We start from the raw sequence: 111,180 nt of genomic DNA, 5'->3' as shown, positions 1-111,180 counted from the left end.
GTGCTCCGGCTGCTGGCCACCGACGGCCTCCCCAAGGGCGATGCCCTCGCCACCGCGCGCATCGCCGGGATCATGGGCGCCAAGCGGGTGCCCGAGCTGATCCCGCTGTGCCACCAGATCGCGCTGTCCGGGGTCAAGGTCGAGTTCACCCTCGGCGAGGCCGAGGTCGGCATCCGCGCGACGGCGAAGACCACCGACGTCACCGGGGTCGAGATGGAGGCGCTGACCGCGGTGGCCGTGGCCGGGCTGACGCTGCACGACATGATCAAGGCCGTCGACCCGGCGGCGACGCTGGACGAGGTCCGCCTGCTCCGCAAGGACGGCGGCAAGACCGGAACCTGGGAGCGGCCGTGAAGCGCACCGCGCGCGTGATCGTGGCGTCCAACCGCGCCGCGAAGGGCGTCTACGAGGACAAGACCGGCCCGGTGATCGCCGCCTGGCTGGCCGGCCGCGGCTACGACGTGCCGTCGCCGGTCGTCGTCGAGGACGGCGACCCGGTCGGCGTCGCGCTGCGGGGCGCGCTGGCCGACGGCGTCGCCGTGGTCCTCACCACGGGCGGCACCGGCATCTCGCCGACCGACCGCACCCCCGACGTCACCCGCGCGCTGCTGGACCACGAGCTGCCGGGTGTCGCGGACGCGATCCGCGCCGCCGGCCTGCCGAAGGTGCCCACGGCGGTGCTCTCGCGCGGTGTGGCGGGCGTGGCGGGGCGCACCCTGGTCGTGAACCTCCCCGGCTCCGGCGGCGGCGTCAAGGACGGCCTGGGCGTCCTTGACGGCATCCTGGAGCACGCCGTCGACCAGCTGGCCGGTGGCGACCACCCGCGTCCCGCCGCCGCCGCGCCCTCGGTGCGGGTCGCGCGGGCGCTGGTGACCGAGGAGACGCTGTCGGTCGAGGAGCACGCCCGCCTGGTCGAGGACGACGCGGCGGGCGCGGTGGTGACCTTCGCGGGGGTGGTCCGCGACCACGACGGCGGCAAGGGCGTCCGCGACCTGACGTACGAGGGCCACCCGAGCGCGGGCCAGGTGATCGCGGACGTCGTCGCGGACCTGTCGACGCGCTGGACCGGCGTCCGAGCGGTCGCCGTGAGCCACCGGCTGGGGGCGCTCACGATCGGCGACGTCGCCCTGGCGTGCGCCGTGGCGGCCGAGCACCGCGGTCAGGCGTTCTCGGCGTGCTCGGAGCTCGTGGACGAGGTCAAGGCGCGGCTGCCGGTCTGGAAGCACCAGCACTTCGCCGACGGCACGGACGAGTGGGTCAACTCGCCGTGATCCGGAACGCCGCGACCCGCTGAGCGGCCGACTCCTCCGGGCCGGGGCCGGTGACCAGGCCCAGCCGGACGAACATGGGCACGCCGTGCGGCACCTCGCGCCGGAAGGCGCGCATGACCCGCTCGCGCACTCCGGGGGTCGGTGACCTCGGTCAGCGTCACGGCCTGCTTTTGCGTCCGTGGGCGAGCTCGCCCACGGACGGCGGCGCGGACGTTGCGCGCCCAGTCGCCGTCGGGCAGGCCGGCGATGACGTACCGCTCGCCGTCGACGGTGAGCGGGGAGACCGGAGTGGGCCGTAGCGCGCCCGAACGGCGGCCTGGGACGGTCAGGACGTGCACGGAGCCAACCGCAGCCCCAGGCGCGTCAGGAGGCGCACGAGGCGGTTGGCGGGGCGGAGCCGGCGGGGCAGGGCCGGACGGCTGGTCGGCACGGCGAACGACGTGGTGGACGAGGCGGCCGCGGCGGCCTTCGGCGTGAACCGCACGGACTTGCGCATCATCGGCCTGGTGGCGGCGGCGGGAACGGTGACGGCGGGCCAGCTGGCCACGGAGGCCAAGCTGAGCCCGATCGAGCGGGCCGGGCGGGCGCTGCTGGCGGAATACGCGCCGGAGCAGCTGGAGCTGGTCATCGAGGTGCTGCGGAAGGGCGAGCGGATGCAGCTGGCGGCGGCGGAGCGGATCCGCGCGCGCTGAGGGGCTGGGCACCTGCCCCGTGCGCGCTGACGCGCTGTGGGGTCGCTGGCTTGGCCTCCGGCCCCCGGTAACCAGCTTACCGGGGAGGGCCGACAGTTTTCCGGCGCCGCGGAACGCGTGAAGGGCTCCCACCGCCCAGGGGATCGGCGGTGGGAGCCCTTCAGGTCACGGCTCGAAGCCGGACCCGCGCATCACTGCGAGATCGTCACTTGGTGGCGATCTTCTGCCCGACGAGGATCAGGTCCGCGTTCGGGATGTACTTCGCGTTCAGGTCCTGCAGCTTCTGGTAGCCGCCCTGGACGTTGAACTTCTGCGCGATCTTGGACAGGGTGTCACCCGCCACGACGGTGTAGTCACCGGCCGGGTTGGAGCTGCTCACGCCGGTCGCCACGGGGGCGGCCGGGGCCGGAGCCGCCGCCGCCTTCTTCGGGGCGGGCGCGGTCGTGCTCTTCTTCGGGGTCACCTTCTTGGTGGTGGGGCTGCTGGCCTTGGGGGCCGACGAACCGCCGCCGCCCTTCTTGCCACAGACCGGCCACGCACCGATGCCCTGACCCTGCAGGACGCGCTCGGCCACGGCGATCTGCTCGTCGCGGGAAGCGTTCGCCGCGCTGCCGGAGCCGCCGTAGGCCTTCCAGGTGCTCTGCGTGAACTGCAGGCCGCCGTAGTAGCCGTTGCCGGTGTTGGTGTTCCAGTTGCCGCTGCTCTCGCACTGCGCGATGGCGTCCCAGTTGGTCGCCGACGCGGGGGTCGCGGCGATCGCGAGGGGAGCGCCGACCGCAATGCCCGCGATGGCGACGCGAGCGACGGTGCGGGTGGCAGCGGACATCTTGCGGTGCTTGCCTCGGTAAGACATTTGGATGCTTCTCGGTTTCCCAGCGCCTACGAACCGGTGTGAGGGTCAGGATCGGGGTCCTGGCGCCGGCCATCTCAGGCCGGCAGGCGAGTCCGACGCACGGCGCGTCTTCGTCGTCCCCTCGTCCCTGTCCGGAAATGCTTTCGCTCGGGGTATGGGTCCGGGGATCCGTCGGACAGGGCTAGGCGCTACGGATTCCCGGTCGTGCTGGTTGGTCGGGGCCAACCGAAAAGCGACGGTACGTAACGATGGCCGTGATCGGAAATTATTCGGGGCGTGACCTACGTCACAGTAACAGCACGCAACCCTGGTCGATATGCCTGTTTGTGCAGGTCAGCGGGCCGTTATCTGGCCGTTTCCTCCCCGAGATAAAACACGGATCGTGAGGCTTGCATCACGTGTTTCACGTCGCGAATGGGCCGTTCGTGCCCTCGGGATCGCGATTGAAGCGCGCATCTTAAGAGCCCCGGGGGTGCGGCGCCAGACTTGACAATCCTGCCTCACGGACCCCAGGAGTCACAACAGTCCCACCTGTTCGAGGGGTTTCCCGACCCGGTCGGAGCGTCGCTGACCGCCTGGCCCGGGCACCGATGCCGACGCAGGGCGACGGACCAGGCGAAACGGGTCACCGGAAGGCGTGGTGGCCGGTCGCGACCACCCTCTCGCGAACACCCGGATTCAGTGACACGCCACGCCGAGGCCCGAACCGCCCGTCGGCGAGCGGTAGGCCGCCGTACCCGAGCGGTCGCCGATTTACCGGAAGGGCGAACTCCCCACCCCTCCGCCAAACGGACCACCCGCTTACAAGCTTCGGCGCAAGCCACCCACCCCGGCCCACGTACCCCACGGGCCGACACGCGTACCTGCATGGACGACACCCGTACTTGGATGGACGACACCCGTACCTGCGTGGACGACACGCCGTGGTGTGGCACCAGTGCCGTGTCGTCCGCTCAGATACGCGTGTCGTCCGGCGGGGTACGCGTGTCGTCCGCTGGGGTACGTGCGGGGACGGGGTGGTCAGCCGCCGGCGAAGGGCGGGAGGACGTCCAGCTCCGCGCCGTCGCGCAGGGGGCGGGTGAGGTCGCGGACCGCGATGCCGTCCAGGAGGTAGCTGACCGCCTCCAGCAGGCGCGGCAGGCCGGCCGGGTGCAGGCGGGCCAGCTCGGCCACCGCGTCGGCGACCGACGCTCCGGCCGCCAGCTGCACCTTCTCCTCTTCCACACCGGCCGCGGCCCGCGCTGCCGCGAAGTACCGCACCACGATGGTCACCGTCGCCACCTCAACCGCCGATCGCGCTCATCGGCCGGATCGGCTGCGCGAACCCGGCGTCGTTGATCTCGTGGCCGGCGAGCTTGCCCCACATGGTGGCCCGCCAGGCGTCCGCGACCTCCTCATCGCGCGCGCCCGCGCGCACGAGGGACCGCAGATCCGTCTCGTCGTTGCTGAACAGGCAGGAGCGCACCGCGCCGTCGGCGGTCAGCCGCGTCCGCTCGCAGGCCGAGCAGAACGGCCGGGTCACCGACGCGATCACGCCGACGTCGCCGGGCCCGCCGTCGACCAGCCAGCGCTCGGCCGGCGCGCCACCCCGCTCGGCGGGGAACGGCGTCAAGGTGAACGCGGTGCCCAGCTTCTCGAGGATCTCGGCCGCGGTGATCATCTCGCCGCGGTTCCAGCCGTGCTGGGCGTCCAGCGGCATCTGCTCGATGAACCGCAGGTGGTAGCCCTCGTCGAGGCAGAACTTCAGCAGCGGCACGGCTTCGGTCTCGTTGAGCCCGCGGATCAGCACGGCGTTGACCTTCACCGGCGCCATCCCGGCGTCCCGCGCCGCGGCCAGACCCGCGATCACGTGGGAGAGCCGGTCGCGCCGGGTGATCGTCTTGAACAGCTCGGGGTCGACGGTGTCGAGCGAGACGTTGATCCGGTTCAGCCCGGCCTCGGCGAGGCCCGCGGCCCGCCGGGCCAGCCCGATCCCGTTCGTGGTCATGGACAACCGCGGCCGGGGCGACAACGCCGTGATCTGCGCGACGAGGTCCTCGAGGCCCGGCCGCAGCAGCGGTTCGCCGCCGGTGAGCCGGATGTCGGTGACGCCGAGCATTTCGACGGCGATCCGCATCAGCCGGAGCAGCTCGTCGTCGGTCAGCACTTGCTCGCCCGGCATCCAGTCGAGGCCCTCCGCGGGCATGCAGTAGGTGCAGCGCAGGTTGCACCGATCCGTCAGGGAAACCCGCAGATCGGTGGCCACCCGGCCGAAGGTGTCGATGAGATGGGGGTTCTCGGGCCGGGGCACGCGAGAAGATCCTCGTGTACCGGGGACGCGAGGAAACCCGAGATCCACTGCAGTCATTACGCACAGAGTAGCTCCGCAACGGCCCGTTAGGATACTTTGCGCAGTGAGTGGTTCAGTAGACGAACTAACGAGGGCCCGTGACGGAAAAGACTTACCCGGTCACCGAAGAGGAACTCTTCCGCTTCGCGGAATTGGGCCGCCAAAGCAGCACGTTCACCGTCCTGCGCCACGCCAGGATCGCCGAGCGGATGGGCCTGTCCGGTACCGACCACAAGACCTTCGACCTGGTCATCCAGTCCGGCGGGCCACTCACCGCCGGCCGGATCGCCGGGCTGACCGGCCTGTCCACCGGTGCGGTCACCGGCGTCATCGACCGGCTCGAGAAGGTCGGGCTGGTCCGCCGCGTGCGCGATCCCGAGGACCGGCGCAAGGTCCTCGTCGAGGTGGTGCCGGGGGTGGCCGAACGCTTCGCGCCGCTCTTCGAGTCGGCCTTCGACACCCTCCGCGAGCTGCTCGCGCAGTTCTCCCCGGCGGAGCGAAAAGTAATCGAGCGTTATCAGAATGTCATGCTCGAAGAGCTGCGTGCCGAAGTCATGGGCAATTCGCGCCCCGCGTAGCTTTTCCTCAACTGCGGAGATAATGTCTGCGGCATGCCGCAATTTCGGTTGTCCGAGGCCGCGCGCCTGCTCGGCGTCAGCGACGACACCGTCCGGAGGTGGGTGCGTGCGGGGCAGCTGACCGCCACCGACGACGCCGCCGGCCGCAAGGTCGTCGACGGCGCCCAGCTCGCCGGGTTCGCCCGGGCGCAGGCCACCGCGCCCGACGACCCGTCCGCGGTCGGCCGGTCCGCCCGCAATAGGTTCGTGGGGCTGGTCACCGAGGTGATCACCGACAAGGTGATGGCTCAGGTGGAACTGCAGTGCGGGGCGCACCGCGTGGTGTCCCTGATGAGTACGGAAGCCGTCCGCGAGCTGGGCCTGCGCCCCGGCGTGCTCGCGGTCGCGGTGGTCAAAGCGACCACGGTTGTGGTGGAGACACCGGAAGGAAGTAGATGAAGAAGCTCGCTCTCGTCGTGGCGGCCGTTGCCCTGTTCGCGGGCGCGTGCAGCAGCTCGGACGAGCCCAGCACGCAGCCCGGCGGGTCGGTCACCGCGCCCGCGCCCAAGGGGGCCGGGAAGGCCGGTGGCGGCACGCTGACCGTGTTCGCCGCCGCTTCGCTCACCGAGTCGTTCACCGCGCTCGGCAAGGCGTTCGAGGCCCAGCACGCCGGCACCACCGTGAAGTTCAGCTTCGCGGGCTCGTCCGGCCTGGTCCAGCAGCTGACCAACGGCGCCAAGGCCGACGTCTTCGCCTCGGCCGACCAGGCCAACATGGACAAAGCCGTCCAGGGCGGCGTGATCGACGGCCAGCCGGCGGTCTTCGCGACCAACAAGCTCGCCATCGCCGTCGCGCCCGGCAACCCCAAGAACATCAGGTCCTTCGCCGACCTGAACAAGGCCGGCCTCACCGTGATCACCTGCGCCCCGCAGGTGCCGTGCGGTGCGGCGGCGAAGAAGATCGAGACGGCCACCGGCGTCACGCTCAAGCCGAAGAGCGAAGAGCAGGACGTCAAGCAGGTGCTGAACAAGGTCGCCTCCGGTGACGCCGACGCCGGCCTGGTCTACGTCACCGACACGACCTCGGCCGCGGGCAAGGTCGACAAGGTCGATCTCGCCGAGGCGGCCCAGGCGATCAACAGCTACCCGATCGCCGCGGTCAAGGGCGGCCAGGCCGACCTGGCCCACCAGTTCGAGGAGTTCGTGCTCGGCACCCAGGGCAAGAACGAGCTGACGAAGGCCGGGTTCGGTCCTGCGCAGTAGGCGTTCGGCGGGTGGCCGGCGGGGCGACGTCCCGGCCGGCCACTCGCGCGTCCCGTGGGTGCTGGGGATACCGGCGGCGCTCGCGCTGGCCCTCGTCGTCCTCCCGGTCGCCGGGCTGCTGGTGCGCTCGAACCTGACGCGGCTGCCGTCGCTGATCGTCACGCCGTCGTCGTGGCACGCGCTGCGGCTGTCGCTGCTCACAGCGGGGCTGTCGACGCTGGCCTGCGTGCTGCTCGGGGTGCCGCTGGCCGTCGTGCTCGCGCGGGCTCGCTTCCACGGGATCCGGCTGCTGCGCTCGATCGTGCTGCTGCCGCTGGTCCTGCCGCCGGTCGTCGGCGGTCTCGCTCTGCTCTACCTGCTCGGCCGCAAGGGCTTCCTCGGCATGCTGATCACCACGCTGACCGGGGAGTCCGTGCCGTTCACCACCGCCGCCGTGGTCATCGCGCAGACGTTCGTCGCGATGCCGTTCCTGGTCGTCAGCCTCGAAGGCGCGCTGCGCGGCTCCGGCGACCGCTACGAGCAGGTCGCCGCGACGCTCGGCGCGCGCCCGTGGACGGTGTTCCGCCGGGTCACGCTGCCGCTGCTGCTGCCCGCGCTCGGCTCCGGCGTCGTCCTCAGCTTCGCCCGCGCGCTCGGCGAGTTCGGCGCCACGATCACCTTCGCCGGCAGCCTCGAAGACGTCACCCGCACGCTGCCGCTGGAGGTCTACACCCAGGCCGAGGTGGACATCGACAGCGCCGTCGCGCTCTCGCTGCTGCTGATCGTCGTGGCGGTCGTGGTCATCGCCGTCGCGCGGCCGCGCTCGTGGGAAGGCGGTCTCCGGTGAGCCTCGCCGCCCGGATCACCGCCGTGCGCGGCTCGTTCGACCTGGACGTCGGCTTCGACGTGCCCGCCGGGCACGTGCTGGCGCTGCTCGGCCCGAACGGCTCCGGCAAGTCGACGGTCCTGGGCTGTCTCGTCGGGCTGATCACGCCGGCGTCGGCGGAGATCACGGTGGCCGGGCGCGCGCTGGCCGGCGTGCCGCCGCACCGCCGCGGGATCGGGCTGCTCTCCCAGGACGCGCTGCTCTTCCCGCACCTGTCCGCAGTGGACAACGTGGCGTTCTCGCCGCGCTCGACCGGCGCCGGCCGCCGCGCCGCCCGGGAGCGCGCGTACTACTGGCTGGCCGAGGTCGACGCCGTGCCGCTGGCCGACCGGCGGCCCGGGCAGCTGTCGGGTGGCCAGGCCCAGCGCGTCGCGATCGCCAGGGCGCTGGCCGCCGAACCGGATCTCCTGCTGCTCGACGAGCCCTTCGCCGCCCTCGACGTCGATGCCGCACCGGCGATCCGCGGCCTGCTGCGGCGGGTGCTCAAGACCGGGCCGACGACCGTGCTCGTCACGCACGACCCGCTGGACGCGCTCGCGCTCGCCGACCACGTCGCGGTGCTGAACGACGGCCGGATCGTCGAACGCGGCCCGACCCGCGAAGTCCTTTCGGCGCCGCGGACGGCGTTCACCGCGCGGATCGCCGGCCTCAACCTCGTCGCCGGCACCGCGGTCGCCGAAGGGCTGCGGACGGTGTCGGGCGAGGTCGTCAGCGGGCTCCCGGCGGCCGACGTGGTGCCGGGGGAGCCCGCGGTGGCGGTGTTCCCGCCGAACGCCGTCGCCGTCTACGCCCGCGACGGCGAGCACCGCGGCAGCCCGCGCAACACGACCGGCGCCGTCGTCGCGGCCCTGGAACCGCACGGGCCGGTGATCCGCGTCCGGGCCGAGGGCGACGGCTGGGCGCACGGCCTCACCGCCGACCTCACCCCGGCCGCCGTCGCCGAGCTCGCCCTGGAGCTCGGCTCGGTGGTGACGCTGTCGGTGAAGGCCGCGACCGTGGCGATCCACCCGGCCGCGGCCTCCTAGCCGACGCCGGTCAGGCCGCGTCGTGGTGGTGGCCACCGCCCGGGTGGACGTGGAACTTCGCCACCGCCGGCGGGTCGGGTGCGCCGGGCCGCCGTTCGCCACGTGCAGGATGTTCCACACCGCCCACCGGTCGTGGTCGATGAAGATGCCGGTGGTGTCGTCGAAGATCCGCCCGATCAGCCGGAACGTCTTCAGGCCGCCGTTCGGGTCCTGGACCTGGATGATCCCCTCGCCGCCGGGTCGGCCTCGACCTGCTCGAGGTCCCACAGCTCCGGGTGGCCGGCCTTGTTGAGCAGCAGCGCGATCCAGACGTGGTCGTGGTCCTCGAAGCGTTCGGCCGGGGCGACGGTCAGCCCGCCGGCGTGCAGCGGCGCCGGCGCGGGCAGCAGGCCGCCGTCGGTGCCGATCAGGCGGACGGCGTCGTTGACCGGCACGTTGTTCTCGTCGACCAGGTTGAGCGTGGAGAACCGCGAGTTGGCCGCGTTGAGCAGCCGGAAGCGGTACCACCGCGCGTCGACGTCCAGGTGCGGCCAGATCACCCCGTTGACCAGGTTGAACGGGCCCGAGAACGAGATCGCCGGGCCGGCCGGCGGGAAAACCGGGAACTTGAAGAGCAGCTGCCTGGTGAGCGCGCCGGTCGCCGGGTCGAGGTCCAGGTTCCGGTCGGTGATGACCAGCGGGATCTCGTGGTCGCCGTGCGGCAGGCCGAGCGCGTCTTCCTCGTCGTCGCGGACCAGGTACACGACGATCGAGTAGCCCGGCTTGTCCAGTTCGCGGCCGGGCCGGCTCGCCGGCGCGTCACCGATCGGGCCTTGCACGGCGACGAGCGGGAACTCGCCTTCGATTTCGTTCGACCACGAAATCCGCAGCTGCTTGCCGCTGCGCACTTCGATCGTCGGACCCGGAAAATGCCCCGCGTATGTCCACAACGTACTTTCGGGCAATTCCGCGTGCAGCCGCTGCTGCATCGTGATCATCGGAATCGTGATCATTTCCCGGTTGTGCGGCCGCAACACGGGTGGAATGCGCAGCGGCTCAAGGAACTTGGTGAGTCCCCAGTTCGGCGCGGTGATCGGCCCGGTTTTCGCCGGGCGCTCGATGATTTCGGTCATGGTTCTCCCCCTTTGGTGCGGGGGCAGGAATAATTGCGCGGCGGCACGCACGTCGACGACGTCGAAAAGTATTCCCCCGAACCCCCTCGGTGACCGGACGCGCGACTCCCCTCGCGATACCGGCAATTGCGATGCTAGCCCGTTTCGGCGTATCACGCAGGGGTCTCGCGCGCGTGATAGGTTCCGCACCATGAACGAACGCCGGTGGACGTACCTCTCCGACATGGACGGCGTCCTGGTGAAGGAGGAGCACCTCGTCCCGGGGGCCGACGAGTTCCTCGCCGAGCTGAAGGCGAACGGCATCGACTTCCTGGTGCTGACGAACAACTCGATCTATACCCCGCGCGACCTGCGGGCGCGGCTGGAGCGCACCGGGCTCGACATCCCCGAGGAGTCGATCTGGACCTCGGCGCTGGCGACCGCGAAGTTCCTCTCGTCGCAGCGGCCGAACGGCTCGGCCTACGTCATCGGCGAAGCGGGCCTCACGACGGCGCTGCACGAGGTCGGTTACGTGCTGACCGAGCGCGACCCGGACTACGTCGTGCTGGGCGAGACCCGCACGTACAGCTTCAGCGCCATCACGCGCGCGATCCGGCTGATCGAGGGCGGCGCGAAGTTCATCGCGACGAACCCGGACGCGACCGGCCCGAGCGTGGAGGGCTCGATGCCGGCCACCGGCTCGGTCGCGGCGCTGATCGAGAAGGCCACCGGCCGCTCGCCGTACTACGTCGGCAAGCCGAACCCGCTGATGATGCGCTCGGCGCTGCGCCGGCTCGGCGCGCACTCGGAGTCGACGCTGATGATCGGCGACCGGATGGACACCGACGTGCACTCGGGCATCGAGGCCGGGCTGCAGACCATCCTGGTGCTCACCGGCATCTCCACCCCGGAGTCGGCCGAACGCTATCCGTACCGGCCCACCATGGTGATCGACTCGATCGCCGACCTGATCGGGCGAACCGGGGACCCGTTCGGCGAAGGCTGACCGCGAGCCGGGAGGCCACAGGGCATATCGTCAGCGGATGAGCAAGTCGACGTACGTGGTCGGCGACGTCCACGGCCACCGTGACGAACTCGCCGACGCGCTGAGATCCGAAGGCCTCGTCGACGAGGAGGACAACTGGTCCGGCGGCGAGGACCAGCTGTGGTTCCTCGGCGACTTCGTCGACCGCGGCCCGGACGGCGTCGGGGCGATCGACCTGGTCATGCGGCTCGAAGCGCAGGCGGCCGAGGCCGGTGGCCAGGTCCAGACGCTGCTGGGCAACCACGAGATCCTCGCACTGGGGATGTACCACTTCGGCGACGAGCCGGTGCCGTCCGACTTCGGCCCGCGCAGCTTCGCCCGCAGCTGGGAGATCAACGGCGGCCTGCTGTCGGACCAGGACCGGCTGACCCCGGAACACATCGAGTGGCTGAGCGCGCGCCCGCTGGCCGCGCTCGCCGCCGACCACCTGCTGCTGCACTCGGACACGCTGGAGTACCTCGACTGGGGCTCGTCGCTCGACGAGATCAACGAGGCGGCTCGCGACATCCTCGAGGGCAGCGACATCGAGGCGTGGTGGGACGTCTGGCGCCGGATGACGACGCGCTACGCCTTCCGCGGCCCGGACGGCGAGGAAAACGCCCAGAAGCTGATGGACGCCCTCGGCGGCTCGCGGATCGTGCACGGCCACAGCGTCATCGCCGACCAGCTGGGCATCCACCCGACGCAGATCGAAGGCCCGTTCCTGTACGCGGGCGGCAAGGCGCTGGGCGTCGACGGCGGCCTGTTCGTCGGCGGGCCGTGCCTGGTCGTCGAGCTGCCGTACGAGCCGGAGTCCTAGGCGATCTCGACGATCTCCTTGCCCAGCGGCACCAGCGACACCGGGATCATCTTGAAGTTCGCGATGCCGAGCGGGATCCCGACGATGGTGACGCACAGCGCAATGCCGGTGAAGACGTGCCCGAGCGCCAGCCACCACCCGGCGAAGACGAACCAGACGACGTTGCCGACGCACGATGCGGCGCCCGCGTCCCGCCGCTCGACGACGGTGCGGCCGAACGGCCAGAACGCGTAGTGCGCGATGCGGAACGACGCCAGCCCGAACGGGATGGTGACGATCAGGACGCAGCAGATGACGCCGGCGAGCAGGTAGCCCACGGCCATCCAGAAGCCGCACAGGACCAGCCAGATGATGTTCAGCAGGGTGCGCATCAGACGTGCAGCTCCCCGCTGAGGACAGTGACGGCCTGGCCGGCGAGGTGGACGCGGTCGCCGTCAAGGCGGGTCCGGACGATGCCGCCGCGCTGGGACACTTGTTCGCCCGTCAGTTCGTTTTTCTGAAGCTTTGCGGACCAGTAGGGCGACAGGATGCAGTGCGCGGAGCCGGTGACGGGGTCTTCGTCGATGCCGACGCCGGGGGCGAAGAAGCGGCTGACGAAGTCGTTTCCTTTCGCGGTGACCAGTAGCCGCCCGGTCCAGGTGTGCTTGAGCTTCTCGAGGTCCGGCTCGAGGCCGCGGACAGTGTCGGCGTCTTTGACGACGGCGAAGAGGTTCTCGACGCCGCGGCCGGTGTACTCGATCTCGACGCCGGGGAGGATTTCGGACAGGTCGTCATCGGTGGGGTGTGGTGGATCGGCGGGGAAGTCCAGCTCGACCCAGCCGTCTTCGGCGTTGGCCCGGAGTTCACCGCTTTTGGTGGTGTAGGTCTGTTTCCCGCCGAGAACGTGCGTGACGGCGAGGGTGGCGTGCCCGCAGAGGGCAACCTCGACGGCGGGGGTGAACCACCGGAGCGGCTTGGGGCCTTCGGTGCCGGTGACGACGAAGGCGGTTTCGGCGTGCTTCATTTCGGCGGCGATGGCCTGCATCCAGGTCGGGTCGGCGGGCTCGTCCAGCAGGACGACCCCGGCCGGGTTCCCGGCGAAGGCGCGGTCCGTGAAGGCGTCGACGATGAAGAAGCGCATGACCCCAATGTAGCCGGGGTTTTTCTGCTTGATCGCGGCCCGGGCCGGATCCCGGGGATGACCCCTAGGAGGTCTCCCCGATGGTCGGCTTCACGATCTTTTCCCCGTCCGGACCGCGTTCCGGCTTGAGATCGAAGACCTCTTCGTCGACGGCGTACTTGTTCTTGTGTTCTTTGTCGTCTTCCTTCTTTTTCCCGGCCCCACCGGCGGCTCCGGCGGCACCGCCTTTCCCGCCCTTGGCCGCGGCGGCCGCGGTGGCGCCGCGCTCGAGCCGTTCGCCCGGCTTGCTCCCGGACTTGCCACCTTCGGCGGGCGTTTCCTTGGGGGCGGTGCCGGCGCTGCCGGAGACGCGCGACCCGGCGAACCCGGTCCCGGCCCGCCCGGAGCCGATGCCTTTGCCGCGGGTGACGTCCCCACCGCCGGAGCTGCCACCGGCGGTGGTCCCGGGCATGGCGAGCCCATCGGGCGTCACGCGGCCGAAGCCGCCGGCGGCGGGGGTGGCGCGGAAGCTGGAGTTGCCGCTGAAGGTGCCGGTGCCGCTGGTGGTGCCCGGGGGGATGTAGGTGGCGCCTGGGCCGCCGGATCCGCCTGGGCCGCCGAGTGCTCCGGTTCCCGCTGGGCCGCCTGGGCCGCTCGGGCCGCCTGGGCCGCCGAATGCGCCGGGGCCTCCGGCGAAGCCGCCGCTGGTGCCGCCGGTCCCCGGTCCGGTGCCGCCGACGGAGGGGGTACCGCTGAAGCTGGAGCTGCTGGTGCCGTGGAAGCCACTGGCCGAGGTCGAGTCACCTTGCCCCAACTGCGGCGGCGGGGTGTAGGTGGGCTGGGTGCTGGCGGTCTCGTGGTAGGTGGAGTCGAGGTTCTGCAGAACCTGAACGGCCTGCTGATGAGCGGCATCGGCCTGCTGCTGCTTGGCCTGGATGCCGACCATGGTCGTGTTCATCCCGATGAGATTGCCGGATTCGTACTGCTGCCGAGCCTTGTCCAGCTCGGCTTGCTGGTTGAAGCCGGTGGGCTCGGGCATGTTGGTCTTGGCGTAGTGCGCAGCCGCCGACTGCTGGGAGTAGTGGTTGGAGACCAGTTGCATGGCGTCGCCGGTCTGTTCGGTGTGACCGGCGGTGCTTTGGAAGAAGGTGTTCGCCTGCTGGGCCGCGGGGCCCTGCCAGGAGCCTCCGGAGGTTGTCGCTGCATCGCGGAACTGGTTGGAGGCGTCGGCGAGCCAGTTGCCGTAGACATTGGCCACGCGGCTGCGGTTGTTGATGCCCTCGATGTCGAGGTCCTTGTGCACCATGTCGTACAGCAATTCGTGCGGGCTGTTCGCGTAGTTCTCGCCGGGTGCCGGCGAATCACCGCGCAGGTTCTGGCCCGCCTGCAGGAGCTTTCCCTGCGCGACCGAATAGTTCGACGCGGCCTTCTCGGTCAGTTGCTGGCCTTCGGTATTGCCGTGGAGCTTCTGTGCGGTTTCCGCGTAGTAGTCACCCTCGGACTGGCGATGCTGCGCCCGGTGTGGCTGACTCATGGCTGGACTCCGTCTCAGTTCTTCGGCAGTAGTGGCTCGACCTTCGCAGCGACGTCTTTGACCAGCTCGCAGGCCTTGGCGGTATCGGAACCCGAAGCAAGCAGGACGAAGGCGCGAGAGTTGGGTTTCACTTCCAACCACACGTCGCACTGTCCGGCTGAGTTCTCCGGCTCGCGTTCCATGACCGCCGGACGTCCGTTGACATTTCCTTCACTCGCCTGGCTGGGGTTGCCGACGTTCTCCTTGTAGCCCCGGCCAGGGTTCAAAGAGAGTCCTACGTCGACGCCGGGCGTGTCGCCGGACGTGGGCTTGGTGGTCCGGCATCCCTCTTTCGGATTTGCGACCAGTGGCTGTGCCTTCGGATACCCTTGGCCGGCGAGCGCCTGGTCGAGGATCGAGCAGGAACTCACCCCGGAGAACGGGTTGTCCGGGTCGGCGGTCGCACTGCCCGTGCTGGGAGCAGTTGATCCGGGCGCCTGCGAACTCGGGGTTGCTTGGCCACCGACCTGACTCGTGCAGGCGGTCAAGGCGAAGGCCAAAGCGGCTGCCACGACCGCGGCGCGTCGGGCGATCACTGCTCTTGCAGCCCCTTGTTGAGCTGACTGAAAGTCATGCTGTGGGCATCCTCTGTTTCGCGGTAGTTCTTGCGTGCGATCACCATCGCTTCACGCGCTTGCTGAACCCCGTCACGCATCCGGATCAGATTGGGGATCAAGGCCTGCTCGTCCCCGTCGGCGACCTTCACGTTGAACGCGGCGACGGCCTTGGCGTATTCGCTGCCGCCCATCTTCGCCTGGGCCGCCAGTTCGCGAACATCGACGATCATCCGGTTGTAGCCGTCGAGGAAGAAGTCGCAGGCCTTCATGTACGCCTGGAAGCCCTCTTCGTTCACCGCGAACTGACCGCCTTCGGCGAGCGACTTCAGGTGGTGGCCACCCTCGCTGACGCGCTGTGCAGCTTCCGAATCCGCAGGCCCGTCGAGCAGGCCGGACAGGAAGTTCGCCCCGGCGTCGCCGGCGGCGGGTGGTGGCGTGAACGACCCCGGTGCGCCGAACTGTGAACCGCCCATGACGCCCTCCCGTCGTCCAGGGACCACCCTGAGTGGTCCCTCCGCACTGTACTAGTGACGAACCGGAGGTGTCAGTGGTTCCGGCCACGCTCGTGAAGCCAGCTCCGCAGGTGAGAACCATCCGAAGGGGTGAACCGCAGCCGGGTCTCGTGGCCCGGTAGCGGCTCGTTAAACATCAAAAACCGGCCGCCGTCGTTGTCGATGAACGTGGCTGCGCCGATCGGCTGAAGTGCCCCCTGGCCCTGCCGCGCCGACAGCTCGAACGTGCCGTAGCGGTGCAGTGGCCATGACGAGAACTCCGCCGCCGCGGCGGTGTCCTCGTGGGTGCCCGGGGAGACGAACGTCAGCTCCGCCAACGGTACCGGGCGGTAGCTTGGCAGCATGCCGACCACCAGGTCGACCAGCCGGTCCGGGCGCGTCTGCGCGAACAAGATCTCCTCGCCCGCCAGTTCCGAAAACACGCCGAGGCCGTGGCCGATGGTGGCTCGGTAGAACACCTGCCGGCCGTCGGCCACCTCTGCCGCGCGGACGATGATCTGCACCTCCGGCTGGGTCCACGCGCGGAGGGTCTGCTCCACCTCGATGTCCAGCTTCTCCGGCCCCGCCAGGCCGCGCGCTCGCATCGCGTCCCAGGCCTCCGCCAGGATGCGCTCGTGCTCCTCCAGCGTGTGGCCCGGGCTGGGGATCTCGAACGGGTGCCAGTGCGCCGGGAGGCCCGTGCGCCGGACTGCGGCGGCGACCTCCGGCAACCCCAGCGAGAATTCCTCCGGCACGCTCCCGAGCGTAGCGGAACCGGCACCCCGCGCCCTCAGATGTCGAGCTGCCGCACGCCCGTCTCGGGCAACGCCACCCGGCCGGCCGTCGCCCGTCCGCGCAAGCGGACGATCTCGTGCGGCTGCAAGCCGATCGCCACTCCGAAGGCCTCCACGTCCGGGAAGCCTCCCTGCCTCTGCCGCAGCTCCAACGCCGTCGCCACCCGTGCCTGCGTAAGGCCCGGAAGACGAGCCAACTCGGAACCCGGCGCCGCGTTGACGTCCACCAGCGCCACCGGCGGAGCAGGCGGTGGTGCCAGCAAAGGCGCTGACAAAGGCGAAGGGACATAAGCCTCGAGCACGTCGTTCTGCCGCAGATCCCGCGTCCCGAGCCCGACCGTGAAGACCCGCGACCCCGCCGTCGTCCGCACCGCGATCCCGTCCCGCGCCAGGGAAAGCACCGGCAGCCCCGACGCGATGACCGTGCTCCGCTCGTTGAACGTCGTCCCGATCGGGCGCAGCACCCTGGTCCGGACGCCGACCTCGAACGCCGCGCTCCGGCCCTCCGGCACCTCGACCGCCGCCACCACCGCGCCTTGGCCGAGGTCGCTGACGCCGTGCACCACCGCCGTTCCGGCGCGCTGCTCCACGAACTCCGGCGACGGGAACGCCGTCAGCGCGTCGCCGGCCAACGGGGGCACGTCGCACTGGAAGCCCAGCAACACCGTCCCCACCTGACCCGACGGCAGCTCCTCGAGCGGCCCGGCCGACCCGAACAGCCCGAGCACCCGCATCGGCCGGCCGCCGCGCGTCGAAGAACACAACGCCCCGAACCGCAGGACGCCTGCACGGACCTGCACCTGCGCGCGGAACCCCGTCAGCGGGTCGAAAGCCGGCGCCACCACCGACGCGGCAGCCTCCTGACGGCTCAGGTCCGGCCCGGTGGTGTCATCGGTGTACAGCTCCAGCGCGTCGCCGTTGCCGAGGTCCCGCCGCCCGACGACGACGAACACGTCCTTCAAGAACCCGGCGTCGGTCACCGGCTCGACGTCGCTGGAGAAGAACTTCTTCCGCACCATGATCCCCAGGCGCAGGTGGTCCTCGACGATCCGGTCGCCCCGGCGAAGCCGCGCGCGGGCGCCGCGGACCGCGCGCCCCGCGCTCACCTGCCCGCCCGGCAGCTCCCCGAGACCGGGGACGGTGACCGAGTCGTGGATCGCCTTGCCGAACTCGATCAGCCCGACCCGGGTCTCGGTCACGACGTGGCGGCCAGCGTCACGCTGATCGACTGGTCGGCGTTGACTCGCTCCGCCTCGACGCGCATGCCCACCTGCGCCGCCCGATCCTTCAGCCGGGCCAGTACCGCCCGCTGCACTTCGGCCGCGTACGCCTCATCGACCGACAGCACCAGCCGGGACGCTTCCGCGGGCACCAGGCCCGGCCCGTCGACGTGCGCCACCTGGACGCCTTCGGGGCCGTAGCCGAACGTGATCCGCCGCCCTTCCCACGCGGCGACGACGGACGTGCCGTCGTCGGTGACCTGCGCCCGCAGCCCGGTGAGCGCGCGGGCCAGCAGATCGCGGTGGCGCATCCGGGTCCGCACGGTGACGACCCCCGGCCGGGCCTGCGCGTGCGCGGCGAGCGTGGCGGCGTCGAGCTGGGCCAGTGCCGCACTGCGCAGCTTGAGCGTGACACTCATCGGCGTTCCCCTTCGAGCAGCGCTTCGAGGACTTCGGTGGTGGCGAACCCGTTCAGCTCGATCGCGCCGTCGCGGGCGATCGTCAGTTCCAGGCGGTTCGGGGTGGCGAAGATCGACTCGTCGTAGCGGTCGGTCAGGAAGCGGAACCGCTGGTTCGCCGAGCCCACCCACGGCCGGGACGGCTCCGGCCGATCCGCCAGGAACGGCCCGTCCACCAGCAGATCCGTCGAATCCACCAGCAGAGACGGCGGCAGGTCCTCCAGGACGTGCCCGGTGAACGTCATCACCGAGAGGCCTGCCGATCGCACCGCCGCGGCGAAGAGACCCAGCGGCCCGGCCTGGTCGAACGGCTCACCGCCGAGCAGCGTGACGCCTTCGATCCCGGAGACGGCGAGCACGCGCGCGGCCAGGTCTTGCCACGAAAGGGAAAACCCGCCGCGGGTCGACCACGTCTGCGGGTTGAAGCACCCCGGGCAGCGCACCGAACACCCCTGCGTCCACACGGCACACCGCGCACCCGGGCCTTCGGCGAGGGTGACGTCGACGATCCGGTGCAGGTTCAGGAGTTCCATTGCGACTGCTGCTGCGAAGCGGTGTCTTCCGCCGAAGCGGAAGTGCGCCGGTAGTCCTCGGTGAATTCCGACGTCACGGTCTCCGCGTCGAGCAGGTCCTCCAGCAGCGGGATGTAGTCGAGGCACTTCGAGCCGGTCACGCCGTGCGTCTCGGCGCTGATCGAGCCGTCCTTGCCGATGGTCACGGTCACGCGGTGCGTCATACGTCGATCGTCCTCCCACTCGGGGCCGCCGGAGGAGGCGGCGCGACGGGCTCCGAACCGGGAACCGAAGGGTCCGTGGCGGCGACGGCCCTGGTCTCCGCCCAGTTCCGGATGGCCAGGATCTCGTCGGCCTGGGTGACCGACAGCGGCACGGTCGACCGCACCGCGTGCACCAGGTCGTCGCGGCGCAGCGGCCGCTTCTCGGCGAACGCGTCGACCAGGCCGGACAGCACCGCCTGCTCGATCTCGGCGCCGCTGTAGCCCGCGCTGACGTCGGCGAGTTCGGCGAACAGCGCGTCGTCCGGCCGCAGTTCGCTGGCCACGAACGGATCGGTGACGCGCTTGCCGAGGTGGATCCGCCAGATCGCGGCGCGCTCGGGCGCCGAGGGCAGGTCGACGAAGAAGATCTCGTCGAACCGGCCCTTGCGCAGGAACTCCGGTGGCAGCGAGCCGACCTGGTTCGCCGTGGCCATCACGAACACCGGCGCCGACTTCTCCTGCATCCAGGACAGGAACGTGCCGAAGACGCGCCGCGCGGTGCCGCCGTCACCTCCGCCGCCGGCCCCGGCGAGGCCCTTCTCGATCTCGTCGACCCACAGCACGCACGGCGCAATGCCTTCGGCGGTGCGGATGACCGTGCGGATGTTCTTCTCGCTCGAGCCCACGAGCCCGGCGAAGACACGCCCGAGGTCCAGCCGCAGCAACGGCAGCCGCCACATGTTCGCGACGCACACCGCGGACAGGCTCTTGCCGCAGCCGGGGACGCCGGTGAGCAGCAGGCCCTTCGGTGCCGCGAGGTGGTACGCCGACGCCGCCGGTGTCCAGGTGCCGGTGCGCTTGGTCAGCCAGCGCTTGAGCCGGTCGAGGCCGCCGACGGCGTCGAAGCCCGTCTCCGCCGGCACGATGTCGAGCATCCCGGAGCGGCGGACGGCCTGGCGCTTCTCGGCGAGGATCAGCTCGAGGTCGCTCGGGTCGAGCCCGCCGCCTTCGACCAGGGCCCTGGCGAACGCGTTTTCGGCCTCCGGCAGCGTCAGCCCGCGCGCGGCGGCGACGATCATGTCGCGGTCGTCGCGGCCGATGCTGATCCGGACGTTCTGCCGGTGCGCGGCGACCATGCTGTCCAGCAGCTCGCCGATCTGGCGCTGGTCGGGCAGCGGGAAGTCGACGACGGTCGCGTCGTGCTCCAGCTCCGGCGGCACGGGCAGCGACGGCGACACGAGGATCAGGCTCAGCGGCACCGGCCGCGTCTTGAACGCGGCGGCGAGCTCGCGCAGCCGGCGCACGACGTCGGGATCGGGCCGGTGCCCGCCCTCGGACACCAGCGAGGGATGCAGGTCGGCGAACACGAAGACGGCCGGCTCGCCCCAGCCGTGGATGCGTTCCAGCGCGGCGGCCGCGGGGCGGGTCTCACTGATCGGCGGCCCGCCCGCGGGCGCCAGGCCGGTGGTGGACGACCAGACGTAGACGCGCCGCGGGGTCCGCAGCCGGTGGGCGTCTTCGGCGACCGCGCGGATCTCCCGCAGCACCCGCTGCTCCTCGTGCGTCTCGACGACGAGCAGCGGGTAACGCGCCTGCAGCAGCTGGGTCAGCTCGTCACGAAACCCCTCGCCGGCCACCGATTCCCCCCTCGAAGTCCGTTCGGAGATTACCAGCGGAAACCTTTTCGGGAGCGGCGGCAACTGGGGGGCAGAACCGAAGACGTCAAGGAGAGCTGCGATGAGGAAAACCGGGCACGGGCACCGGAGCGAGGGCGCCGCACCGCGCAGACGCGGGCGTTGGACGGTGCTCGCCCTGGCTTCGGGGCTGACGGCGCTGGTCGGTCCCTACCTGTACTTCACGCGGGACAGCGCGGAGCCGGTGGCGGCGGCGGTGGACACCGTCGCCTACTACCAGTTCGTCTCCGTGCGCAGCGGCAACGCACTGGACGTCGCCGGGGCGGACCACGCCGACGGCGTCCGGATCCAGGAGGAGAAGCGGGCCACCGGTGCCGCCAGCCAGCAGTGGCAGGTGAAGCTCGTCGGCGGCGGTTTCTGCCGGCTGGTCAACCACAACAGCGGGAAGGTGCTGGGCGTGCGGAAGGCCGCCACCGGGCGGGCCGGCGTCGAACAGCAGTCGGACACCGGCGCCGCCGGCCAGCAGTGGAAGCTCACCGAGGTCGGCAACGGCGTGGTGAAGATCGTCTCGCGCGACGACGGCCTGGTCCTCGGCGTGCCCGACGGTGCCGACGGCGCGATCGTCCCGTCCGCCGACGGGGGCGGCACCGACCAGCAGTGGAAGCTGGCGAAGACGGCCACCGCCGCCCCGCCCTCGGCGCCCACGAGGCCCGGCGCGCCCCGGCCGTCCTCCGGCGCGCCGGCCCCGCCGCCCGCGGCACCGGCCGGTTCGGGCCGGTACACCTGGCGCAACGTCCCGATCGCGGGCGGTGGCTTCGTCACCGGGTTCGTCTTCAACCCCAGCCGCAAGGGTCTGCTGTACGCGCGGACCGACGTCGGTGGTGCCTACCGCTGGGACGCCGGCGCCGACCGGTGGGTCCCGCTGACCGACTGGGCCGCGGACTGGAACACCTACGGCATCGAAAGCGTGGCGACCGACCCGGTCGACCCCGATCGCCTGTACCTCGCGACCGGCACCTACACCAACGACTGGGCGGGCAACGGCGCGCTCCTGCGCTCCACCGACCAGGGCCGGACGTTCCAGCGCACCGACCTGCCGTTCAAGCTGGGCGGCAACGAGGACGGCCGGTCCATGGGCGAGCGCCTGGCCATCGACCCCGCCGACCACGGGACGCTGTACCTGGGCACCCGCAAGAACGGGCTGTGGCGCAGCACCGACTACGGCGCGACGTGGAACCAGGTCCCCGGTTTCCCCGTCACCGACGGCGCGAGCAGCGGGGTCGGCCTGTCCTTCGTCACCTTCGGCCCGGCCGGCAGCAAGACGATCTACGTCGGTGCCGCCGACAAGACCACCTCGCTGTACCGCTCCACCGACGGCGGCGTCAGCTGGCAGGCCGTTCCCGGGCAGCCGGCCGGGCAGTTGCCGCAGCACGGCGTCCTCTCCGGTGACGGTTCGCTGTACGTGACCTACACCGACACCCCCGGCCCGAACGGCGTGAAAGCCGGTTCGGTGTGGAAGTACGCGCCGGCCGGCGGGGCCTGGAAGGACGTCTCGCCGATTCCCGCCACCGGGTTCGGCTTCGCCGGGCTGGCGGTGGACCCGCAGAGCCCGGGAACGGTGCTGGTCACCACCCTCGACCGCTGGTGGCCGTCGGACGAGCTGTACCGCTCGACCGACGGCGGCGGCACCTGGAAGGCGCTCGGCGCCACGTCCGTCCGGGACGCCTCCGCCGCGCCGTACGTCGGCACCGGCATCGGTCACTGGATGGGCGCGCTGGCCCTCGACCCCTTCGATCCGGGGCACGTCCTGTACGGCACCGGATCGGGCCTGTGGGCGAGCAACGACGTGACCGCGGCGGACCGCGGCGGTGCCACGCACTGGACGGTTCCGGCCAAGGGGCTGGAGGAGACCGCGGTCCTCGGTCTGGTCGCCCCGCCCGGCGGCAAGCTGATCAGCGCGCTCGGCGACGTCGGCGGGTTCCGCCACGACGACCTGGCCGAGGTGCCGGCCGCGGCGTCGTCCGGGCCGCGCTTCAGCAACACCACCGGGATCGACTTCGCGCAGGCCAAGCCGGACACCGTCGTCCGCGTCGGCTACAGCGACCAGGCACGGGGTGCCTACTCCACGGACGGCGGTGTCAGCTGGCGGCCCTTTGCCGGGGCGCCGGTGAGCGGTGCGGGTGGCGGCACCGTGGCGATCTCGGCCGACGGCGGCACCGTGGTGTGGACCGCCTCGGGGCAGGTGCCCGCCGTCTCCACCGACCGGGGCGCCACCTGGACGGCGTCCACCGGTCTGCCCAAGGGCACGGCCGTGGTGGCCGACCGCGCCGCGGCGGGCAGCTTCTACGCGCTCAGCGGCGGCACCCTGTTCGCCGGCACCGACGGCGGCAAGAGCTTCACCGCCCGCGCCGGCGGGCTCCCGGGAGGGCACCTCGAGGCCGCACCGGGCCGCGCCGGGGACCTGTGGATCGCGGACCGCGGCGGGCTTCTGCACTCCACCGACGGCGGAGCGAGCTTCAGCAAGCTCGGCAAGGTGGGCGGGGCCGACGCCCTCGGCTTCGGCAAGGCCGCCCCTGGCGCGAGCTACCCGGCCCTCTACCTCGGCGGCACCGTGTCCGGCGGCACCGGGATCTTCCGCTCCACCGACGGCGGCGCCACCTGGGTGCGGATCAACGACGACCAGCACCAGTACGGCGGGAGCACCGGTGTCATCACCGGCGACCCCGACGTCTACGGCCGGGTCTACCTCGGCTCCGCGGCGGCCCGTGGTGTGCTGTACGGCGACCTTTCCTGAGCAAGGGCAGCACCGGCCGGGGCGTGCGTGCGCGGCCCGGCCGGTGGCCTCCGGTACGTTCCCGCCTTGGAGGGGTGCATGGGTAGGAAGAGGGCAGCCGAGACACATGCTCCTCGATGACACGTCGGCGGAGTTCCACGAGTTCTTCGAACGGCACTACGCCGGGCTGGCCCGGTTTTCGTTCCTGCTGACCGGCGAGCCGGACGCGGCCGACGACCTCGCCGCCGATGCCCTGATCGCCCTGTGGCAGCGCTGGGACCGCCTGCGCGCGGCCGAACACCCCCTGGCGTACGCCCGCGGGGTGGTCGCGAACCTGGCGCGGGAACGGGTCCGCAGCTCCACGCGCGAGCGCCGCCGGATCGCCCTGTTCTGGGCGCCGGGTGCCCAGCAGCAGCGGAGTCCCGACGTGGCCGCCGTCGTGGACGTGCGGGCGGCGCTGGGCCGGCTGCCCTTCGGGAAGCGGGCCTGCGTCATCCTCCGGCACGCCTTCGACCTGTCGGAGAAGGACACCGCCCAGGCGCTGGGCATCTCGGTCGGTGCGGTGAAGAGCCAGACCTCGAAGGGACTGGCCGAGCTGGAACGCCTGCTCGGCGTGCAAGCGGCCGGGGACCTGGCGGCGGAGAGGGGAAGCCGGTGAACGACGAGATCGGCAGGCGGCTGCGCGAAGCCGCCGAGACACACCAGCCCGACCACGACCGGATCCTGGCCCGCGTGCAGCGCGGGGTGACCGCCACCACGGTCCGCCACCGGGCGCCGAAGCCCGCGCGGTCCTGGCCCAAAGTGGTGCTCGCCGGCTCCGCCGCGGCCGGCATCCTGGCCGTCGCCGGTCTCGCCGTCGCCGGGGTCGTCCCGGTCGCGCCGGCGCGACCGGAGGCCACGACCACGCTCGCCGTCCCGACCACGGGGGTGACGCCCAGCACCAGCACCACGCCCGCCGCTCGCCCCACCGGCGGCTCGGCGCTGCCGCCCGCGTCGGGACATCCGGACCGGCCGACGACCGGCCGTTCGTCGCCGGCCGGTGCGACCCCGGCCGCACCGGTGGGCAGCCGGGTCTCGGACGGGCCGCTGTCGGCGCAGGGCTCCGTCGATCCGCACAGCACCGTCTACTGGGCGCAGAGCACCCTCGCCCTCGACACCACCCAGCCGCTGAGCGCGCTCACCGTGGAAGTGCGCATCACGCAGACCGGCAGCGTGCAGAGCACCGGCCAGTGGCAGACCGGGCCAGCCGACGACTTCACCACCACCGCGCAGGAGAGCGACGGCGTGGTGGTCTACCGCTGGGAGCTCAAGCCGGGCCGGACCGCTCCGGCCGCGCAGCACGTCTTCGCCGTCCAGTACAACCACACCGCCGGCACGCGCGACGCCGGTGCCGACGGTTACGACGTGCAAGCCACGTCCGCCGACGGCGTGCACACGGTCCAAGGGCGGTTCACCCGGGCGAAATGAGCGGTCGCCACGAGCGGGTTCGCTTCTTAGACTCGGGACGCCCGACGAAGACGTCCGAGGAGGCACCATGCCTGACGCGCCCGCCCTGCCGAGCTACGCCTCGGGGACGTCGGAGGTCCCCCTGCTCGGGGACACCATCGGCGACAACTTCGACCGGACGGTGGCCGCGTTCGGGGACCGGGACGCGCTGGTGGACCGCACCGCCGGCCGGCGGTGGACCTACCGGGAGCTGGCCGCCGAGGTGACCGCGCTGGCACTGGGACTGGTCGCGCAGGGCATCGGCAAGGGCGATCGGGTCGGCATCTGGTCGCCGAACCGGGCGGAGTGGACGTTCCTCCAGTACGCGACGGCGAAGATCGGCGCGATCCTGGTCAACATCAACCCGGCCTACCGCGCGCACGAGCTGGAGTACGTGCTGAACCAGGCCGGGATCCGGCTGCTGGTGGCGTCGGACAAGTTCAAGACGTCCGACTACCCCGCGATGGCGGATGAGGTGCGCGAGAAGTGCGCGGCGCTCGAGCAGGTCGTGATCCTGGGCGGCGAGGGCTGGCAGGCGCTGCTGGCGGCCGGCCGCGGGGGTGACCCGGCGCAGCTGGCGCACCTGCAGGCCGGGCTGTCGGCCGACGACCCGATCAACATCCAGTACACGTCCGGGACCACGGGCTTCCCCAAGGGCGCCACGCTGTCCCACCACAACATCCTCAACAACGGCTTCTTCGTCGGCGAGCTCTGCAACTACACCGAGCACGACAAGGTGTGCATCCCGGTGCCCTTCTACCACTGCTTCGGCATGGTGATGGGCAACCTGGCCTGCACCAGCCACGGCGCCTGCATGGTCATCCCGGCCCCGGCGTTCGACCCGCGCGCCACCCTCGAAGCGGTCGCGGCCGAGCGGTGCACGTCGCTCTACGGCGTGCCGACGATGTTCATCGCCGAGCTCAACCACCCGGACTTCGGCGAGTTCGACCTGACGTCGCTGCGCACCGGGATCATGGCCGGGTCGCCGTGCCCGGTCGAGGTGATGAAGCAGGTCATCGACCGGATGGGGATGGCGGAGGTGTCCATCTGCTACGGCATGACCGAGACGTCCCCGGTGTCGACGCAGACCCGGTCCGACGACTCGATCGAGCGCCGCGTGTCGACGGTCGGGCGCGTCGGGCCGCACCTGGAAGTCAAGGTGGTCGACCCCGAAACCGGCCTGACGGTCCCGCGCGGCGAGCCGGGCGAGCTGTGCACGCGCGGGTATTCGGTGATGCTCGGGTACTGGGAACAGCCCGACAAGACGGCCGAGGCGATCGACGCGGCCCGTTGGATGCACACCGGCGACCTGGCGGTGATGGACGGCGACGGCTACGTCAACATCACCGGCCGCATCAAGGACATGGTCATCCGCGGCGGCGAAAACCTGTACCCGCGGGAGATCGAGGAGTTCCTGTACACGCACCCGGACATCCTCGACGCGCAGGTGATCGGCGTCCCCGACGAGAAGTACGGCGAAGAGCTGATGGCCTGGGTCCGGATGCGGCAGGGCGCTTCGCCGTTGACCGCGGAGAAGGTCCGCGAGTTCTGCAGCGGCAAGCTGGCGCACTACAAGATCCCGCGGTACGTCCACGTCGTCGACGAGTTCCCGATGACGGTGACCGGGAAGGTCCGCAAGGTCGAGATGCGCGAGAAGTCGATCAGCCTGCTGGGCCTGGAGCAGGCAGCGGCGACGAAGCACGCCTGAAGGCGGCCGGAGCCAGTCCGGCCGCCCCGATCCGTCAGGACACCGCGGCAGCGGCCTCCGCGATCGCCTTCGCGTCTTCTTCGCCGAAGGTTTCCTCCAGCTGCTCCGGCGAGTAGTCGACGTCGATCTGCTCCACCGGCATCCCGCGCGCCGACTCGATCGCGCCCAGCCGCCGCTGCGCCCGGTCGGCCGCGTACTGGACGATCTCCTGCGGGTCGTTGTCGAACGGCAGTTCCTCGAACTGGTCCTGCACCCACTGGATCATGTTGAGCGCGTGCGGCAGCAGCTCGCCCATCCGCTGCAGCACCGCGTCCCACAGCGAGTCGTCCGCGGCGACGTGCCGGCGGCAGGTGAACGTGCCCCAGGCCATGTGGCGGCGCTCGTCGTCGCCGATGCGGCGGACCAGTTCCTGCATGCCCGGCAGGATGTCGTGCTGGGTGCAGATCAGCTGCCACGAGTAGTACCCGGTGAGCGCGAGGCTGCCTTCGATGACGTGGTTGTACGTCACGCTCGCGCGGATCTGGTTGAGCGGGCTGGGATCGTCCTCCAGCGCCCGCAGCGACTGCGGCAGCTCTTCGTAGAACAGCTTGCGGTAGTGCGGGTTTTCGGCGACGAACGGGTGCAGGTCTTCGGTCAGCCCGACGGCGTCCATCCAGCGCCGGAACACCTCGGTGTGCTTGGCTTCCTCGAAGCAGAACTGCGTCAGGTACATCTCGTCGCCGAACCGGCCGGTCGCCGACATCGCCCGCATGAACGGCTGGATGTCCTCGGTGACGGCTTCTTCGCCGGCGATGAACTGCGCGACGAGGTAGGTCGTGCTGCGCTGCTGTTCCGGGTTGAGCGTGTCCCAGCCTTCGCGTTCGCGGCTGAAGTCGATGTCCGCCGGGTTCCAGAACTTCTTGTTGCCCTTGACGAACAGCCGCAGCGGGAAGGAATCCCAGTTCAGCCCGCCCTTGCGCAGGGAGGAAAAGCCGGTGCGGAGTTCCGGGAGCGTGTCGGTCATCGTGTCACTCCGATTGACGATTCAGTGGACGAATTGGCGGATGGCGGGTTCCAGTACCGCGGTGACGGCGTCGGCCGCTTCGGCCGCCGAGTGCGTGGAGAGCACCAGGTGCGACAGGGAAAGGCGCACGACGGTCTCCGCGAGCAGGGCCGCGGCTTCGGGCGACAGGCCGGGTTCGAACTCGCGGTACTGCTCGGCGGCGAGGGCCGCGGCCGCGCTGAGGATCGGCTCGCCCCGGCTCGTCAGCAGGGGCAGCAGGTCCTCACCGGCTTCGGTGCCGAGCGCCGCCGCGACCAGGCGGTTCTCCCGGGCGTGCTCGATCGTGTAGACGACGGCGTGGTGGATGCCCGCCAGGAGCCCGTCCGCCGTTTCGAACCGCTGCCGGATCCCGTCGAGGAACTCCGACGCGGTGCGCAGCGCCACCGCCTGGGTCAGCGCCGCCTTGTTCCCGAACTCGTTGTAGACCGTCTGCCTGCTCACCCCGGCCTTCGCGGCGACGTCGGCCATCCGCAGGCCCGCGTGGCCGCGGTCCGGCAGCAGGTCGGCGGCGGCGTCGAGCAGCGTTTCGCGCAGGGACGCCTTCGTCCGTTCGGTGAAGCTGGTCACACTTCACCTTGACACAGATCGCTCTACTGTCAAGGCGCTGTACATGATCGGTTTTCGCGTAAAACTGTCGGTCCTGGCGGCTACCGTGTCGGTTGTGGGCATCACCGTGGGGTTCGACCTCGACATGACACTGATCGACGCGCGGCCGGGCATGGCCGCGGCGATGAACGCGCTCGGCGTCGAATCCGGCTTGCCGCTGGACGGCGACGCGTTCGCGGCCAACCTCGGGCCGCCGCTCGACGACATCCTGCGCGGCTTCGAAGCGCCCGAGGAACGCATCCCCGGGCTCGTCGACCGGTTCCGCGCGATGTACCCCGAGGTGGTCGTGCCGAGCACGGTTGCGCTGCCGGGCGCGGTCGAGTCGCTCCGGGCGGTCCGCAAGGCCGGCGGCCGCACGCTGGTCGTCACCGGGAAGTACGGGCCCAACGCCCAGCTGCACGTGGACGCGCTCGGGCTCGACGTCGACGAAGTCGTCGGCGAGCTGTGGTCGACGCAGAAGGCCGAGGCGCTGCTGGCGCACGACGCCCGCGTGTATGTCGGAGATCACGCCGGTGACATCCGGGGTGCGCTGGCGGCGAACGCGATCGCGGTCGGCGTCACCACCGGGCCGTGCGACCGCACGCTCCTGCTGAGCGAAGGCGCCGAGGTCGTCTTCGACTCGCTGACGGAGTTCCCGGAGTGGTTCGAGCGGACGTTCGCGACCGTGCCTTAGTTCTTGGCTCGGGCCTCGATCACCAGCGCGATCAAGCCCAGCAGCAGGCCCAGGGGGGTGATCACCCCGGCGGCGAGGGACAGCCACACCGGCAGGTTCTCCAGGCCGGCGGCGAACATGATGAACACCGCCAGCACGGCGATCATGCCGAGACCGAAAAGCCCGATGCCGATGCGCATCAGGAACGGCTTGCCGGGAGCGGCCACACCGGCCTCCTTCGTCGTGCTCTTCATGAAGCAAGAGGGTACTGATCCGGCCAAAAGTAGGCCGACCCCCAGGCGGCAAGTAGCCGTTGCTACGAAGTCATTCGGCCGTGACTGTGGTCGGATCAGTACCGGCCGGCACAGTATCCGGCGGTATCGACTTCTCCCCAGGGCCGGTGGCGAGATACCCTTTACCCAGCGCGCCCTGGGTACGCCCCGGGCGCGTTCGTCGTGAGCGGACAGCAGAAGGACTGGTGAGGGAAGTGCCGACCGGCAAGGTCAAGTGGTACGACGCGGAGAAGGGGTTCGGGTTCGTCACGCAGGACGGTGGCGCCGACGTCTACATTCGCAAGGCCGCGCTGCCGCAGGGCGTCGAGGGGCTGAAGGCCGGACAGCGGCTGGAGTTCGGCGTCGCCGACGGCCGTCGCGGTCCGCAAGCGCTCTCCGTCCGGCTGCTCGACCCGCCGCCGTCGGTCGCCGAGGCGCGCCGCCGCCCGGCCGAGGAACTGCACGGCCTGATCGAGGACATGATCAAGCTGCTCGAGCTGAAGGTGCAGCCGGACCTGCGGCGCAACCGCTACCCGGACCGCAAGCACACCAAGCAGATCGCCGAGATCATGCGCGCGGTCGCCCGCGACATCGATCCCTAAGCCTCCAGCCGCAGGCCCCACACGTCACTGGGCAGCAGGCCCGACTCGCCGGTGTCCGCGTTGAGCACGGCCGTGTACTTCTGCACGTCCACCGCCGAGATGCGGTCGGCGGGCGTCGGCGGCGTGACCGTGTAGGCGTAGCGGTCCAGTGACGTGAACGGGATCGGCGCGCTCTGCTTGAATTCGCCCTGCGGGGTCACGTACTCGTAGACGATCTGCCAAGGCGAGTCCGCGACTTCGCCGGGCACCGAGATCTGCACCGGCTTGCCCGGGCGGACCTTCAGCGTCTGCGCCGAGCCGCTCGCGCTGCACGGCTGCGCGAGCTTCTGCGCGTAGTCGCACGTGAGCACGGGCGTGGTGTTGATGGTGTGGCCGTCGGCGTAGAAGGTGACCTCGGCCGGGCCGGGCGCCGAGCAGCCGGCCACCGCGAACCCACCGGCCGCAAGCAGGGCCACCACCCGGGAACGTCGCATGGCCGGAGCCTACCGGCGGGCCGTCGGGTCCCTGGGCAGGCCCTGGGCCGGGAAGCTGCCGGTCGGCTCGGGGCGCAGCGGTCGGTCGCCGCCGAGGCCGGGCACGAGCGAGCCGCCGCGGCGCACGAGGTAGGTCTGCGCGCACCCGACCGCCAGCACGATCGTGATCACCAGGAAGCCGATCCAGTACGTCGGCGGCAGCAGCAGGCCGACCGCGCCGCCGAGGCACCAGGCCAGCTGCAGCACGGTTTCCGAGCGGCCGAACGCCGAAGCGCGCGACTCCTCGGGCAGGTCCTCCTGGATGACGGCGTCGAGGCTGATCTTGGCCAGCGCGCTGGCCGTCGCGCCGACCAGGCCGACGATCGCGGCCGTGGCCAGGCCGGGCAGGATCGTCGCGACCAGCGCGGCCAGCACGCAGCCCGCCACACACCCGACGATCACCTGGTCCGGGCTGCCGAACTGCAGGCGCGAGCCCAGCGCGTTGCCGAGGAAACCGCCGGCCCCCGCGGCGACGCCGATCACGCCGAGCAGCAGCAGCTGCATGAACGGCGTCTGCCCGCTGCCCTCGGTCTGCGCCTTGACCGCGAACGCGGCGAACATCATGAGGAAACCGGTGAGCACGCGCACCGAGCCGTTGCCCCAGAGCGCGACGACGATGTGGCGTCCCAACGGCTGTCGCCGTTTCTTCTCCTTCGGGTGAGCCGAAAGGGAAGTGGGCACCTCGCCCTCGGTCGCCTCCACCCAGGCCGGGATCCGCATCGACTGCACGGCCGCGGCGACGCAGATCAGCGCGGTGAACCAGAGCGCGCCCGCCGAGCCGGTGATCGCGTTGACGCCGCTGGCCAGCGCGCCGAACACGCCCGCGGCGACCAGGCCGAACGTGGTCAGCCGGGCGTTCGTCTTGGACAGCGTGATCTCCGACGGCAGCACCCGGGGGGTGACCGCGGCCTTGAGCACGGTGAACGACTTCGACAGCACCATCATCCCGAGCGCGGCCGGGTAGAGCAGCCAGTCGTCGAAGTGCAGCGCCATCACCACGGCCATCAGCCCTTGGCCGACCGAAGACGCGCACATCGCCAGCCGCCGTCCGCGCTGCACCTTGTCGAGCGCGGGGCCGATCACCGGTGCGACCAGCGCGAACGGCGCGATCGTGATGAGCAGGTAGAGCGCCACCTTGCCCTTGCTCTCGCCGCTGGTGGCGGCGAAGAAGAGGGTGTTGGCCAGCGCGATCGCCATCGCCGCGTCGCTGGCGTAGTTCAGCATCACGGCGTAGGTCAGCGAGGTGAGGCCGGACTTCTCGGCGCCGTCGGCCTTCGTCGCGCGCTGGAAGGCGTCGACGGCCTGGCCGGTCAGCTGGCGGCTGCGCATCGCCGCCACCCGCGTGACGGTGATCTTCTTCGGCAGCTTCGGCGTGCTGCCCGGCGTGCGCGGCTCTTCCCGCGGCGGCTGGGGGGCCGGCTCCGGCGGCCGCGGTTCGCCCGCGTAGCCACCGGTGTCGTAGTGCTCGTACTCGCCGCTGCCGGGGTAGCGTTCGCCCTGGTAGAAGCCGCTGCCGGGCGGCTCGCGGCGGACCGGCTCGGTGCGGTGCGGGTCGTACGGCCGGGCCCCGCGCGGAGGCGGCGGCCGGTGGTTGGCCGGCGCCTCCGCGGTCGGGGCTTGGTCGGCGTTCGGCACACGGCCGTCGTGGAACCCCGCGCGCGGGGGCACGGGCCGCTGGACGCGGGTGGGTGGCGGCGGGCTGCCGTGCTCGGCGCGCGGCGCGGCGGCGTCCCGCCAGGACCTGGCCTGGGCGGCGCCCGGTTCCGGCGTCCAGCGCCGCTTGGACTTCCGGCCGTGCGGCTGACCCGACGGGGTGCCGTCGGAGCCGGAGCGGGAGCCGAAGAGTGCCACGTGTCAATCCTGCCTTACCGGGGGCCGGTTCCGCCTGCTCATCCGTGCTTTCACGGTCGAGCCGGGACGAACCTCACCCGGAACGTGACCGGCCACTGCTTCCCGGTGAGCAGGAAATCGCCGGTGCCCGGGACGGCGGCGATACCGTTGAGCACGTCTTCGGCGTCCGTGGTGTTCACTTTCGCGCGCAGCTGACCGGCGTCGATCGTCCCGGTCACCCGGCCGGTGTCGGCCTCGATCCGCAGGACGGTGTCGGTGTGCCAAACGTTTGCGTAGACGTCGCCGCCGACGCATTCGAGCTCGTTGAGCTGGTCGCGGCCGACGTCGACGCCACCGGTGACGGCGAAGGTCTTCGGGTCCCGGAAGGTCAGCCGCGAGGAGCCGTTGCTCATCACCAGCCGGCCGCCGGCCTGGTGGCACAGGCCCCAGCCTTCGCCCTCGAACGGCACGCGCCGCAGCTCGGCGAGGGTGGTCGCGTCGCGTTCGATGGCGAACCCGTCCTGCCAGGTGAGCTGCCACAGCGTCGGCCCGAGGACGGTGACGCCCTCGCCGAACAGCGGTGACGGCAGCGTGGCGGTGGTCCGGGGCGCGCCGCCCGCCGGCCCCGCGGTGAGCGTCGACTGCCCGGCGAGCCCGGTGCTCTCGTACAAGGTGTCACCGGCGAACTCGAGGCCTTCGGTGAAGGCGGCGGCGTCGTGCGGCAGGGTCGAGAGCACCTGGACGGTGAGGCGTTCCGGGCCCGTCTCCTGCGCGGGGGCACCGGCGCAGCCGCCGAGGGCGGCGGCCAACAGCAGCGAGGTGACGATCGGCGTGCGCACGTAGAACAGCCTGGCACGGGCGCCGCGGATGCGTGCGGCACAATTGGCCGCATGACTCTGCTGCTGACCCTGGACGACGGTTCCGTGCAGCGCAAACTCGCCGAAGCGGTGGAGTTCGCGCGAGCTGCGGTGCTGGAGGACGCACCCGAGGAGCAGCTCGGCGCCCATGTGGGCGTCACCCGCGAGGACGCGGTCACGGCGAGTCACCTGTTCGAGGCCCAGGTCCCGGGCTACGGGGGCTGGCGCTGGTCGGTCACGGTCGCGGCCGCGGGCGAAGACGAGCCGGTGACGGTCAGCGAGGTCGTGCTGGTGCCGGGCCCCTCGGCGCTGGTCGCCCCGGCCTGGGTGCCCTGGGAGCGCCGCGTGCGCGCGGGCGACCTCGGAGTGGGCGACATCTTCCCGACGGCCGAGAACGACCCCCGCCTGGTGCCGGCGTACCTCCAGTCCGACGACCCGGCGGTGGAGGAGGTCGCCCACGAGGCGGGCTTGGGCCGCGTGCACGCGCTGTCCCGCTTCGGCCGCACGGAGGCGGCGGCGAGGTGGCACGCGGGCGAGTTCGGGCCGCGGTCGGACATGGCCCGCAGCGCGCCGGACGTGTGCGGGACGTGCGGGTTCTTCGTGCCCCTGGCGGGCTCGTTGCGCGGGGTGTTCGGAGTGTGCGGCAACGACATCGCCCCGGCGGACGGCCACGTGGTGGACGTGGAGTACGGGTGCGGAGCGCACTCGGAGGTAGAGGTCGAGGTGACATCGTCGGTCCCGGTGGCCGAGCTGGTGTACGACGATTCCCTGCTGGACTTCGCCCCGGCACCGGCACCGACGCCGGAGGTGGTGGAGACGGCGGCGGCCGAGCCGGAGACGGGGATCGCGGAGTCGGACGTCTCGCCGGCGGAGGTGGAGCCGGAGACGGCCCAGGCGGAGTCCCCTGCGGAGGCGGCTGCTTCGCCGGTGCAGGCCGGTGAGGTCGCTGAGCCCGGTGACGCGGCGGCTTCGGAGGCGGCTGATTCGGCTGCCGCGGCGGCCGAGCCGGTGGCGGCTGAGGTCGCTGAGCCGGGTGAAGCAGTGGATGCGCCGGAGCCGGTGGCCGCGGAAGCGGTCGATTTGGCCGGGGCGGTCGGCGAGCCGGTCGATGCGGTGGCCGAGCCGGCGCATGAGGTGAGCGGCGAAACTGCCGAGCCGGTCGCAGCACCGGAAGCACCCGAGGCATCGGCCGATGCGGTCGCCGAGCCGGTGGTGGCCGAGTTGTCCGAGCGCGCGGAAGCGGAGCCGACGCAGGCTGAGGTCACCGATGCGGCCGAGGTTCGGGCCGAGCCGGTGGTGGCCGAGGTGCCTGAGCCCGCGGAAGCGGAGCCGACGCAGGCCGAGGTCACCGATGCGACCGAGGTTCGGGCTGAGCCGGTGGTGGCCGAGTTGTCCGAGCGCGCGGAAGCTGAGCCGACGCAGGCTGAGGTCACCGATGCGGCCGAGGTTCGGGCCGAGCCGCACGAAGCGGTGACCGAACCCGAGGCAGGCGAGATCCCGGTGGCTGCCGAGTCGGATGCGGCGGAGGTGGATCCCGTCCCGGCCGAGGCTGCCGAGACCGAGGCGCCCGAAGGCGCGGAGCCGACCTCGGCTGAGGCTGAGGCTGCCGATGGGGCTGCCGAACCGCAGGCAGCTGCTGTGCCGGAACCCGCCGATGCGGAGCCGACCCAGGCTGAGGTCACCGATGCTGTCGTCGAGCCGGAAGCGGGCGGTGATCCTCAGGACAGCGAAGTTCCTCCCGCCGTCCTCACCGACAACGTCGTGACCGCCGCCTCGCCGGCCGATGAAGCGCAGGCCCAGGTCGACGACACTCCCGAACGGTGACCGGCGACACCCCTGAGCCGGGCGATCCGTTCGGGACCGCGCGGCTGCGTGAGGCCACCCTGCGCTCCTGGCGGGACTCGCCCACCCGGCTCACCGAAGACACCAACGTCGAGCGGGACCTCCGGGTCGGCGCCTACCGGGATCGGCTCTTCGTCGAGCTCGCGCAGAACGCCGCCGATGCCGCCATGGCCGCCGGCACGCCCGGGCGGGTTCGGGTGTCCCTTGTGGACTCCGAACTGCGGTTCGCCAACACCGGCGCTCCGCTCGACGCCCGCGGGGTGGCCTCGCTCGCCTCGCTGCGGGCCTCCGGCAAGACCGGTGACACCGTCGGGCGCTTCGGGGTCGGGTTCGCCGCCGTGCGGACCGTCTCCGACGAGCCGCGCGTCGTCTCCGGCACCGGTGGGGTCGCCTTCTCCGCCGAACGCACCCGGCAAGCCGCCGGGATCGAGGGGGACGTTCCCGTCCTGCGGCTCCCGTGGCCCGTTCTCGCCGACGTGCCGCCCGGCTTCGACACCGAAGTCCGGCTGCCGCTGCGGGACGGCGTCGACGGGCAAACCCTTCTCGACGAACTCGCCCGGGACGTCGCCGATCTGCTGCTGGCCCTGCCCTGGCTGGGGGAATTCGACGTCGACGGTCGCGTTTGGACCCGCGAAGCCGATGGTGACTTCGTCGAAATCCGGGGTCCGGAACGGGAAACGCGCTGGCTGACTCATCGCGGCGATGTCGTGTGGGCCGTCCCGGTCGGCGCCGACGGTGCGCCCCGGCCGCTCGCCGAGGACGTTCTGCACGCCCCGACGCCCACCGACGACGGGCTGTCGCTGCCCGCCCGGCTGCTCGCCTCGGTTCCGGTCGAGCCGTCGCGACGTCGCGCGCTGCCCGGACCCGAACTGGCGCAAGCGCTCGAGGCCGCGGCGAAGGAATACGTCGGGCTCGTCCGGCTGCTGCCGGCCGGGCAACGGTTTGCGCTCGTCCCGGTGCCGGGGTTCCCCAAGTCCACTGTGGACAACAAGCTGCGTGACGAAGTCCTGGCCGCTCTCGCGGTGGAACCGTGGCTGTCCACTCGGGATGGCAAGGAAGTCGCCGGCCGTCAGGCCCGGGTGCTCGACGTCGACGTGCCCGGCCTGCCCGCGCTGCTCGTCGATCTCGTGCCCGGCCTGGTCGAAGGACCCGCGCAAGTCCTCAAAGCCGTTTCGGGGCAAGTGATCGGCATCGAAGAGGTGCTGGACACGCTCACCGGCGTCACGCGCGATCCGGGCTGGTGGCGGGAACTCTACGCGGCCCTGGCGATCGCCGTCGAGTCGCACGCGCTCGCCGCCGAACGGCTGGACGGCCTGCCCGTTCCGCTGTCGGACGGCCGGACGCTGCCGGGTGCCCGCGGCTGCCTGCTCGTCGAAGGCTCGGCCGAACTGCTCGACCTGCTGTCCGATGTGGACATCCCGGGGCTGCGGCTGGTGCACCCCGCCGCCTCGCACCCGCTCCTGGAACGCTTGGGTGCCAAGCACGCCGACGCTCGCGAGCTGCTCAACGCCGATCAGCTGCGTGACGCCGTCGAGCGCAGTGTCGAGGATATTCAGTCCGGTTTGGACGGTACTACGCTCGCGGGCGCCGTGCTGCGGCTGATCGCCGACTGCGGCGACGACGCCCCGCGCTGGGTCGGTGCGCTCGCCCTGCCCGGCACCGACACCTGGCGCCGGGCCGACGAACTCGTCCTGCCGACGTCGCCGCTGCTCGACATCTTCGACGAAGAGGTCTTCGAGGAAGACGGGGCGATGGACGTCCTCGACGAGGACTTCGCCGGTGACTGGCCACAAAGCACGCTCGAAGCCGCCGGTGTGCTCGACTCCTTCGCGGTGGTCGTCGACGACGAGCCGCACGAGCCCGACCACGACCTGCCCGACGAGGAAGCCTGGTGGGACTCGCGGCCGGAGCCGCCGTCGACGCTCGTCGCGATCCGGGACCTCGATCTCGTCGCCGACGACGCCTGGCCCGCCGCCCTGCGCCTGCTCGCGGCGCGACCCGAGACGTGGCACGCCCTGCGCGTGCCGCACGGGCACGCCGCCTGGTGGATCGCGCAGTACGCCGTGCTCGACGGGGCCGCGCCGAACGAATGGCGGCTGCCGGAGGCCGACCTGGCCGGGCTCTTCGACGAGGTTCCCGATGTCGGCCTCAACGATGACCTCCTCGGGATTGCCGGTGTCCGCGCGGACCTCACCCTGTCCAGTGTGGACGAGGCGAGAGACCTCCTCGACCGGCTCGCCGACCCGGGCCGCGTGGTCTCGGCCGGGTTGACCACGCGCGCCTACGACGCCCTCGTCGAGTCCGGAATGGACCCCGGCGTGCCGCGGGCCGTCCGGGCCGCGGACGGGTCCGTTGTGGACGATGCGCTGGTCCTGGACGTGCCGTGGGTCGCCGGGGCGCTCGAGCCCGGCCAGTACGTGGTCGCCCCCGAGGACCCGGAGCGGCTCGCGGACCTGCTCGACCTGCCGCTCGCGAGCGGCGCCCCCGCCGAGGTGACCAGCGAGGGCGAGTACGCGCCTTGGGCCGAGCTCCCCGCGCTGAAGCTCGTCGCGGACCAGCTCGGCATCCGGCTCCCGGACGGCGGCGTGCTGGTGCACGACCAGCTCACCGTGCGCATCGAGGGCGCCGAACACGACGTCCAGTGGTGGTCCGACGACCGGCTGCACGCGGCCGACACGTCGGAGGGCCTGGCGCGCGCGTTCGCCTGGGCGGCCGGGCGCTGGCCCGACCGGCACCTGATCACGGCGCTGCTCGACGACCCCTCGCCGCGGACGCTGCTGGCGTAAGCGCCAGAGCCTCAGAGCCGCTGGGCCGACTTCGACCCGCGGCGGGCGGCGGCGCGCTGCCAGGCGATGATCGCCAGGCCGACGAAACCGAGCGCGAAACCGGACAGCGCCGTCTGCACCCACAAACCCGAAGTCGTGAAGAAGAGCACCACCAGCGCGACAGCCCAGATCGAGGTGCCTACGATCACCACCGGCGTCAGGTCGGTGAGCCTCTTGGGCAGCTCCGGCGTGTGCCGCAACGAGCCCGTAACCTCCGGTGGATTGATCGGTTCACTCACGTGGTGAAGGGTACTCCGCAGCAGCGAGAGAATGGGCAGGCGAATGGCGGAGCAGGAGACGACCCGCACCGGGACGTCCACACTGGACCGGTTCTTCAAGATCACCGAGCGGGGGTCGACCGTGCCGCGCGAACTGCGCGGCGGTCTGGTCACCTTCGTCACGATGGCCTACATCGTGGTGTTGAACCCGCTGATCATCGGCAGCTTCTCGGCCGACGACGCCGGTGCGCACAAGGACGTCCTCGGCGGCATCCTGCCGGTGCCGCAGGTCGCCGCGGTGACCGCGCTGGTCGCCGGGGTGATGACCATCCTCATGGGCCTGGTTGCGAACTACCCGTTCGCCATCGCGACCGGCCTGGGCATCAACAGCCTGGTCGCGGTCACCATCGCCCCGCAGATGACCTGGCCCGAGGCGATGGGCCTGGTGGTCATCGAGGGCGTGATCATCGTGCTGCTGGTGCTCACCGGGTTCCGCACCGCGGTGTTCCGGGCCGTGCCGGCCGCGCTGAAGTCCGCGATCGCCGTCGGCATCGGCGTGTTCATCTGCCTGATCGGCCTGGTCGACGCCGGGTTCGTGCGCCGGCTGCCGGACGCCGCGCACACCACCGTCCCGGTCGGCCTCGGCATCAACGGCTCGATCGCCTCGTGGCCGACCGCCGTGTTCGTCGTCGGCCTGCTGATCACCGGCATCCTGGTCGTCCGGAAGGTCAAGGGCGCGATCCTGATCGGCGTGCTGACGTCGACGGTGCTGGCCGTCGTCGTCGAGGCGATCGTCAAGGCCGGGCCGTCGAAGGGCACGAACCCGAAGGGCTGGAACCTCGGCTACCCGGCGCTGCCGGACCAGGTGCTCGGCCTGCCGAACCTCTCGCTCGTCGGCGACGTCTCCTTCGGCGCCTGGACGCGGCTGCCGATCATCACCGTCTGCCTGCTGGTGTTCACGCTGGTCCTGGCCGACTTCTTCGACGCCATGGGCACCATGACCGGCCTCGCGAAGGAGGCCGACCTGCTCCCGGCGGACGGTCAGCTCCCCAACGTCGGCAAGGCGCTGTTCGTCGAGGGCCTCGCGGGCGCGGCCGGCGGGTTCGGCTCGGCCAGCTCGAACACCGTGTTCGTCGAGTCGGCGTCCGGTATCGCCGAAGGCGCGCGGACGGGCCTGGCGAACGTCGTCACCGGCGTGCTCTTCATCGCCGCGATGTTCCTGACCCCGCTCTACCAGGTGGTGCCGGTCGAGGCGGCCGCGCCGGCGCTGGTCGTGGTCGGCGCGATGCTGATGTCGCAGGTCCGCGACATCGACTTCACCGACTACTCGATCGCGCTGCCCGCGTTCCTGACCATCGTCGTCATGCCGTTCACCTACTCGATCGCGAACGGCATCGGCGCCGGGTTCGTCAGCTACGTCGTGATCCGCGCCGCCACCGGCAAGGCCCGCCAGGTGCACCCGCTGATGTGGGTCATCGCGCTGGCCTTCGTGGCGTACTTCGCGGTCGGGCCGCTGCAGGCGGCGTTCCGGTGATCAGCCGGCGCCACCCACCTGCAGCGCCGCGTCGAGGACGCCGCGGTTGCTCTCGAACTCGGCGGGCGGGGCCTCGAAGCGGATCGTGATGAGGGTGTCGCCGACGCCGAGGCCGACCACCGAAACCCGCCGCGGGCTGCCGTCGCGGGGGTAGGTGTAGTCCCACTCGGCGGCGTCGTAGTCGAAGATCGGCGCGTGCTCGGTGACCGTGCCGCCGTGGCCGGCGGCCTTGGCCACGGCTCGGAGGCCGCTCACCGGGTCCTCCTGTTCGAGGTGCACCCGGTCGGTCTCCAGCAGGAGGTCGCCGTGGCGGTAGCTGGCGCGGTCCTTGTCGTGCGTGGCGGCCCAGGTCGCGGGCACGGGGATCGTGACGGAGAAGCCGCCGGACTCGCTGCCCGCCTCGGCCGGGAAGTCGTAGTTCTCCTCGGCTTGCGGGGTCGGCGGCGGTGTGGACGCCGGCACCAGCGATGGCGGTGGCGGTGCGGCCTTCGGCGCGCCGTCACCGCCGCCGAGCAACAGTGCCACCACTACCGCGAGGACCGCCGCGCCGACCACGGCCGAGCCCACCAGCTTCTTGTTCATCCGACTCCCCAGGTTCTCTCTCCGGGGAGGACGCGCCGGGGTATTCCAGGTTGCCGCTTGACGGAGATCACCCGCGCGGCCGAAGTTTCGTAAGGTATGCTAACTATATGTCCGGCGACACGCACGAACGCTCCTTGGCGAGCCGTCTGCGTCTCGCGGTGGTCCGGCTCAACCGCCGGCTGCGGGCACAGCGCGTCGGGGACGACCTCACGCTGACGCAGGTCGCCGCGCTGTCCACCCTGCACAAGTGCGGTGCGCTGACCCCCGGTCAGCTCGCCGCGAAGGAAGGCGTCCAGCCACCTTCGATGACGAGGGTGATCGCCGCGCTCGAGGAGCTGGGGTTCGTCGAGCGGCGCCCGCACCCGACCGATGGCAGGCAAGCCATCGTCGAGCTGTCCGAGAGTGGGCTGGCCTACGTGAAGAAGGCCATCTCCGTGCGGGAGGCGTGGCTGGACCGGCAATTGGCGGAACTCGGCGACGAAGAGCGTGAAGTGCTCTCCAAAGCCGCCGAAATCATCGACAGGATGGCGGGGAACTAACCACGGTGACGGCCACGGGTAGCGAAACCAAGCGTTCGATCCAGACCACTGCTACCCGGGAATCGGCCTCACCGCCATCCGCCTCGCCGCCGTCGGAAGCCAAACGCGGCAGCATGTTCGCCTCGCTGCGCGTCCGCAACTACCGGCTGTTCTTCACCGGCCAGGTCATCTCGAACATCGGCACCTGGATGCAGCGCATCGCCCAGGACTGGCTGGTGTTCACCCTCAGCGGCAACAACCCGATCGCCCTCGGGGTCGCGGTCGCGCTGCAGTTCACGCCGACGCTGTTCCTCTCGCTCTGGGCCGGTGTCCTCGCCGACCGCGTCGACAAGCGGCGGCTGCTCACCTGGATCCAGGCCGCGGCGTGTTCGCAGGCCGTCATCCTCGGCGTGCTCGACCTGAGCGGGATCGCCGCGCTGTGGCACGTCTACGTCCTGTGCTTCACCCTCGGCGTGACGGCGGCGCTGGAAGTGCCGACGCGGCAGTCGTTCGTCGCCGAGATGGTGGGCCGCGACCAGGTCACGAACGCCGTCGCGCTGAACTCGTCGATCTTCAACATGGCGCGGATCGTCGGCCCGGCGATCGCCGGGTTCGCGATCACCTGGATCGGCACCGGCTGGCTGTTCATCGCGAACGCGCTCAGCACGGTCGCGGTGATCTTCGGCCTGATCCTGATGAACCCGGACAAGCTGTTCCGCGTCGCGGCCGTGCCGCGCGAGAAGGGGCAGCTGGCCGAGGGCTTGCGGTACGTCCGCCGTCGTTCGGATCTGATGACCGTGATGGTGCTGGTGTTGTTCGTCAGCACGTTCGGCATCACCTACTTCAGCTCCCTGCCGATCGTCGCGGCGAACGTGTTCCACACCGCGGCCGACGGCTACGGCCTGCTGTCGACGCTGGTCGCGGGCGGCACCTTCACCGGCGCGCTGATGTCCGCGCGCCGGGGCACCAAGGGGCGGCCGCGGGTGCGGCTGATGCTGGTGTCCGCGTTCTTCCTCGGCGTGTTCGAGCTGCTCACGGCGTTCATGCCGACGTACCTGACGTTCGGCCTCGGCCTGATCCCGCTCGGCTTCGCCACGATGACCTTCCTCAACACCGCGAACGCGCTGGTGCAGACGTCGGTCAGCCCGGAGATGCGGGGCCGCGTGATGGGCTTGTACGTGCTGGTGCTGATCGGCGGCAACCCGATCGGCGGCCCGATGGTCGGGTGGATGGCCCAGGAGTTCGGCGGGCGGTCTCCGTTCTACATCGGCGGGGCGGTCTCGGCCGTGGCCGCGGTCGTGTGTGCGGTGGTGCTGATCCGGCGGGGCGGGATCTCCTGGCCGGTCACGCGCGGCCTGGGGCTGCGGGTGCTCAAGGGGACGAAGGTCTGACGAAGCGTATCGGGTCGAATTCATGGCGTGACCGTATCGGCGACCACCGACAAAAACCGGGGCCTGCCGCCCCGATGTCACCCGGAAGAGTGAGATCCGAGTCTCCACGACCGAACTCTTGCCCGAGAATATGAGGTTAGGCTAACCTCATACATGTCCGCTTCGTGGTGGGAGCGGCAGTCAGTTCGGGAACGGACGGAGCCCCGGCCCTGGGAAAACCCCAGGCCGGGGCTTCGTTCACGTCAGGGCAGTGTCCGGCTGGGGCGCGCCGTGCGTCAAGGGGCTCCCGCCCGGTGGCACCGGCAGGCGCGTCAGAGCCATCCCGAAGTACACGCGGTATGCCGCGTGGATCGCCTCGGGAGTCGGCAGCGGAACCTCGTTGCGGACGCCGTCGACCGTCTCGATCAGCTTGTCGCCCGCCAAGGTCACCCGGCCCTGCGACGTCGGGCGAGAGCAGGTCAACGAGCGGGTGAAGGGGGACTCCGGTGACGTCGTCTGCCACCACGCCATCGGCACGAAGTCGGCGAGCGGGCGCGGGCGGCGCTCCAGGCGGTACTGCGGCTTGCCGTCCAGCAGGACGTCGAAGTCGCCGTGCGGTGCGTCCAGCACCAGGAACTCGCCGTCGGGGTCCGGTTGGCCGTCCACGGCGGACAGGCTCAGCGGGTGCCGGGCGAACCGGCCGAAGCCGACGTCCACCAGCCAGTTCTCGGAGTCGAGGGAGACGACGATCGCCGCGTGGTCCAGCGGGGGGCCGAGCGTGCCGTCGGCGTGGAAGACCTGGGCCGCGTGCAGCGTGGCGTCATGGCCCAGCGCGCGCAGCAACGCGGCGAACAAACCGTTCAGCTCGTAGCAGAATCCGCCTCGCCGGCGGCCCACGATCTTCGCGAACAACGCCTCCTCGTCGAGGACGACCGGCTCTCCGAGGTGAATGCTCAGGTTCTCGAACGGCACCGCGGCCAGGTGGCGCTCCTGCAGGTGGCGCAGCGTCGCGAGGTCGGGCGCCGCCGGGCGGCCGACGCCGAGGCGGTCCAGGTACGCGTCGATGTCCATGGTGCTCACTCAAACACCTCGACCGCACTCGAGGTCAAGCGAATTCAGCCGGCGACGAAAACGGGGCCCTCCCGGCAAGGAAGGGCCCCGTCGACGAGAAAACAGCTCAGCCGAGCAGCAGGCCGTTGCCGCCCGCGACGGCGTTGTCGAAGCGCTTGCTGATCTCGGCCCAGTTGAAGATGTTCCACAGGGCCTTGACGTAGTCCGGCTTCACGTTCTTGTAGTCCAGGTAGAACGCGTGCTCCCAGACGTCGACCAGCAGGATCGGCACGGTCGGCAGGATCAGGTTGTTGTGGTGGTCGCGCAGCTGCTGGGTGATCAGCGTCTTGCCGATCGGGTCCCAGGAGAGCGCGCCCCAGCCGTTGCCCTGGATCGTGGTCGAGACGGCGGTGAACTGCGCCTTGAACTTGTCGAAGGAGCCGAACGCCTCGTCGATCGCCGCGGCCAGCTCGCCGGTCGGCTTGTCGCCGCCTTCCGGCGACAGGATCTTCCACCACACGACGTGGTTGGCGTGGCCGGCCAGGTTGAAGGCCAGCGTGGTCTCCAGGCCGACGATCGAGCCGAAGTCACCTGCGTCGCGGGCCTCGGCGAGCTTGTCGAGCGTGTCGTTCGCGCCCTTGACGTAGGTCGCGTGGTGCTTGGTGTGGTGCAGCTCGTTGATCTCGCCGGAGATGTGGGGCGCCAGGGCGCTGTAGTCGTAGTCGAGATCGGGGAGCTCGTAGCGGGCCATTGGCCCTCCTTCTGTCTTCGACACAAGTTTCCGGTATCGAACCTAGTAGCACACGCCCCCTCGCGGCGAGCGGGGGCAGGTGGCCATCCCACCTGATGGGGGTCCGGGTGGCGAAGCTCCCGGCCCTGGTTGGCACTGAGTGGGACGGCGGTTCACAAGTGGCGTACCCCGTGGGTGCACCACCCGAAACCGAGCCTGCAACTTGGACTTAGCTGGAGGTCAACGAGCTGTGAGATCGATCATTCAGGCGCGGAACTCGTCGAGCCGCAGCGCCAGCTCGTCGAACACGGCGCCGTTGCACTCGAACGCCACCAGCGTCTCGTCGATCACGCGGGCGCGCTCGGCGTCGTCCCAGGGCGCATTGTCCAGCTTCGCCCGGTACTGGTCCCGGAAGCGAGGGGCGCTGCCGATGCCGTCGAAGTGGTAGAAGAGCGCACCCGCCTCGGCGACGTCGTAGTTCTTCTCGAGCGTCCGCCGGATGACCTGGCCGCCGGCGATGTCGCCGAGGTAGCGCGTGTAGTGGTGGGCCACGTACCCGCCGGCCCACGAAGACGCTTCGCGGATCCGGGCGACGTACTCGCGAGTGGGGGCGAGCGGCGAGATCGTCGCGCGCCAGTCCGGGCCGACGAGGTGGGCGAGGTCGCGCTCCAGGAGCGGGAGGCGTCGCAGCTCGTCGAAGACGAACTCGCCGCCGACCCGGTCGCCGGCCATCGCGTCGCTCGCCGCTTCGATCGCGCCGTAGACGAAGTAGTACTGGATCGCGAGCTGGGCGTAGCCGTCGCGCGTCAGCTCCCCGCCGAGCAGGGCACGCATGTACGTCGAGTAGTTCGCCCGGTCGTGCACTTCGAGGGTCGACGCGCGCAAGGTCGCCGAGAAGGGGCGGGCGTCCGTGGTCACCGACATGGGCAGGCCTCCCGGCGATCGATCTGACACGCTGTCAGAAAGATCGTAGGGCATGAATCGGACTTAGGCCACCCTAAACCGTGGCGCCGACCGCACGCAGGACGAACCGGACCGCGGCCTCGACCACCTCTTCGAGCTGCCCGGCCGGCCCGTCGACCAGGGTGCGGTTGCCCAGCGCCGCGGTGATCATCGGGATCAGGACGTCCGGGTCCTCGGCCGGCCAGCGGCCCAGGTCGACGCCGCCGGCGAGGATCGCGCGCAGGCGGTCGGTGATCGGGTCGGCGTGGGCGCTGATGCGGCGGTACGCCGCCGGGGCCAGTGCCGACGCCAGCGCCGTGCCGGGTGGCATGTGGTACTCGGCCAGCACCCGCAGCTGCAGCCGGACGAAGGTGGCCAGCTGGTCCACCGGATCGGCCTGGGCCTCGACGGCTTCGGTCAGCCGCGTGACGTATTGGGCCGCTTCGTCCTCGACGAACGCGACGAGCAGGCTCTCCTTGTCGGGGAAGTGGTTGTACAGCGCGGTCCGGCCCACCCCGGCCGCCGACGCGACGCCGGCGAGGGTGATCGCGTCGAAGCCGCGCTCGTAGAGCTGCGCACGCAGGACGTCGAAGACCCGCGACCGCACCTCCCGCCGGTGCGCCTCCAGCGACTCACCGAGAATCTTCGGCATCCGCCCAGGCTAGCGTCAATCGGCCACCGGCCACGTGTGCACCGGCTCGCCCGACTCGGACAGCTCCAGGTAGCGCCCCAGCATCAGGCTCAGCGCCGCCTCGCGATCCAGCCCGCGTTCCTGCGCGCGCAGGACGTAGTCGCGTTGCCAGGTCGCCCCGGTCCGCCGCGCCAGGCACCGGCGCTCGATGATCCCGAGGTAGCGCTCGCGGGCCTCGTCGGAGACGTCGGAGCGGCGCAGGCCCTCGTGGGCGAGCGGCAGCAGCACGCGCAGCGCCAGCTCGTCCGGCGGGATCCAGCCGATGCCCGGCCAGTACAGCTGCCCGTCGAAGCCCCGCCGCGCGCCCGCGTAGAAGTTTTCCTCGGCGGCCTGGAACGACATCTGGCTCCACACCGGGCGTTCCGCCTCGGCCAGCGCGCGCTGGGCGCCGTAGAAGAAGGCCGCGTTCGCCACCGTGTCGACCACGGTCGGGCCGGCCGGCAGCACCCGGTTCTCCACGCGCAGGTGCGGCAGGCCGTCGACGACGTCGTACACCGGACGGTTCCAGCGCCAGATGGTGCCGTTGTGCATGCGCAGCTCGGTGAGCTTCGGCGCCTGGCCCGCGTCGAGCGCCTCGATCGGGTCTTCGGCGTCGGTTTCCGGGAGCAGGCCGGGGAAGTAGCGGACGTTCTCCTCGAACAGGTCGAAGATCGACGTGATCCAGCGCTCGCCGAACCACACCCGCGGCCGCACGCCCTGGTTCTTCAGCTCCTCCGGCCGGGTGTCGGTCGCCTGCAGGAACAGCGGGATCCGCGTCTCGTGCCACAGCGCTTTGCCGAGCAGGAACGGCGAATTCGACGCGAGCGCGATCTGCAGCCCGGCCAGGCACTGCGCCGCGTTCCAGTGCGCGGCGAACTCCTCGGGCGCGACCTGCAGGTGCAGCTGCACGCTGGTGCAGGCGGCCTCCGGCAGGATCGACTCCGCGTAGCTGCGCAGGCGTTCGGGCTGCCGGCCCGGCAGCGGCACGCCTTCCATGGCGAGCACCGTGCGTTCGCCGCGCGCGGCGAAGATCTGGTCGTTCAGCGTGGAGTACCGGGTCTTGTTGGTGAGCCACTTCTGGTCGAAGTGCTCGTGCTTCAACGTCGGCAGGATGCCGATCATCGCCAGCGACGAGCCGGTGTCACGGGCCTTCGTCGCCGCGGTGTCGAGGTACGCGCGCAGGTCGCCTTCGAGCTGGAGCGCGGAATCGCCCGCCAGCGGCCGCGGCGGGACGTTCAGCTCGATGTTGTGCTGACCCAGCTCGGTGGTGAACGACGGGTCGTCGAGCGCCTCCAGCACCGCGGTGTTCGTCATCGACGGGCGCAGCTCGCGGTCGACGAGGTTCAGCTCGACTTCGAGGCCGATGTTCTTGCGGGGGAACGAAAAACTGCCGTCGGTGAGCATGCGGGCCAGCGTGTCCAGACAGCGCTGCACCTTGCGGCGGTACCTTCCTCGGTCCAGCGTGTTGAACGACTGAGCCTCGAGGTCCATCCCCATGACCATCCCTGTTTCGTGTCGGCGTGGACTAGGACGTGTTTCAGGCCCCGGCGGACAACCGTTACACAGGCGATGCACCCGGGCTAGCGGCCAAACTGGTGCACTCCGTCACGGACGGTTAACCGAAAGCAAAATAGCCCCGTTCGCACCACACCGCGGCGGACGTTCGGACCAGTGAACCGCCCGGCAAGCGGGTGACAGACTGGGGGGATGGGCGTGATCCACATCGACCACTCCGGCGACCCCCGCGTCGACGATTTCCGGCACTTGTCCACTGCGGACCGTCGGCCCGACCGGCCCGGCGGGCGGGGGTTCGTCATCGCCGAAGGCACCGTCGTGGTGTCCCGGCTGCTGGCCTCCCGCTACCCGGTCCGGGCGCTGCTGGGTGTGCAGCGGCGGTTCGCGGAGCTGGCCGGCGACCTGGCCGGGCTCGACGTTCCCCAGTACGTCGCCTCCGCGGAAACCATGGCCGAGGTGGTCGGCTTCCACCTCAACCGCGGGATCCTCGCCGTCGCCGACCGGCCCGCGCCGCTGACGGTTTCCGAAGTCGTCGGCGGCACCGGCCCGATCGCGGTGCTGGAAGGCGTGGGGGACCACGAAAACCTCGGCTCGCTCTTCCGCAACGCGGCCGCGCTCGGTGTCGGCGGCGTGCTGCTCGGGCCCGGCTGTTCCGACCCGCTGTACCGGCGCAGCGTGCGCGTGTCGATGGGGCACGTCCTGCGCGTGCCGTTCGGGCACCTGACGGACTGGCCGGGCGGCCTCGACGACCTCCGGGCGCGCGGGTTCGCCGTCGCGGCGTTCACCCCGCGGCCGGGCTCGATCCCGCTGGCCGCGCTGCGTGAGCACGCGCCGGGGCGGGTGGCGTTGCTCTTCGGCGCCGAAGGTCCCGGACTGACCGAGACGGCGCTCGCGGCGGCTGATCATGCCGTCCGGATACCCATGCCGGCCGGAGTCGATTCACTGAACATCGCCACAGCCGCCGCCGTCGCCTTCTACGAACTGGCCCGGGGCGGCTAAAGTTCTGTCCTCCGAGGCGGAAAGGGGCACCATGGAGCTGCGGATCCGCGGCGAGCGCGCCGTGCTGGCCGGCCCGGGCGGGGAGCACGCGCGTGAGGTGGACCCGCACAAGCTCGCGATCGGCGCCGACCTGGCGCGGGCCCTGCACGAGTGGGCGCGCGTGGCCTCCGCGGTCACCGCCGATCCCGGGGCGGAGGCGGGCGCGGTCGTCTCGCAGCGCGGCCGCCAGCTGGCCGCCCGCCTGGCCTCGGTGATGGGCACGACCGTCCGGTTCGTGGATCCGGTGACCGGCGAAGACACGGTCGTCGAGCCGCCCCCGCCGCCCACCGAACCCGGCTACCGGTTCGTCCGCGCGGTGCTCGGGCCGCCTGGCGCGCCCGGCGAGCCGACGCCGTGGCTGACCGGGCTGACCGTCTCGGCGTTCATCGCGGCCGTGGTCGTCGTCGCCATGCTGGCGCTGGCCTCGACGCTGGCCCGCGAAACCAGCGGCTGGCTGGCGCTGGTGGCCTCGGTGATCGTGACGGCCGGGATCACGCCGTCGCTGTGGCTGATCCGCCGCACCCCGATCCTGCGCTGGGCCGCCTACGGCGCGGCGGGCGGTGTCGTGATCGCCTGGATCGGCGTGCTGGTGATCGCTTTCTAGCGCAGCCTGGCGTAGGTCACGAGCGTGCCCTGGGCATTGGTCGCCGTCTGGCTGCGGAAGTAGTAGCCGTGGAACGCGGCGATCTGGCGGATCAGCTCGGGGGAGACGGCGAACTGGCCGGAGAAGAACGTCACGCTGGAACTGCCGTCGAACTCACCCGCCAGCCAGCCGACGCGGACGGAGCGGGGGAACGCCCGGAGCACCCACAGCAGCGGTGGTACTCCCAGCACGGTGAGGGCGAAACCGATCGCGGCGATGCGCTCGTCGCCGGTCAGCGTCGCCGTCACGAGACCGCCGACGAAGCACAGCGCGGCCCACCCCGCGGGGGCGAGGAAACCGGTGAACGACATCCGGAACTTCCGCACGGGGACCGGCGATCCGCGCCGCAGCAGCAGGATCCGGTCGGTGCTGTCGGCGAATTCCGCGGCGGGGAGCAGCCCCTCGGCGCCCGCGATTTCGGCGATCCGGGCCGGCGGCAGCTTCGCGTGCCGGACGCTCACCCACAGCTCGTCGCGGCCGTCGAGGTGGTTGCGCAGCCACTGTTCCCGGTCCGGGGAACCGGCCGGGACCTCGTACGCCGGCGTGATCCGCGGGGCCGGAGTGCCGAAAACCAGGCCGGGGCGGGTCTTGCGGAACAAGAGGTCGAGGTGGTTGCGGGTCGACTCGCACGGGCCGGCGGAGAAGTAGCCATGGAGTGAAGCGACTTCGCCGAGCAGCTCGGCGGACACCGACGGCGGCGGCAGCACGATCACCTGGGGACTGCCGTCGAACGGCTCGTCCAGCCACGGCATGCGCGGTGACCGGCCGGCGATCGCGCGGATCAGGAACTGCGCCGCCACCGCGGCGATCAGGGAAACGGGAATCAGCACGAGCGGCCACTTCTGCTCGGCGGTGGCCGCGACCCAGGTGCCGGCCGTCACCACGGCGATGCCGAGGACCCCGGCCAGGGATTGGACGGTGCTCAGGTCGAGCCGGCGTCCGGCCGTGCGGGGCCGCAGTTCTTCGTCGGGCAGGTCGGCCCGGCGCAGCAGCAGGAGCCGGTCGGTCGCGTCGGCGGCTTCGGCGACCACGGTCATCCCGGCCGCCGCCGCGGCCTTGCCGATGTCGTCGCGGCCGAGCCGCAGCCTGCGCGAACTCGCCCAGAACTGCTCCTGCCCGCTGAGCAGCTTCGCGAGCCGACGGCGGTCGGCGTCCGTGCCCGGCCCGCGGTCGAACGGCGGCGGGAAGAGCCCGGGGGCGAACTCGAACCGCAGGGATTCCGGGTGGCTGGGCGCGGTTTCGCGGTAGCGGCGCGAGTGCGCGGCCTGCCGGATGGTCGCCGGGTCGAGGCCCCACTGCGCCGGCGCCACTTCGGCCACCGGGGCGCCGCTGAACGCGCGGTACCTCAGCTCGCCGAAGCGGACGAGCCAGGACTGCCGGTCACGCTGCATGATCGATCCCTCCCTCAGCGTGACATCGTAGCCTGACGGGATGGAGCAGCTGGACGCTTTGCGAAAGTTGTGCCTGGCCTTGCCGGAGACGAGCGAGCGGCTGAGCCACGGAGAGCCGACGTGGTTCGTGCGCGGCAAGAAGACGTTCGTGATGTTCGCCGACCACCACCACGACGACGTGCTCGCGTTCTGGTGCCCGGCGCCGCCGGGGGTGCAGGAGGAATTGGTGCGCACCGAGCCGGACCGGTTCTTCCGGCCGCCGTACGTCGGGCACCGCGGGTGGCTGGGGGTGCGGCTGGACGTCGACGTCGATTGGGGCGAGATCGACCGGATCGTGCGGGAGGCCTACCGGCTCGTGGCGCCGAAGACGCTCGCGGCGCGGCTGGACTAGCGGGGCTTCAGCCGCGCTGCGAGCGGACCCCGAGCAGCACGTCCTCCCAGGACGGCACGATCGGGTGGTTCTTCTTGGCCTTCGGCCGTGGCTCCGGTACTGCCGCGTCCTCGTCCGGGTCCGCCGGGACACGCGGGATTTCGCGGGTGTCGTCGTCCGGGTCCGGCTCGGCCGACGGCAGCTCGGCGCGCTCCGGGGCCACCGAATCCAGCGTCGGCTGGAACTCCGTTTCGCGGGCCGGCGCCAGGGCGCGGACCGTGCGGGGGGCGCGGTAGGCGTTCGGGTCGAGGAGGACCTCGGCGTTCTCGTCCAGCGCCGTCACCGTGCCGCCGTGCGCGCCCGGCGAGAACGCCCAGTGCGCACGGTTGTCCGACCGCCCGGCCTTCCAGCGGAGCACGACGACCCAGCGGCCGTCGTCGCCCTTCCAGGAGTCCCAGGTGGCCTGCGAGTAGTCGTGGCCGCGGACGCCGAAGCTGTACGCGACGACCTCGCCGAGCGTCTGCACGTCGGGGCCGTCCTCGCGGACCGGGTGGGCGCTCTGCGCCAGCTCGGCGGTCCGGGACCGCTCGAGCAGGACGGGGTAGGCGTAGCGCTCGACGCGCTGCGTCGAGACACCGGCGCTCGCGGCGACCTGCTCGACGGACTCGCCGGCGCGGATGCGCTGCTGGATCTCGCGTGGCCGCATCTGGCTCTCCAACTCGATTTCGATCTGGCCGAGGCGGGTGATGTCACCCCGCGCCGCCGCGCGCAGTCGCTCATCAGCCGGGAGCAGGAAACGAGTACGGCTCGCCGGGTCTTCGAGCACGATGGACTTCCCGTCCTCGTGCAGTCCGACCACTCGCAGCGCCCGCATTGTTCTCGCCTCCCCGATCTTCTTCACCGTTGTGGGTACCCACGTTAGAACGGCGCGTCGGCTTGACGTGCGAGGCGCGCCGAGTCCGCACCGAACTGCCCACTGTTCATTTTGGTCCTCCGCATCCTCACCCACCCAGGTCAGCGGCATTGGGGTGACACGCCGGGCACGCAAAGTCACGATCGAGTGGATCAAGAAGGCGGCCGGAGTGGGCTTTGAAATGGTCCGGCCGAACTGGGACAAGGCGCGGCCGGGCGCCCGCGCCCCATCCCACCGGTCCGCTCAAGCAGGCGGCAGCCGGACGGTCACCGTGAGCCCCCCGCGCCGGCCGGGCTGGGCCTCCGCGTAGCCGCCGTGGGCCTGGGCCACCGAGCGGACGATCGACAACCCCAGCCCCGCGTTGCGCGTGTCCCCGGTCCGCTCCGCGCCGGCCAGCCGGCGGAACGGCTCGAACAGCGTCGGTACCGACTCGGGCGGTACCGACGATCCCGAGTTCCGCACCTCCAGGGCCGGGTCGCCGCGCACCTCGACGTACGCCCAGCCGCCCGAAGCGTTGTACGTGATCGCGTTGACCACCAGGTTCGTCACCAGCCGCTCGAGGAGCACCGGGTCACCCGCCACCGTGCGCGGCCGCAGCCGCGTCTCGACCGTCACGCCCGCCGCCGAAGCCTGGGCCGCCGTGGCCCGGACGACCGATGCCGCGACATCGTCGAGGCGCACCGGTGCCCGCGACTGCAGCCCGCGGTCGCTGCGGGCCAGGACCAGCAGGCCCTCGATCATCCGCTCGCTGCGCTCGTTGGTGTGGAGCAGGTGCGTGCCGAGCTTGCGCAGCTCCGGTGGCACCTCCGGGTCGGCCATCGCCACCTCGATCAGCGTCCGCTGCACCGCCAGGGGCGTCCGGAGCTCGTGGGACGCGTTCGCGACGAACCGCTTCTGGCTGTCGAACGACTCCGCGAGCCGGTCGAGCATGCCGTCGAACGTGTCGGCCAGCTCCTTCAGCTCGTCCGGTGGTCCTTCGAGGTGGATCCGCCGGTCGAGCTTGCCCGCCTCCAGCCGGCGGGCGGCCGACGTGATGTCGTGCAGCGGCCGCAGCGCGCGGCCCGCCATCAGCCAGCCGAACAACACGGCCAGCGCCGCCGTCGCCACCAGCGCGATCGCCGAGCCGACCAGCAACGTCGACAACGTCGAGGAGCGGTATTCGTCGAGCGAGCCGCTGACCAGCTGCATCGTGACGCCGGCCGCAGGCGCCGTCTCCGCCGGGACGCCGTAGGTCAGGTCGGCCGAGCCGACCGTCGACAAGGCGACCCGGGCCGGGTCCGGCAGCGTGCTCTGCACCAGCAGGTAGTTGATCACCACGAGCACCAGCCCGGCGAGCAGGAACAGCGCGCCGTACCAGGCGGTGAGCTTCGCGCGGACGGAAAAGCCGTTCACGGCGTGCCGAACCGGTAGCCGGCGCCCGGCACGGTCTCGATCACCGGCGGGTCGCCCAGCTTGCGCCGCAACGTCATCACCGCGACGCGCACCGCGTTGGTGAACGGGTCCGCGTGCTCGTCCCACGCCTTTTCCAGCAAGTCCTCCGCGCTCACCACCGTGCCCTCGGCCCGCATCAGCACCTCCAGCACGGCGAACTCCTTCGGGGAGAGCAGCAGGAACCGCCCGTCGCGGGCGGCCTGGTGCCGCGGCAGGTCGAGCACGACGCCGTCGCGTTCCAGCACCGGCGGCAGCGCCGGCCGGGCGCGCCGCGAGAGCGCTTGGACCCGGGCGACCAGCTCGGCGAACGCGAACGGCTTCGTCAGGTAGTCGTCGGCGCCGAGGCCCAGGCCGGCGACCCGGTCGGTGACGTCGGCGGCCGCGGTCAGCATCAGCACGCGCGCCTCGCCGCCCGCCCGGACCACGGCGGCGCAGACGTCGTCACCGTGCACCTTCGGCAGGTCACGGTCGAGCACCACGACGTCGTAGCCGTGCACGCCGACGCGTTCCATGGCCTGCTCGCCGTCGTAACAGACGTCGACGGCCATCGAAAAGCGCCGCAGTCCCTCCGCGACCGAGTCGGCCAGCAACCGCTCGTCCTCCACCACCAGCACCCGCACCGGTCCAGTCTGCGCAGGCGGGCCATAAGGACCGCATAAGCGACGTCGCTTAGCGCCCCCGAATCCCCCGATCCGTAGACCTGAAGCCCATCCGGACGAAAGGAGTTCGAGCCATGCGGACACGGATAGCCGTCGTCGCGGCGCTCGGGGCGGCCCTGCTGCTCGGGGGTTGCGGCGCGAAGACCGACGACGGGTCGAAGGTCGCCTCGATCTCGACGCCGCCCAAGTCGGGCGGCCCCACCGCCGCCGACAACAGCGGCAAGAGCGACGAGGACAAGATGCGGGACTTCGCCAAGTGCATGCGCGAGCACGGCGTCGACATGCCCGACCCGAAGCCGGCCGGCGACGGCGGAGGCATGGCGATCACCTTGGGTGACAAGGACGGCGACACCTCGAAGCTCGACGCCGCCCAGAACGCGTGCAAGCACTTCATGCCCAACGGCGGCGAGATGAAGCCGCCGAGCGCCGAGGAACTCGACAAGATGCGCAAGGACGCCAAGTGCATGCGCGAGCACGGCATCGACATGCCCGATCCGGACCCGAGCGGCAAGGGCGGGCTGCGGGCCGGCAAGGTCGGAGACGACCCGAAGAAGTTCGAAGAAGCCGCGAAGGCGTGCGGCATGGGCATGGCCGGCCGCGCCGAGGCCGCGAAATGACCATTCGGGAAGTGACCGAAGTGGCGCACGGCCAACCGCGCCGTCGTGGCCGGACGCGCTGGTTCGTCGCGATCGCCGTCCTGGTCGTGGTGCTGGGCACCGGCTCCGTCGTGCTCCTGACGCGGGTGTCGAGCGCGACGCCGGTCAAGGAGGCCGCGCCACCCGCCGTCGAGACCGCGGAGGTGGCCAAGACCGACTTGAGCGAGGAAGAAGAGGCCGACGGCACCCTCGGCTACGGCGACGAGTCTCTCGTCCAGGGCCGCAAGCCCGGCACCGTCACGTCGCTGCCGGACGCCGGCGCCACCCTGACCCGCTGCCAGGCGGTGTACGGGGTGGACGCGAAGCCGGTGCCGCTGTTCTACGGCACGCTGCCGTTCTACCGCGACCTCGCCACCGGCGTGGACGACGGCGCCGACGTCAAGCAGCTGGAGGAGAACCTCAAGGCGTGCGGCTTCGGCGGGTTCGGCACACCGGACAAGAAGTTCACCGCGGCGACGGCGGCCGCGCTGAAGAAGTGGCAGAAGTCCCTCGGCCTGGAGCAGACCGGCGCGTTCGGCCAGGGTGCCGTCGTGCTGGCCACGGGCGAACTGCGGGTGTCGGCCGTCCAGGCCAAGCTCGGCTCGCCGGCCCAGGGCGAGGTGCTCAAGACGACCGGCACCGTCCGGTCGGTCCAGGTGAAGCTCGACGCGGCCAAGCAGGGCCTCGCCCAGCAGGGCGCGAAAGCGTCGGTGACGATCAACGGGAAGACGACGCAGGGCACGATCACCGACGTCGGGCGGACCGCCGTCGAGGGCAAGGACCAGGCGGGCCAGGACGACGGCAAGCCGAAGATCACGGTGACCGTCCGGCTCGACGACCCGGCCGCCGCCGGTGGCCTTGACTCGGCCCCGGCCACCGTCCGGTTCACCAAGGACGTCCGCCACGGCGTGCTCGCGGTCCCGGTCGGCGCGCTGCTCGCCCTCGCCGAAGGCGGGTATGCGGTCGAGGTCGACGAGAACGGGCAACGCCGGCTGATCGCTGTCCAAACGGGACTGTTCAGCGGCGGGAAGGTCGAGGTCACCGGCACCGGCCTGGCCGCGGGCATGCGGGTGGTGACGACGTCGTGACGCCCGTGCTGCGCGTGCACGAGGTCACGCGCACCTACCCCGGCGAGGTCGCCGCGCTCGACGGCGTCTCGCTCTCGCTGGAAGACGGCGAGATGGTGGCGATCGTCGGGCCGTCCGGGTCCGGCAAGTCCACCCTGCTGCACCTGATGGGCACGCTGGACCGGCCGTCGTCGGGCCGGGTGGAGCTGCGCGGCCACGACGTCGCCGCGCTGCCCGACCGCAAGGTCTCGGCGCTGCGGTCGCGCTGGATCGGGTTCGTGTTCCAGCAGTTCTTCCTCGACGAAGGGATGAGTGCGGTGGACAACGTGTGCACCGGCCTGCTCTACGCCGGGGTGCCGCGGCGACGGCGGCGGGCGCGGGCGCTGGCGGCGCTCGACCGCGTCAAGCTCGGGCACCGGGCGTGGCACCGCCCCGGCGAGCTCTCCGGCGGCGAACGCCAGCGCGTCGCGATCGCCAGGGCGGTGGTCAACGACCCGGCGATCCTGCTGGCCGACGAGCCGACCGGCAACCTCGACACCGGCACCGGCGCTTCGGTGCTCTCGCTGCTGGGCGAGCTGTCCACCGGCGGCACCACGATCGTCGTGATCACCCACGACCGCGAGATCGCGGCAGGCATGCCCCGCCGGATCGAGCTGCTCGACGGGCGCCTGCGCCTGGACACCGGCCTGGTGGGTGCGCGATGACCAAGGTGGCGCTGCCCGAGCCGGCCCGGCTGAAGCCCCCTGACGTCGTCGCGCTCGGTGCCCACGGCATGCGGACGCGGCCGGTGCGTGCGGTGCTTTCCGCGCTGGGCATCGCGATCGGCGTCGCCGCGATGGTGGCGGTGCTGGCGATCCCCGCGTCCGGCGCGCAGGCCCTGCACGACCGGCTGGCCGCGCTCGGTCCCAACCTCCTCACCGCCGGGCCGGGCCAGACGCTGTTCGGCGACAACGCGACGCTGCCGGACGACGCGGTCGCGATGGCCCGGCGGATCGGGCCGGTGCGCGCGGCCGCCGGCACCGGGACGACGTCGGCGAGCGTCCGCCGCAGCGACAAGATCGCCCCGGACGACAGGTCCGGGCTGGCGGTGTTCGCGGCGCGGCCGGACCTGCTCGGCGTGCTGGGCGGCAAGGTCAGGGTCGGTGCGTTCCTGGCCGCCGGCAACCAGAACTACCCGGTGACGGTGCTCGGGTCCCAGGCCGCGGCCCGGCTGGGCGTCGACCACATCGACCCGGCCCGGCCGCCGCAGGTACTGATCGGAAGCCAGTGGTTCACCGTGGTGGGCATCCTCGCGCCGATGCCGCTCGCACCGGAGATCGAGCGCTCGGCGCTGGTCGGCTGGGACGTCGCGAAGCGGCTGCTGGAATTCGACGGCCATCCGTCCACTGTGTACGTCCGGACGGAGGAGTCCCAAGTGGACAGCGTGCGGACGGTCCTGGCGGCGACACTGAACCCGCAGGCGCCGAACGAGGTCCAGGTGCGGCGCCCGTCGGACGCGCTCGCGGCGCAGAAGCTGACGGACACGACCTACAGCGCGCTGTTCCTCGGGCTCGGCGGTGTCGCGCTGCTGGTCGGCGGGGTCGGGGTGGCGAACACGATGGTGATTTCGGTGCTGGAGCGGCGGCGGGAGATCGGCCTGCGCCGGGCGCTGGGTGCGACGAAACGGCAGATCCGCGGGCAGTTCCTGGCGGAGTCGGTGCTGCTGTCCGGCTTGGGCGGCCTGGCGGGGGTGCTGGCCGGCGTGCTCGTGACGGCGGGGTACGCGCTGAGCCAGGGGTGGCCCGCCGTGCTGCCGACGGGAGCGCTGGCGGGCGGGGTCGGGGTCGCGGCGCTGGTGGGCGCGGTGGCGGGGGCGTACCCGGCGGTGCGCGCGGCGCGGCTCGCACCCACGCGGGCGCTGGCCTGATGCGGTAAGCGCCGGTCCGAGGCTGCACTGGATGCGGGGTGAAGAGTTACCCTCTCACCCCGCATTCAGCACGGTGGAAGATCTCCCACTCCACCGGCCGGGTGTTCGATGGACCGAAGGGGGTCGATCGAAGGGCGGCGCGGCTGTGCGAGTCGAGGCGAACCGGCGTGATTTCCTGCGGTGGCTGGCGACAGCGGGCGCCGGGCTCGCCGCCGCCGGGGTGGCTCCCGCCGTCTTCGTGCAGGAGGCCGCCGCCGCCGGGACCGACGTCGTGGTCGTCAGCGGGGTGACCGTGGTCGACGGCACCGACGGCCCGGCGCGGCCGGACTCCGCCGTCGTGCTGGTCGGGGACCGGATCGCCTGGGTGGGGCCGGCCGCCGGGGTGCCGCGGTGCGGGAGCGCGCGGGTCGTCGACGGCCGCGGCCGGTACCTCGTGCCCGGCCTGTGGGACATGCACGCCCACGGCATCGACTACGAGCCGGTGTGGCCGCCGCTGTTCCTGGCCAACGGCGTCACCGGCATCCGCGAGATGCAGGGCTACGACGAGAACCGCGTCACCCGCGACAAGATCGCCCGCGGCGAGCTGCTCGGCCCGCGGGTGGTGCTGGCCAGCTCGATCATCGACGGCCCGGTGTCCCTGCTCGGCCCGCCGGTCACCCAGGTCGCGAACGCCGAGGAGGCCCGGGCGGCGGTCCGGACCGCCGTCGCTCAGCGCTCGGACTTCGTGAAGGTGTACTTCTACCTGCCGAAAGACGCCTTCGCCGCGATCGCCGACGAGTGCCACCGGCAGGGCCTGCCCTTCGCCGGGCACTGGCCCTACCGGCTTCGCGTGCTCGACGCCGCCCGGGCCGGGCAGCGCAGTTTCGAGCACCTCTTCGGGCTGCCGATCGCGACGTCGAGCCGCCGGGACGAGTTCCTCGCCCGCCTCGACGCGACGCCGTTCGACCCGAAGGCCCCGCGTGACTTCTTCAACCTGGCCCGCGAACTCGACCGGCAGGCCGCGCAGGCCTACGACCCGGCCGCGGCGGCCCGCCACTTCGCGGGCCTCAACGCCTTCGGCAGCCGGCTCAGCCCGACCTTCGCGGTCAACCGGGTCATTTCCCGGCCCGTCAGCGCGTCCGCGAACGATCCGCGCAACAAGTACATCCCGCGGGAGATCCGCGACTTCTGGGCCGACCGGCTGCCGCTGTTCGCGCCGGCCACCTCCGACGAGATCGCCCAGCAGGAGGCCTACTTCCACGCGCAGCTGCGGCTCGTCGGGGAGGCGCACCGCGCCGGGGTCGGGATCCTCGGCGGGACCGACTGCCAGAACCCGTACGTCTACCCGGGGTTCAGCCTGCACGACGAGCTCGGCTTCCTCGTCGAGGCCGGGCTCACCCCGCGGCGGGCGCTGCAGGCGGTGACCCGCGACGCGGCCGCGTTCCTCGGCCGGGCGGACACCGCCGGGACGATCACCCCCGGCAAGGTCGCCGACCTGGTGCTGCTCGATGCCGACCCGCTCGCCGACATCGGCGCGGTCCGGCGGATCGACACCGTCGTCACCGCCGGCCGCGTCCTCGACCGGGCCGCGCTCGACCGGCTGCTGGCCGACGCCGAAGCCGCGGCGAACCGGCCGGCCGCGGCGGCGAACGCCAGGTCAGTGCGCTTGCCGGTGCACGGCTGCTGCTGAGCGCCCGGTAATCTCGCCCGGTCGAAGGCCGGGTTCGAGGGGGAAGCGTGCTCACTGGGCGGAAAATCGCTGGGGCGCTCGTGGTGCTCGAGGTCGCCGCCGTCGTCCTGGTGCTCGTGCTGAAGCGGTTCGACGGCCTCGACCTCGAGGTCTACCTGGGCGGCGCGAAGGCGCTGGCCGAGCAGGGCTCGCCGTACGACGCCTGGGTGCCGACCACGCACCAGATCCTGCTGCCGTTCACGTACACGCCGTTCGCCGCCGCGGTGTTCCTGCCCGGCACGCTGCTGCCGTTCGCGGTGACGATGAAGCTGGTCAGCATCGCGTCGATCGTCGCGACCGGCGTCGTCGCGTACCTCTACATCGCGACGCTGAACGGCTCGCTCACCGACGCCTCGAAGGTCAACGGCCGGGCAGTGGCCGCGCTGGTCGCCATCGGTGCCCAGCTCGCCGGCGCCCTGCTCGAGCCGGTGCGCTCGACGCTGGGCTTCGGGCAGATCAACGCGCTGCTCATGGTGCTGGTGGTGCTCGACGTCCTGCTGCCCGGCGAGCGCAAGCGGACGAAGGGCCTGCTGATCGGCGTGGCCGCGGCGATCAAGCTGACGCCGGCCGTCTTCGTCGTGTACTTCCTGTTCCGCCGCGACTTCCGCTCGGCCGCGCGGGTGGTCGCCGGGTTCGTCGTGGCCGGGGCGCTGCTGTGGCTGATCCGGCCGTCGGCGTCCTTCACCTACTGGACGAAGCTGGTCTTCGACGCGGGCCGCATCGGCGGCGTCGACTACGTCGGCAACCAGTCGCTGCACGGCCTGAGCGTGCGCGCCGGCCTGCCGGAGTTCGGGTGGGTGCTGGCCGCACTGGCCGTGATGGCCGTGGTCGCGGTGATCGTGGTGCGCGCTGCCGAGCCGGTGCTCGGGCTCACCGCCTGCGCGCTCGGCGGGCTGCTGGTCTCACCGATCTCGTGGACGCACCACTGGACGTGGTGCGTGCCGATCCTCGTCCTCGCCGGGTGGTACGCGTGGCGCTTCGAGGGGGCGGTCCGGTGGGCGGCGGCCGCGGTCGTCGTCGCGGGGCTGGCGTTGTTCATCGCCGGCCCGATGTGGTTCGCGCCGCGCCCGGCGCCGTCGGTGGGCTGGTGGCTGGCGACGGAGTCCTACGAGTTGTACGGCTTCGCGCTGCTGGTCCTCGCCGCGTTCGGCACCGGCCGCCTGACCACGAAGAAGGGGACCCCCGCCGCCGAAACGGCGAAGGTCCCCTCCGCGGAGCCTCAGGTCAGCTGAGCCGCTCGACCACGTACTCGATGGCCTGCGTCAGCTTGGTGACGTCGTCCGGGTCGATGGCCGGGAACAGGCCGACGCGCAGCTGGTTGCGGCCCAGCTTGCGGTACGGCTCGGTGTCGACGATCCCGTTGGCGCGCAGCACCTTCGCGACCGCGGCGGCGTCCACGTCGTCGCTGAAGTCGACCGTGCCGACGACCTGCGAGCGCAGGTCCGGGTCCTTGACGAACGGCGTGGTGTAGCTCGTCTTCTCGGCCCACTCGTACAGCCGCGACGACGAGTCCTGCGTGCGCGAAGTCGTCCAGGCGAGGCCGCCCTGGCCGTTCATCCACTCGATCTGCTCGGCGAGCAGGAACAGCGTGGCCACGGCCGGGGTGTTGTACGTCTGGTCCTTGCGGGAGTTGTCCAGCGCGGTGGTCAGCGACAGGAACTCGGGGATCCAGCGGTCGCTCCCGCCGATCTCACCGATCCGCTCGACCGCGGCCGGGGAGGCCAGCGCGATCCAGAGCCCGCCGTCCGCGGCGAACGACTTCTGCGGCGCGAAGTAGTAGACGTCGAAGTCCTCGGCCTTGACCGGGAGGCCGCCGGCGCCGGAGGTGGCGTCGATCGCGACCAGCGCGCCCTCGCTGCCCTCCGGGCGGCGGACCGGCACGGCCACGCCGGTGGACGTCTCGTTGTGCGCCCAGCCGACCAGATCGGCGCCGGCTTCGTAGGCGATGTCCGGCGCGCTGCCCGGCTCGGCCTTGACGACGATCGGATCGGCCAGGAACGGCGCGCCCTTGGTCACGGTGGCGAACTTCGAGGAGAACTCGCCGTAGGTGAAGTGCTGCGCGCGCTCGCGGACCAGGCCGAAGGCGGCCGCGTCCCAGAACGCGGTGGTGCCGCCGTTGCCGAGGATCACCTCGTAGCCCTCGGGCAGGGAGAACAGCTCGGACAGCCCCGCCCGCACGCGCCCGACGAGGGACTTGACCGGCTTCTGCCGGTGCGACGTGCCGAGGTAGGTGGAGCCGGACTCCGCCAGCGCACTCAGCTGCTCGGCGCGGACCTTCGACGGGCCGCAGCCGAAGCGGCCGTCGGCCGGCTTGAGGTCGGCGGGGATGGTCAACTCAGCGTCGGTCATGCGGCCAGTCTCTCAGGTCGGGACGCGGCTGGTGAAGGTGGGATTCGCCGTTCCGCGCAGTGGGACGGCCGCCGGAAACCCGCCGGCCGGTCACGGGAAACCTCGGCACCAGCCTTCCCGGCGGCGGCAGCTACGCCGCCGAACACTGCCCTGGGGGTAAAAACACGGTGACCCGATCGTCCCGGCCATCGGTAGCGTCCCGGCCGTGACGACTGTGCAGCAGAGGTTCGCGGTGCCGCCCGATGTGCTGTGGAACGTGCTCCCGGCCGGGGTCGCGGCGATCGGCGGGCAGCTGCCGGTCTACGACGGCCCGCGGGGCTTCGCCACCTGCCGCACCGGGATGTCGCTCCTGAGCTGGGGCCAGCACGTCAACGTGACGGTGTCGCCGTCTGCCGGCGGCTCGACGCTCACCATCATGACGGTGCTCAAGCTCGGCGTCTGGGACTGGGGTGAGGGCAAGCGCCTCGCCAACCGCTTCGCCGCCGCCGTCGCGTACGCGGCGGGCACGGCCGCCCTGCACTGAGGGTCCCGCTCGCCACCCTGGGGGTGCGAGCGGGACCCGTTCCTCCGTCAGCGCCAGTCTTCGATGCCGCCGGGCACCGGCGCGGCCGGGTCGTACGGCGTACGGGTGAAGACGAACGTCGCCAGGTCGAGGTGGGTGGCGACCCCGTCGGCGTCCCGGCCCACTTCGAGCGTCTCGCCGGCGTAGTAGCCGTCGAGGCCGACGTAGGTGTCCTGGCCGGTGGCCCGGAAGCGCGAGCTGCGCCCGGCGCCTTCGACCGGCGTGAGCAGCAGCAGCCCGTCACCCTGGATGCGCAGGTGGTACGGCGTCGGGCCCCAGTGCCAGAGCCCGGTCAGCGCCAGCAGCTCGGGATCGGCGGGCGACGGTAGCCACTCGGCGGGCAGCCGCGGCTCCAGCTCGTCGGTCATGGTGATGAGGTCCAGGCAGAGCTGGGTGATGCCGACGCCGGCCGTCGAGTTGGCGAGCACCAGCGCGCCGGTCTGCGCGGCCGGGTCGACCAGCGTCACGGCGAGGAAGCCGGGCATGGAGCCGGTGTGGCCGGCGAACCGGCGGCCCTGGTAGCGCACGAGCATCAGGCCGAGCCCGAACCCGGTCGTCCAGACGTCGGTGTCGTCGACGGTGATCATGGTCCGCATCTCGGCGACCGTGTCCGGCGCGAGCACGCCGCCGGTGTCCCCGCCGAGGAACGCCGTCCAGCGGCCGAGGTCCTTCGCCGTCGACCACAGCTGCCCGGCGGGGGCCATCGCGCCGGCGTCCGGGCTCGGCTCCGGCAGCAGGACGTCGGCGAAGGGGTGCACGGCGAAGCCGTCGGCGTGCGCGCCGACCGGGTGCGGGGTCGTGCGGGTCATCCCGAGCGGGCCGAGGACCTCCTCGTCGAGCACGGAGAGCCAGCCCTTGCCGCGGTGGCGGGCGAGGAGTTCGCCGAGGACGCCGTAGCCGACGTTCGAGTAGTGGAACCGCGCGCCCGGCCGGTGCTTGGTCGCGCCCTCGGCGAGGCTGCCGACCAGCGCGTCCCAGTCCGCGCCCGGGGTCCGCTCCCACCACGGGCCGGGCGATTCGGACGTCAGGCCGGCGGTGTGGGACAGCAGCTGGGCGACGGTGGCGGCGCCGAACGGCGTGCCCGGGACGTGCTTCTCGAGCGGGTCGTTGAGGTCGAGCAGGCCTTCGTCGCGCAGCCGCATGACAGCGGTGGCGACCAGGGTCTTGGTGATCGAGCCCAGCCGGTACTGGGTGTCGGTACCGGGTGTTTCGCCGCCGACGCGCCCGCGGCCACCGGACCAGACGATCTCCCCGTCCCGCACGACGGCGGCGACCAGCGACGGAGCGCGGCAGACGGCCTGCTCGTGGGCGATCCGGCGGAGCAGGGCGAGTTCGGTCGAGGCAAGCATGGACGCATTCTGCCGCGCTCCCGCTCCCGAAGCAGACCTACCCGTGAAGGAAAGGTCAACACGCGTGATTGGGAGGTCGACTCGCGTGATTGGGGGGTCGACACGGCGAGTGTCCTGGCTGGGGTCGTGTCGGCTTGCCAATCACGCGTGTCGGCTTTCTGATCACGCGTGTCGGCGCTTCCATCACGGGTGAAGCCGGGGTCAGCCGAGCAGGTTCCTGGCCATGGCCGTCGTCACCGCGGCCGTGCGGTCCGAGACGCCGAGCTTGCCGAACACGCGCAGCAGGTGGGTCTTCACGGTGGCTTCGCTGATGTGCAGGGCGCGGCCGATGTCGGCGTTCGTGCCGCCCTTCGCGACCAGCCGGAGGACCTCCACCTCGCGGGCCGAGAGCGGCTGCGGTTCCGGGTTGCGGACGCGGTTGACAAGCTTGCCCGCCACCGACGGCGCCAGCACCGTCTCCCCGCGCGCCGCCGCGCGGATCGCGTTCGCCAGCTCCGCGCGGGACGCGTCCTTCAGCAGGTAGCCCGACGCGCCGGCCTCCACCGCGCGCAGGATGTCCGCGTCCGTTTCGTACGTCGTGAGCACGACGATCCGGCGCCCGGGCTGCTCGCGCAGGATCCGCTTGGTGGCGCCCACGCCGTCGAGGCCGGGCATCCGCAGGTCCATCAGCACGACGTCGGGGACGGCGACCCGGTCGAGCGCGACGGCTTCGTCGCCCGAACCCGCTTCGCCGACGACCGTGAGGTCCGGTTCCGCTTCGAGCATGCCGCGGAGGCCTTCGCGGACGACGGGGTGGTCGTCGACGAGCATGACGCGGATCAAGCGGGCACCTCCAGGGTGAGTTCGGTGCCGCTGGGGCTGCTCCGGACGCTCAGTCTGCCACCGACCTGCTCGGCCCGTGACCGCATCCCGCGCAACCCGAAACCCGTGGCGTGGTCCGGGTCGAAGCCGGCGCCGTCGTCGCGCACCGACAGCCGCACCGAACCGTCCACAGCGGACAGCCGCACCGACACCGCCGACGCGGCCGCGTGCCGTCGCACGTTGTTCAGCGCTTCCTGCGCGCCCCGCAGCAGGACCACTTCGCCCGCCATGCCGATCGGCGGCAGCGCATCGTCCACTTCGTACTCGACCGGCACGCCCGTCTCTTCGGCCAGCCGGTCGGCCTGCCGCCGGACGGCGTCGACGAGCGAGCCCGCCGCGAGGTCCGCCGGGGCCAGCGCGGCGACCATCGCGCGGGCCTCCGTGAGGTTGTCCCGCGCGGTGCGGGTGGCCAGTTCCGCGTGCCGCCGCGCCGCGGCCGGGTCGCTGTCCAGTTCGGACTCGATGGCCTGGGCGAGGGTGACGATGCTGGTGAACCCCTGCGCGAGGGTGTCGTGGATCTCCCGCGCGAGCCGTTCGCGCTCGGCCGCGGTGCCCGCCTCCCGGGAGAGCCGGGCGACCTCGGCCTGGCTCTCCTCGAGCCGCGTGATCAGGTCCGCCCGCCCCCGGCTCTCCTCGACGACGTGCAGGATGAACTTCCCGGACAGCACGCCGAACACGACGAGGATCGCGGTCATCGGCAGCAGGATGTGCAGCGTCGGGCCGCGCAGCCCGTTGTTCACGATCGACGACGCGGGGCTCATCAGGATCACCGCCGTGTTGAGCACCGCGGCCGGGCGGAAGTCGAGCGTCGTGAACAAGAGCGGGCAGACCATGAACAGGATGAAGCTGGTCGTCGTGGTGGCGAGCATCGCGGCCGCGACCAGGGCCACGACCACGAGCGCCAAGGTCCAGCGCCGGCGCAGGTGCCCGTCGTCGCGCACGATCCGGCGGCCCCACAGCAGGTAGGTCAGCGCCAACGCGGTCAGCGCCCCGACCGCGGCCGCCGTGCGCACCGGGTCGCGCTCGTCCAGCAGCACCAGCACGGTCGTGGCCAGGTACGCCACCGCGAAGAGGATCTCCCAGAGCCAGTTGAACCGGTCCCAGGCGTCCTTCACTTCGTGTCGGTCCACCGGAAGGTCAGCCGCGCCAGCACCGCTCCGGCCACGCACCAGATCGCCAGCACCAGCGCCACCCGCGGCAGTTCCCATGTCCCGGCCATCTCCATCCTCACGGCGCCGTCCGGCAGGAAGACCGACCGGAAACCCTGGCAGATCCACTTCAGCGGGAAGAACGACGCGATGTCCACCATAACTTTCGGCAGGTGCGTGATCGGCGAGACGAACACACCGGAGATGAACTGCAGCACCAGGTACAGCATCTGCACGATGGCGACCGCGCCGTTGGTGGACTTCGCGAGCGAGCTGATCGCGATCCCGAGCAGGGTGCACGAGACGATGCCGAGCGCGAAGACCCACAGCAGCGTCAGCCACTTCGCCGGGTCGGACGGCAGTTCCAGCCCGAACAGCAGCACGGCGACGCCGGCCATCAGCACCGTCTGGGCCAGGCTGGACACCGCGACCAGCGCCATCTTGCCGATGAAGTACGACGCCGGTGCCATCGGCGTGCCGCGCAGGCGCTTGAGGGCGCCGGTTTCGCGGTCGGCCGTGACGCCGGTCGCGATGCTGTTGAACGACGTCGAGACGATGCCGGAGCCGATCATCCCGGCCGCCAGCAGCTGGCCGGAGGTGACGCCGTCGAGCGCCGTCGGACCGTCCAGGATGGACCCGAGCAGGACCATCAGCACCGCGGGCAGGGAGAAGGTGAAGACCACCTGTTCCTTGTTCCGGAAGAACTGCCGCAGCTCGGAGCCGCCGCGGGCCAGGCCGAGGGACAGCGGGCCGGGCAGGGCTCTGGATGTCGCAGTGCTCATGCCTGGTCTCCGATCAGGTCGAGGTAGATGTCCTCCAGGCTCGGCCTGGTCACGGTCAGCCCGGCGAGCTCCCTACCCCCAGCAGAGACCTCGGTGACGAGCTTGGTCGGGTACGCGGTCCGCTCGACGTGCTCGCCGCGGTCGTCGACCCAGCGCACGGTGGCCTCGGCGGCCGCCCGGCCGCCCAGGTTCTGCGGGGTGTCCTGCGCGACGATCTCGCCGCGCGCGATCACCGCGACGCGGTCGGCGAGCGCTTCGGCCTCGTCGAGGTAGTGCGTGGTGAGCAGGATGGTGGTGCCTTCGGCGGCGAGGTCGCTGATCAGCGCCCAGAACTGCCGCCGCGCCTCGGGGTCGAAGCCGGTGGTCGGCTCGTCGAGGAAGAGCAGCTCGGGGCGCCCGATGATGCCGAGCGCGACGTCGACGCGGCGGCGTTGCCCGCCGGAGAGCGTCTTGATCCGCGCCCCGGCCTTCTCGGTGAGGCCGACCTTGTCGATCACCTCGTCCGGGTCGCGCGGGTCGGGGTAGTACTTCGCGAAGTGCCGGACGGTCTCGGCGACGCTCAGCTCGGCGGCGTCGGTCGCCGTCTGCAGGACGATGCCGAGCCGGGCCCGCCAGGCGCGGCCGGCCTTGCCGGGATCCTCGCCGAGCACGGTGACCTCGCCGGCCGTCCGCCGGCGGTGCCCTTCGAGGATCTCGACGGTCGTGGTCTTCCCCGCGCCGTTCGGGCCGAGCAGGGAGAACACCTCGCCCTGGGCAATCTCCAGATCGAGCCCGGCCACCGCGAGGTGACCCGGGTACTGCTTGCGCAGGCCGCGCACGCTGACTGCTGTGGTCATGCTCGAAGCCTGCTCGCTCGCGCCGCGAGATCCGACCAACGGGCGGCTGAATCCCGCTGTCCACCGTTCGGTGGACACGGGGGCTTGGTTTCCCGTGGAACCACGAAAACGCTGTCATGCAAACAAAAATCCGAACGTTCGAGCCCGCGGAACCGCCGCGCGGGTGAACACACTGTTGACAAGTTGTCTAACATGACAGAATGTCTCACAAGTGGGTGACCGCCAGCGACGGTGTCCGCCTTTCCGTGACCGTCGACGGCCGGAACGACGGGCCCACGGTCGTGCTCGTGCACGGCTACCCCGACAACAGCTCGATGTGGGGCGGGGTGGCCGCCCGGCTGGCCGCGGAACACCGCGTCGTCACCTACGACGTCCGCGGGGCGGGACAGTCGGACAAGCCGCCGGGACGCGCGTCCTACCGGCTGGACCAGCTGGCCGACGACCTGCGTGCGGTCGTCGACGAGGTGCAGCCGACCGGCAAGGTGCACCTGGTCGCCCACGACTGGGGCTCGATCCAGACCTGGCACGCCGTCACCGGGGAGGGCCTGCGCGGGCGGATCGCCTCCTACACATCCCTCTCCGGGCCGAGCCTCGACCACGCCGGCGCGTGGTTCCGCGCCCAGCTGCGCCGCCCGACGCCGAAGCGGCTCAGGAACGCGCTGAACCAGTTCCTGCACTCGTGGTACATCCTGGCGTTCCAGATCCCGCTCGTCCCGGACCTGCTGTGGCGCACCGGTTTGCTGGGCAAGCAGATCCAGCGGATGGAGCCGGACGCGGCGCCGCCGGACAAGTCCGACGGCCTGCACGGCCTCCAGCTCTACCGCGCCAACATGTTCACCCGGCTCTCGCGGCCCGCACCCCGGCCGGTTGACGTCCCGGTGCAGGTGCTGGCGCCGACCGGGGACGCCTACGTCACGACACCGCTGCAGACCGAGGTCACCCGCTGGGTGCCCGACCTGCGGATCCGCCGGATCGTCGGGACGCACTGGGTGACCAGGGCGCGGCCGGACGTGGTGGCCGCGGCGGCGGCCGAGCTGATCGAGTACGCCGAGACCGGCACCGAAAGCCGGGGGCTGCGCCGCGCCCGCGTCGACGCCGGGCCCTTCGTGCACCGGCTCGTCGTCGTCACCGGGGCGGGCAGCGGGATCGGCCGCGCCACCGCGCTGGCCTTCGCCGAGCGGGGCGCCGACGTCGTCATCACCGACATCGACGCAGCCAGTGCCGCGGAAACCCTGAAGCTGCTGGGCGACCACGGACTCGCCGAGTACACAGTGGACTCCGCGGACGGCGACGCCGTGCACCGCTTCGCCGAGCGGGTCCGCGCCGAGCACGGGGTGCCCGACATCGTGGTGAACAACGCCGGCATCGGCATGTCCGGGCCGTTCCTCGACACGTCCGTCGAGGACTGGGAGCGCGTCATCGACGTCAACCTGTGGGGTGTGATCCACGGCTGCCGGGCGTTCGCGCCGATGCTCGCCGAGCGCGCCGAAGGCGGCCAGATCGTCAACCTCGCTTCGGCGGACGGCGCTTTGCCCTCGAAGGTGCTCGCCGCCTACGCCACGACGAAGGCGGCCGTGCTGACGCTGAGCGTCTTCCTGCGGGCCGAGCTGGCGGCGGACCACATCGGCGTCTCGGCGGTGTGCCCGGGCAGTGCCCGGACCGGTCCCGAGGGGGTGGCTCGGGACATCCTCCGTGCCGTGGAAAAGGACCTCGCGATCGCACCGTCCACTCCGGAGGCGAAGGCCGCGTTGGTCCTTTCGCGACTGACACCCGGGCTCCTCCGCAAAGCCGCGAAGCTGGACCTGACGCCGTGAGCCGGCCGCGGCGGATGTCGCCGCAGGCCCGCCGCGACGACCTGATCCGCGCCGCGCTCGACCTGTTCGGCTCGCGAGCGCCCGAACTGGTCACCGTGGACGACATCGTCGCGCGCGCCGAGGTGTCGCGGCCGTTGTTCTACCGGTACTTCCCGAACCTGCGGGACCTGCAGGTCGAGGCCCTGCGCACGGTCACCGACGGGCTCATCGACGGCTTGGTCGGGCTCGAAGAGGGGCCGCCGGAGGTGCGGCTGCGCGCGGCCGTCCGCGGCCTGATCGACGTCGCCGGCCACTACCGCGCGGGCTACATCGCCCTGCTGCGCAGCGGTTCGGTGATCGCGACGTCCGAGACGGACGCGGCGATCGACGAGGTCCGCAACCGCGCGGTGGCCCTGATCCTGGACGCCCTCGGCGTCGAAGATCCTTCGCCGCTGCTTTCGCTGACCCTGCGCTGCTGGACGGCCGTCGTCGAGGGTGCCCTGCTGAGCTGGCTGCAGGAACGCAGCGTCGCGCGCGAAGGCCTCGACACCTGGCTGGTCGACCAGCTGACGGCCATGCTCGCCGCCACCGCGGAACACGAACCGGCCGGCGCCGCGGAGGCACCGGCCGGTTCGTGAACGAGCGTCAGTGCTTGGTGACGAGCTCCCAGCCCTCGACGTCCTCGGGGGTGCGCGGCGCCGGGCCGACGTACTTGGCCGACGGCCGCACCAGGCGGCCGGTGCGCTTCTGCTCCAGGATGTGCGCGGCCCAGCCGGCAGTGCGGGCCGAGCTGAACATCGCGGGCATCATGTGCGGCGGGACCTGCGCGAAGTCCAGGATGACCGCGGCCCAGAACTCGACGTTGGTCTCGATCGGGTGATCCGGACGCCGCTCGCGCAGCTCCTTCAGCGCCGCCTGCTCCAGCGCGGCGGCCGCCTCGAAGCGGGTCGCGCCGAGCTCCTGGCAAGTCCGGCGCAGCACGCGCGCCCGCGGGTCCTCGGCGCGGTAGACGCGGTGGCCGAAGCCCATCAGGCGTTCCTTGCGGTCGAGGATGCCCTTGACCAGGGCCGCCGGGTCGCCGGTGCGCTCGACCTCTTCGATCATCGGCAGCACGCGCGCCGGGGCGCCGCCGTGCAGCGGACCCGACATCGCGCCGATGGCGCCGGACATCGCCGCCGCCACGTCCGCGCCGGTGGAGGCGATGACGCGGGCGGTGAAGGTCGAGGCGTTGAGACCGTGCTCGGCGGCCGACACCCAGTAGGCGTCCAAGGCCTTGACGTGCGCCGGGTCCGGCTCGCCGCGCCAGCGGATCAGGAACCGCTCGGTGATGGAGTGGGCCTCGTCCACGCGGGTCTGCGGCACCGCGGGCTGGCCGATCCCGCGCGCCGACTGGGCGACGTAGGACAGCGCCATCACCGAAGCGCGGGCCAGCTGCTCGCGGGCCTCTTCGTCGGTGATGTCGAGCAGCGGGCGGTAGCCCCAGATCGGCGCGAGCATGGCCAGCGCGGCCTGGACGTCCACCCGGACGTCACCGGTGTGCACCGGCAGCGGGAACGGCTCGGCGGGCGGCAGGCCGTGCCCGAACCGGCCGTCCACGAGGAGGCCCCAGACGTCGCCGAAGGTCACCTTGCCGGCGAGGTCCTCGATGTCGACGCCGCGGTAGCGCAGGGCACCGCCGTCCCGGTCGGGTTCGGCGATTTCGGTGTGGAAGGCGACAACGCCCTCCAGGCCCGGTCGGAAGCCGTCGTCGGGTTGGCCGGACGGCTGTGGCTTGCTGATCGTGGAGGTAGTCACTGTTTCGCGGGACCTTTCGGTGCGCTTTTTCCCCGGCTGGTTACTGCTGGTCGCGCGGTTGGAGGAAGCGCACTGAACGCGCGCCACATCGCACGGATGGATAGACCTTGCTCTCTTGACCGGCCACTGGCAATCGAAAGATGTGGTGGTTTCGGTCACGATTACGAGAACGATTCAGTCACCGAGGCCTCCGGTCCGGAGAATTTTCACCACTCAGTGTGACGAAGACCAGGTAAATCCTGTGTTTCCGAACCAGGCGCCGCCACGTTTCGGGTGATAGACCTAGCGCATGCACCTCAGCCCGCAGGAGCGCGACAAGCTGCTCATCCACGTGGCGGCCGACGTCGCGCGGAAGCGGCTGGACCGAGGCGTCCGGCTCAACTACCCCGAGGCGGTCGCGCTCATCACCGACCACGTCCTCGAAGGTGCCCGCGACGGCCGCACGGTCAGTGAGCTGGTGGCCGGCGGCCGGACCGTGCTCTCCCGGGCGCAGGTGCTGGACGGCGTGCCGGAGATGGTCGACTCCGTGCAGGTCGAGGCCACGTTCCCGGACGGCACGAAGCTCGTCACCGTGCACGACCCGATCGTGTGAATCGTGTGAAAGGCAGCTGCATGCGCCCTGGCGAGATCATTCCCGGCGACGAGCCGGTCGAGCTGAACCCCGGCCGCGCGCGCGTCCGGCTGCTGGTGCGGAACCTCGGCGACCGGCCGGTGCAGGTCGGCTCGCACTACCACTTCGCGGCCGTGAACCCGGGCCTCGAGTTCGACCGGGACGCCGCCCGCGGCCACCGGCTCGACGTGCCCGCCGGGACGTCGGTGCGGTTCGAACCCGGCGTCGAACGGGAAGTCGATCTCGTTCCCCTGGCCGGCGCGCGCCGCGTGCCGGGCCTTCGGTCGGAATTCGCGGGGGACTTCTGATGCCGCAAATCGACCGCGAGCGCTACGCCGAGCTGTTCGGCCCGACCACCGGCGACCGGATCCGGCTCGCCGACACCGACCTGCTGATCGAGGTCACCGAGGACCGCTCGATGGGGCCCGGCGGCTCCGGCGACGAAGTGCTCTTCGGCGGCGGCAAGGTCATCCGCGAGTCCATGGGCCAGGGGACGGCGACCCGGGCCGAGGGCGCGCCCGACCTGATCATCACCGGCGCCGTCATCCTCGACCACTGGGGCGTCGTCAAGGCCGACGTCGGGGTGCGCGACGGCCGGATCGTCGGCATCGGCAAGGCGGGCAACCCGGACACGATGGACGGCGTCGACCCGGCGCTGGTGATCGGACCGTCGACGGAGGTCCTGTCCGGCAACGGCAAGATCCTCACCGCGGGCGGGATCGACTGCCACGTCCACTTCATCTGCCCGCAGCTCGTCGACACGGCGCTGGCCGCCGGGCTGACCACCCTGGTCGGGGGCGGCACCGGTCCCAACGAAGGCACCAAGGCCACGACCGTTACCCCCGGCGCGTGGAACCTCGGCCGGATGCTGTCCGCCATGGACGGTTACCCGGTCAACGTCCTGTTGCTGGGAAAGGGAAACACCGTGCGGCACGAGGCGCTGCGCGAACAGCTGGCGGCGGGCGCGGGCGGGTTCAAGCTGCACGAGGACTGGGGCACCACCCCGGCCGCCATCGACGCTTGCCTGACCGTCGCCGACGAAGCCGGCGTCCAGGTGGCCATCCACACGGACACGCTGAACGAGGCCGGCTTCCTGGAGTCCACTGTGGACGCCATCGGTGGCCGCTCGATCAACGCGTACCACACCGAAGGGGCCGGCGGCGGGCACGCGCCGGACATCATCCAGGTCGTCTCGCTGCCGAACGTGCTGCCGTCGTCGACCAACCCGACCCGCCCGCACACGGCCAACACCCTCGACGAGCACCTCGACATGCTGGTGGTCTGCCACCACCTCAACCCGTCGGTGCCCGAGGACCTGGCCTTCGCCGAGAGCCGGATCCGGCCGACGACGATCGCCGCCGAAGACGTCCTGCACGACATGGGCGCCATTTCGATGATGAGCTCGGACTCCCAGGCGATGGGCCGGATCGGCGAGGTGATCATCCGGACCTGGCAGACCGCGCACGTGATGAAACGCCGTCGCGGCGCCCTGCCCGGCGACGGCGCGGCCGACAACCTGCGGGCGCGTCGCTATGTCGCCAAATACACGATCAACCCGGCCATCGCGCACGGCATGGAGACCGAGATCGGCTCGGTCGAGGTCGGCAAGCTCGCGGACCTGGTGCTGTGGGAGCCGAAGTTCTTCGGCGTCCGCCCGCACGTGGTGCTCAAGGGCGGCTTCCCGGCGTGGGCGGCGATGGGCGACGCGAACGCGTCCATCCCGACCCCGCAGCCGGTCATGGCGCGGCCGATGTTCGGCGCGTCGATCGGAGCTGCGTTGAGCCTGCACTTCGTCGCACCGTCCGCTTTGGACAGTGGCTTGCGCGAGACCTTCGGCATCACCCGGCCGCTGGTGGCGGTGTCGAACATGCGCGCACGGACGAAGGCGGACATGGTGCTCAACGACACGACACCGGACGTCCGCGTCGAGCCGGACAGCTTCGCCGTGCACGTCGACGGTGAGCTGGTCGAGCCGCAGCCGGTGACGGAACTGCCGATGGCCCAACGGTACTTCTTGTTCTGATGGACCTCTCGGCGCTGATCCTCGCGGACTCCCGCTTCCCCGGCGGCGGGCACGTCCACAGTGGCGGGCTGGAGGAAGTCGTTTCCCGCCGCCTGGTGACCTCGGTTCGCGATCTGCCGGGATTCCTTTCCGGACGGTTGCGGACGGCGGGATTCCTGGCGGCGGTCTTCGCCGCTGCTTCGGCACATGCGGCGGCGCGCGCTGTCCCACCCGGGCATTGGTCGCGGTTGGACGCCGAGCTGGACGCGCGGACGCCGTCGCTCGCTCAGCGGGAGGCTTCGCGGGCGCAGGGGCGGGGAACCGCACGAGCCGGCCGGATCGCTTGGCCGTCACCCGTGCTGGAGGGGTTGCTGACGGAGACTCCGCGTCCCCATCACCCGGTGGTGCTGGGCGCGCTGGCCGGGGTGGCCGGTGGGTCGCCGGAGGACGCGGCGATGGCGGCCGCCTACCTGTCGGTCAGCGGTCCGGCGAGTGCCGCGGTGCGGTTGCTCGGCCTGGATCCGTTCGCCGTCAACGCCGTGGTCGCGCGGCTGGACTTGCGTTCGGTCTGTTCGGAGGCGGCCGCGGTGGCGGGGGACGACCCGGCGGCGCTGCCGTCGCCGGGGTCGCCCGCGTTGGATCTGTTCGCCGAGGCCCACGCCCGGCATCACCAGGAAGAGGTGCGTCTCTTTGCCAGCTGAAGGCCACGGCCACGGTCACTTCCACGAGGTCAACTTCGACCCGACGGCCAGCGAGCCCGACCACTACGACGCCGCGCCGACGGCCGGGCGCGCGTACCGGATCGGCATCGGCGGCCCGGTCGGCTCGGGCAAGACGGCGCTCACCGCGGCGTTGTGCCGCGCGCTGGGTGACGAGATCAACCTCGCTGTCGTCACGAACGACATCTACACGACCGAGGACGCGGATTTCCTGCGCCGGGCGGGCGTGCTGGACCCGGAGCGGATCGAGGCGGTGCAGACCGGTGCCTGCCCGCACACCGCGATCCGCGACGACATCACCGCGAACCTCGACGCCGTCGAGCGGCTCGAGGAGAAGTTCCCGGACCTGGACCTGGTCATCATCGAGAGCGGCGGCGACAACCTGACGGCGGTGTTCAGCCGCGGCCTGGCGGACAGCCAGATCTTCGTGGTGGACGTGGCGGGCGGGGACAAGGTGCCGCGCAAGGGCGGGCCCGGCGTCACGACGGCGGACCTGCTGGTGATCAACAAGATCGACATCGCCCACCTGGTCAACGCGGACATGGACGTGATGACGTCGGACGCGCACCGGATGCGGGGTTCGCTGCCGGTGATCACGCAGTCTCTTGTGGACACTCCGGACGCGCCCGCGGTGGCCGGCTGGGTCCGTTCCCTGCTGTGAAGGCCCACGCCCGGTTGACCGCGTGCTTCGACGGTTCGCGCACGGTCTTGCGCGAGCTGCGTTCGATGGCGCCGCTGACGTTGTTCCCACGGCGGCGTTCCGGTTCGACCGCCGTGGTGCACCTGGTCAACTCGGCGACTTCGCCGCTGGGTGGGGATGACCTGCTGTTGTCCATCCACGTCGGTCGGGGGGCTTCCCTGCGTCTCTCCGGCGTCGCGGCGACGCTGGCGCTGCCCGGTCTGCACGGCGAGGAATCCTTGTCCACTGTGGAGGTCGTGGTCGAGCCGGGTGGGTCACTGGAGTACCTGCCGGAGCCGACGGTGATCACGGCGAGGGCCCGGCACCGCGCGGTTTTCCGCGCTTCGCTGGCTTCGGACGCGTACTTGCACACGCGGGAAGTGCTGGTGCTGGGGCGGGCCGGGGAGCGCCCGGGTTCGCTGTCGACTTCGCTTTCGGTCACGCGGGGTTCGGTGCCGGTGCTGCGCCAGACGCTTTCGGTGGGGGACGCGGGCTTGGACGCGAGCCTGGCGGTGCTGGCGGGCCGCCGGGTGCTGGCCACGGACCTGGTGGTCGGTGGTCCGGAGCTGTCGGCGGCCTCGGGTGACTGGTGGTCCCGCAGCCCGCTCCCGGCCGGTGGCTCGCTGGTGACCTCCCTGGCGCCGGATGCCGTGACGGCGATGAAGGGGCTGGCCGAGGCCGGGGTCCCGGCGTTCTGAGCAGCCCCCGTTTTCCACGCTACCCGGAGGGACCGACAGTTTCGGGTGCCCGAGTGCGTGAAGGCCGCCTTGCGGGACTCCGCGTCCCGCAAGGCGGCCTTCACGGATTTTCCGCGACCGTGGGCGGCCCCCTGCGCCGCCCGCCGGTGTCAGAACTTCGTGCGCAGCCAGGTCATCGCCGCCGGGCCACCGATCGAGACGCCGCCGATGTGTTCCAGCAGCGGGAACTCCTGCCACGTCACCGCCGCGCCCAGGGACTGCCAGCGGTCGCGCAACGCCGTGCCGACGCTGAACGGGATCAGCTCGTCCAGCGTTCCGTGGTACAGGTACACCGGGGCCTTCGGCGCGGTCGTGCCCAGGTAGTTCTCCGCCAGCCGGGCCTGCCAGTGCGGCTCGTGGATCGGGTCCGGCACCGTCACGAAGTCCCCCAGGTGCGCGAACGGCGCCGCCGCACCCAGCTCGATCGTGCACGCCTTCGACACCCGGGCCACCGCCTCGCGGCCGCGGTCGTTGAGGATCGAGGCGAACGGCACGTCGGGGTACGCCGCCGCGAAGCCGGTGGCCGCGCCGAGGACCAGGCCGAACGCCGCGCCGCCGTCGTTCGAGGCGAACACCGCGTTCAGGTCCGCCGGGACCCCGCCGGCCGCCACACCGATCACGTTCAGCGCCGGCGCGTACGTGGCCTGCAGCTCGGCCGCCCACGCCGCGGCCTGGCCGCCCTGCGAATAGCCGAACACGCCCACCGGACCGGACGGGGACAGCCCGGCGCCGGTCACCCGGGCCGCGGCCCGCGCCGCGTCGAGCACCGCCCGGCCTTCGGACTGCCCGACCGCGTACGTGTGCGGTCCCGGCGTGCCGAGTCCTTCGTAGTCGGTGACGACGACGGCCCAACCCTGCGTCAACGCCTGCGCCAGCAACGCGCTTTCGTTCTCGACACCGTGGGCCAGGAGGTTCGAAGGCGCGCACTGGTCGCCGAGGCCGTGCGTGCCCACCGCGTACGTGATCAACGGCCGCGGGCCGCCGTGCGGCCACGGCGTCGGCGGCACCAGCAGCGTGCCGGAGACGGCGTTCGGTTCGCCGGTCGCCGAGGTCGAGCGGTAGCGGAGGTGCCAAGCCTTGACGGGCGCCGGGAACGGACCGACGAACACCGTCGTGGGCGTCTGTTCGAGGAGGACGCCCGGGTCCGCGTGCGCCGAGGGGGCGGCTGTCACGAACAGGAGCGCGACGGCGACCAGTAACCGACGAAGCATCGTTGCCTCCGGTGTTTGGTAATCGAGGTTTTCACAATTTAGCCAGCCCGGTAGGATCCGGCAATCCCTCAGAAGGAGGAGACACCCGTTGGCTCGCACGTACGGCGGCGTCGCACCCGAACAACGTCGCGCCGACCGCCGCGAGCGGCTGCTCACGGCCGGTCTCGAGCTGTTCACCACCACCGGCTTCCGGCAGACGAAGATCACCGAGGTCTGCGCCCGCGCCGGCGTGTCGACGCGGAACTTCTACGAGGAGTTCACCGGCAAGGAGGACGTGCTGCGCACCCTCCACGACCGGATCAACAGCCTGGCGCTGGAGCACGTCACCGCCGCGCTCGGCAAGGTCGCCGAAGCCGACGCCATGACCCGGATCGCCACGCTGCTCGACGTCTTCATCGACACGGTCACCATGGACCCCCGGCTGCCGAGGCTCAACTACGTCGAAGCCGTCGGCGTCAGCGCGGAGCTGGAGGAGCAGCATCAGGTGTGGGTCGACCGCTGGGCGACCTTCATCGAGACGGAGGCGCGGCGCGCGGCCGAGCACGGCGCCGCGCCCGACCGCGACTACCGGCTGACGGCGATCGCCCTGGTCGGCGCGGCCACCGGGCTGCTGCGCGAGTGGCAGGCGCACGAGCCGCCGCTGCCGGTGGAGGACGTCGGCGCGGAGCTGCGCGCGCTGATGCTGGCGGCCATCATGCGCCCCGGAAAGATCTTGGAAATTCCCGGCAACCTCGGCGCGCCCTCCGGCGTGGAAGAGTCGAGCCGGGCGGGGGACCAGGGGGGAGCCCGGCGAACGTGAAGGCCCTTTCCCGGCTGCGGATGCCGGGAAAGGGCCTTCATGGACCTTACGTCGTGCGGACCGCCGGCAGGCCGAGCGCGACCGGGCCGGTCGTCTGGCACAGGTCGTGGCAGGTGTTGTCGAGCGTGCAGCACAGCGAACAGATCGGGCCGTCCTGCTTCGCGCAGTCGGCGACGTCCGGCAGTTCGTACGGATCGCCGCAGACCGAACAGGTGTGCGTGGCCCGCAGGTCGACGTCGGTGTCCGGGCCGGCGACCGTGTTCGGCCGGGCCAGGTAGTACTTGCCGCGCGTCACCACCGCCAGCGCCGGCACCAGCACGACCGCGATGACCAGCGCCAGCAGCGGGCTGAACGCGGCCAGGAACGGCCCGAACGCGCCGAAGTACGCCGCGATCGACACCGCCGACGCGACCACCATCGAGCCGAACCCGACCGGGTTGATCTTGTGCAGGTAGGCCCGCTTGAACTCGATGTAGCGCGGCGACAGGCCCAGCGGCTTGGCGATCACCAGGTCGGCGCAGACGGCGCCGATCCACGCGATGGCGACGTTCGAGTAGAAGCCGAGGATCTTGTTCAGGAAGCCGAACGCGCCGAACTCCATCAGCGCGAGCGCGATCCCGCAGTTGACCAGCACGTACCAGACCCGGCCGGGGTGCTTGTGCAGCACGCGGGAGAAGAAGTTCGCGAACGACAGCGACCCGGAGTAGGCGTTGGTGGTGTTGATCTTGATCTGCGAGACGACGACGAACAGCGCGGCGAACGTCAGCGCCACCGGCCCGAGAGCGGGTTTCACCGCTTCGAGGTAGGGCGCGATCGGCTCGAGCGCGTGCGTCTTCCCGACGACACCGAGGGCGAGGAACGCCAGCAGCGCGCCACCGATCTGCTTCGCGGCTCCGAGGATCACCCAGCCGGGTCCGGCGGCGAGCACCGCGGCCCACCACGACCGCTTGTTCTCCGCGGTCTTTTCGGGCATGAACCGCAGGTAGTCGGCCTGTTCCCCGATCTGCCCGATCAGCGACAGCGCGACGCCCATGCCGAGGCCGAACCCGATCGCGGAGAACCCGGAGCCGGCGCCCTCCGTACCGCCGAAATGCGCGAACTCGGCGAACTTGCCGGGCTCCCGGACCAGCACGACGACGAACGGCAGCACCAGCCCGGCGAGCCACAGCGGCTGCGTCCAGGTCTGCATCTTCGCCACCGCGCCCATGCCGTAGAGGGCGAAGGGCAGCACGATGAGCGTGGCCAGGAGGTAGCCGATGGGCAGCGGGATGCCGAGGGCGAGCTCGAACGCCTGGCCCATGATCGAGCCTTCGAGCGAGAAGAAGATGACGGTGAAGCTCGCGTACACGAGCGACGTCAGCGTCGACCCGAAGTAGCCGAACCCGGCTCCGCGGGTCAGCAGGTCCATGTCCACTCCGGACTTCGCGCAGGCGGCCGCGATGGGCACGCCGGTCACGAAGATGACGACGGCCGCGGCGAGGATCGCCAGGACGCCGGAGGTGAAGCCGTAGGAGAGGACGATGCTGGCGCCGATCGCGAAGTCGGCGAGGTAGGCGATGCCGCCCAGCGCCGTCGTCGCGACGACGAAGGGGGACCATTTCCGGAACGAATGAGCGGCGAAGCGCAGTGAGTAGTCCTCGCGGTTCTCGTTCGCCGCGAGCGGGGCGTACTGGCGTTTCGGCGTGGCGCTTTCTTCGGCTTCTTCGGCGCTGGACAGGATCTCGGTCATGCCTGCCTCCGGGGTGGTGGGGAACGCGCCGAAGGTAGGTGCCTGCTGTATCGATCCTGGTCCGGCAGGTAACGCAGCGGTTACGGCTTGTTGTCCAGCAGTTACGGCTGGATGGCGAAAAAGGGGTGGCGGGTGTCACCGTTAGGTGGGTTCCGCTGCCGGTCGCGAAGCCCTAACGTCGCATGAGCCGAAGTGACAGCTGCCCCGACCGGGTACGGAGGTTTGGCGATGATGCCGGAGATCGAGGACCAGGTGGAAGACGCCGTAGTGCGCCTGCCGGGAATGCGCGTCGCCTACGACGGCGCGGCGTTCGACGAATCCGCGCTGGCGGCCACCTGGACCGACCAGCTGCAAGGCTGGCTGAACCAGGCCGTGGCCGCCGGCATCGCCGAGCCGAACGCGATGGTGCTGGCGACGGCGGACGCCGAAGGCCGCCCATCGTCCCGGACGGTGTTGTGCAAGGGCCTCGACGACCGCGGCGTGGTGTTCTACACGAACTACACGTCCTCGAAGAGCCACGACCTGACGGCGACCCGGTACGCCTCGGTGACGTTCCCCTGGTACGCGCTCCACCGCCAGGTCCACGTCCGCGGCGAGGTCGAGAAGGTCGGCGTCAAGGAGACGGCGGAGTACTGGGCCCAGCGCCCCCGCGGCTCCCAGCTGGGGGCGTGGGCGTCCCCGCAGTCCCGCGTGGTCGACGGCCGCCGGGCGCTGGACAACGCGCTGCACGGAATCGAGCGGCGCTTCGCGGACGTGGAGCAGATCCCGGCCCCGCCGCACTGGGGTGGCTGGCGGATCCGGCCGGACCTGGTGGAGTTCTGGCAGGGGCGCGAGGACCGGATGCACGACCGGCTGCGGTACGTGCGCAACGACGACGGGTGGAACATCGAGCGCGTGGCGCCGTGAGCCCAAGCGCCCCAATGTGGCCTTCGGTGCGTTCAACGCACCGAAGGCCACATTGGGTGCGTTGAGCGCAACCAAGGCCACATTGGGGCGTTTGCTGCCGGGCGACATAAATCACGCGACCCGAGATAGTTAGCCCGGCTAAGCTGATCTGTCGTGACTGGTGAACCGGGGACTCTGCCGCCCCGCTCGGGCTTGCGCAAGATCCTCGGCCGCATCATCGTCGATACCCGGCCGCTCAAGATCCCGGCCTTCCGGCGGCTCTGGCTGTCCACTGTGGTCACCGCCGTGGGGACCCAGCTGACCGCCGTCGCCGTGCCCAAGCAGGTCTTCGACCTCACCGGCTCCTCCGCCTACGTCGGCCTCACCGGGCTCGTCGCCCTCGTGCCCCTGCTGATCTTCGGGCTCTGGGGCGGCGCGGTCGCCGATGCCGTCGATCGGCGGAAGCTGCTCTTCGTCACCAACGTCGGCGTCGCGATCACCTCCGCCCTCCTCTGGCTGCAGGCCTTCGCGCACTTCGGCTCGGTCTGGCTCGTCCTCGGCCTGCTCGCCGTCAACCAGGCGTTCTTCGCGATCAACATGCCGACCCGCGGTGCCGTCGTCGCGCGGCTCGTGCCCGCCGAACTGCTGCCGTCCGCGAACGCCCTCAACACCACCATGTCCACCTTCGGCGCCGTCTTCGGGCCGCTGCTCGCCGGTGCGCTGATCCCCGTCCTCGGCCTCTCCACCCTCTACCTGATCGACGTCGTCGCCCTGACGATCACCCTCTTCGCCGTCTGGCGGCTGCCGTCGATCCCGCCGCTCAACGGCCCGTCGCGCCGGGCCGGGGTCCGGGACGTCATCGACGGCTTCCGGTACCTCGCCGGGCAGAAGATCCTGCTGGCCTCCTTCGTCGCCGACATCATCGCCATGGTCTTCGGCATGCCGCGGGCGCTGATCCCGGAGATGGCCGAGCGGACCTTCGGCGACCCGCCCGGCGGCGGCCCCGCCCTCGGCTGGCTCTACGCCGCCCTGCCGCTGGGAGCCATGCTGATCGGGCTCTTCTCCGGCTGGCTGACGCGCATCCACCGCCAGGGCGTCGCGGTCGTCGTCGCGATCTGCGCGTGGGGCGCGGCGGTGGCCGCGTTCGGGCTCGCGCACTCGCTGTGGCTCGCCGTCGTCTTCATGGCCCTGGCCGGCGCCGCGGACATGGTCAGCGCCGTCTACCGGATGGCGATCCTGCAGGTCGCGACCACCGACGAGATGCGCGGCCGGCTCCAGGGCGTCTTCACGGTCGTCGTCGCCGGCGGCCCGCGGATCGCCGACCTCACCCACGGCTGGGGTGCCGCCGCGTTCGGCACCGCGGCCGCGGCGAGCGTCGGTGGCGTGCTGGTCATCGTGCTGGTCTGCGCGTCGATGTTCGTGCTCCCGGCCTTCTGGCGCTACCGGGCACCCACGACGTAGGCCGATGAATCAAATCAGCGCTGCGAAGCTTCTCCCCTGAGGGCGGTGGTGGGGCGGGGCGGGTTAGGGTGCGGACATGCGTACCGTAGTTGTCGCTTTTGTCGCCTTTGCCGCGCTGACCGCCTGCTCGTCCGGGGACGAACCGGCGAAGGCCCCGTCGTCCTCCGCGGCCCCGAAGCCGAAGCCGGCACCTTCGAGCACGAACGCCGCCGCCGCGTCGCTCGACCCGTGCAAGCTGCTGCCCGCGGACGCCGTGTCGAAGGCGCTGTTCCTCGACAACCTCACGGCGGTGCCGGGCCCGGTCCAGGACAACGCGGCCAACGGCGGCAAGGGGCGCAGCTGCGAGTACCAGCACGACGGCAAGGCCGCGGGCGCGCTCGCGGTGACCCGCTACGAGGGCAAGCAGGGCAAGCCCGCCGAGATGGTGGCGTCGATCAAGAAGGCGAAGCCGGGCGCGCAGGACGTCCCGGGCTTCCCCGACGGCGCCGTCTACTACGTCGACGGCCAGAAGACGGCGACGCTCGCCTCGGCCGAACTGGTGGCGGGCACACCGGTGCTGATCAACTACACCGGCCCGGCGAAGGTGACGGCGGAGCAGATCGCCCCGCTCGTCAAGCAGGCCCTCGCGGCGAGCTGACCCCTCACCGGCGCAGCGCGGCCAGCTCGACCGGGCTGTGCGCGGAAAACACCGTGACCTCGTCCTGGTGGGTCCGGGCCAGCTCGTGCAGCCGCGCCAGGTTCTCCAACCTCGGCTTGCGCAGCGTCTGGACGATGTTCTGGAACGCCGTCAGGCCCGGTGGGCAGTGCGGGGCCACCGGGTCCAGCTGGCCGTGGAAGAAGTAGGCGTCGCCGGCGTGCAGGAGCCAGCCGTCGCCGGTGTCGACCGCCACGCCCGTGTGGCCGCGCGTGTGGCCGGTCAGCGGGACCAGCAGGATCTCCTCCGGCAGGCCCTTGAGCGACCGGACCGCCTCGAAGCCGAACCACGGCTCGCCCGGCTCGTCGTAGGTGCTCCACAGCGGCCGGTGCGCGAACTGCGCCGCGCGGTAGCGGTTCTTCTCCGCCGCGTTCGCCGGCGACGTCGCCGCCCGGTGCTCCTCGGCCCGGACGTGCACGACGGCGTTCGGGAAGTCCGCCAGCCCGCCCGCGTGGTCGACGTCCAGGTGCGTCGCCACGATGTGCCGGACGTCGGCCGGGTCGAGGCCGAGCGCCTCGATCTGTGCGACGGCCGTTTCGGCGGCTGCGGGCTTCGCGCCGACCAGCGCCAGGAACGGACCACCCAGCCACTCGCCGGGCCGTGCCACGCCCTGGCTGCCGAACCCGGTGTCGACCAGCACCAGGCTGTCGCCGGTCTCGATCAGCAGGCAGTGGGCGACCAGCTCCGACCGCCGCAGCAGGCCGGGTTCGCCGTCGAGCAGTTTGCCACCCACCGGGCGCATCGATCCGCAGTTCAGGTGGTGCACCTTCATACGCTGCTCCTGGTGCTCAGCCGGAGGAATTCGGTCTCGTCGTGCGCGGCGAAGACGGTGACCTCGTCGCCGTGCTCCTGACCAAGCTGTCGCAGGCGGCGGTGATTGTCCAGCCGGGCGCCCCGGACCGTCTCCATGTGGCCCTCGAACCACTTCAGGCCCGGCGGGCAGTGCGGCGCGGCCGCGACCTGGCCGTGGAAGAAGTACGAGTCACCGGCGTTGAGCAGCCAGCCGTGTCCGGTGTCGACGGCGACCCCGGCGTGCCCGCGCGTGTGCCCCGACAGCGGGATCAGCAGGACCTCCGGCGGCAGGCCGTCGAGCTGCCGGACGGCGTCGAAGCCGAACCACGGCTCACCGCTGTCCGTATAGGACGTCCACTGTGGACCGTGAGCGAACTGGATCCGGCGGTAGCGGCCGCGTTCGGCGGCGTCGCGCGGCTCGGTGAACGCCCGCAGCTCTTCGGCGTAGACGTGCACGCGTGCCCACGGGAAGTCGATCAGCCCGCCCGCGTGGTCGAGGTCGAGGTGGGTCAGCACGATGTCCCGGACGTCGGCGGGGTCGAAGCCGAGCGCGCGGATCTGCGCGATCGCCGTCTGCGCGGGGTCTTCGACCGGGTTGGACTGGCGGACGAAACCGGCGCCGAGCCAGGCGTTCCGGTCGACCGCGGCCGGGGTGCCCATGCCCGTCTCGACGAGCACGAGACCGGTGTCTGTCTCGAGCAGCAGGCAGTGGCAGACCATGGTGGCGCGCCGGAACAGGCCCGGCCGGCCGTCGATCAGCTTGCCGCCCAGCGGCCGCAGGGTGCCGCAGTTCAGGTGGTGGACGCGCATCAGGTGAACTCCCGGTCGAGGGTGGTGTGCAGGTGGGTGGCGACCGCGCGCAGCGGCGCGAGGTCGCGGCGGGTGCGGGCCAGCAGCAGCCCGCCTTCGATCGCGGCGAGCACGATGGTGGCGAGCTCGTCGGCGCGCTCGGCCGGAAGGCCTTGTCCGGCGAAGTGATCCGTGAAGATCGTGTGCCACGACGAGTACCCGTCGGCGCAGGCTTCGCGGATCGGCTCGCTCGCCGCGGCGGCGTCCAGTGCGACCGTCGCGAGTGGACACCCGCGCTGGAAGTCCGATCCGGTGAGGAAACCCGCGAGCGCGTCGACCACGCGGTCGATCCCGGTCGCGGGGTCGGGAGCGTCTTCCAGGATGGCTTCGAGGAGGGCGCCCGTGCGCTCGCTCGACAGCCGGACGGCTTCGGTGGCGAGCTGCTCCTTGCCGCCGGGGAAGTGGAAGTAGAGCGACCCCTTCGGGGCGCCGCCGGCGGTGGTCAGCTGGGTCAGGCCGGTGGCGTGGTAGCCCTGGGTCTGGAACAGGTCGGCGGCGGTGTCGAGCATCCGCTGCCGCGTGTCGGTGCGGCGAACCATGACCGGACCGTAGCGCAAACTATGACGACCGGTCTAGTTGGTTTGAGTGAAAAAATCGAGGGGCGGCATTCAGGTGAGCGGGCTGGCGTCCGGATGAACCAGCGCGCAGCATCACTGAGCGTGAGCAAAAATACTTCTGTAGCGCTGCCCGGCAGCGAACGCGTGGCCCCGTCCGATGTCGAGATCGTCGACCCCGTCGCCCCTGAGGAGCGCATCACCGTCACGGTGCTGCTCCGGCGCCGTTCGTCAATTCCCGACCAGCTCATCGAGGGTCCGGATACTCTCAGCCGAGCCGAGCTCGCCGACCGCCACGGCGCCGATCCGGCCGACGTCGAGGCCGTCCGGGTGGCCATGAGCGGTGCCGGGCTGACCGTGGTCGGCACCGATCTTCCTTCGCGGAGAGTGACGGTCGCGGGGACAGCCGAGGCGCTGATGCGGACGTTCGGTGCCGAGCTGCAGATCGTCCGTGACGCGAGCGGGTTCCAGCACCGCGCTCGCTCCGGCGAACTGCGCATCCCCGCCGCGCTCGACGGGATCGTCATCGCGGTGCTGGGCCTCGACAACCGCCCGCAGGCGGAGGCGCGCTTCCGCGCGTCGCAGCCCGAAGCCGCGAGGAGCTTCCGGCCCGACGCGCTGGGCAGGGTCTACCGGTTCCCGGCGAACACCGACGGCACCGGGCAGACGATCGCGATCGTCGAGCTGGGCGGCGGTTTCCGGCAGTCCGAACTGGACACCTACTTCGGCGGCCTCGGGATTCCCGCGCCCCAGGTCTTGGCCGTCGGCGTCGACGGTGGCCAGAACCTGCCCAGCGGCGACGCGGGCTCGGCCGACGGCGAGGTCCTGCTGGACATCGAGGTGGCCGGCGCGCTCGCGCCGGGCGCACGGCAGGTCGTCTACTTCGCGCCCAACACCGACCGCGGCTTCGTCGACGCGGTGACGACCGCGGTGCACGCGGACCCGACGCCGGCCGCGGTGAGCATCAGCTGGGGTGCCCCCGAAGACAAGTGGACCGCGCAGGCCCGCCGCGCCTTCGACGCGGCGCTGGCGGACGCGGCGGCGCTGGGCGTCACGGTCACCGCCGCGGCAGGCGACCGCGGCAGCGCGGACGGCGAGGGGGGCGGCGGCCTGCACACCGACTTCCCGGCGTCGAGCCCGCACCTGCTGGCCTGCGGCGGCACCAAGCTCGCCGTCGCCGACGGCGGCACGGTCGCGTCCGAAACCGTGTGGAACGGCGGCGAACGCGGCGGCGCGACCGGCGGCGGGGTCAGCGTGGCGTTCGGACTGCCCGCGTACCAGCGAAACGCCGGCGTCGACAAGCGGCGGAAGACCGGCAAGCCCGGCCGCGGCGTGCCGGACGTCGCCGCGGTGGCCGACCCGGCGACCGGGTACGAGGTCCTCGTCGACGGCGAGCAGCTCGTGTTCGGCGGGACGAGCGCGGTCGCGCCGCTGTGGGCGGCGCTCGTCGCGCGGCTCACCCAGGCGCTCGGCCGGCCGCTCGGCCTGCTCAACACGGCCCTGTACGACGGTGCGCAGCCCGGGCGGACACAGCCGGGGTTCCGCGACGTCACCGAAGGCGACAACGACATCTCCGGCAAGCACGGGCCTTATCCGGCGCGGGCGGGCTGGGACGCCTGCACCGGGCTCGGCGTCCCGGACGGCGAAGCACTCCTGGCCGCGCTGAGGAAGCCGGGGAAGGAGTAGCCGCACCGCGAAACCGCTCGTCGGTAAGGTCGTGCGCATGGGCAACCCGACCGGTCAGCAGTTCGAGATCACCCGCGGCAACGCGCGCGCCGTCGTCACCGAAATCGGTGCCGGGCTGCGCGCCTTCGAAGTCGGCGGCGTGCCGTACGTCGAGGAGTTCCCCGAAGACGCGAAGCCGCCGATGGGGGCCGGGCAGGTGCTGCTGCCCTGGCCGAACCGCACCAAGGGCGGCCGGTGGACGTTCCAAGGGGAGACCCAGCAGCTCGAGATCACCGAGGCGGCGCGCGGCAACGCCATCCACGGCCTGACGCGCCACCTCGAGTGGGAGCTGCTGGAGCACGCCGAATCGTCGGTCACCCTGGCCGTCGACGTCGCGGTGCAGCCGGGCTGGCCGGTGCCGCTGCGCGCGACCGTGACCTACGAGGTCGCCCCGCGGGAACTGACCGTCACCCACGAGATCCGCAACGAAGGCGAGCAGCCGATCGGCGTCGGCGTCGGCACGCACCCGTACTTCCGCATCGGCGACGTCCCGACCGACGAGCTGACGCTGGCGCTGCCCGCGAGCCGGGTCCGGCCGTCCTTGCCCGACGAGCAGATGCCCTACGCCGAGGAGCAGGACGTCGAGGGCACGGAGTACGACTTCCGCGCCGGCCGCGTGCTGGCGGGCGTCAACCTGGACACGGCGTTCGGCGGCCTCACCGCGGCCGAGGACGGCACGCACCACATCGTCCTCAGCCACGAGGGCCAGGAGCTGCTGGTGTGGACCGGCCCCGACTTCCGCTGGGCGCAGGTGTTCACCCCGGACGACCTGATCGGCCGCGGCCGCGCGGTCGCGATCGAGCCGATGACCTGCCCGGCCGACGCGCTCAACACGGGCACCGACCTGATCGAGCTGGAGCCGTCGGCGTCGTGGTCGGGCAGCTGGGGCATCCGGGTCCGGTGACGCCGCTTCGCCTGGGCGTCGCCGACGCGGGTGAAGTCCTGACGCTGCAACGGGCCGCGTACGTCACCGAGGCCCGGACACACGGGGACCTGGACCTGCCGCCGCTGCTGGAGACCCTGGACGAGACGCGCGTGGCGCTCGCCGGCTTGTCCTGGGGGCTGCGCGAGGCCGGTCGCCTGGTGGCGTCGGTGCGGCTGACGGTGACCGGGCCGGTCGGGGTGATCGGCAGGCTGGTCGTCGCCCCGGACCGGCAGGGCGCCGGGCTGGGCGGCGGGCTGCTGCGGTTCGCGGAGTCGGCGGCACCACCGGAGGTGACGGTGTTCCGGCTCTTCACCGGCTCGAAGAGCGTGGGGCCGTTGCACCTGTACGCCAAGCACGGCTACCGCGAGACGCACCGGACGCCCGAGAACAACCACGAGCTCGTGCACTTGGAGAAGGCCCGCGTGCACGTCCCCGGACGAGTTCGTTAGCGTGGCGAACTATGGCGAAGGCAATTGTCGGGGGCCATGTCGTCCCCATCGACGGTGATCCCATCGAGGGCGGCACGGTCCTGATCGACGGCGGCAAGATCGTCGCCGTCGGCACCGAGGCCGACGTCGACATCCCGGAGGACGCCGAACTGGTCGACGCGGCCGGCACCTGGGTGCTGCCCGGCTTCTTCGACGCCCACGCCCACCTCGGCGTCCACGAGGACGGCGAAGGCTGGGCCGGCAACGACACCAACGAGATGACCGACCCGAACGGCGCCCGCTTCCGCGCCGTCGACGGCATCGACCCCTACGAGCCCGGCTTCGACGACGCGCTCGCGGGCGGCGTCACGAGCGTCGTCATCAAGCCCGGCTCCGGCAACCCGATCGGTGGCCAGACGATCGGCGTCAAGACGTGGGGCCGCAGCGTCCTGGACATGACGTTCGCGGAGCACGTCAGCGTGAAGAGCGCGCTCGGCGAGAACCCGAAGCGCGTGTACGGCGACAAAAAGCAGACGCCGTCGACGCGCCTGGGCGTCGCGGCGATCCTGCGCGAGGCCTTCACGAAGGCTCGCAACTACCAGGCCAAGCGCGCGCACGCGGAGTCCGAGGGCAAGCCGCACGAGGTGGACCTGACGCTGGAGACGCTGTCGAAGGTCCTCGACGGCGAGCTGTACTGGGACCAGCACGTCCACCGCGCGGACGACATCGTGACGGCGATCCGGCTGGCCGACGAGTTCGGCTACAAGCTGGTGATCAACCACGGCACCGAAGGGCACCTGATCGCGGACCTGCTGGCCGAGCGGGACGTGCCGGTGATCCTGGGGCCGCTGTTCACCACGAAGTCGAAGGTCGAGCTGCGCAACCGCACGCTGCGCTCGGCGGGCATCCTGGCCCGCGCGGGGGTGAAGATCGCGATCACGACGGACCACCCGGTGATCCCGATCAACTTCCTGGTGTACCAGGCGGCGTTGGCGGTGAAGGACGGCCTCGACCCGGCGACGGCGCTGCGGTCGCTGACCATCAACCCGGCGTCGATGCTGGGCCTCGACGGGCAGATCGGGTCCCTCAAGCCGGGCCTCGACGCCGACGTGGTGCTGTGGTCGGGCGACCCGCTGGACGTGATGAACCGCGCGCTGCGCGTGTTCGTCCGGGGTGACGAGGTGTACCACTTCGACGAGTCGACGGGCGAGGGCGTGTCGAAGGACCGCCGGTACCGGGAGACTCGCTGAGATTCGGGCGGCACGCCGGTGACCGGGCGGTTCCGGCGTGCTGCCCGTCCGTTTCAGCCGAGGAGGGCGTCGAGGTCGATCTCGACCGGGAACGGGACGTCGGTGGTGAAGGTGCCGGTGACCGCGGCAGCGTCCAGGTAGCCGAACTCGCCTGCTTGGTGGCACGCGACCAGCGAGATGGGGTCGCTCGTGTCGATGATCCAGTAATGCGGGATTCCCGCGTCCGCGTACTCGTCGTGCTTCACCTGGTAGTCGGTGCGCTTCGAACCCGGCGACACGAACTCGACGACCACGACCACCTCGTCGGCGCGATACATGTCGCCTTCCTGATCCACGCGAGCACTCGCCTCGCGGTAAGTGATCAACAGGTCGGGACGGCGCGAGAACCCCGGTTCACCGCGGGGTGCCAGACCAAGATCCACGTCGATGTCCGGGGTGAAATCGAGTTCCGCCGGCAGCTGGGATTCCAGCTGCCGGCCCAGCAGCCAAGCCGCCTTGTTGTGCTTTCTGCTGGGACTGGGAGACATCACGACGCGGCCTTCCACGAGCTCGGTAAAACCTGTGTCGGTCTCACCGAGCGCCGCGTACTCCTCGATCGTCAGCAGGTGATCGGGAATCTCCCACCGGCGAGCGGGGCGCGGCTGGGGAAGTGCAATCACAGCGTCTCCTCACGTCGCCCGAATTGTCTCACGGCTCAGGTGCAACCATGAGTAACCGTATCTGTACCGAGCGTGTGACGCCGCTGCCTCGACGTGGTGAACCGCCTGCCCCTTCACGAGACCAAGGCGTCGAGGTCGAGCTTCACCGGGAACGGAACATCCGTGGTGAACGTCCCGGTGACCGCCGGCGCGTCGAGGTAGCCGGAGCCGCCGGCCCGGCACGCGACCAGCGAGACCGGCTCGGCGGTGTCCACGATCCAGTAGTGCGGGATCCCGGCGTCGGCGTACTCGTCGTGCTTCACCTGGTAGTCGGTGCGCTTCGAGTCCGGCGCCACGATTTCGACGACGATGAGGACCTCGTCGGCCCGGAACAGGCCGTCTCCGCGGGCGAGCGCGGCCCGGCCGACGATCAGCAGGTCCGGCCGCCGGGCGAAGCCGGGTTCGCCCTCCGGCGCCAAGCGCAGGTCGAGGTCGTTGCGGACGACGAAGGCGAGCCCGCGCGGCAGCTGCCGTTCGAGCTGGCCGGCCAGCAGGCAGACGGCCACGTCGTGTCTCCGGCCGGAGCCGGGCGAAGTCACCACGCGGCCTTCCACCAGCTCGGTGAAACCGGTGCCGTCGAGCGCCGCGTATTCCGCGATGGTCAGCAGATGACCGGGCATGCCACCACGGTATCCGTCCCCGAGGCGCGACACGGGTCGCTCGACCGGGCTACGCGTTCTTCAGCTCCCGGGCGATGACGAGCCGCTGGATCTGGTTCGTCCCCTCGAAGATCTGCGGCACCTTCGCCTCCCGCATGTACCGCTCGACCGGGAAGTCCCGCGTGTACCCGGCGCCGCCGAGGACCTGCACCGCGTCCGTCGTCACCTTCATCGCGCCGTCGGTCGCCACCAGCTTGGCGATCGACGCCTGCCGGTTGAACGGCATCCCGCGGTCCCGGCGCCGGGCCGCGTCCAGGTACAGCGCCCGGGACGCCTCCACCGTCGCGGCCATGTCCGCCAGCAGGAACTCGACGCCCTGGAAGTCGATGATCGGGCGGCCGAACTGCGAGCGCCCCTTCGCGTACGCCACCGCTTCGTCCAGCGCCGCCTGGGCCAGGCCCACCGCGCAGGCCGCGATCCCGAGCCGGCCCGAGCTCAGCGACGACAGTGCGATGCGCAGCCCGGCTCCCGGAGCGCCCAAGAGCCGCTCGGCCGGGACGCGCGCGTTCTCGAAGATCATCTGTGCCGTCGGCGAGCCGGTCAGGCCCATTTTCCGTTCCCGCGGAGCCGCCGACAGGCCTTCGGTGGCTCCGTCGACCAGCAGGCACGAGATTTCGTCCGGGCCCGTGCGGACCATCGTCGTGTAGAAGTCCGCCACCCCCGCGTGGGTGATCCACGCCTTCGTGCCGTTGACGACGTAGTCCGGGCCGTCGAGACGCGCGCGCGTCGACAGCGCCGCCGCGTCCGAGCCCGCCTGCGTCTCCGACAGGGCGTACGCGCCCAGGAGCGAGCCTTCGAGCATGTCCGGGAGCCACCGGTCGCGCTGCTCGTCGGTGCCGTACTGCGTGAGCGCGTAGCAGGACATCGTGTGCACCGACAGCCCGACGCCGACCGTCATCCACGCCGTCGCGATCTCCTCCAGGACCTGCAGGTACACCTCGTACGAGACGTCGCCGCCGCCCCAGCGCTCGCTGTAGGGCAGGCCCAGCAGCCCGGACTTGCCGAGCAGGCGGAACTGTTCGCGGGGGAACTGCTCCGCTTCCTCGGCCGCTGCCGCCCGCGGGGCGAGCTCGTCGCGCGCGATCTCCGTGGCCAGGGCGACCAGGTCCGCGGCTTCCGATGAAGGCAGCAGGCGTTCGGCGGGCATCGTCGTCCTCCAAACCCGTGTCTTCCGGGGGTCCGGGTGGCGGGAGCCCCCGGCCCGGGGCGAAGACCCGGAATAGTTCAGTACTGAAAACAGTACTGTGGGTCAATTCAGAGTACAGTACGGCAGGCCTGGGGTGGCCGGAAGACGTAGGAGATAGTGAGCCGATGCGCCCCGAACGCCGCCGACGGCCGACCGCCCGCCAGCAGGCGCTGCTCGGCGACCTCGAGGCGCTCTTCCTGGCCGAGGGCTTCGCCGTCTTCACGCTGGACGACCTCGCCGGCCGCCTGCGCTGCTCGAAGTCGACGCTCTACGCGCTCGCGCCCAGCAAGGAGCAGCTCGCCGTCAAGGTCGTCACCCGGTTCTTCCGGGGTGCCGCGGAGCGGATCGAAGAGCGCATCGCGGGGATCGACGACGCCCCCAAGCTCATCGGCGAGTACCTGGCCGGGGTCGCCGAGCACCTCAACCGGGCGTCGGCGGCCTTCATGCGGGACCTCGCCGAGTTCGGCCCGGCCCGGGAGGCCTACCAGCTCAACAGCCGGTTCGCCGCGACCCGGCTCCGGCAGTTCATCGACAAGGGCGTCGCCGACGGGGTGTTCCGCGACGTCCATGCCCGGCTGGTGGCCGAGATGACCGGGCTGATCATCGAGGGCATCCAGACCGGGGTGCTCGCCCAGCGGACCGATGTGTCCGACGCCGACGCGTTCACCGCTTTGGGCGAACTGCTGCTCGGCGGCTTGAACAAATAGCGGACAGGAATTGTCAGGCCGGGGTCAATTAAACTGCCGGCGTGATCGTCGTAGGCGGAGAAGCTCTGGTCGACCTGGTTCCCGGCGACCTCCTGGATTCCACTGTGGACGGTGGGTTGCGCGCGCTGCTGCCCCGGCTCGGCGGCGGCCCGTACAACGTCGCGCTGGCCGCCGGACGGCTCGGCGTGCCGGCGGCGTTCCTCTCGCGCGTCTCCACCGACCGCTTCGGCGAAGCGATGATCGAGCGGCTGCACGCCTCGGCCGTCGACACCTCGCTGCTGCAGCGCGGCGACGAGCCGACGACGCTGGCCGTCGTGGCGCTCGACGCGAAGGGGGCCGCGCGCTACAGCTTCTACGTCGAGGGCACCGCCGACCGGCTGGTCGCCGATCCGGGTCCGCTGGCCGACGGTGTGACAGCGCTCTCACTCGGCACGCTCGGCATGGTCCTCGAGCCCGGCGCCTCGGCGTACGAGGCGATGCTGCGGCGCGAAGCGGCCCGCGGCGTGCTGACCGTGCTCGACCCCAACATCCGCGAGGCGCTCATCACCGACCCGGCCGCCTACCGGGCCCGGTTCGCCTCCTGGCTGCCGGACGTCCGGCTGCTGAAGATCTCCGACGACGACGCCGCGTGGCTCACCGAAGGCGCCGACCCGGTCGCCGCCGCGAAGACGTGGATCGAGTCCGGTGTGGACGCCGTGGTGCTCACCCGGGGCGCCGACGGGCTCTCGGTGATCACCGCCGCAGGTGAGCTGGCCCACGTGCCCTCGCGCAAGGTCACCGTCGTGGACACCATCGGCGCGGGCGACACCGTGCACGGCGCGCTGCTGGCCTGGCTGCACACCCGCGAGGCCACCGACCTGGCCTCCCTCGACGCCGGCGCGTGGCGCGAGGCGCTGGGGTTCGCGGCGAAAGCGGCGTCGATCACGGTGTCCCGCAGCGGTGCCGAACCGCCCACGTCCGCCGACATGGCGGCCACCGTGTGAACCTGGTCCCAAAGGGGCCCCCAGGAGCAACGTCACCGCTGCGCGAAGGCGGGTTTCTCGACTAGCGTAGAGGGGCATTCTTCATACCCCAGCGGGGCGGTGTGCAGCGAGGCGCCAGTGTTTCCTCGCGTGAACACGTGGCTACCTGTGGAACGTACAGGCGCCGCCGGCCCGTGCCCAACGTGAGAGGGACTTGCATGTCCGACGCGACGACTGCGGGGCAGTCCGGCGGAGAAACCGCGAAGCTGACCCTGCCGAGTGGCGAGCACGAGTTCAAGATCGTCCACCCGGTCGAAGGCGCGCCGGGGATCGAACTGGGCAAGCTGCTGGCGCAGACGGGGTACATCACCTACGACCCCGGTTTCGTCAACACCGGTGCCGCGTCGTCCGCCATCGCCTACATCGACGGTGACGCCGGCATCCTCCGCTACCGCGGGTACCCGATCGAGCAGCTCGCCGAGAAGTCGACCTTCGTCGAGGTCTCCTACCTGCTGATCTACGGCGAGCTGCCGACCGAGACCCAGCTGGCCGACTTCACCGAGAAGATCCAGCGGCACACGCTGCTGCACGAGGACCTCAAGGCGTTCTTCAGTGGCTTCCCGCGCGACGCGCACCCGATGCCGGTGCTGTCGAGCGCGGTGTCGGCGCTGTCGACCTTCTACCAGGACTCGCTCGACCCGTTCGACGAGCCGAACGTGGAGCTGTCCACGATCCGGCTGCTCGCCAAGGTGCCGACGCTGGCCGCCTACGCGTACAAGAAGTCCGTGGGCCAGCCGCTGCTGTACCCGGACAACTCGCTCGGCCTGGTCGAGAACTTCCTGCGGATGACGTTCGGCTTCCCGGCCGAGCCGTACGAGGTCGACCCGGACGTCGCGAAGGCGCTCGACCTGCTGTTCATCCTGCACGCCGACCACGAGCAGAACTGCTCGACCTCGACCGTGCGCCTGGTCGGCTCGTCCGAGGCGAACCTGTTCGCCTCGATTTCGGCGGGCATCAACGCGCTGTTCGGCCCGCTGCACGGTGGCGCGAACGCCGCGGTGCTCGACATGCTCGAGGGCATCAAGAACGACGGCGGCGACGTCGCCAAGTTCGTCGAGCGGGTGAAGAACAAGGAAAAGGGCGTGAAGCTGATGGGCTTCGGGCACCGGGTCTACAAGAACTACGACCCGCGCGCGAAGATCATCAAGAACACCGCGGACGAGATCCTCGGCAAGCTGAAGGGCGGCGACCAGCTGCTCGACATCGCCAAGAAGCTCGAGGAGACGGCGCTCTCCGACGAGTACTTCATCGAGCGCAAGCTGTACCCGAACGTGGACTTCTACACCGGCCTGATCTACCGGGCGCTGGGCTTCCCGACGAAGTTCTTCACGGTGCTGTTCGCGCTGGGCCGGCTCCCGGGCTGGATCGCGCACTGGCGCGAGATGATCAACGACCCGGCCACCAAGATCGGCCGCCCGCGGCAGATCTACACCGGCCACGCTTCGCGGGACTACACCCCGATGTCGGAGCGCTGAGCCTCCTTCGAAAGACGATTCCGCCCCGTCGTGCACCCGCACGGCGGGGCGCTTATCGTTTACCGTCGTGACTCGAGAAGCGCCGGTCGTCCTGTGGTTCCGCCGTGACCTGCGGCTCGGCGACCACGCCGCGCTGCTGGAGGCGTCGCGCCACAGCAAGCACGTGCTCGCGCTGTACGTCCTCGACGAAGCACTGCTGAAGCCTGGTGGCGCGCCGCGGGAAGCGTTCCTCTACGGCTGCCTGGAGAAGCTGAACGAGCAGCTCGGCGGCCGGCTGATGCTGGTCCGCGGCGAACCGGCGGCCGAAGTCGTGAAGGCGGCGAAGAAGATCGGTGCGGCCGCGGTGCACGTCAGCGCCGACACCGGGCCCTACGGTCGCCGCCGGGACGCTTCGGTGGCGAAAGCGTTGGCGGAGCACAACATCGAGTGGGTCGAGACGGGCTCGTCGTATGCCGTGACGCCGGGCCGCGTCACCAAGCCGGACGGCAGCCCGTACCGCGTCTTCACGCCGTTCTTCCGCGCCTGGACCGCCCGCGGCTGGCATTCACCCGCCGACACCGGTCCGTCCCTTGTGGACTGGGTGGAACCGCCGCGGTCGCTGAAGATCCCGAAGGCGCCCGCCGTCTCCGCGACGCTGCCCGAGCCCGGCGAGCAGGCCGCACTCGACGTCTGGCACGAATTCCTGGACGACGGCATCGAGACCTACGACGAGGACCGCGACCGGCCGGACCGTGAAGGCACCACCCGGCTGTCGCCGTACCTGCGCTGGGGCTGCATCCACCCGCGGACGATCTTGGCCGACCTGGCGGGTGACGACCGCGTCGGCGCGAAGTCGCTGCGCAGCGAGATCTGCTGGCGCGAGTTCCACGCCGACGTCCTGTGGCACCGCCCGGAAACCGCGCGTGAGAACTACGACCACCGCTTCGACGGGATGAAGTACGACGACGACCGCGAGGCCTTCGAGCGGTGGTGCGCGGGTCGCACCGGTTACCCGATCGTGGACGCCGGGATGCGGCAGCTGCTGGCCGAGGGCTGGATGCACAACCGGGTGCGGATGGTCGTCGCGAGCTTCCTGGTGAAGGACCTGCACCTGCCGTGGTGGCTGGGCGCCCGCCACTTCATGAAGCACCTGGTGGACGGCGACCTGGCGTCGAACCAGCTGAACTGGCAGTGGGTCGCGGGCTGCGGCACCGACGCGGCACCGTACTTTCGCATCTTCAACCCGACAACCCAGGGCGAGAAGTTCGACCCGGCCGGCGACTACGTGCGCAAGTACGTGCCGGAGCTGCGCTCGGTGCCCGGCAAGGCAGTGCACCAGCTGAAGGACCGCCCCGAGGGATACCCGGAACCCATGGTCGACCACGCCCACGAGCGCCAGGTGTCCTTGGAACGGTACGGCAAGATCACCTCGTGAGGAACTTGATGCGCCAGACGACCGCGAGCGCGGGATCACCGGTGGAGCTCGGCACGATCCGATCGACGGCGAAGCCTTCGCGCTCGTAGAACGCGCCGGCTCGCTCGTTGGCCGCGAAGTGTTCGATGTACAGCCGTCCGGTGCCGGTGGGCAGCTGCGCGGCCAGGGCGTCGAGCAGCCGTGGACCGAGCCCGCGGCCGCGCTGTCCGGGGTGGACGTAGAGCTTGTAGACCACGTGGTCGGCCCCGCAGCGGCCGCGTTGCCCGACGCCGAGGAGCTCGCCGCCGGCCTCGGCGACGACCACGAGCCCGGCCGACACGGCCGCGCCGACGTGCGTCTCGTTCCACCAGTCGCGGACCTGCGCTTCGGCGGCGGCCGCGCCGATCAGCGGGGTGTAGTGGGCCCGGACGTGGGCTTCGCCGAACCGGTGGATCGCGCTCACGTCGCCGGGTCCCGCCGGCCGCACCTCAGCCACGCAATGCTTCCGACAGCTTGATGCGGCTGCCGATCCGCAGCACGCTGTTGCCGTAGATCTTCCCGCCGACCCAGGTCAGCACGGCGACGAGCGCGATGGTCAGTGCCAGCGACAGCCCGATCTCCCAGCCCGCCGCCGCGCCCGTCGAGATGCGGGCCGGCATCAGGATCGGCGACAGCAGGGGGATCAGCGAGACGATCTTCGTCGCCGAGCCCGCCGGGTTCTGGACCAGCAGGTTGAAGCCGGCGATGAACCCGACGACCAGGATGATGTTGAGCGGCCCGACCACCGACTGGGTGTCCTCCTGCCGCGAGACCAGCGACCCCAGCGCGCCGTAGATGGTGGCGTACAACAGGAAGCCCAGCAGGTACCAGAGCAGGCCCCACAGCACCGCGCCCGTCGCGAAGCCGGACAGGGTGAACACGCCGGTCGCCGCGGCGGCGCCCAGCCCGACCACCGCGAGGATGACCAGCTGGGTCAGGCCGACCAGGCCGAGCCCGATCACCTTGCCCAGCAACAGCTGCCACGGCCGCACGCTGGCGAGCAGGATCTCCACGACCCGGCTCGACTTCTCCTCGACGACGCCCTGGGCGACCATCATCCCGTAGGTGATGATGCTCATGTACAGCAGGAACGCCACGACCAGCCCGACGACCAGCCGCTGCGTCTGGTCGGCCGGCTGCGGCGAGAGGGCGTCGTCCCGGACGTGCGTGCCGTTGACCCTGGCCATCACCTCGGCCGGTTCCAGCTGCGCGGACGACAGCACGCCGTCGAGCACCTGCTGCTGGGCGACCTGGTCGAGCACCCGGCGCAGCTCGGTGTCCAAAGAGGACTTGTAGGTGGCGGTCAGCTGCGCCGCGCTGCCCGAGACGAGCGCGTCGATGTCGCCGTCTTCGACCTTCTTCCGGCCGTCCGCCGCGTCGGTGACGACGACCGTGCTGATCTCGCGCCCGGAAAGCGCCGCTTCGGTCTGCAGCTGGCGGGCGATCCCGATCGCCTGGCCGGTCAGCCCGACGGTGCTCTTGTCCGACGAACCGGCCAGCGACGTCTGGAACAGGACGTACCCCAGCAGCAGCACCAGCAGGACGCCGGTGCCGACGACGAACGACCTCGTGCGCAGCCGGGTGTTCAGCTCGCGCTTCATCACGAGCCAGACGGCGCGGCGGCCACTCAACGTCCTCATCGCGGTTCCCCCTCGGTGACAGCGCCATCGGACACGGCGTCGCGGAACAGCTCGGTGAGCGAGCGGCGACGGCGGCTGAACTCGGTGACCGGCCCGGTCGCCAGCGCGGCAGCCAGCACGGCCTGGTCGTCCGCGCCCGGTTCGAGGTCGAGCACGGTGGTGGTGCCGTGGTGCTCCAGCACGCGCACGCCGGGCAGGCCCGCGGCCCAGCCGTTGCTCGCGGCCGGCGCCGTCACGACGAGCTTGCTGCGCGCGCCCGAGGTCAGTTCGGCGACCGTGCCGACGGCGACCATCCGGCCGTCGCGGATGATCCCGACCCGGTCGCACAGCCGCTCGACGAGGTCGAGCTGGTGGCTGGAAAACACGACCGGCACCCCTGCCGCGGACTTCTCCCGCAGGACGCCGCTCATCACGTCGACGGCGAGCGGGTCGAGGCCGGAGAACGGCTCGTCGAGCACCAGCACCGCGGGGTCGTGCACCAGCGCCGCGGCCAGCTGGACGCGCTGCTGGTTGCCGAGGCTGAGCTTCTGCACCTCGTCCTTGCGGCGATCGGCCAGCCCGAGCCTGCTGATCCAGTTCTCGGCGTTGCGGTGGGCCTCGTCGGCGCTGAGCCCGTGCAGCTCGGCCAGGTAGACGAGCTGGTCGAGCACCTTCATCTTCGGGTACAGCCCGCGTTCCTCCGGCATGTAGCCGATGTGCGTGCGGGTTTCGTGGGTGACCGGCCGGTTGTCGAAGCGCACTTCACCGCCGTCGGCGGCCAGCACACCCAGCGCGATCCGCATGGTGGTGGTCTTGCCGGCGCCGTTGCTGCCGACGAAGCCGAACAGCTCGCCCGCGCGGACGTCGAACGAGACGCCGTCCAGCGCGACCTTGGCGCCGTAGCGCTTGGAGATCCCGTCGATCTCCAGTGTCCCCTCAGGCATTCCCCATCCCCTCTTCGAAATCCTCGGGGTCGTCGTCCGGCAGCGACCAGCCCAGCACGACGGCCGGGATGGTGGTGCCGGTGACCAGCAGTGCGGACAGCATCATCGCGCCGCGGAGGCCGCCGTTTTCGGTGCCGCCGATGAACAAGCCGTACAGCAGCGCGATCACCATCAGGTAGCTGAGCGCCTGGTAGCCGATGTAGGTGACGCGGTGGCGCCACTCGCGCTCGCGTTCGTCCAGCAGGCGCGAGAAGCTGTTGCTCATCCGCCCGGTCAGCACGCGCAGGGTCAGGAACGCGAAGCCGCCGGCGACCAGCCCGCTCAGCCAGAACGCCGCGAAGACCCATTCCGGCGCCACCTTGAACCGCGTCGCGCCGGCGATCATGGTCAGATCGGCGACGACCAGGACGACAACGAGCGGCCGCCGGTGCTTCCGGGTGCGCCGGCCCGGCAGGTGCCGGGCCCGTTTCCGTTCGCCTTCCTCCAGCCTGTCGAGCTGGCGTTCCCAGTAGGCCGCGAGTCGGCCCGGTTGTTCGGTCATGCTCCCCCCTCGCGGTAGACCTGGGTGGACAGCGGCGTGAACGGCTCGCGGCTGAAGACCGCCTCGACGGGCAGGTCGAACACCGCGCAGATCCGGAACGCCAGATCCAGGCTCGGATAGTGGTCACCCCGCTCGAGCGCGCCGATGGTCTGCGGGTTGACATCGACGGCACCGGCCAGCGTGGCTCGGGTCATCCCCCGCTCCGCCCGCAGCACGGGAAGCCGGTTGTAGATCGGCAGCTCTTTGCCGCGTCTGACCGGACTCATGGAACGTACTGTTGCAAAAACCCAACGGGACGTCAACTCAAGAGAACATCAAGCCCGGTTGTGCCCAACGTGGGTGGGATGTGGATGGGTTGGTGGTTCGAGCGGCTGAACGGGGGTTTTGTCGGTGGGGGCCGATAGACTGGACTTGGGGACGCCCCCGCCAGGGAGAGCGGGGAAGCTGCGTCGCCGGCGTCAGGCCAAGCCTGCGAGCGATTTGTCGACAAGTTCCGCCACCCGCGCCCGCGCGGCCTCGGCGTCCGAGGGGATCAACGACAGCCTCGTCCGGCGCTCCAGGACGTCCTCGACGTCCAACGCCCCCTCGTTCCGGACCGCCCACACCACCTCGGCCGCCGTGATCTCCGTGCCCGGCGCCACCGGGGCCGCGAACTCGGCGTCCAGCTCGCCCAACGCCGCCACGCGCGGGGCTTCCGTGCCATAGCGGGCCACCAGCCGGGGCGTCGCGTCCAGCAGGGACAACTCCGGCCGGGGAGCCGCCCCCAGCAACGGCAACCGGGCCGTGCGGCACGGGGAAGCGGTCAGCCCGGTCAGCCGCACCGCCGCGTCGACCGCGTCCTCGGCCATCCGGCGGTAGGTCGTCAGCTTCCCGCCCACCACGGTCAACAGCCCGTCCGGGGCCGCCAGGACCGCGTGCTTGCGGGAAAGATCCGCCGACCGGCCGCTCGTTCCCTCGACCAGTGGCCGCAACCCCGCGTACGACCCGGCGACGTCCGCCCGGGTCAGCGGCCGGGCGAGCACCGACGAAGCCAGCGACAACAGGAAGTCCACATCGGACTCGGGAACCACCGGTGCGGAAGGGATCGGTCCCGAAACGGGCTCGTCGGTGAGTCCCAAGTAGACGCGCCCGTCCGGCTGGGGGAGCAGGAAGACGAACCGGTTCGTCTCGCCGGGCAGGCTGATGTTGACCGACGTCGTCCCCATCGGCACTGTCCCCGGCGCCAGCACCAGGTGTGAACCGAGCGACGGCCGCAGCCGCACTGAACCCGTCAGCGTCCCTGCCCACACCCCGGTCGCGTTGATCACCTGGCGTGCGTGGATGTCCACAGTGGAACCGGAAGGACCGTCGCGCACCTGAAGCCGGTCCGCCGAAAGCGAAGTGGCCGACAGCCGCGTGAGGATTCGTGCGCCGAACGAGGCCGCCGTCCGGGCGAGGGAAACCACCAGTCGCGCGTCGTCGACCAGCGCGCCGTCGTAGGCCAGCAAGGCGCCGCGCAAACCGTGCGGCGAAAGACCCGGTGCCAGCGCCAGCGCCTCCAAAGAGGGGATCGAGCGCGGCCCCGGCAGCACCGACGACGGCGTGCGCGCCGCCCGGCGCAGCACGTCGCCGGCGCGCAAACCGGCCGCGACCACCCTCTCCTGCACGCGGGAAGTGCCGGGGTACAGCGGAAACAGCTGCGGCATCGCGCGCGTGAGGTGCGGTGCCGTGCGCGTCATCAGGATCCCGCGCTCCACCGCGCTCTCGTGCGCCAAGCCGAGTTCGCCGTGCGCCAGGTACCGCAGGCCGCCGTGGACCAGCTTCGACGACCAGCGCGACGTCCCGAACGCCAGGTCGTGCGCCTCCACCAGCGCCACCGACAGGCCCCGCGACGCCGCGTCCAGCGCGATACCCGTGCCGGTGACGCCGCCGCCCACCACGACGACGTCGACCCGCTCGCCCGATGCCAGCTCCGCAAGCTCGCGTTCGCGGCGCCGCGCGTTGAGCGAGCCGGACGTCATGGCCGCAATGCCGCGTCGAGCACGTGGGTGAACTCCGCCATCAGCGCCGCCTCGTCGACGTCCACGGTGGCCGGCCGCAGCGAGAACGCGAACGACTGCACCACCAGCAGCACCGACCTCGACTGCACCGCGACCGGCGCCCGCCGGATCGAGCCGTCCCGGTGGCCGGCGTCCAGCAGTGCGTGCAGTGCCTGCTCGGCGAACTTCTGCGTCGCGCCGAGCCGCTCGACGATGTACGGGAGGACGAGCTCGGGGTCGACGTCGAGCAGGGTGCGGAACAGCGGGTCGGTCGACAGCGCGCGGACGCCGGCGGCCGCGATGAGCACGAGCCGGGCGCGGCTGTGCGCGGCGTCCGCGCCGCCTTCGCTCGCCGTGCGCAGCAACCCGCTGAACTCGCGGGTCATCAGGGCGGCGAGCACGCTGCGGACGTCGGGGAAGCGGCGGTAGACCGTCATCCGGCTGACGCGGGCGGTGCGGGCGATTTCGGCGAGTGTGGTGCGGCGCACACCGACGGCCAGCACGCACGAGCGCGCGGCGTCGAGCAGCACGTCATCGGCCACTCGCGTCGCCGTCTGGCGGTTGCGGGTGTCCGCGAGCGCGGAGGAACCTGCCGTCTGCGTAGTGTGACGTTTAACGTCCATATGTCACACTGTAGTCGTGAACGCTCTTATTGACCACCGCCTCCGCCGGTCCTGGACCGAGGAAGCCGCCGGCGCCGCCCCGCTGCCCGCGCGTGCGGCCAGGTGGCTTGAACAGCGTATAGGCCAGACGGCCCCCGGTGCTGCTCCGACGGCCGATTTGCCGGTGGAAATACCGTCACCGAAACTGGCAAAACCTGCTGAGGAAGCGCTTGCTGAAGTGGTCGGCGCGGAGAACGTGCTGGTCGACGCCCCGGCCCGGCTCGCGCGGGCGACCGGGCTGTCCTACCTCGACCTCGTGCGGCGCCGCCGTCCCACAGTGGACTTCCCGGTGCCCGACGCGGTCGTGCTGCCCGCCGATCCGGACGAGGTCCAGGCCGTGCTCGACGTCTGCGTCCGGCACGACGTCGGCGTCGTGCCCTTCGGCGGTGGAACGTCGGTGGTCGGCGGCGTCGCCGCCCTGCGCGGTGAGAAGACGTCGGTGATCGCGCTGGACCTCGTCCGGCTCGACGCGCTGGTGTCGGTGGACGCCGAGTCGCGCATCGCCGTCCTGCAGGCGGGCGTCCGCGGGCCCGAAGCCGAGCGGCTGCTCGCCGGGCACGGCCTGACGCTCGGGCACGTCCCGCAGTCGTTCGAGCGCGCCACGATCGGCGGCTTCGCGGCGACGCGCTCGGCCGGCCAGGCGTCGTCGGGCTACGGGCGGTTCGAGGACATGGTCACCGGCGTGCGGCTGGCCACCCCGCGCGGCCCGTGGAAGCTCGGCGTCGCCCCGGCGTCCGCGGCCGGGCCGGACCTGCGCCAGCTCGCGATCGGCAGCGAGGGCACGCTCGGCGTGATCACCGAAGTCGCGCTGCGGGTGCGGCCGGCGCCGCCGGTCCGGCGCTACGAGGGCTACGCGCTGCCGGGCTGGACCGCCGGCGCCGAAGCGGTGCGGGACCTCGCGCAGCACCACGCGCTCGCCGACGTCACCCGGCTGTCCGATGTGGACGAAACGGAGGTGTCGCTCGCGCTGAACGCGGGGGTGAAGACGGCGGCACTGCGTCGTTACCTCGCCGCAAGGGGCGTGCGGCGGCCGTGTTTCCTCATCGTGGGCTGGGAAGGCACCGCGCACGATGTGGCGCTGCGCCGCCGTGAGACGGCTCGGCGGCTGAAAGCCTCGGGTGCCGTGCGCGTCGGGAAGGCCCTCGGCGAATCGTGGCGGCACGGCCGGTTCGCCGGGCCCCGGCAGCGGGACACGTTGCTGGACATGGGCATCTGCGTCGAGACGCTCGAGACGGCCGCCTATTGGTCCAATGTGGACGAATTGCGCGACGACGTCCGCGCGGCGCTGACGGCCGCTTTGGGCAAAGCCATCATCATGTGCCACATTTCGCACGCCTACGAAACCGGTGCGTCGCTCTACTTCACGGTGCTGACGGCCCGAGACGAAGCCGACCCGGCCGGCCAGTGGCAGCGCGCGAAGGCGGCGGCCTGCGAGGCGATCGCCGGGTTGGGCACGATCTCGCACCACCACGCCGTCGGCGTCGACCACGCGCCGTACCTGAGCGCGGAGATCGGTGCGCTGGGCGTCGAAGTGCTGCGCGCGGCCAAGTCCGCGGTGGACCCGACCGGGATCCTCAACCCGGGAAAGCTGGTGTGACGACCTCGCAAGGCACGCCGTGGCCGTCGGCCGCGACGCCGTCGAGCCGGGCCGCTTCGGTCTGCGGAACGTCGGAGGTGCGCACCGGCGCGCCGTCGACCAGCAGGGGATAGCGGATCGGCGCGGCGCCGACGTAGGTGTGGACGTCGATCAGGCGCGTGCCGTCTTCGAGGGTGATGTCGGGCTCGGTCAGCCGGGCCAGGTGGTAGCGGGTGCCGCGGCCTTCGCAGCGGTCGAGGACGGCGAGCTGGTCCGGCGTCACGAACCAGATGGCGTGCTCTTCGACGCCCGGCAACGCGGTGAGGGTGGCCGGGCGCTGGTCGTCGACCACGCGGAAGCCGGCCGCCCACACCGCGGCCAGCCCGGCGCAGCGTGCGTGCGCCACGACGACCGGGCCTTCGAGGCCGAGCCGGGCACGCAGCCAGGTGATCTTCGACGGGTTCGCGTTCGAGCCGTAGGCCAGCACGGCCATCCGGTCTCGCCAGCCGTCCGGCGCGGCGTCGAGCGGGTGCCCGACGCCGTCGACGTGCACGAACGAGTGGCCCGGCCGGGCGCCCGGGTAGGGCTCGGCCGGGTACTCGTCGTCGGTGAAGAGGGTCAGAACGTCACCACGCTGCGCAGGACGTCACCGTGGTGCATCCGCTCGAAGGCCTGCTCGACGCCGTCGACGCCGATGCGCTCGGTGACGAACTTGTCGAGCGGCAGCCGGCCCTGCAGGTAGAGGTCGACGAGCATCGGGAAGTCCCGGCTGGGCAGGCAGTCGCCGTACCACGACGACTTGAGCGAGCCGCCGCGCGAGAAGAAGTCGATCAGCGGCAGGTCGTTCAGCCGCATGTCCGGCGTCGGGACGCCGACGAGCACGACCGTGCCGGCCAGGTCGCGCCCGTAGAACGCCTGCCGCCAGGTTTCGGGGCGGCCGACCGCGTCGATGACGACGTCGGGGCCGAAGGTGTGCGTCGCGTCCTGCATCGCCTCGACGACCTGCGCCTCGGTGAGGTTCGTGCTGTTCACGGTGTGCGTGGCGCCGAAGTCCCTGGCCCAGTCGAGCTTCCGGTCGTCCCGGTCGATCGCGATGATGGTGGTGGCGCCGGCCAGCTTCGCGCCGGCGATGGCGGCGTCCCCGACACCACCGCAGCCGATGACCGCGACCGAGTCACCGCGCGTGACGGCGCCGGTGTTGATGGCCGCACCCAGCCCGGCCATGACACCGCAGCCGAGCAGCCCGGCAACGGCGGGCTCGGCTGCCCTGTCGACCTTCGTGCACTGTCCGCTGTGGACAAGGGTTTTCTCGAGGAAGGCGCCGATGCCGAGGGCGGGCGACAGCTTGGTGCCGTCCTGGAGGGTCATCGGCTGGGCGGCGTTGAAGGTCGAGAAGCAGTACCACGGCTTGCCGCGCTTGCAGGCCCGGCAGGTGCCGCAGACGGCGCGCCAGTTGAGGATGACGTAGTCGCCCGGCTCGAGATCGGTGACGCCTTCGCCGACGGCCTCGACGACCCCGGCGGCCTCGTGGCCGAGCAGGAACGGGAATTCGTCGTTGATCCCGCCTTCGCGGTAGTGCAGGTCGGTGTGGCAGACCCCGCAGGCCTGGACGTTCACGACGGCTTCGCCGGGACCGGGATCGGGCACGAGGACGGTCTCCAGCGAGACGGGCTCGCCCTTCGCCCGCGAAACAACCCCCTGGACCTCGTACGGCATTCGAACCACCTTCCGGCTGCGCTGCTGGTCGACCGCAGCTAATCACGGATCATGCGGCGATGGCGACATCCGCAGGAGTGAGGTTCGGTGGTGAAGACGCAACGAGTTGCGTTTTGCGCAACTGACGAGGCTGGTGACGTGGGCTGCCGCTCGGCGGCCGGTGCTCCTCCTGGTGCGCACGCTCGGCGAACCATGCGGACCTCCGGCCCCCGGATTCCAGCTTACCGAGCACCACCGACAGTTTCCGGCGGCTCCGGGAGCTCCATCGACGCGAGCTTCACCGGGTCCGCCACCGACGCGATGCTCACGATCCGCCCGTCCACCACCGTGAACGCCACCACCGACATCGGTGTCCCGTCCTCGCGCCACGCCACCACGCCGGGCAAGCCGCCGACGAACACCGCGCGGCCGCCCGCTGCCGCGCCGATGCGGGCGCCCGCCGCCACGTTCGTCGCTCCCAGGACCACCACCACTCCGTCCGGCGTGTCGACCGTCAAACGCACGTCCGGGTCGAGCACGCGCAGCAGTTGCTCGAAGTCGCCGTCGCGGGCCGCCGTCAGGAAGGCCTGGACCACCTCCCTCTGCAACGACCCGGCCGGTGACGGCGACGGCGTGCGGACCTTGCGGCGGGCCCGGCTGGCGAGCATCTTGGCCGCTGCCGTGGACTTGCCGAGAATCCGGGCGATCTCCTCGAACGGCACCGCGAACAGGTCGTGCAGCACGAACGCCAGCCGCTCGCTCGGGCCGAGTGACTCCAGCACCACCAGCAGCGCCAGCCCCACCGAATCCGCCAGCTCCGCGTTCTCGCCCGGGGAGGCGCTGTCGTCGGCCGTCACGACGATCTCTTCGTACGGCGCCTCGGGGCGGGACTTCCGCGCGCGCAGCACGTCCAGGCTGATCCGGCCGACCACCGTCGTCAGCCAGCCGTCGAGGTTCTCGATCGACGCCGCGTCCTGGCGCGACAGCCGCAGCCAGGCCTCCTGCACCACGTCCTCGGCGTCGGCGTGCGAACCGAGCACGCGGTGGGCCACCGCGCGCAGCCGGTCGCGCTGCGCTTCGAACCTCTCGGCCAGCGTGTCGGTCATGCTCGTTACCTTCCTCGCTCCTGCTCCGTCGTGGACATGACGAGCCCGGAGGGGCACAGGTAACCGATGGAGGACCGATGGAACCACGGCTGAAGACCCGCAGCGATCCCGACGTGACCGGGGCGGTCCAGCAGCTGTTCAAGGTGGTGCACGCCGCCGGCGTCGATCCGCTGCTGCTGGAGCTGGTCCACCTGCGGGCCAGCCAGATCAACGGCTGCGCCCCGTGCACCTACGCCGGTGTGCAGGCGGCGAAGCGGCAGGGCGAGACCGACGACCGGCTGCACAGCGTCGTCACCTGGCGCGAGACGCCGTTCTTCACCGAGCCGGAGCGCGCCGCGCTCGCGCTGACCGAAGCCGCCACCCGGATCCAGGACGGGCAGCCGGGCGTGACCGACGAGATCTGGGCGGCCGCCGCCGGGCACTTCGACGAGCAGCAGCTGTCCGCGATCGTCCTGCACATCGCGCTCACCGGTTTCTTCAACCGGATCAACCGCGCGATCCGGGAACAGGCCGGCAAGACCTGGTGAGTCCGGCGGGGCGCCGGCGAGGCGCCCCGCCGAACCCGTCAAGCCGGCGTGATGATGTACGCGATGCCGCCGGGGCCGCCGGCGACGCTGCCGTCCGCGCGGTAGCGCTTCGTCCGCTGCCAGATCTTCTCGAACTGGTCCCGCTTGTAGACGTTGCGCACCCGGTCGTTGCTGCTGGAGGCCGGGTCGTTCGCGATCACGTCGCCGTCCTTGGTGAAGCCGACGACGACCATGATGTGGCCCGCCGTCCCGTAGCCGGCGCCGTCGAGCTCCGACGACAGGAACGACTGCGACGTGATCACCGGGATGCCGCGCGCGATGTAGGTCTCCAGCTCGTTCAGCGAATGCAGCCGCGTGATGTGGCCGCGCAGCCCGCGCGACGCCGCATAGGCCGTGTTGAACGGCCAGTTCCCGGTGCCGTCGTAGGCGTGGTCGTAGGTGTAGCGCGCCGCGAACGCCACCTGCGGGTCGACGTAGTCCGCCGGGATCCACGCCATCTCCGCCGCCGACGGCTTCTTGCCCCAGTACTCGGCGACCATCTCGGTCGAGGTCGGGCTGCACCAGGCTTCGCCGCCCCCGCCGTACTGCGGGAACTGTCCCTTGTGGAGGTTCTGCGCGTACGCGGGCACCTTCAGCTCGATCCCGGTGGCCCGCCCGGGCTTCGTCGGCTGCACCTCGAAGCGGTCCGGAACGGCCGAAGTCATCGCGCCCAGCAGGCTCACCGACGGCGTCGCGCCCGAGCCGGCTTCGCGGTAGAGACTGACCCGGAGGTGGTACGACTTCAGCGTCACGCCGGCCTTCATGACCAGCGTGTCGACGTCGACCAGCGCGTTCGCGTCGTCCTGGCCGTCGACGCTGGTGCGCAGGATGTCGGCGTCGCCGCTGGCCCAGCGGCCGAGCACGTACCACGCGGTTTCGGCGTTCGCCGATGTCCGGCCCTGCACCTCGACCTGCAGCCAGGTCTTCGCAGGCGTCTTCGCGTTCCACGACGCGACCAGCTGCGTCGCGCCGAAGCCCGGCCGGTACGCCGGTGACGTCCACTGGCCGTACTCGTAAGTTCTCGTCGTGCCCAGCTCCGGCTCGGTGTGCTCCACCGTGCCGATCGGGTGGGTCAGGCGCAGGCCGTCGTGGGTGAGCGCGAGCCCGGCGAAGCCGCCTTCGTGGAAGCGGCCGCCGGTCCACTCGTGGTAGTCGATCGCCTCGTCGTCGCGCGGGTGGACGGGCCCGGCCTCGGCGACCTGCGCGGTTACCGCAGACAACACGACCACTGACAATAAGGTGAACAACTCGCGTACGCGCATCCCGGCTCCCTGATCGGCCCACCCAGTAGCCAGGGATTTTCGCCGTTCCGGCCCTGTCTGTAAACAGGTACCTAAAGGACGGCCTGCGTCTGTGTCACTTTCGCGACCAACTTGCCGTCGTCGTCGTGGATTTCGGTCTCCACCACGACGAACTTGCGGCCCGCGTGCAGTGGTCTGGACGACGCAACGGCGTAGCCCGAACGCACCGCGCGCAGGAAGTTCGTCTTCGATTCGACGGTCGTCGTGCCCTGGCCGCCCTCGGGCAGGTTGAGGAACGCGCACACGGCGCCGGTCGAGTCGGCCAGCGCCATGAGCGCGCCCCCGTGCAGCGCGCCGCCGAGCGTGCAGAGGCTCTCGTCCCACTTCAGCCGGCTGCGGACGAGCTCGCGCCCGTGCTCCAGGACCTCGACGCCGAGGCGTTCGGAAAACGGCATCGAGCGGTGGAACAGCTGGGTGCCCTCGGGATCGGTCATGCCCGGCAGCTTGCCCGAATATCCACCGCCGGGCGATTACCTCCGGCGTAACGCGCTCAGCTCAGCGGGTTGACGAGCAGCAGTTCGGTGTTGTGGTCCTCGGCCGCGCCGACCCGGCCGAGGTCGACGTGGATGTCGTTGTAGGACAGCTCGCGGTACAGCGACGCAAGCGCTTGCGGCGTCCGGTCGCCGTAGTCCACGGCGTACGGCGCTTCGGCCTCGATCAGCGTGGTGAACAGCGACAACGTGCCGTCGGCGTTGTCGGCGACCTCGACGATCCGCGCGTGCTGCGGGAAGTCGACGTGCGACGCCGTGTTGATCTCCCAGAAGCCCTGCTGCGGCGTGTTCCCGGCGTGCGGCGTGATCTTGTTGAGGTGCGTGTGGCCGTTGACCCAGGCCAGCACGTTCGGGAACCGCTTGAGCAGCGCGACGAAGGCGTTGCCGTCCAGCCGCGGGTCGAGCAGGTGGCGCGAGTCCGGCAGCAGGTTGCCCATCGAGCCGCTGGTGTGGTGGCTGAAGAGCACGAACAGCTCGTCGGTGACGGCGTGGGTGACCTTGCGGCCGAAGAAGTCGTAGTACGCCGAGCTGTTGCGCTTCAGCGTCGACTCGACCCAGGAGTACTGCGCGAGCCCGATCGAGCCGTCGGCGAACCCGGCGTCGGTGGTGGTGTCGAGGCTGATCCCGGTGATGCCCGGCGCGATCCGGAAGGTGTAGTAGACGTTCTGGCCGTCGGCGTTGGCGCTGGTGAAGCCGTGCCCGGCCGGGCCGGGGCCGGTGTTGGCGGTGTCGAGGTGGGCGCGGACGAACTCGCCGGTGCTGAACGGGCGCCGCCGCGCGTCCGGCGTGATCTCGCGGATGGTGCCGCTGCCGCCGAACAGTTCCGCGACCGGGACGCCGGCGCCGGGCTTGCTGATGGCGTCGGCGAGCTTCTTCGCGGTGGTCTCGTCCTTGCCGATCACCTTGTACTTTCCGGTGTACCAGGCGTCGATCCCGGGGATCTGCGCCGGCAGGGAGCCGACGATGCTGTCGTCGTGGTTGCCGAAGGTGCAGAACCACGGGACGTCGAGGCCGGGCGCCGTGAAGGTCTTCATGGCCGCTTCGAGCAGGCCGGGGACCTGCGGGAAGCCCTTCGCCGAGTACTTGCCGCCCACCCCGGGGATCGAGGGGTTCCAGTACTCGTCGTTGCCGGAGCTCTGGACGCCTTCGTAGGCGTTCGCGTCGCCGGAGTTCGGGGTGACGGTGCCGCCGTTGAGGACCTTGAGGAACCAGTCGAGCTCGATCAGCTCGTGGTTGTCGGTGTTGTCACCGGTGGTGACCATCAGGTCGAACGGCCGCCCGGTGAACGGGCCTTGCCGCACGCTGTTGACCCGTTCGACCAGCGCGCTGGTGGCGACGGTGCCGAGCGCCTCCTGCGGCCGGTGCGCGGAGCCGATGAAGGGGTGCAGGTACTCGAACCGCGCGGGGCTCTCGGCGTCGGTGATGTGCAGGTCGGTGAACTGGACGAAGGCGGACAGCGCCCGGCGCCGGTCGTCCCGGCCGCTCTTCGGGGTGGCGAGCTCGCTCCGGACGACCAGCGGCCAGCCGGGGCCGGCGGACAGGCGCGAGTAGGTGCTGGTGCTCCCGCCGGTGGCGACCTGTTCGAGCGTGGTGCCGGTGGTGGTGACCGAGCGGGTGCTCGTGAGCCGGAGGGCGCGGTCGAGGGCGTTCGCGGTGGGCGTGCAGAGCAGGAGTCCGAGACCGGCGGCGCCCGTGGTGGCGACGGTGCGCCGGGTGAGTTCGGCCATGGTTGTTCGCTCCCCAGTCTTCTCGGTTGCCCAGCACCGTGCCGGACGTCGGTGACCGGCCGGTGAACGTGACATTTCGAGCTACCCTGTCACAGGCGTCGGGGTGGGTGTACCGCCGAAGGTCGTGGTCATTTCCGCCGCTGGGGGTCCGACTCAGTGAATGACTCATTCATGTCGTCGGACGTCATGAATGAGTCATTCACTGCATCGCCGGGGCCGGAAGTCCGCACTGACCGGGCCGTTACGAGCCGCCCAAACCGGACTCGGCCACCCCGCGCACCAGGTACCGCTGCAGGAACGCGAACAGCAGCACGATCGGCAGGATCGACACCGCCGCCGCCAGGAAGAGCAGGTTCAGCTGCGGGTTCTGCGCCGTCAGCAGGCCCGACAGCGCCACCTGGACCGTCCACGAATCCGGCGACTGGGCGATGATCAGCGGCCAGAGGAACGCGTTCCAGCTGCCGATCACCGTGATGACCGCGATCGCCGCGAAGAACCCTTTCGCGTTCGGCACCACGATCCGCCAGAACACGCCCCAGCGGCTCAGGCCGTCCACCCGGCCGGCCTCCTCGAGTTCACGCGGGAAGTCGAGGAAGTACTGCCGGAACAGGAACACACTGAATGCGCTGAACAGCCCGGGGATCACCAGGCCGCGGAAGTCCGACAGCCAGCCCAGCGACGAGACGACCACGAAACTCGGCACGAACGTCACCGACGTCGGGATCATCAGCGTCGCCAGCACCGCGTAGAAGACCACGCGGGAATGCCGGTAGGGAATCCGCGCGAGACCGTAGCCCGCCAGGGAACAGATCACCAGCAGGCCGGCCGTCTGCAGGGTCGCGACCAGCAGCGAGTTCAGCAGGCTGCGGGCGAACGGGACGTCCGAAAGCGAGAACAGCCGCGAGAGGTTCTCCCAGTGCACTGTGGACGGAAAGAACGTCCACTGTGGAGACGTGAGGTCCGCTCGCGACGCCAGGCCGTTGCGCAGGAGCAGGTAGAACGGCAGCAGGAAGAGCACCGCCGCCACCGACAGGCAAGCCCACCGCAGGAACGCCCTCACGCCGCCCGCCCGAAGCGCAGCACCCGGCCCTGCAGCACCGTCACCAGCGCGATGAGCAGCGCCAGGATCACCGCACCGGCACTGCCGCGGCCGAGGTCCTGGCCGCCCGAACCCAGCGACGTGTAGTACAGGTAGACCAACGGCGGCCGGGCGAACGGCGGGTAGCCGCGGGCGTCGCCCATGATGTTGTAGAACTCGTCGAACGCCTGGTAGGCGTTGATCAGGTTCAGCAGCAACACCGCCACCGCCGTCGCGCGCAGCTGGGGCAGCGTGATGTGGCGGAACACCGGCCAGCCCGGTTTGGCGCCGTCGAGCCACGCCGCTTCGTAGAGCTGGACCGGGATCCGCTGCAGGGCCGCGATGAACAGGATCATGTAGAACCCCAGCTGCAGCCACAGCCGCGCGGTCACCAGCACCACCCAGTACAGCGGTGGGTGCACCGTCCCGGTCCAGGCGACCGGATCGACGCCGAAGACCGAGAGCACGGTGTTCGCCAGTCCATATCGGACACCCGAGAACAGCGACGTCTTCCAGATCAGCGACGCCACCACGTACGAGCACGCGAACGGCAGGAAGAACACCGACCGGAAGAACGCCCGCGCGAACCGCAGCTGGTTGACCCCGAGCGCCAGTGCCAGCGACAGCACGAACGTCAGCGGCACGATGAACACCGCGAACACGCTGAACGTCCCCAAGCTCGACAGGAACGGCTCGTCGGTGAGCATGTGCCCGTAGTTGCCCAGCCCGACGAACTCGGTCGGCGTCACCGTGTTGCGCGCGTCGAAGAACGACAGGTACGCGCTCCAGCCGATCGGCAGGTACGCGAAGACGGCCAGCCCGAGCAAGAACGGTCCGACGAACAGCCAGAACGCGCGCGCATCGCGCCGAGTCATCCGAACAGGCGCTTCAGCTCGGACCGAGCCACCTCGACCGCGGTCTTCACCTG

Annotated in this window: 117 protein-coding genes and 1 pseudogene (2 of these 118 cut by a window edge); 53 read left to right on the top strand and 65 right to left on the bottom strand. The window is 71.2% G+C overall.

Going from position 1 to position 111,180, the window contains the following annotated elements:
• Together moaC and ISP_RS44000 are read left to right on the top strand one after the other, a co-directional pair.
• Positions 1-354, top strand: the 3' portion of a protein-coding gene (gene moaC / locus ISP_RS44005) for a cyclic pyranopterin monophosphate synthase MoaC (protein ID WP_013230248.1). It extends 117 nt beyond the left edge of the window; the window shows 354 of its 471 coding nt (coding positions 118-471); its start codon lies off the left edge, out of view; its stop codon occupies positions 352-354.
• Complete coding sequence (locus ISP_RS44000) at positions 351-1,271, top strand: molybdenum cofactor biosynthesis protein MoaE (RefSeq protein WP_013230247.1); 921 nt, start codon at positions 351-353, stop codon at positions 1,269-1,271. The genes moaC and ISP_RS44000 overlap by 4 nt, the downstream gene beginning before the upstream one ends.
• Here the strand turns inward: ISP_RS44000 and ISP_RS43995 are convergent.
• The gene (locus ISP_RS43995; protein WP_014467791.1) at positions 1,258-1,386 is read right to left on the bottom strand and encodes a hypothetical protein; all 129 of its coding nucleotides are present in this window, start codon (positions 1,384-1,386) and stop codon (positions 1,258-1,260) included. The two genes, ISP_RS44000 and ISP_RS43995, sit on opposite strands and share 14 nt — an antisense overlap.
• Before the next feature lie 19 nt (positions 1,387-1,405).
• A pseudogene (locus tag ISP_RS48465) lies at positions 1,406-1,609 on the bottom strand (nitroreductase/quinone reductase family protein); the annotation flags it as partial.
• A gap of 45 nt (positions 1,610-1,654) precedes the next feature.
• Between ISP_RS48465 and ISP_RS43990 the strand changes: the two are divergent.
• A complete protein-coding gene (locus ISP_RS43990) occupies positions 1,655-1,963 on the top strand; it encodes a hypothetical protein (RefSeq protein WP_013230246.1) in 309 nt (102 codons plus the stop codon).
• Between the two features lie 205 nt (positions 1,964-2,168).
• On the opposite strand, the gene ISP_RS43985 is transcribed toward ISP_RS43990, so the two are convergent.
• The 3 genes from ISP_RS43985 to moaA all read right to left on the bottom strand — a co-directional run bounded on the left by ISP_RS43985 (position 2,169) and on the right by moaA (position 5,106).
• Positions 2,169-2,816, bottom strand: coding sequence for a transglycosylase family protein (locus ISP_RS43985; protein WP_013230245.1), 648 nt, complete (start codon positions 2,814-2,816; stop codon positions 2,169-2,171).
• Positions 2,817-3,836: 1,020 nt separating this feature from the next.
• Positions 3,837-4,088: a MoaD/ThiS family protein gene (locus ISP_RS43980; protein WP_013230244.1), complete on the bottom strand. Its 252-nt coding sequence runs from the start codon at positions 4,086-4,088 to the stop codon at positions 3,837-3,839.
• A gap of 10 nt (positions 4,089-4,098) precedes the next feature.
• A complete protein-coding gene (moaA, locus tag ISP_RS43975; RefSeq protein ID WP_013230243.1) occupies positions 4,099-5,106 on the bottom strand; it encodes a GTP 3',8-cyclase MoaA in 1,008 nt (335 codons plus the stop codon).
• Positions 5,107-5,243: 137 nt separating this feature from the next.
• On the opposite strand from moaA, the gene ISP_RS43970 reads away from it, so the two are divergent.
• The 5 genes from ISP_RS43970 to ISP_RS43950 are packed head-to-tail and all read left to right on the top strand — an operon-like array spanning position 5,244 to position 8,854.
• The gene (locus ISP_RS43970; RefSeq protein ID WP_013230242.1) at positions 5,244-5,723 is read left to right on the top strand and encodes a MarR family winged helix-turn-helix transcriptional regulator; all 480 of its coding nucleotides are present in this window, start codon (positions 5,244-5,246) and stop codon (positions 5,721-5,723) included.
• A gap of 33 nt (positions 5,724-5,756) precedes the next feature.
• Positions 5,757-6,161 carry a TOBE domain-containing protein gene (locus tag ISP_RS43965; protein ID WP_014467790.1) on the top strand — a complete coding sequence of 135 codons (405 nt, stop codon included), beginning with the start codon at positions 5,757-5,759 and terminating at the stop codon, positions 6,159-6,161.
• The gene (gene modA / locus ISP_RS43960) at positions 6,158-6,964 is read left to right on the top strand and encodes a molybdate ABC transporter substrate-binding protein (protein ID WP_013230240.1); all 807 of its coding nucleotides are present in this window, start codon (positions 6,158-6,160) and stop codon (positions 6,962-6,964) included. The genes ISP_RS43965 and modA overlap by 4 nt, the downstream gene beginning before the upstream one ends.
• A 58-nt stretch (positions 6,965-7,022) precedes the next feature.
• On the top strand, positions 7,023-7,790 hold the full coding sequence (locus ISP_RS43955) for an ABC transporter permease (protein ID WP_013230239.1): 768 nt from the start codon (positions 7,023-7,025) through the stop codon (positions 7,788-7,790).
• Positions 7,787-8,854, top strand: coding sequence for a sulfate/molybdate ABC transporter ATP-binding protein (locus ISP_RS43950; protein WP_013230238.1), 1,068 nt, complete (start codon positions 7,787-7,789; stop codon positions 8,852-8,854). The genes ISP_RS43955 and ISP_RS43950 overlap by 4 nt, the downstream gene beginning before the upstream one ends.
• Before the next feature lie 191 nt (positions 8,855-9,045).
• Here ISP_RS43950 and ISP_RS43945 read toward each other — a convergent pair whose 3' ends face one another.
• Entirely contained in the window at positions 9,046-9,966 is a 921-nt protein-coding gene (locus ISP_RS43945; RefSeq protein ID WP_013230237.1) for a multicopper oxidase domain-containing protein, read from the bottom strand.
• A gap of 190 nt (positions 9,967-10,156) precedes the next feature.
• Between ISP_RS43945 and ISP_RS43940 the strand changes: the two genes are divergently transcribed.
• Together ISP_RS43940 and ISP_RS43935 are read left to right on the top strand one after the other, a co-directional pair.
• Positions 10,157-10,951 carry an HAD-IIA family hydrolase gene (locus ISP_RS43940; RefSeq protein WP_013230236.1) on the top strand — a complete coding sequence of 265 codons (795 nt, stop codon included), beginning with the start codon at positions 10,157-10,159 and terminating at the stop codon, positions 10,949-10,951.
• Between the two features lie 37 nt (positions 10,952-10,988).
• Complete coding sequence (locus tag ISP_RS43935) at positions 10,989-11,789, top strand: metallophosphoesterase (protein WP_013230235.1); 801 nt, start codon at positions 10,989-10,991, stop codon at positions 11,787-11,789.
• Here the strand turns inward: ISP_RS43935 and ISP_RS43930 are convergent.
• From ISP_RS43930 to ISP_RS43880, 11 genes are all read right to left on the bottom strand, one after another.
• Positions 11,786-12,160: a YccF domain-containing protein gene (locus ISP_RS43930; RefSeq protein ID WP_013230234.1), complete on the bottom strand. Its 375-nt coding sequence runs from the start codon at positions 12,158-12,160 to the stop codon at positions 11,786-11,788. The genes ISP_RS43935 and ISP_RS43930 overlap by 4 nt on opposite strands.
• Positions 12,160-12,909 (bottom strand): PhzF family phenazine biosynthesis protein, encoded by a 750-nt coding sequence (locus ISP_RS43925; RefSeq protein WP_013230233.1) that lies wholly within the window; start codon positions 12,907-12,909, stop codon positions 12,160-12,162. Before ISP_RS43925 ends, ISP_RS43930 begins: the two co-directional genes overlap by 1 nt.
• A gap of 64 nt (positions 12,910-12,973) precedes the next feature.
• The gene (locus ISP_RS43920) at positions 12,974-14,422 is read right to left on the bottom strand and encodes a hypothetical protein (RefSeq protein ID WP_013230232.1); all 1,449 of its coding nucleotides are present in this window, start codon (positions 14,420-14,422) and stop codon (positions 12,974-12,976) included.
• 14 nt (positions 14,423-14,436) lie between these two features.
• Entirely contained in the window at positions 14,437-14,997 is a 561-nt protein-coding gene (locus tag ISP_RS43915; RefSeq protein WP_071831665.1) for a DUF3558 family protein, read from the bottom strand.
• Positions 14,994-15,491: a hypothetical protein gene (locus tag ISP_RS43910; protein WP_013230231.1), complete on the bottom strand. Its 498-nt coding sequence runs from the start codon at positions 15,489-15,491 to the stop codon at positions 14,994-14,996. The genes ISP_RS43915 and ISP_RS43910 overlap by 4 nt, the downstream gene beginning before the upstream one ends.
• 71 nt (positions 15,492-15,562) lie before the next feature.
• On the bottom strand, positions 15,563-16,264 hold the full coding sequence (locus ISP_RS43905) for an ESX secretion-associated protein EspG (protein ID WP_230468624.1): 702 nt from the start codon (positions 16,262-16,264) through the stop codon (positions 15,563-15,565).
• Positions 16,265-16,299: 35 nt separating this feature from the next.
• Positions 16,300-17,502, bottom strand: coding sequence for a helix-hairpin-helix domain-containing protein (locus ISP_RS43900; RefSeq protein ID WP_013230229.1), 1,203 nt, complete (start codon positions 17,500-17,502; stop codon positions 16,300-16,302).
• On the bottom strand, positions 17,499-17,942 hold the full coding sequence (locus ISP_RS43895; protein ID WP_013230228.1) for a hypothetical protein: 444 nt from the start codon (positions 17,940-17,942) through the stop codon (positions 17,499-17,501). The genes ISP_RS43900 and ISP_RS43895 overlap by 4 nt, the downstream gene beginning before the upstream one ends.
• The gene (locus ISP_RS43890) at positions 17,939-18,514 is read right to left on the bottom strand and encodes a 4Fe-4S single cluster domain-containing protein (protein WP_013230227.1); all 576 of its coding nucleotides are present in this window, start codon (positions 18,512-18,514) and stop codon (positions 17,939-17,941) included. Before ISP_RS43890 ends, ISP_RS43895 begins: the two co-directional genes overlap by 4 nt.
• Positions 18,502-18,705: a DUF2997 domain-containing protein gene (locus ISP_RS43885; protein WP_230468623.1), complete on the bottom strand. Its 204-nt coding sequence runs from the start codon at positions 18,703-18,705 to the stop codon at positions 18,502-18,504. The genes ISP_RS43890 and ISP_RS43885 overlap by 13 nt, the downstream gene beginning before the upstream one ends.
• Before the next feature lie 8 nt (positions 18,706-18,713).
• On the bottom strand, positions 18,714-20,333 hold the full coding sequence (locus ISP_RS43880; protein WP_037374302.1) for an AAA family ATPase: 1,620 nt from the start codon (positions 20,331-20,333) through the stop codon (positions 18,714-18,716).
• A gap of 100 nt (positions 20,334-20,433) precedes the next feature.
• On the opposite strand from ISP_RS43880, the gene ISP_RS43875 reads away from it, so the two are divergent.
• The 4 genes from ISP_RS43875 to ISP_RS43860 all read left to right on the top strand — a co-directional run bounded on the left by ISP_RS43875 (position 20,434) and on the right by ISP_RS43860 (position 26,296).
• Positions 20,434-23,124 (top strand): RICIN domain-containing protein, encoded by a 2,691-nt coding sequence (locus ISP_RS43875; RefSeq protein WP_013230224.1) that lies wholly within the window; start codon positions 20,434-20,436, stop codon positions 23,122-23,124.
• Positions 23,125-23,230: 106 nt separating this feature from the next.
• Positions 23,231-23,761, top strand: a complete 531-nt coding sequence (locus ISP_RS43870) for a SigE family RNA polymerase sigma factor (RefSeq protein ID WP_013230223.1) — start codon at positions 23,231-23,233, stop codon at positions 23,759-23,761.
• On the top strand, positions 23,758-24,570 hold the full coding sequence (locus ISP_RS43865; protein WP_013230222.1) for a hypothetical protein: 813 nt from the start codon (positions 23,758-23,760) through the stop codon (positions 24,568-24,570). The genes ISP_RS43870 and ISP_RS43865 overlap by 4 nt, the downstream gene beginning before the upstream one ends.
• A gap of 67 nt (positions 24,571-24,637) precedes the next feature.
• Complete coding sequence (locus tag ISP_RS43860) at positions 24,638-26,296, top strand: AMP-binding protein (RefSeq protein WP_013230221.1); 1,659 nt, start codon at positions 24,638-24,640, stop codon at positions 26,294-26,296.
• Positions 26,297-26,330: 34 nt separating this feature from the next.
• On the opposite strand, the gene ISP_RS43855 is transcribed toward ISP_RS43860, so the two are convergent.
• Both ISP_RS43855 and ISP_RS43850 read right to left on the bottom strand, forming a co-directional pair.
• Positions 26,331-27,299: a R2-like ligand-binding oxidase gene (locus ISP_RS43855; protein WP_013230220.1), complete on the bottom strand. Its 969-nt coding sequence runs from the start codon at positions 27,297-27,299 to the stop codon at positions 26,331-26,333.
• Positions 27,300-27,320: 21 nt separating this feature from the next.
• Positions 27,321-27,905, bottom strand: a complete 585-nt coding sequence (locus ISP_RS43850) for a TetR/AcrR family transcriptional regulator (protein ID WP_013230219.1) — start codon at positions 27,903-27,905, stop codon at positions 27,321-27,323.
• A 94-nt stretch (positions 27,906-27,999) separates the two neighbouring features.
• Between ISP_RS43850 and ISP_RS43845 the strand changes: the two genes are divergently transcribed.
• Positions 28,000-28,617 (top strand): HAD family hydrolase, encoded by a 618-nt coding sequence (locus ISP_RS43845; RefSeq protein ID WP_013230218.1) that lies wholly within the window; start codon positions 28,000-28,002, stop codon positions 28,615-28,617.
• Here ISP_RS43845 and ISP_RS43840 read toward each other — a convergent pair.
• Positions 28,614-28,850 carry a hypothetical protein gene (locus ISP_RS43840; protein WP_014467787.1) on the bottom strand — a complete coding sequence of 79 codons (237 nt, stop codon included), beginning with the start codon at positions 28,848-28,850 and terminating at the stop codon, positions 28,614-28,616. The genes ISP_RS43845 and ISP_RS43840 overlap by 4 nt on opposite strands.
• 233 nt (positions 28,851-29,083) lie before the next feature.
• Here ISP_RS43840 and ISP_RS43835 point away from each other — a divergent pair, with 233 nt between their 5' ends.
• Positions 29,084-29,470: a cold-shock protein gene (locus tag ISP_RS43835; RefSeq protein ID WP_013230216.1), complete on the top strand. Its 387-nt coding sequence runs from the start codon at positions 29,084-29,086 to the stop codon at positions 29,468-29,470.
• Here ISP_RS43835 and ISP_RS43830 read toward each other — a convergent pair.
• The 3 genes from ISP_RS43830 to ISP_RS43820 are packed head-to-tail and all read right to left on the bottom strand — an operon-like array spanning position 29,467 to position 32,651.
• Complete coding sequence (locus tag ISP_RS43830) at positions 29,467-29,943, bottom strand: DUF2771 family protein (RefSeq protein WP_013230215.1); 477 nt, start codon at positions 29,941-29,943, stop codon at positions 29,467-29,469. The two genes, ISP_RS43835 and ISP_RS43830, sit on opposite strands and share 4 nt — an antisense overlap.
• Before the next feature lie 9 nt (positions 29,944-29,952).
• The gene (locus ISP_RS43825; protein WP_013230214.1) at positions 29,953-31,833 is read right to left on the bottom strand and encodes an MFS transporter; all 1,881 of its coding nucleotides are present in this window, start codon (positions 31,831-31,833) and stop codon (positions 29,953-29,955) included.
• 50 nt (positions 31,834-31,883) lie between these two features.
• Entirely contained in the window at positions 31,884-32,651 is a 768-nt protein-coding gene (locus ISP_RS43820; RefSeq protein WP_013230213.1) for a glutaminyl-peptide cyclotransferase, read from the bottom strand.
• A 51-nt stretch (positions 32,652-32,702) separates the two neighbouring features.
• On the opposite strand from ISP_RS43820, the gene ISP_RS48460 reads away from it, so the two are divergent.
• Together ISP_RS48460 and ISP_RS43810 are read left to right on the top strand one after the other, a co-directional pair.
• Entirely contained in the window at positions 32,703-34,493 is a 1,791-nt protein-coding gene (locus ISP_RS48460; RefSeq protein WP_013230212.1) for a DUF3027 domain-containing protein, read from the top strand.
• Positions 34,490-37,297, top strand: a complete 2,808-nt coding sequence (locus tag ISP_RS43810; RefSeq protein WP_013230211.1) for a sacsin N-terminal ATP-binding-like domain-containing protein — start codon at positions 34,490-34,492, stop codon at positions 37,295-37,297. The genes ISP_RS48460 and ISP_RS43810 overlap by 4 nt, the downstream gene beginning before the upstream one ends.
• A gap of 11 nt (positions 37,298-37,308) precedes the next feature.
• On the opposite strand, the gene ISP_RS43805 is transcribed toward ISP_RS43810, so the two are convergent.
• On the bottom strand, positions 37,309-37,536 hold the full coding sequence (locus ISP_RS43805) for a DUF2530 domain-containing protein (RefSeq protein WP_013230210.1): 228 nt from the start codon (positions 37,534-37,536) through the stop codon (positions 37,309-37,311).
• A gap of 82 nt (positions 37,537-37,618) precedes the next feature.
• Between ISP_RS43805 and ISP_RS43800 the strand changes: the two genes are divergently transcribed.
• The gene (locus tag ISP_RS43800) at positions 37,619-39,088 is read left to right on the top strand and encodes an NCS2 family permease (RefSeq protein WP_013230209.1); all 1,470 of its coding nucleotides are present in this window, start codon (positions 37,619-37,621) and stop codon (positions 39,086-39,088) included.
• Here the strand turns inward: ISP_RS43800 and ISP_RS43795 are convergent, their stop codons facing one another.
• Positions 39,089-39,670 (bottom strand): hypothetical protein, encoded by a 582-nt coding sequence (locus ISP_RS43795; RefSeq protein WP_013230208.1) that lies wholly within the window; start codon positions 39,668-39,670, stop codon positions 39,089-39,091.
• 107 nt (positions 39,671-39,777) lie between these two features.
• Here ISP_RS43795 and ISP_RS43790 point away from each other — a divergent pair, with 107 nt between their 5' ends.
• Positions 39,778-40,209 carry a MarR family winged helix-turn-helix transcriptional regulator gene (locus ISP_RS43790; protein ID WP_013230207.1) on the top strand — a complete coding sequence of 144 codons (432 nt, stop codon included), beginning with the start codon at positions 39,778-39,780 and terminating at the stop codon, positions 40,207-40,209.
• Between the two features lie 113 nt (positions 40,210-40,322).
• Positions 40,323-41,579, top strand: a complete 1,257-nt coding sequence (locus ISP_RS43785) for an MFS transporter (protein WP_013230206.1) — start codon at positions 40,323-40,325, stop codon at positions 41,577-41,579.
• Positions 41,580-41,816: 237 nt separating this feature from the next.
• On the opposite strand, the gene ISP_RS43780 is transcribed toward ISP_RS43785, so the two are convergent.
• The 5 genes from ISP_RS43780 to ISP_RS43760 form a co-directional block, all read right to left on the bottom strand.
• Positions 41,817-42,629: an arylamine N-acetyltransferase family protein gene (locus ISP_RS43780; RefSeq protein WP_014467786.1), complete on the bottom strand. Its 813-nt coding sequence runs from the start codon at positions 42,627-42,629 to the stop codon at positions 41,817-41,819.
• 106 nt (positions 42,630-42,735) lie between these two features.
• Positions 42,736-43,359 (bottom strand): superoxide dismutase, encoded by a 624-nt coding sequence (locus ISP_RS43775; RefSeq protein WP_013230204.1) that lies wholly within the window; start codon positions 43,357-43,359, stop codon positions 42,736-42,738.
• Positions 43,360-43,602: 243 nt separating this feature from the next.
• Complete coding sequence (locus tag ISP_RS43770) at positions 43,603-44,262, bottom strand: biliverdin-producing heme oxygenase (protein WP_013230203.1); 660 nt, start codon at positions 44,260-44,262, stop codon at positions 43,603-43,605.
• 73 nt (positions 44,263-44,335) lie between these two features.
• Positions 44,336-44,932, bottom strand: coding sequence for a TetR/AcrR family transcriptional regulator (locus tag ISP_RS43765; RefSeq protein WP_013230202.1), 597 nt, complete (start codon positions 44,930-44,932; stop codon positions 44,336-44,338).
• Positions 44,933-44,947: 15 nt separating this feature from the next.
• Positions 44,948-46,447 (bottom strand): glutamate-cysteine ligase family protein, encoded by a 1,500-nt coding sequence (locus ISP_RS43760; RefSeq protein ID WP_230468622.1) that lies wholly within the window; start codon positions 46,445-46,447, stop codon positions 44,948-44,950.
• A 210-nt stretch (positions 46,448-46,657) separates the two neighbouring features.
• On the opposite strand from ISP_RS43760, the gene ISP_RS43755 reads away from it, so the two are divergent.
• Positions 46,658-47,464 carry a TrmH family RNA methyltransferase gene (locus ISP_RS43755; protein WP_013230200.1) on the top strand — a complete coding sequence of 269 codons (807 nt, stop codon included), beginning with the start codon at positions 46,658-46,660 and terminating at the stop codon, positions 47,462-47,464.
• Positions 47,465-47,495: 31 nt separating this feature from the next.
• Positions 47,496-48,107, top strand: coding sequence for a DUF2537 domain-containing protein (locus ISP_RS43750; protein WP_013230199.1), 612 nt, complete (start codon positions 47,496-47,498; stop codon positions 48,105-48,107).
• On the opposite strand, the gene ISP_RS43745 is transcribed toward ISP_RS43750, so the two are convergent.
• Complete coding sequence (locus tag ISP_RS43745) at positions 48,104-49,537, bottom strand: hypothetical protein (protein WP_013230198.1); 1,434 nt, start codon at positions 49,535-49,537, stop codon at positions 48,104-48,106. The genes ISP_RS43750 and ISP_RS43745 overlap by 4 nt on opposite strands.
• 40 nt (positions 49,538-49,577) lie before the next feature.
• Here ISP_RS43745 and ISP_RS43740 point away from each other — a divergent pair, with 40 nt between their 5' ends.
• The gene (locus ISP_RS43740; RefSeq protein ID WP_013230197.1) at positions 49,578-49,928 is read left to right on the top strand and encodes an MmcQ/YjbR family DNA-binding protein; all 351 of its coding nucleotides are present in this window, start codon (positions 49,578-49,580) and stop codon (positions 49,926-49,928) included.
• A gap of 7 nt (positions 49,929-49,935) precedes the next feature.
• Here the strand turns inward: ISP_RS43740 and sepH are convergent, their stop codons facing one another.
• From sepH to ISP_RS43725, 3 genes are all read right to left on the bottom strand, one after another.
• Complete coding sequence (gene sepH / locus ISP_RS43735) at positions 49,936-50,781, bottom strand: septation protein SepH (protein ID WP_013230196.1); 846 nt, start codon at positions 50,779-50,781, stop codon at positions 49,936-49,938.
• A 282-nt stretch (positions 50,782-51,063) separates the two neighbouring features.
• A complete protein-coding gene (locus tag ISP_RS43730; RefSeq protein ID WP_013230195.1) occupies positions 51,064-52,212 on the bottom strand; it encodes a sensor histidine kinase in 1,149 nt (382 codons plus the stop codon).
• Positions 52,209-52,871, bottom strand: a complete 663-nt coding sequence (locus ISP_RS43725) for a response regulator transcription factor (RefSeq protein WP_013230194.1) — start codon at positions 52,869-52,871, stop codon at positions 52,209-52,211. Before ISP_RS43725 ends, ISP_RS43730 begins: the two co-directional genes overlap by 4 nt.
• A gap of 113 nt (positions 52,872-52,984) precedes the next feature.
• Here ISP_RS43725 and ISP_RS43720 point away from each other — a divergent pair, with 113 nt between their 5' ends.
• From ISP_RS43720 to ISP_RS43695, 6 genes are all read left to right on the top strand, one after another.
• Positions 52,985-53,527, top strand: coding sequence for a hypothetical protein (locus tag ISP_RS43720; RefSeq protein ID WP_013230193.1), 543 nt, complete (start codon positions 52,985-52,987; stop codon positions 53,525-53,527).
• A complete protein-coding gene (locus tag ISP_RS43715) occupies positions 53,524-54,633 on the top strand; it encodes a peptidoglycan-binding protein (RefSeq protein ID WP_014467785.1) in 1,110 nt (369 codons plus the stop codon). Before ISP_RS43720 ends, ISP_RS43715 begins: the two co-directional genes overlap by 4 nt.
• A complete protein-coding gene (locus ISP_RS43710; protein WP_013230191.1) occupies positions 54,630-55,316 on the top strand; it encodes an ABC transporter ATP-binding protein in 687 nt (228 codons plus the stop codon). Before ISP_RS43715 ends, ISP_RS43710 begins: the two co-directional genes overlap by 4 nt.
• Positions 55,313-56,518, top strand: a complete 1,206-nt coding sequence (locus ISP_RS43705; RefSeq protein WP_013230190.1) for an ABC transporter permease — start codon at positions 55,313-55,315, stop codon at positions 56,516-56,518. Before ISP_RS43710 ends, ISP_RS43705 begins: the two co-directional genes overlap by 4 nt.
• 145 nt (positions 56,519-56,663) lie before the next feature.
• The gene (locus tag ISP_RS43700; protein ID WP_013230189.1) at positions 56,664-58,187 is read left to right on the top strand and encodes an amidohydrolase family protein; all 1,524 of its coding nucleotides are present in this window, start codon (positions 56,664-56,666) and stop codon (positions 58,185-58,187) included.
• A gap of 80 nt (positions 58,188-58,267) precedes the next feature.
• A complete protein-coding gene (locus ISP_RS43695) occupies positions 58,268-59,458 on the top strand; it encodes a glycosyltransferase 87 family protein (protein ID WP_013230188.1) in 1,191 nt (396 codons plus the stop codon).
• Here ISP_RS43695 and serC read toward each other — a convergent pair.
• Positions 59,451-60,575, bottom strand: coding sequence for a phosphoserine transaminase (serC, locus tag ISP_RS43690; protein WP_013230187.1), 1,125 nt, complete (start codon positions 60,573-60,575; stop codon positions 59,451-59,453). The genes ISP_RS43695 and serC overlap by 8 nt on opposite strands.
• Before the next feature lie 205 nt (positions 60,576-60,780).
• On the opposite strand from serC, the gene ISP_RS43685 reads away from it, so the two are divergent.
• Complete coding sequence (locus tag ISP_RS43685) at positions 60,781-61,098, top strand: hypothetical protein (protein ID WP_230468621.1); 318 nt, start codon at positions 60,781-60,783, stop codon at positions 61,096-61,098.
• 47 nt (positions 61,099-61,145) lie between these two features.
• On the opposite strand, the gene ISP_RS43680 is transcribed toward ISP_RS43685, so the two are convergent.
• The 5 genes from ISP_RS43680 to ISP_RS43660 all read right to left on the bottom strand — a co-directional run bounded on the left by ISP_RS43680 (position 61,146) and on the right by ISP_RS43660 (position 66,113).
• Positions 61,146-62,486 carry a serine hydrolase domain-containing protein gene (locus ISP_RS43680; protein WP_013230185.1) on the bottom strand — a complete coding sequence of 447 codons (1,341 nt, stop codon included), beginning with the start codon at positions 62,484-62,486 and terminating at the stop codon, positions 61,146-61,148.
• 201 nt (positions 62,487-62,687) lie between these two features.
• Positions 62,688-63,308, bottom strand: coding sequence for a response regulator (locus tag ISP_RS43675; protein WP_013230184.1), 621 nt, complete (start codon positions 63,306-63,308; stop codon positions 62,688-62,690).
• Positions 63,305-64,462, bottom strand: coding sequence for a sensor histidine kinase (locus ISP_RS43670; RefSeq protein WP_013230183.1), 1,158 nt, complete (start codon positions 64,460-64,462; stop codon positions 63,305-63,307). Before ISP_RS43670 ends, ISP_RS43675 begins: the two co-directional genes overlap by 4 nt.
• Positions 64,459-65,277, bottom strand: coding sequence for an ABC transporter permease (locus ISP_RS43665; protein ID WP_013230182.1), 819 nt, complete (start codon positions 65,275-65,277; stop codon positions 64,459-64,461). Before ISP_RS43665 ends, ISP_RS43670 begins: the two co-directional genes overlap by 4 nt.
• Positions 65,274-66,113 carry an ABC transporter ATP-binding protein gene (locus ISP_RS43660; RefSeq protein ID WP_013230181.1) on the bottom strand — a complete coding sequence of 280 codons (840 nt, stop codon included), beginning with the start codon at positions 66,111-66,113 and terminating at the stop codon, positions 65,274-65,276. The genes ISP_RS43665 and ISP_RS43660 overlap by 4 nt, the downstream gene beginning before the upstream one ends.
• Positions 66,114-66,328: 215 nt before the next feature.
• On the opposite strand from ISP_RS43660, the gene ISP_RS43655 reads away from it, so the two are divergent.
• Positions 66,329-67,927 carry an SDR family oxidoreductase gene (locus ISP_RS43655; RefSeq protein WP_013230180.1) on the top strand — a complete coding sequence of 533 codons (1,599 nt, stop codon included), beginning with the start codon at positions 66,329-66,331 and terminating at the stop codon, positions 67,925-67,927.
• Between the two features lie 14 nt (positions 67,928-67,941).
• Positions 67,942-68,544 carry a TetR/AcrR family transcriptional regulator gene (locus tag ISP_RS43650; RefSeq protein ID WP_013230179.1) on the top strand — a complete coding sequence of 201 codons (603 nt, stop codon included), beginning with the start codon at positions 67,942-67,944 and terminating at the stop codon, positions 68,542-68,544.
• A gap of 7 nt (positions 68,545-68,551) precedes the next feature.
• Here ISP_RS43650 and ISP_RS43645 read toward each other — a convergent pair whose 3' ends face one another.
• Positions 68,552-69,700: a citrate synthase 2 gene (locus tag ISP_RS43645; protein ID WP_013230178.1), complete on the bottom strand. Its 1,149-nt coding sequence runs from the start codon at positions 69,698-69,700 to the stop codon at positions 68,552-68,554.
• A gap of 289 nt (positions 69,701-69,989) precedes the next feature.
• Between ISP_RS43645 and ISP_RS43640 the strand changes: the two genes are divergently transcribed.
• Genes ISP_RS43640 through ISP_RS43615 form a run of 6 tightly spaced genes read left to right on the top strand, consistent with a single transcriptional unit; the run spans position 69,990 to position 74,408 of the window.
• The gene (locus ISP_RS43640) at positions 69,990-70,292 is read left to right on the top strand and encodes an urease subunit gamma (RefSeq protein ID WP_013230177.1); all 303 of its coding nucleotides are present in this window, start codon (positions 69,990-69,992) and stop codon (positions 70,290-70,292) included.
• Between the two features lie 20 nt (positions 70,293-70,312).
• Positions 70,313-70,618: an urease subunit beta gene (locus ISP_RS43635; RefSeq protein WP_013230176.1), complete on the top strand. Its 306-nt coding sequence runs from the start codon at positions 70,313-70,315 to the stop codon at positions 70,616-70,618.
• Positions 70,618-72,333 (top strand): urease subunit alpha, encoded by a 1,716-nt coding sequence (locus ISP_RS43630; RefSeq protein WP_013230175.1) that lies wholly within the window; start codon positions 70,618-70,620, stop codon positions 72,331-72,333. The genes ISP_RS43635 and ISP_RS43630 overlap by 1 nt, the downstream gene beginning before the upstream one ends.
• Positions 72,333-73,013, top strand: a complete 681-nt coding sequence (locus ISP_RS43625) for an urease accessory protein UreF (protein WP_013230174.1) — start codon at positions 72,333-72,335, stop codon at positions 73,011-73,013. Before ISP_RS43630 ends, ISP_RS43625 begins: the two co-directional genes overlap by 1 nt.
• On the top strand, positions 73,003-73,692 hold the full coding sequence (gene ureG / locus ISP_RS43620) for an urease accessory protein UreG (protein WP_013230173.1): 690 nt from the start codon (positions 73,003-73,005) through the stop codon (positions 73,690-73,692). Before ISP_RS43625 ends, ureG begins: the two co-directional genes overlap by 11 nt.
• Entirely contained in the window at positions 73,689-74,408 is a 720-nt protein-coding gene (locus ISP_RS43615) for an urease accessory protein UreD (RefSeq protein WP_013230172.1), read from the top strand. Before ureG ends, ISP_RS43615 begins: the two co-directional genes overlap by 4 nt.
• Before the next feature lie 149 nt (positions 74,409-74,557).
• Here ISP_RS43615 and ISP_RS43610 read toward each other — a convergent pair whose 3' ends face one another.
• A complete protein-coding gene (locus tag ISP_RS43610; RefSeq protein WP_013230171.1) occupies positions 74,558-75,658 on the bottom strand; it encodes a lipase family protein in 1,101 nt (366 codons plus the stop codon).
• A gap of 88 nt (positions 75,659-75,746) precedes the next feature.
• On the opposite strand from ISP_RS43610, the gene ISP_RS43605 reads away from it, so the two are divergent.
• The gene (locus ISP_RS43605) at positions 75,747-76,457 is read left to right on the top strand and encodes a TetR/AcrR family transcriptional regulator (protein ID WP_013230170.1); all 711 of its coding nucleotides are present in this window, start codon (positions 75,747-75,749) and stop codon (positions 76,455-76,457) included.
• Positions 76,458-76,503: 46 nt separating this feature from the next.
• Here ISP_RS43605 and ISP_RS43600 read toward each other — a convergent pair whose 3' ends face one another.
• The gene (locus ISP_RS43600) at positions 76,504-78,186 is read right to left on the bottom strand and encodes a purine-cytosine permease family protein (protein WP_013230169.1); all 1,683 of its coding nucleotides are present in this window, start codon (positions 78,184-78,186) and stop codon (positions 76,504-76,506) included.
• Positions 78,187-78,414: 228 nt separating this feature from the next.
• Here ISP_RS43600 and pdxH point away from each other — a divergent pair, with 228 nt between their 5' ends.
• From pdxH to ISP_RS43585, 3 genes are all read left to right on the top strand, one after another.
• Positions 78,415-79,092 (top strand): pyridoxamine 5'-phosphate oxidase, encoded by a 678-nt coding sequence (gene pdxH / locus ISP_RS43595; RefSeq protein ID WP_013230168.1) that lies wholly within the window; start codon positions 78,415-78,417, stop codon positions 79,090-79,092.
• A gap of 174 nt (positions 79,093-79,266) precedes the next feature.
• Positions 79,267-80,532 carry an MFS transporter gene (locus ISP_RS43590; RefSeq protein ID WP_200876246.1) on the top strand — a complete coding sequence of 422 codons (1,266 nt, stop codon included), beginning with the start codon at positions 79,267-79,269 and terminating at the stop codon, positions 80,530-80,532.
• A gap of 76 nt (positions 80,533-80,608) precedes the next feature.
• Positions 80,609-81,169: a DUF3558 family protein gene (locus ISP_RS43585; protein WP_013230166.1), complete on the top strand. Its 561-nt coding sequence runs from the start codon at positions 80,609-80,611 to the stop codon at positions 81,167-81,169.
• A gap of 4 nt (positions 81,170-81,173) precedes the next feature.
• Here the strand turns inward: ISP_RS43585 and ISP_RS43580 are convergent, their stop codons facing one another.
• From ISP_RS43580 to ISP_RS43570, 3 genes are read right to left on the bottom strand one after another with little or no spacing between them, the layout of a single operon-like run.
• The gene (locus ISP_RS43580; protein ID WP_013230165.1) at positions 81,174-81,998 is read right to left on the bottom strand and encodes an MBL fold metallo-hydrolase; all 825 of its coding nucleotides are present in this window, start codon (positions 81,996-81,998) and stop codon (positions 81,174-81,176) included.
• Positions 81,995-82,828 carry an MBL fold metallo-hydrolase gene (locus ISP_RS43575; RefSeq protein ID WP_013230164.1) on the bottom strand — a complete coding sequence of 278 codons (834 nt, stop codon included), beginning with the start codon at positions 82,826-82,828 and terminating at the stop codon, positions 81,995-81,997. The genes ISP_RS43580 and ISP_RS43575 overlap by 4 nt, the downstream gene beginning before the upstream one ends.
• The gene (locus ISP_RS43570; protein WP_034284106.1) at positions 82,828-83,406 is read right to left on the bottom strand and encodes a TetR/AcrR family transcriptional regulator; all 579 of its coding nucleotides are present in this window, start codon (positions 83,404-83,406) and stop codon (positions 82,828-82,830) included. The genes ISP_RS43575 and ISP_RS43570 overlap by 1 nt, the downstream gene beginning before the upstream one ends.
• Before the next feature lie 120 nt (positions 83,407-83,526).
• On the opposite strand from ISP_RS43570, the gene ISP_RS43565 reads away from it, so the two are divergent.
• Genes ISP_RS43565 through ISP_RS43550 form a run of 4 tightly spaced genes read left to right on the top strand, consistent with a single transcriptional unit; the run spans position 83,527 to position 87,749 of the window.
• Positions 83,527-85,107 (top strand): S53 family peptidase, encoded by a 1,581-nt coding sequence (locus ISP_RS43565; RefSeq protein ID WP_230468620.1) that lies wholly within the window; start codon positions 83,527-83,529, stop codon positions 85,105-85,107.
• Positions 85,108-85,144: 37 nt separating this feature from the next.
• A complete protein-coding gene (locus ISP_RS43560) occupies positions 85,145-86,050 on the top strand; it encodes an aldose 1-epimerase family protein (RefSeq protein ID WP_013230161.1) in 906 nt (301 codons plus the stop codon).
• On the top strand, positions 86,017-86,520 hold the full coding sequence (locus tag ISP_RS43555; RefSeq protein WP_013230160.1) for a GNAT family N-acetyltransferase: 504 nt from the start codon (positions 86,017-86,019) through the stop codon (positions 86,518-86,520). Before ISP_RS43560 ends, ISP_RS43555 begins: the two co-directional genes overlap by 34 nt.
• Positions 86,521-86,531: 11 nt before the next feature.
• Positions 86,532-87,749 carry an amidohydrolase gene (locus ISP_RS43550; RefSeq protein WP_013230159.1) on the top strand — a complete coding sequence of 406 codons (1,218 nt, stop codon included), beginning with the start codon at positions 86,532-86,534 and terminating at the stop codon, positions 87,747-87,749.
• Positions 87,750-87,802: 53 nt separating this feature from the next.
• On the opposite strand, the gene ISP_RS43545 is transcribed toward ISP_RS43550, so the two are convergent.
• From ISP_RS43545 to ISP_RS43535, 3 genes are all read right to left on the bottom strand, one after another.
• Positions 87,803-88,408, bottom strand: coding sequence for a Uma2 family endonuclease (locus tag ISP_RS43545; protein WP_013230158.1), 606 nt, complete (start codon positions 88,406-88,408; stop codon positions 87,803-87,805).
• Positions 88,409-88,521: 113 nt separating this feature from the next.
• On the bottom strand, positions 88,522-89,067 hold the full coding sequence (locus ISP_RS43540; protein ID WP_013230157.1) for a Uma2 family endonuclease: 546 nt from the start codon (positions 89,065-89,067) through the stop codon (positions 88,522-88,524).
• A gap of 49 nt (positions 89,068-89,116) precedes the next feature.
• Complete coding sequence (locus ISP_RS43535; protein ID WP_013230156.1) at positions 89,117-90,253, bottom strand: acyl-CoA dehydrogenase family protein; 1,137 nt, start codon at positions 90,251-90,253, stop codon at positions 89,117-89,119.
• A 164-nt stretch (positions 90,254-90,417) separates the two neighbouring features.
• Between ISP_RS43535 and ISP_RS43530 the strand changes: the two genes are divergently transcribed.
• From ISP_RS43530 to ISP_RS43515, 4 genes are all read left to right on the top strand, one after another.
• Positions 90,418-90,999 (top strand): TetR/AcrR family transcriptional regulator, encoded by a 582-nt coding sequence (locus tag ISP_RS43530; protein WP_013230155.1) that lies wholly within the window; start codon positions 90,418-90,420, stop codon positions 90,997-90,999.
• 41 nt (positions 91,000-91,040) lie between these two features.
• Positions 91,041-91,982: a carbohydrate kinase family protein gene (locus ISP_RS43525; RefSeq protein WP_013230154.1), complete on the top strand. Its 942-nt coding sequence runs from the start codon at positions 91,041-91,043 to the stop codon at positions 91,980-91,982.
• A gap of 197 nt (positions 91,983-92,179) precedes the next feature.
• On the top strand, positions 92,180-93,496 hold the full coding sequence (locus ISP_RS43520; protein ID WP_013230153.1) for a citrate synthase: 1,317 nt from the start codon (positions 92,180-92,182) through the stop codon (positions 93,494-93,496).
• 67 nt (positions 93,497-93,563) lie between these two features.
• Positions 93,564-94,910: a cryptochrome/photolyase family protein gene (locus ISP_RS43515; RefSeq protein WP_013230152.1), complete on the top strand. Its 1,347-nt coding sequence runs from the start codon at positions 93,564-93,566 to the stop codon at positions 94,908-94,910.
• On the opposite strand, the gene ISP_RS43510 is transcribed toward ISP_RS43515, so the two are convergent.
• From ISP_RS43510 to ISP_RS43480, 7 genes are all read right to left on the bottom strand, one after another.
• Positions 94,900-95,385 (bottom strand): GNAT family N-acetyltransferase, encoded by a 486-nt coding sequence (locus ISP_RS43510; protein WP_013230151.1) that lies wholly within the window; start codon positions 95,383-95,385, stop codon positions 94,900-94,902. The genes ISP_RS43515 and ISP_RS43510 overlap by 11 nt on opposite strands.
• A complete protein-coding gene (locus ISP_RS43505) occupies positions 95,378-96,568 on the bottom strand; it encodes an ABC transporter permease (RefSeq protein WP_013230150.1) in 1,191 nt (396 codons plus the stop codon). Before ISP_RS43505 ends, ISP_RS43510 begins: the two co-directional genes overlap by 8 nt.
• Positions 96,565-97,491 (bottom strand): ABC transporter ATP-binding protein, encoded by a 927-nt coding sequence (locus ISP_RS43500; protein WP_013230149.1) that lies wholly within the window; start codon positions 97,489-97,491, stop codon positions 96,565-96,567. Before ISP_RS43500 ends, ISP_RS43505 begins: the two co-directional genes overlap by 4 nt.
• On the bottom strand, positions 97,484-98,032 hold the full coding sequence (locus tag ISP_RS43495) for a DUF6498-containing protein (protein WP_013230148.1): 549 nt from the start codon (positions 98,030-98,032) through the stop codon (positions 97,484-97,486). Before ISP_RS43495 ends, ISP_RS43500 begins: the two co-directional genes overlap by 8 nt.
• Positions 98,029-98,298 (bottom strand): helix-turn-helix transcriptional regulator, encoded by a 270-nt coding sequence (locus ISP_RS43490; protein ID WP_013230147.1) that lies wholly within the window; start codon positions 98,296-98,298, stop codon positions 98,029-98,031. The genes ISP_RS43495 and ISP_RS43490 overlap by 4 nt, the downstream gene beginning before the upstream one ends.
• Positions 98,299-98,490: 192 nt before the next feature.
• Positions 98,491-100,032 carry a glycerol-3-phosphate dehydrogenase/oxidase gene (locus ISP_RS43485; protein WP_013230146.1) on the bottom strand — a complete coding sequence of 514 codons (1,542 nt, stop codon included), beginning with the start codon at positions 100,030-100,032 and terminating at the stop codon, positions 98,491-98,493.
• Complete coding sequence (locus ISP_RS43480; RefSeq protein ID WP_013230145.1) at positions 100,029-100,592, bottom strand: TetR/AcrR family transcriptional regulator; 564 nt, start codon at positions 100,590-100,592, stop codon at positions 100,029-100,031. The genes ISP_RS43485 and ISP_RS43480 overlap by 4 nt, the downstream gene beginning before the upstream one ends.
• A gap of 97 nt (positions 100,593-100,689) precedes the next feature.
• Here ISP_RS43480 and ISP_RS43475 point away from each other — a divergent pair, with 97 nt between their 5' ends.
• Positions 100,690-102,309 carry an FAD-binding oxidoreductase gene (locus ISP_RS43475; RefSeq protein WP_378250509.1) on the top strand — a complete coding sequence of 540 codons (1,620 nt, stop codon included), beginning with the start codon at positions 100,690-100,692 and terminating at the stop codon, positions 102,307-102,309.
• Here the strand turns inward: ISP_RS43475 and ISP_RS43470 are convergent.
• From ISP_RS43470 to ISP_RS43460, 3 genes are all read right to left on the bottom strand, one after another.
• Positions 102,287-102,841: a gamma-glutamylcyclotransferase family protein gene (locus ISP_RS43470; protein WP_013230143.1), complete on the bottom strand. Its 555-nt coding sequence runs from the start codon at positions 102,839-102,841 to the stop codon at positions 102,287-102,289. The two genes, ISP_RS43475 and ISP_RS43470, sit on opposite strands and share 23 nt — an antisense overlap.
• A gap of 65 nt (positions 102,842-102,906) precedes the next feature.
• Complete coding sequence (locus ISP_RS43465; RefSeq protein ID WP_013230142.1) at positions 102,907-104,004, bottom strand: S-(hydroxymethyl)mycothiol dehydrogenase; 1,098 nt, start codon at positions 104,002-104,004, stop codon at positions 102,907-102,909.
• A gap of 221 nt (positions 104,005-104,225) precedes the next feature.
• Positions 104,226-105,089, bottom strand: a complete 864-nt coding sequence (locus ISP_RS43460) for a sigma-70 family RNA polymerase sigma factor (RefSeq protein ID WP_013230141.1) — start codon at positions 105,087-105,089, stop codon at positions 104,226-104,228.
• 77 nt (positions 105,090-105,166) lie between these two features.
• On the opposite strand from ISP_RS43460, the gene ISP_RS43455 reads away from it, so the two are divergent.
• A complete protein-coding gene (locus ISP_RS43455; protein ID WP_013230140.1) occupies positions 105,167-105,616 on the top strand; it encodes a carboxymuconolactone decarboxylase family protein in 450 nt (149 codons plus the stop codon).
• A gap of 38 nt (positions 105,617-105,654) precedes the next feature.
• Here the strand turns inward: ISP_RS43455 and ISP_RS43450 are convergent, their stop codons facing one another.
• The 6 genes from ISP_RS43450 to ISP_RS43425 form a co-directional block, all read right to left on the bottom strand.
• Positions 105,655-106,917, bottom strand: a complete 1,263-nt coding sequence (locus ISP_RS43450) for a peptidase C39 family protein (RefSeq protein ID WP_176742198.1) — start codon at positions 106,915-106,917, stop codon at positions 105,655-105,657.
• A 71-nt stretch (positions 106,918-106,988) separates the two neighbouring features.
• Positions 106,989-107,390, bottom strand: coding sequence for a PaaI family thioesterase (locus ISP_RS43445; RefSeq protein WP_013230138.1), 402 nt, complete (start codon positions 107,388-107,390; stop codon positions 106,989-106,991).
• 56 nt (positions 107,391-107,446) lie between these two features.
• Positions 107,447-109,174 carry a TIGR03767 family metallophosphoesterase gene (locus tag ISP_RS43440; protein WP_013230137.1) on the bottom strand — a complete coding sequence of 576 codons (1,728 nt, stop codon included), beginning with the start codon at positions 109,172-109,174 and terminating at the stop codon, positions 107,447-107,449.
• A 241-nt stretch (positions 109,175-109,415) separates the two neighbouring features.
• Positions 109,416-110,201, bottom strand: a complete 786-nt coding sequence (locus tag ISP_RS43435; RefSeq protein WP_013230136.1) for a carbohydrate ABC transporter permease — start codon at positions 110,199-110,201, stop codon at positions 109,416-109,418.
• A gap of 29 nt (positions 110,202-110,230) precedes the next feature.
• Complete coding sequence (locus tag ISP_RS43430) at positions 110,231-111,127, bottom strand: carbohydrate ABC transporter permease (RefSeq protein ID WP_013230135.1); 897 nt, start codon at positions 111,125-111,127, stop codon at positions 110,231-110,233.
• Positions 111,124-111,180: the 3' end of an ABC transporter substrate-binding protein gene (locus ISP_RS43425; protein WP_013230134.1), read on the bottom strand. Its footprint extends 1,233 nt past the window's final position; the window shows 57 of its 1,290 coding nt (coding positions 1,234-1,290); the start codon falls outside the window, past its right edge; its stop codon occupies positions 111,124-111,126. Before ISP_RS43425 ends, ISP_RS43430 begins: the two co-directional genes overlap by 4 nt.

Origin of the sequence: Amycolatopsis mediterranei (assembly GCF_026017845.1) — a bacterium.
In the GTDB taxonomy this organism is placed as follows: domain Bacteria; phylum Actinomycetota; class Actinomycetes; order Mycobacteriales; family Pseudonocardiaceae; genus Amycolatopsis; species Amycolatopsis mediterranei.
Note: the sequence above shows the minus strand (reverse complement) of the source record. Positions and strands in the feature narration are given on the sequence as shown.

Coding starts and splice junctions, on each gene's coding strand:
- ISP_RS43550 (WP_013230159.1), top strand. CDS start 86,532: ATGGCGAAGGCAATTGTCGGGGGCCATGTCGTCCCCATCGACGGTGAT.
- ISP_RS43795 (WP_013230208.1), bottom strand. CDS start 39,670: ATGAACAAGAAGCTGGTGGGCTCGGCCGTGGTCGGCGCGGCGGTCCTC.
- ISP_RS43935 (WP_013230235.1), top strand. CDS start 10,989: ATGAGCAAGTCGACGTACGTGGTCGGCGACGTCCACGGCCACCGTGAC.
- sepH (WP_013230196.1), bottom strand. CDS start 50,781: ATGCGGGCGCTGCGAGTGGTCGGACTGCACGAGGACGGGAAGTCCATC.
- ISP_RS43625 (WP_013230174.1), top strand. CDS start 72,333: ATGGACCTCTCGGCGCTGATCCTCGCGGACTCCCGCTTCCCCGGCGGC.
- ISP_RS43830 (WP_013230215.1), bottom strand. CDS start 29,943: ATGCGACGTTCCCGGGTGGTGGCCCTGCTTGCGGCCGGTGGGTTCGCG.
- ISP_RS43450 (WP_176742198.1), bottom strand. CDS start 106,917: ATGCGCGTACGCGAGTTGTTCACCTTATTGTCAGTGGTCGTGTTGTCT.
- ISP_RS43765 (WP_013230202.1), bottom strand. CDS start 44,932: ATGCCGAAGATTCTCGGTGAGTCGCTGGAGGCGCACCGGCGGGAGGTG.
- ISP_RS43855 (WP_013230220.1), bottom strand. CDS start 27,299: ATGACCGACACGCTCCCGGAACTCCGCACCGGCTTTTCCTCCCTGCGC.
- ISP_RS43660 (WP_013230181.1), bottom strand. CDS start 66,113: ATGACCACAGCAGTCAGCGTGCGCGGCCTGCGCAAGCAGTACCCGGGT.
- ISP_RS43745 (WP_013230198.1), bottom strand. CDS start 49,537: ATGCAGCGTGACCGGCAGTCCTGGCTCGTCCGCTTCGGCGAGCTGAGG.
- ISP_RS43785 (WP_013230206.1), top strand. CDS start 40,323: ATGTTCGCCTCGCTGCGCGTCCGCAACTACCGGCTGTTCTTCACCGGC.
- ISP_RS43430 (WP_013230135.1), bottom strand. CDS start 111,127: ATGACTCGGCGCGATGCGCGCGCGTTCTGGCTGTTCGTCGGACCGTTC.
- ISP_RS43460 (WP_013230141.1), bottom strand. CDS start 105,089: ATGACCGACACGCTGGCCGAGAGGTTCGAAGCGCAGCGCGACCGGCTG.
- ISP_RS43455 (WP_013230140.1), top strand. CDS start 105,167: ATGGAACCACGGCTGAAGACCCGCAGCGATCCCGACGTGACCGGGGCG.
- ISP_RS43940 (WP_013230236.1), top strand. CDS start 10,157: ATGAACGAACGCCGGTGGACGTACCTCTCCGACATGGACGGCGTCCTG.
- ISP_RS43895 (WP_013230228.1), bottom strand. CDS start 17,942: ATGAGTGTCACGCTCAAGCTGCGCAGTGCGGCACTGGCCCAGCTCGAC.
- ISP_RS43560 (WP_013230161.1), top strand. CDS start 85,145: ATGGGCAACCCGACCGGTCAGCAGTTCGAGATCACCCGCGGCAACGCG.
- ISP_RS43650 (WP_013230179.1), top strand. CDS start 67,942: ATGTCGCCGCAGGCCCGCCGCGACGACCTGATCCGCGCCGCGCTCGAC.
- ISP_RS43840 (WP_014467787.1), bottom strand. CDS start 28,850: ATGAAGAGCACGACGAAGGAGGCCGGTGTGGCCGCTCCCGGCAAGCCG.
- ISP_RS43485 (WP_013230146.1), bottom strand. CDS start 100,032: ATGACGTCCGGCTCGCTCAACGCGCGGCGCCGCGAACGCGAGCTTGCG.
- pdxH (WP_013230168.1), top strand. CDS start 78,415: ATGATGCCGGAGATCGAGGACCAGGTGGAAGACGCCGTAGTGCGCCTG.
- ISP_RS43780 (WP_014467786.1), bottom strand. CDS start 42,629: ATGGACATCGACGCGTACCTGGACCGCCTCGGCGTCGGCCGCCCGGCG.
- ISP_RS43740 (WP_013230197.1), top strand. CDS start 49,578: ATGGAGCAGCTGGACGCTTTGCGAAAGTTGTGCCTGGCCTTGCCGGAG.
- serC (WP_013230187.1), bottom strand. CDS start 60,575: ATGACCGACGCTGAGTTGACCATCCCCGCCGACCTCAAGCCGGCCGAC.
- ISP_RS43570 (WP_034284106.1), bottom strand. CDS start 83,406: ATGGTTCGCCGCACCGACACGCGGCAGCGGATGCTCGACACCGCCGCC.
- ISP_RS43750 (WP_013230199.1), top strand. CDS start 47,496: ATGGAGCTGCGGATCCGCGGCGAGCGCGCCGTGCTGGCCGGCCCGGGC.
- ISP_RS43585 (WP_013230166.1), top strand. CDS start 80,609: ATGCGTACCGTAGTTGTCGCTTTTGTCGCCTTTGCCGCGCTGACCGCC.
- ISP_RS43575 (WP_013230164.1), bottom strand. CDS start 82,828: ATGCGCGTCCACCACCTGAACTGCGGCACCCTGCGGCCGCTGGGCGGC.
- ISP_RS43775 (WP_013230204.1), bottom strand. CDS start 43,359: ATGGCCCGCTACGAGCTCCCCGATCTCGACTACGACTACAGCGCCCTG.
- ISP_RS43580 (WP_013230165.1), bottom strand. CDS start 81,998: ATGAAGGTGCACCACCTGAACTGCGGATCGATGCGCCCGGTGGGTGGC.
- ISP_RS43490 (WP_013230147.1), bottom strand. CDS start 98,298: ATGAGTCCGGTCAGACGCGGCAAAGAGCTGCCGATCTACAACCGGCTT.
- ISP_RS43930 (WP_013230234.1), bottom strand. CDS start 12,160: ATGCGCACCCTGCTGAACATCATCTGGCTGGTCCTGTGCGGCTTCTGG.
- ISP_RS43505 (WP_013230150.1), bottom strand. CDS start 96,568: ATGAGGACGTTGAGTGGCCGCCGCGCCGTCTGGCTCGTGATGAAGCGC.
- ISP_RS43635 (WP_013230176.1), top strand. CDS start 70,313: ATGCGCCCTGGCGAGATCATTCCCGGCGACGAGCCGGTCGAGCTGAAC.
- ISP_RS48460 (WP_013230212.1), top strand. CDS start 32,703: ATGACTCTGCTGCTGACCCTGGACGACGGTTCCGTGCAGCGCAAACTC.
- ISP_RS43465 (WP_013230142.1), bottom strand. CDS start 104,004: ATGCCGTACGAGGTCCAGGGGGTTGTTTCGCGGGCGAAGGGCGAGCCC.
- ISP_RS43770 (WP_013230203.1), bottom strand. CDS start 44,262: ATGTCGGTGACCACGGACGCCCGCCCCTTCTCGGCGACCTTGCGCGCG.
- ISP_RS43540 (WP_013230157.1), bottom strand. CDS start 89,067: ATGCCCGGTCATCTGCTGACCATCGCGGAATACGCGGCGCTCGACGGC.
- ISP_RS43680 (WP_013230185.1), bottom strand. CDS start 62,486: ATGCTTGCCTCGACCGAACTCGCCCTGCTCCGCCGGATCGCCCACGAG.
- ISP_RS43760 (WP_230468622.1), bottom strand. CDS start 46,447: ATGGGGATGGACCTCGAGGCTCAGTCGTTCAACACGCTGGACCGAGGA.
- ISP_RS43755 (WP_013230200.1), top strand. CDS start 46,658: ATGGGCGTGATCCACATCGACCACTCCGGCGACCCCCGCGTCGACGAT.
- ISP_RS43920 (WP_013230232.1), bottom strand. CDS start 14,422: ATGAGTCAGCCACACCGGGCGCAGCATCGCCAGTCCGAGGGTGACTAC.
- ISP_RS43860 (WP_013230221.1), top strand. CDS start 24,638: ATGCCTGACGCGCCCGCCCTGCCGAGCTACGCCTCGGGGACGTCGGAG.
- ISP_RS43665 (WP_013230182.1), bottom strand. CDS start 65,277: ATGAGCACTGCGACATCCAGAGCCCTGCCCGGCCCGCTGTCCCTCGGC.
- ISP_RS43965 (WP_014467790.1), top strand. CDS start 5,757: ATGCCGCAATTTCGGTTGTCCGAGGCCGCGCGCCTGCTCGGCGTCAGC.
- modA (WP_013230240.1), top strand. CDS start 6,158: ATGAAGAAGCTCGCTCTCGTCGTGGCGGCCGTTGCCCTGTTCGCGGGC.
- ISP_RS43520 (WP_013230153.1), top strand. CDS start 92,180: ATGTCCGACGCGACGACTGCGGGGCAGTCCGGCGGAGAAACCGCGAAG.
- ISP_RS43440 (WP_013230137.1), bottom strand. CDS start 109,174: ATGGCCGAACTCACCCGGCGCACCGTCGCCACCACGGGCGCCGCCGGT.
- ISP_RS43535 (WP_013230156.1), bottom strand. CDS start 90,253: ATGCCCGCCGAACGCCTGCTGCCTTCATCGGAAGCCGCGGACCTGGTC.
- ISP_RS43985 (WP_013230245.1), bottom strand. CDS start 2,816: ATGTCTTACCGAGGCAAGCACCGCAAGATGTCCGCTGCCACCCGCACC.
- ISP_RS43500 (WP_013230149.1), bottom strand. CDS start 97,491: ATGCCTGAGGGGACACTGGAGATCGACGGGATCTCCAAGCGCTACGGC.
- ISP_RS43925 (WP_013230233.1), bottom strand. CDS start 12,909: ATGCGCTTCTTCATCGTCGACGCCTTCACGGACCGCGCCTTCGCCGGG.
- ISP_RS43630 (WP_013230175.1), top strand. CDS start 70,618: ATGCCGCAAATCGACCGCGAGCGCTACGCCGAGCTGTTCGGCCCGACC.
- ISP_RS43495 (WP_013230148.1), bottom strand. CDS start 98,032: ATGACCGAACAACCGGGCCGACTCGCGGCCTACTGGGAACGCCAGCTC.
- ISP_RS43800 (WP_013230209.1), top strand. CDS start 37,619: ATGGCGGAGCAGGAGACGACCCGCACCGGGACGTCCACACTGGACCGG.
- ISP_RS43910 (WP_013230231.1), bottom strand. CDS start 15,491: ATGGGCGGTTCACAGTTCGGCGCACCGGGGTCGTTCACGCCACCACCC.
- ISP_RS43945 (WP_013230237.1), bottom strand. CDS start 9,966: ATGACCGAAATCATCGAGCGCCCGGCGAAAACCGGGCCGATCACCGCG.
- ISP_RS43995 (WP_014467791.1), bottom strand. CDS start 1,386: ATGCGCGCCTTCCGGCGCGAGGTGCCGCACGGCGTGCCCATGTTCGTC.
- ISP_RS43790 (WP_013230207.1), top strand. CDS start 39,778: ATGTCCGGCGACACGCACGAACGCTCCTTGGCGAGCCGTCTGCGTCTC.
- ISP_RS43610 (WP_013230171.1), bottom strand. CDS start 75,658: ATGCTTCGTCGGTTACTGGTCGCCGTCGCGCTCCTGTTCGTGACAGCC.
- ISP_RS43720 (WP_013230193.1), top strand. CDS start 52,985: ATGCGGACACGGATAGCCGTCGTCGCGGCGCTCGGGGCGGCCCTGCTG.
- ISP_RS43640 (WP_013230177.1), top strand. CDS start 69,990: ATGCACCTCAGCCCGCAGGAGCGCGACAAGCTGCTCATCCACGTGGCG.
- ISP_RS43890 (WP_013230227.1), bottom strand. CDS start 18,514: ATGGAACTCCTGAACCTGCACCGGATCGTCGACGTCACCCTCGCCGAA.
- ISP_RS43530 (WP_013230155.1), top strand. CDS start 90,418: ATGCGCCCCGAACGCCGCCGACGGCCGACCGCCCGCCAGCAGGCGCTG.
- ISP_RS43445 (WP_013230138.1), bottom strand. CDS start 107,390: ATGACCGATCCCGAGGGCACCCAGCTGTTCCACCGCTCGATGCCGTTT.
- ISP_RS43875 (WP_013230224.1), top strand. CDS start 20,434: ATGAGGAAAACCGGGCACGGGCACCGGAGCGAGGGCGCCGCACCGCGC.
- ISP_RS43715 (WP_014467785.1), top strand. CDS start 53,524: ATGACCATTCGGGAAGTGACCGAAGTGGCGCACGGCCAACCGCGCCGT.
- ISP_RS43600 (WP_013230169.1), bottom strand. CDS start 78,186: ATGACCGAGATCCTGTCCAGCGCCGAAGAAGCCGAAGAAAGCGCCACG.
- ISP_RS43705 (WP_013230190.1), top strand. CDS start 55,313: ATGACCAAGGTGGCGCTGCCCGAGCCGGCCCGGCTGAAGCCCCCTGAC.
- ISP_RS43870 (WP_013230223.1), top strand. CDS start 23,231: ATGCTCCTCGATGACACGTCGGCGGAGTTCCACGAGTTCTTCGAACGG.